The 115,343-nt window shown below is 48.6% G+C and carries 110 protein-coding genes and 6 pseudogenes (1 of these 116 running past the window's edge); 84 read left to right on the top strand and 32 right to left on the bottom strand.

Annotated elements, in window-relative coordinates; translation table 11 throughout:
- Positions 1–1,183: the final stretch of a X2-like carbohydrate binding domain-containing protein gene (locus tag RB620_RS13810; RefSeq protein ID WP_308095191.1), read on the top strand. Its footprint begins 3,623 nt before the window's first position; the window shows 1,183 of its 4,806 coding nt (coding positions 3,624–4,806); its start codon lies beyond the left edge, outside the window; its stop codon occupies positions 1,181–1,183.
- 728 nt (positions 1,184–1,911) lie between these two features.
- Here the strand turns inward: RB620_RS13810 and RB620_RS13805 are convergent.
- The 4 genes from RB620_RS13805 to RB620_RS13790 all read right to left on the bottom strand — a co-directional run bounded on the left by RB620_RS13805 (position 1,912) and on the right by RB620_RS13790 (position 3,989).
- The gene (locus RB620_RS13805) at positions 1,912–2,130 is read right to left on the bottom strand and encodes an integrase core domain-containing protein (protein ID WP_308095188.1); all 219 of its coding nucleotides are present in this window, start codon (positions 2,128–2,130) and stop codon (positions 1,912–1,914) included.
- A 400-nt stretch (positions 2,131–2,530) separates the two neighbouring features.
- Complete coding sequence (locus RB620_RS13800) at positions 2,531–2,983, bottom strand: SRPBCC domain-containing protein (RefSeq protein WP_308095187.1); 453 nt, start codon at positions 2,981–2,983, stop codon at positions 2,531–2,533.
- A 45-nt stretch (positions 2,984–3,028) separates the two neighbouring features.
- Positions 3,029–3,469, bottom strand: a complete 441-nt coding sequence (locus RB620_RS13795) for an SRPBCC family protein (protein ID WP_308095185.1) — start codon at positions 3,467–3,469, stop codon at positions 3,029–3,031.
- A 4-nt stretch (positions 3,470–3,473) separates the two neighbouring features.
- Positions 3,474–3,989, bottom strand: a complete 516-nt coding sequence (locus RB620_RS13790; RefSeq protein WP_308095184.1) for a MerR family transcriptional regulator — start codon at positions 3,987–3,989, stop codon at positions 3,474–3,476.
- Positions 3,990–4,220: 231 nt separating this feature from the next.
- Here RB620_RS13790 and RB620_RS13785 point away from each other — a divergent pair, with 231 nt between their 5' ends.
- The 10 genes from RB620_RS13785 (at position 4,221) to RB620_RS13740 (ending at position 17,203) form a co-directional block, all read left to right on the top strand.
- Positions 4,221–4,430: a hypothetical protein gene (locus RB620_RS13785; RefSeq protein ID WP_308095183.1), complete on the top strand. Its 210-nt coding sequence runs from the start codon at positions 4,221–4,223 to the stop codon at positions 4,428–4,430.
- A 5-nt stretch (positions 4,431–4,435) separates the two neighbouring features.
- Entirely contained in the window at positions 4,436–4,897 is a 462-nt protein-coding gene (locus tag RB620_RS13780) for a sensor histidine kinase (RefSeq protein ID WP_308095182.1), read from the top strand.
- A 283-nt stretch (positions 4,898–5,180) separates the two neighbouring features.
- Positions 5,181–5,381 (top strand): hypothetical protein, encoded by a 201-nt coding sequence (locus RB620_RS13775; RefSeq protein ID WP_308095181.1) that lies wholly within the window; start codon positions 5,181–5,183, stop codon positions 5,379–5,381.
- 396 nt (positions 5,382–5,777) lie between these two features.
- On the top strand, positions 5,778–8,021 hold the full coding sequence (locus RB620_RS13770; protein ID WP_308095179.1) for a carbohydrate-binding protein: 2,244 nt from the start codon (positions 5,778–5,780) through the stop codon (positions 8,019–8,021).
- A gap of 164 nt (positions 8,022–8,185) precedes the next feature.
- Complete coding sequence (locus tag RB620_RS13765; RefSeq protein WP_308095177.1) at positions 8,186–9,997, top strand: cache domain-containing sensor histidine kinase; 1,812 nt, start codon at positions 8,186–8,188, stop codon at positions 9,995–9,997.
- Positions 9,975–11,552, top strand: a complete 1,578-nt coding sequence (locus RB620_RS13760; RefSeq protein WP_308095175.1) for a response regulator — start codon at positions 9,975–9,977, stop codon at positions 11,550–11,552. The genes RB620_RS13765 and RB620_RS13760 overlap by 23 nt, the downstream gene beginning before the upstream one ends.
- Positions 11,553–11,673: 121 nt before the next feature.
- Positions 11,674–13,038, top strand: a complete 1,365-nt coding sequence (locus tag RB620_RS13755; RefSeq protein WP_308095174.1) for an ABC transporter substrate-binding protein — start codon at positions 11,674–11,676, stop codon at positions 13,036–13,038.
- Between the two features lie 86 nt (positions 13,039–13,124).
- Positions 13,125–14,006, top strand: coding sequence for a carbohydrate ABC transporter permease (locus tag RB620_RS13750; RefSeq protein WP_308095173.1), 882 nt, complete (start codon positions 13,125–13,127; stop codon positions 14,004–14,006).
- 121 nt (positions 14,007–14,127) lie between these two features.
- Positions 14,128–14,862 carry a carbohydrate ABC transporter permease gene (locus tag RB620_RS13745; protein WP_308095171.1) on the top strand — a complete coding sequence of 245 codons (735 nt, stop codon included), beginning with the start codon at positions 14,128–14,130 and terminating at the stop codon, positions 14,860–14,862.
- A gap of 22 nt (positions 14,863–14,884) precedes the next feature.
- A complete protein-coding gene (locus RB620_RS13740) occupies positions 14,885–17,203 on the top strand; it encodes a beta-galactosidase (RefSeq protein WP_308095169.1) in 2,319 nt (772 codons plus the stop codon).
- A gap of 104 nt (positions 17,204–17,307) precedes the next feature.
- Here the strand turns inward: RB620_RS13740 and RB620_RS30350 are convergent.
- A pseudogene (locus RB620_RS30350) lies at positions 17,308–17,499 on the bottom strand (helix-turn-helix domain-containing protein); the annotation flags it as partial.
- Positions 17,500–18,077: 578 nt separating this feature from the next.
- Between RB620_RS30350 and RB620_RS13735 the strand changes: the two are divergent.
- The 11 genes from RB620_RS13735 to RB620_RS13685 all read left to right on the top strand — a co-directional run bounded on the left by RB620_RS13735 (position 18,078) and on the right by RB620_RS13685 (position 26,227).
- Positions 18,078–18,479 carry a hypothetical protein gene (locus tag RB620_RS13735; protein ID WP_308095168.1) on the top strand — a complete coding sequence of 134 codons (402 nt, stop codon included), beginning with the start codon at positions 18,078–18,080 and terminating at the stop codon, positions 18,477–18,479.
- A 17-nt stretch (positions 18,480–18,496) separates the two neighbouring features.
- The gene (locus RB620_RS13730; RefSeq protein WP_308095167.1) at positions 18,497–19,555 is read left to right on the top strand and encodes an S-layer homology domain-containing protein; all 1,059 of its coding nucleotides are present in this window, start codon (positions 18,497–18,499) and stop codon (positions 19,553–19,555) included.
- Positions 19,556–19,764: 209 nt separating this feature from the next.
- Positions 19,765–20,676, top strand: a complete 912-nt coding sequence (locus tag RB620_RS13725; RefSeq protein ID WP_308095165.1) for an arginase family protein — start codon at positions 19,765–19,767, stop codon at positions 20,674–20,676.
- 175 nt (positions 20,677–20,851) lie between these two features.
- Entirely contained in the window at positions 20,852–21,862 is a 1,011-nt protein-coding gene (locus tag RB620_RS13720; RefSeq protein ID WP_308095164.1) for an ABC transporter ATP-binding protein, read from the top strand.
- Between the two features lie 21 nt (positions 21,863–21,883).
- A complete protein-coding gene (locus tag RB620_RS13715) occupies positions 21,884–22,666 on the top strand; it encodes an ABC transporter permease (protein ID WP_308095229.1) in 783 nt (260 codons plus the stop codon).
- A gap of 15 nt (positions 22,667–22,681) precedes the next feature.
- Positions 22,682–23,476, top strand: coding sequence for an ABC transporter permease (locus RB620_RS13710; protein WP_308095162.1), 795 nt, complete (start codon positions 22,682–22,684; stop codon positions 23,474–23,476).
- A 251-nt stretch (positions 23,477–23,727) separates the two neighbouring features.
- Positions 23,728–24,036, top strand: coding sequence for a PadR family transcriptional regulator (locus RB620_RS13705; RefSeq protein WP_308095228.1), 309 nt, complete (start codon positions 23,728–23,730; stop codon positions 24,034–24,036).
- Complete coding sequence (locus RB620_RS13700) at positions 24,033–24,380, top strand: DUF1048 domain-containing protein (protein ID WP_308095160.1); 348 nt, start codon at positions 24,033–24,035, stop codon at positions 24,378–24,380. The genes RB620_RS13705 and RB620_RS13700 overlap by 4 nt, the downstream gene beginning before the upstream one ends.
- An 11-nt stretch (positions 24,381–24,391) precedes the next feature.
- Positions 24,392–24,721, top strand: coding sequence for a DUF1048 domain-containing protein (locus tag RB620_RS13695; RefSeq protein WP_308095158.1), 330 nt, complete (start codon positions 24,392–24,394; stop codon positions 24,719–24,721).
- Complete coding sequence (locus RB620_RS13690) at positions 24,705–25,463, top strand: ABC transporter ATP-binding protein (protein WP_308095157.1); 759 nt, start codon at positions 24,705–24,707, stop codon at positions 25,461–25,463. The genes RB620_RS13695 and RB620_RS13690 overlap by 17 nt, the downstream gene beginning before the upstream one ends.
- Before the next feature lie 2 nt (positions 25,464–25,465).
- Positions 25,466–26,227 (top strand): ABC transporter permease, encoded by a 762-nt coding sequence (locus RB620_RS13685; RefSeq protein ID WP_308095155.1) that lies wholly within the window; start codon positions 25,466–25,468, stop codon positions 26,225–26,227.
- A 27-nt stretch (positions 26,228–26,254) separates the two neighbouring features.
- Here RB620_RS13685 and RB620_RS13680 read toward each other — a convergent pair whose 3' ends face one another.
- From RB620_RS13680 to RB620_RS13655, 6 genes are all read right to left on the bottom strand, one after another.
- Positions 26,255–27,757 carry an ABC transporter substrate-binding protein gene (locus tag RB620_RS13680; protein WP_308095153.1) on the bottom strand — a complete coding sequence of 501 codons (1,503 nt, stop codon included), beginning with the start codon at positions 27,755–27,757 and terminating at the stop codon, positions 26,255–26,257.
- Positions 27,758–27,819: 62 nt separating this feature from the next.
- Positions 27,820–28,581 carry a response regulator transcription factor gene (locus RB620_RS13675; RefSeq protein WP_308095151.1) on the bottom strand — a complete coding sequence of 254 codons (762 nt, stop codon included), beginning with the start codon at positions 28,579–28,581 and terminating at the stop codon, positions 27,820–27,822.
- Positions 28,556–30,319: a sensor histidine kinase gene (locus tag RB620_RS13670; RefSeq protein WP_308095150.1), complete on the bottom strand. Its 1,764-nt coding sequence runs from the start codon at positions 30,317–30,319 to the stop codon at positions 28,556–28,558. Before RB620_RS13670 ends, RB620_RS13675 begins: the two co-directional genes overlap by 26 nt.
- A gap of 136 nt (positions 30,320–30,455) precedes the next feature.
- Complete coding sequence (locus tag RB620_RS13665; protein WP_308095148.1) at positions 30,456–31,958, bottom strand: ABC transporter substrate-binding protein; 1,503 nt, start codon at positions 31,956–31,958, stop codon at positions 30,456–30,458.
- 81 nt (positions 31,959–32,039) lie between these two features.
- Positions 32,040–32,969: a carbohydrate ABC transporter permease gene (locus RB620_RS13660; RefSeq protein WP_308095146.1), complete on the bottom strand. Its 930-nt coding sequence runs from the start codon at positions 32,967–32,969 to the stop codon at positions 32,040–32,042.
- Positions 32,970–32,981: 12 nt separating this feature from the next.
- Positions 32,982–33,938, bottom strand: a complete 957-nt coding sequence (locus tag RB620_RS13655) for an ABC transporter permease (RefSeq protein WP_308095144.1) — start codon at positions 33,936–33,938, stop codon at positions 32,982–32,984.
- A gap of 288 nt (positions 33,939–34,226) precedes the next feature.
- Here RB620_RS13655 and RB620_RS13650 point away from each other — a divergent pair.
- Positions 34,227–34,466: pseudogene (locus tag RB620_RS13650) on the top strand (NUDIX hydrolase); the annotation flags it as partial.
- A gap of 75 nt (positions 34,467–34,541) precedes the next feature.
- Here RB620_RS13650 and istB read toward each other — a convergent pair.
- Positions 34,542–35,327, bottom strand: a complete 786-nt coding sequence (gene istB, locus RB620_RS13645) for an IS21-like element helper ATPase IstB (protein WP_308095142.1) — start codon at positions 35,325–35,327, stop codon at positions 34,542–34,544.
- Entirely contained in the window at positions 35,324–36,535 is a 1,212-nt protein-coding gene (gene istA, locus RB620_RS13640; RefSeq protein WP_308095141.1) for an IS21 family transposase, read from the bottom strand. Before istA ends, istB begins: the two co-directional genes overlap by 4 nt.
- Before the next feature lie 572 nt (positions 36,536–37,107).
- Here istA and RB620_RS13635 point away from each other — a divergent pair.
- From RB620_RS13635 to RB620_RS13595, 9 genes and pseudogenes are all read left to right on the top strand, one after another.
- Complete coding sequence (locus tag RB620_RS13635; protein ID WP_308095139.1) at positions 37,108–37,452, top strand: NUDIX hydrolase; 345 nt, start codon at positions 37,108–37,110, stop codon at positions 37,450–37,452.
- 378 nt (positions 37,453–37,830) lie between these two features.
- Positions 37,831–38,379 carry a nucleotidyltransferase domain-containing protein gene (locus RB620_RS13630; protein WP_308095138.1) on the top strand — a complete coding sequence of 183 codons (549 nt, stop codon included), beginning with the start codon at positions 37,831–37,833 and terminating at the stop codon, positions 38,377–38,379.
- Positions 38,380–38,411: 32 nt separating this feature from the next.
- A pseudogene (locus RB620_RS13625) lies at positions 38,412–38,522 on the top strand (transposase); the annotation flags it as partial.
- A 481-nt stretch (positions 38,523–39,003) separates the two neighbouring features.
- Positions 39,004–39,399 (top strand): DUF4304 domain-containing protein, encoded by a 396-nt coding sequence (locus RB620_RS13620; protein WP_308095137.1) that lies wholly within the window; start codon positions 39,004–39,006, stop codon positions 39,397–39,399.
- A gap of 158 nt (positions 39,400–39,557) precedes the next feature.
- Entirely contained in the window at positions 39,558–39,977 is a 420-nt protein-coding gene (locus RB620_RS13615) for a hypothetical protein (protein ID WP_308095135.1), read from the top strand.
- A gap of 373 nt (positions 39,978–40,350) precedes the next feature.
- A complete protein-coding gene (locus tag RB620_RS13610) occupies positions 40,351–41,361 on the top strand; it encodes a helix-turn-helix transcriptional regulator (protein ID WP_308095133.1) in 1,011 nt (336 codons plus the stop codon).
- Positions 41,362–41,913: 552 nt separating this feature from the next.
- Positions 41,914–42,561, top strand: a complete 648-nt coding sequence (locus RB620_RS13605) for a zinc dependent phospholipase C family protein (protein WP_308095131.1) — start codon at positions 41,914–41,916, stop codon at positions 42,559–42,561.
- Between the two features lie 474 nt (positions 42,562–43,035).
- Complete coding sequence (locus RB620_RS13600) at positions 43,036–43,437, top strand: Imm7 family immunity protein (RefSeq protein ID WP_308095129.1); 402 nt, start codon at positions 43,036–43,038, stop codon at positions 43,435–43,437.
- A gap of 56 nt (positions 43,438–43,493) precedes the next feature.
- Positions 43,494–43,805: a hypothetical protein gene (locus RB620_RS13595; RefSeq protein ID WP_308095128.1), complete on the top strand. Its 312-nt coding sequence runs from the start codon at positions 43,494–43,496 to the stop codon at positions 43,803–43,805.
- A 189-nt stretch (positions 43,806–43,994) separates the two neighbouring features.
- On the opposite strand, the gene RB620_RS13590 is transcribed toward RB620_RS13595, so the two are convergent.
- Positions 43,995–45,773, bottom strand: a complete 1,779-nt coding sequence (locus RB620_RS13590) for a WG repeat-containing protein (RefSeq protein WP_308095127.1) — start codon at positions 45,771–45,773, stop codon at positions 43,995–43,997.
- Between the two features lie 390 nt (positions 45,774–46,163).
- On the opposite strand from RB620_RS13590, the gene RB620_RS13585 reads away from it, so the two are divergent.
- The 5 genes from RB620_RS13585 to RB620_RS13565 all read left to right on the top strand — a co-directional run bounded on the left by RB620_RS13585 (position 46,164) and on the right by RB620_RS13565 (position 49,345).
- Positions 46,164–46,832 carry a hypothetical protein gene (locus RB620_RS13585; protein WP_308095125.1) on the top strand — a complete coding sequence of 223 codons (669 nt, stop codon included), beginning with the start codon at positions 46,164–46,166 and terminating at the stop codon, positions 46,830–46,832.
- A gap of 193 nt (positions 46,833–47,025) precedes the next feature.
- Positions 47,026–47,163 carry a hypothetical protein gene (locus RB620_RS13580; protein WP_308095123.1) on the top strand — a complete coding sequence of 46 codons (138 nt, stop codon included), beginning with the start codon at positions 47,026–47,028 and terminating at the stop codon, positions 47,161–47,163.
- 9 nt (positions 47,164–47,172) lie between these two features.
- Positions 47,173–47,814 carry a class I SAM-dependent methyltransferase gene (locus tag RB620_RS13575; RefSeq protein ID WP_308095226.1) on the top strand — a complete coding sequence of 214 codons (642 nt, stop codon included), beginning with the start codon at positions 47,173–47,175 and terminating at the stop codon, positions 47,812–47,814.
- 193 nt (positions 47,815–48,007) lie between these two features.
- Positions 48,008–48,202: a hypothetical protein gene (locus tag RB620_RS13570; protein ID WP_308095122.1), complete on the top strand. Its 195-nt coding sequence runs from the start codon at positions 48,008–48,010 to the stop codon at positions 48,200–48,202.
- 696 nt (positions 48,203–48,898) lie between these two features.
- The gene (locus RB620_RS13565; RefSeq protein WP_308095121.1) at positions 48,899–49,345 is read left to right on the top strand and encodes a DUF3888 domain-containing protein; all 447 of its coding nucleotides are present in this window, start codon (positions 48,899–48,901) and stop codon (positions 49,343–49,345) included.
- Between the two features lie 293 nt (positions 49,346–49,638).
- Here the strand turns inward: RB620_RS13565 and RB620_RS13560 are convergent, their stop codons facing one another.
- Together RB620_RS13560 and RB620_RS13555 are read right to left on the bottom strand one after the other, a co-directional pair.
- On the bottom strand, positions 49,639–50,025 hold the full coding sequence (locus RB620_RS13560; RefSeq protein WP_308095119.1) for a DoxX family membrane protein: 387 nt from the start codon (positions 50,023–50,025) through the stop codon (positions 49,639–49,641).
- 19 nt (positions 50,026–50,044) lie between these two features.
- Entirely contained in the window at positions 50,045–51,109 is a 1,065-nt protein-coding gene (locus RB620_RS13555) for an alkene reductase (RefSeq protein ID WP_308095118.1), read from the bottom strand.
- 222 nt (positions 51,110–51,331) lie between these two features.
- Here RB620_RS13555 and RB620_RS13550 point away from each other — a divergent pair, with 222 nt between their 5' ends.
- The 3 genes from RB620_RS13550 to RB620_RS13540 all read left to right on the top strand — a co-directional run bounded on the left by RB620_RS13550 (position 51,332) and on the right by RB620_RS13540 (position 53,747).
- On the top strand, positions 51,332–51,838 hold the full coding sequence (locus tag RB620_RS13550) for a MarR family winged helix-turn-helix transcriptional regulator (RefSeq protein ID WP_308095116.1): 507 nt from the start codon (positions 51,332–51,334) through the stop codon (positions 51,836–51,838).
- A gap of 651 nt (positions 51,839–52,489) precedes the next feature.
- The gene (locus tag RB620_RS13545) at positions 52,490–53,122 is read left to right on the top strand and encodes a serpin family protein (protein WP_308095114.1); all 633 of its coding nucleotides are present in this window, start codon (positions 52,490–52,492) and stop codon (positions 53,120–53,122) included.
- Complete coding sequence (locus tag RB620_RS13540) at positions 53,076–53,747, top strand: serpin family protein (protein WP_308095225.1); 672 nt, start codon at positions 53,076–53,078, stop codon at positions 53,745–53,747. The genes RB620_RS13545 and RB620_RS13540 overlap by 47 nt, the downstream gene beginning before the upstream one ends.
- Before the next feature lie 364 nt (positions 53,748–54,111).
- Here RB620_RS13540 and RB620_RS13535 read toward each other — a convergent pair whose 3' ends face one another.
- Positions 54,112–55,581 (bottom strand): RNA-guided endonuclease InsQ/TnpB family protein, encoded by a 1,470-nt coding sequence (locus RB620_RS13535; protein ID WP_308095112.1) that lies wholly within the window; start codon positions 55,579–55,581, stop codon positions 54,112–54,114.
- 162 nt (positions 55,582–55,743) lie between these two features.
- Here RB620_RS13535 and RB620_RS13530 point away from each other — a divergent pair.
- The 7 genes and pseudogenes from RB620_RS13530 to RB620_RS13500 all read left to right on the top strand — a co-directional run.
- Positions 55,744–56,199: pseudogene (locus RB620_RS13530) on the top strand (class I SAM-dependent methyltransferase); the annotation flags it as partial.
- Positions 56,200–56,255: 56 nt separating this feature from the next.
- Positions 56,256–56,759, top strand: a complete 504-nt coding sequence (locus RB620_RS13525) for a DinB family protein (protein ID WP_308095111.1) — start codon at positions 56,256–56,258, stop codon at positions 56,757–56,759.
- Between the two features lie 139 nt (positions 56,760–56,898).
- Positions 56,899–57,165 (top strand): hypothetical protein, encoded by a 267-nt coding sequence (locus RB620_RS13520; protein WP_308095109.1) that lies wholly within the window; start codon positions 56,899–56,901, stop codon positions 57,163–57,165.
- 113 nt (positions 57,166–57,278) lie between these two features.
- Positions 57,279–58,040, top strand: coding sequence for a hypothetical protein (locus tag RB620_RS13515; RefSeq protein ID WP_308095108.1), 762 nt, complete (start codon positions 57,279–57,281; stop codon positions 58,038–58,040).
- Positions 58,041–58,164: 124 nt separating this feature from the next.
- Positions 58,165–58,953 carry a hypothetical protein gene (locus RB620_RS13510; protein WP_308095106.1) on the top strand — a complete coding sequence of 263 codons (789 nt, stop codon included), beginning with the start codon at positions 58,165–58,167 and terminating at the stop codon, positions 58,951–58,953.
- 178 nt (positions 58,954–59,131) lie between these two features.
- Positions 59,132–59,539: a hypothetical protein gene (locus RB620_RS13505; RefSeq protein WP_308095104.1), complete on the top strand. Its 408-nt coding sequence runs from the start codon at positions 59,132–59,134 to the stop codon at positions 59,537–59,539.
- Positions 59,540–60,711: 1,172 nt separating this feature from the next.
- Positions 60,712–61,194, top strand: coding sequence for a GNAT family N-acetyltransferase (locus tag RB620_RS13500; protein ID WP_308095102.1), 483 nt, complete (start codon positions 60,712–60,714; stop codon positions 61,192–61,194).
- An 80-nt stretch (positions 61,195–61,274) separates the two neighbouring features.
- On the opposite strand, the gene RB620_RS13495 is transcribed toward RB620_RS13500, so the two are convergent.
- Positions 61,275–62,279, bottom strand: coding sequence for an aminoglycoside phosphotransferase family protein (locus RB620_RS13495; protein ID WP_308095101.1), 1,005 nt, complete (start codon positions 62,277–62,279; stop codon positions 61,275–61,277).
- Between the two features lie 51 nt (positions 62,280–62,330).
- On the opposite strand from RB620_RS13495, the gene RB620_RS13490 reads away from it, so the two are divergent.
- The 11 genes from RB620_RS13490 (at position 62,331) to RB620_RS13440 (ending at position 73,925) form a co-directional block, all read left to right on the top strand.
- Complete coding sequence (locus RB620_RS13490) at positions 62,331–62,882, top strand: VOC family protein (protein ID WP_308095099.1); 552 nt, start codon at positions 62,331–62,333, stop codon at positions 62,880–62,882.
- A gap of 121 nt (positions 62,883–63,003) precedes the next feature.
- Positions 63,004–63,255, top strand: coding sequence for a hypothetical protein (locus RB620_RS13485; RefSeq protein ID WP_308095097.1), 252 nt, complete (start codon positions 63,004–63,006; stop codon positions 63,253–63,255).
- A 395-nt stretch (positions 63,256–63,650) separates the two neighbouring features.
- Positions 63,651–65,006: a cytochrome P450 gene (locus RB620_RS13480; RefSeq protein WP_308095096.1), complete on the top strand. Its 1,356-nt coding sequence runs from the start codon at positions 63,651–63,653 to the stop codon at positions 65,004–65,006.
- Positions 65,007–65,144 carry a hypothetical protein gene (locus RB620_RS13475; RefSeq protein ID WP_308095094.1) on the top strand — a complete coding sequence of 46 codons (138 nt, stop codon included), beginning with the start codon at positions 65,007–65,009 and terminating at the stop codon, positions 65,142–65,144.
- A 47-nt stretch (positions 65,145–65,191) separates the two neighbouring features.
- Positions 65,192–65,329, top strand: a complete 138-nt coding sequence (locus RB620_RS13470; RefSeq protein WP_308095091.1) for a hypothetical protein — start codon at positions 65,192–65,194, stop codon at positions 65,327–65,329.
- 438 nt (positions 65,330–65,767) lie between these two features.
- A complete protein-coding gene (gene chvE / locus RB620_RS13465; RefSeq protein ID WP_308095089.1) occupies positions 65,768–66,886 on the top strand; it encodes a multiple monosaccharide ABC transporter substrate-binding protein in 1,119 nt (372 codons plus the stop codon).
- A 107-nt stretch (positions 66,887–66,993) separates the two neighbouring features.
- Complete coding sequence (mmsA, locus tag RB620_RS13460; RefSeq protein WP_308095087.1) at positions 66,994–68,523, top strand: multiple monosaccharide ABC transporter ATP-binding protein; 1,530 nt, start codon at positions 66,994–66,996, stop codon at positions 68,521–68,523.
- A 6-nt stretch (positions 68,524–68,529) separates the two neighbouring features.
- The gene (gene mmsB / locus RB620_RS13455) at positions 68,530–69,693 is read left to right on the top strand and encodes a multiple monosaccharide ABC transporter permease (RefSeq protein ID WP_308095085.1); all 1,164 of its coding nucleotides are present in this window, start codon (positions 68,530–68,532) and stop codon (positions 69,691–69,693) included.
- Between the two features lie 145 nt (positions 69,694–69,838).
- A complete protein-coding gene (locus RB620_RS13450; protein WP_308095083.1) occupies positions 69,839–70,852 on the top strand; it encodes a substrate-binding domain-containing protein in 1,014 nt (337 codons plus the stop codon).
- Between the two features lie 36 nt (positions 70,853–70,888).
- Entirely contained in the window at positions 70,889–72,757 is a 1,869-nt protein-coding gene (locus RB620_RS13445) for a cache domain-containing sensor histidine kinase (protein WP_308095081.1), read from the top strand.
- Complete coding sequence (locus RB620_RS13440; RefSeq protein WP_308095079.1) at positions 72,723–73,925, top strand: response regulator; 1,203 nt, start codon at positions 72,723–72,725, stop codon at positions 73,923–73,925. The genes RB620_RS13445 and RB620_RS13440 overlap by 35 nt, the downstream gene beginning before the upstream one ends.
- A gap of 136 nt (positions 73,926–74,061) precedes the next feature.
- On the opposite strand, the gene RB620_RS13435 is transcribed toward RB620_RS13440, so the two are convergent.
- The 4 genes from RB620_RS13435 to RB620_RS13420 all read right to left on the bottom strand — a co-directional run bounded on the left by RB620_RS13435 (position 74,062) and on the right by RB620_RS13420 (position 80,085).
- Positions 74,062–74,955 carry a carbohydrate ABC transporter permease gene (locus tag RB620_RS13435; protein ID WP_308095078.1) on the bottom strand — a complete coding sequence of 298 codons (894 nt, stop codon included), beginning with the start codon at positions 74,953–74,955 and terminating at the stop codon, positions 74,062–74,064.
- A gap of 24 nt (positions 74,956–74,979) precedes the next feature.
- Positions 74,980–75,891 (bottom strand): ABC transporter permease, encoded by a 912-nt coding sequence (locus RB620_RS13430; protein WP_308095077.1) that lies wholly within the window; start codon positions 75,889–75,891, stop codon positions 74,980–74,982.
- A gap of 69 nt (positions 75,892–75,960) precedes the next feature.
- The gene (locus RB620_RS13425) at positions 75,961–77,592 is read right to left on the bottom strand and encodes an ABC transporter substrate-binding protein (protein ID WP_308095076.1); all 1,632 of its coding nucleotides are present in this window, start codon (positions 77,590–77,592) and stop codon (positions 75,961–75,963) included.
- Between the two features lie 225 nt (positions 77,593–77,817).
- Positions 77,818–80,085, bottom strand: a complete 2,268-nt coding sequence (locus RB620_RS13420; RefSeq protein ID WP_308095075.1) for a helix-turn-helix domain-containing protein — start codon at positions 80,083–80,085, stop codon at positions 77,818–77,820.
- Positions 80,086–80,315: 230 nt separating this feature from the next.
- Between RB620_RS13420 and RB620_RS13415 the strand changes: the two genes are divergently transcribed.
- Together RB620_RS13415 and RB620_RS13410 are read left to right on the top strand one after the other, a co-directional pair.
- Positions 80,316–81,389 carry a phosphotransferase enzyme family protein gene (locus RB620_RS13415; protein ID WP_308095223.1) on the top strand — a complete coding sequence of 358 codons (1,074 nt, stop codon included), beginning with the start codon at positions 80,316–80,318 and terminating at the stop codon, positions 81,387–81,389.
- Positions 81,390–81,576: 187 nt separating this feature from the next.
- Entirely contained in the window at positions 81,577–82,059 is a 483-nt protein-coding gene (locus tag RB620_RS13410; RefSeq protein ID WP_308095074.1) for a GNAT family N-acetyltransferase, read from the top strand.
- Positions 82,060–82,073: 14 nt separating this feature from the next.
- Here the strand turns inward: RB620_RS13410 and RB620_RS30345 are convergent.
- From RB620_RS30345 to RB620_RS13400, 3 genes and pseudogenes are all read right to left on the bottom strand, one after another.
- A pseudogene (locus tag RB620_RS30345) lies at positions 82,074–82,157 on the bottom strand (hypothetical protein); the annotation flags it as partial.
- A 209-nt stretch (positions 82,158–82,366) separates the two neighbouring features.
- Positions 82,367–82,693 (bottom strand): transposase, encoded by a 327-nt coding sequence (locus RB620_RS13405; RefSeq protein WP_308095071.1) that lies wholly within the window; start codon positions 82,691–82,693, stop codon positions 82,367–82,369.
- A gap of 119 nt (positions 82,694–82,812) precedes the next feature.
- Positions 82,813–84,240, bottom strand: a complete 1,428-nt coding sequence (locus RB620_RS13400) for an MFS transporter (RefSeq protein WP_308095069.1) — start codon at positions 84,238–84,240, stop codon at positions 82,813–82,815.
- Between the two features lie 121 nt (positions 84,241–84,361).
- Here RB620_RS13400 and RB620_RS13395 point away from each other — a divergent pair, with 121 nt between their 5' ends.
- Positions 84,362–85,234, top strand: a complete 873-nt coding sequence (locus RB620_RS13395; RefSeq protein ID WP_308095067.1) for a LysR family transcriptional regulator — start codon at positions 84,362–84,364, stop codon at positions 85,232–85,234.
- Positions 85,235–85,528: 294 nt separating this feature from the next.
- Positions 85,529–86,257 (top strand): sensor domain-containing protein, encoded by a 729-nt coding sequence (locus RB620_RS13390; protein ID WP_308095065.1) that lies wholly within the window; start codon positions 85,529–85,531, stop codon positions 86,255–86,257.
- Here the strand turns inward: RB620_RS13390 and RB620_RS13385 are convergent.
- Positions 86,229–87,110, bottom strand: a complete 882-nt coding sequence (locus RB620_RS13385; RefSeq protein WP_308095062.1) for a helix-turn-helix domain-containing protein — start codon at positions 87,108–87,110, stop codon at positions 86,229–86,231. The two genes, RB620_RS13390 and RB620_RS13385, sit on opposite strands and share 29 nt — an antisense overlap.
- Before the next feature lie 149 nt (positions 87,111–87,259).
- On the opposite strand from RB620_RS13385, the gene RB620_RS13380 reads away from it, so the two are divergent.
- The 7 genes from RB620_RS13380 (at position 87,260) to RB620_RS13350 (ending at position 95,571) form a co-directional block, all read left to right on the top strand.
- Entirely contained in the window at positions 87,260–88,174 is a 915-nt protein-coding gene (locus tag RB620_RS13380; RefSeq protein WP_308095060.1) for a DMT family transporter, read from the top strand.
- Between the two features lie 151 nt (positions 88,175–88,325).
- Positions 88,326–89,027 carry a sensor domain-containing protein gene (locus RB620_RS13375; protein ID WP_308095058.1) on the top strand — a complete coding sequence of 234 codons (702 nt, stop codon included), beginning with the start codon at positions 88,326–88,328 and terminating at the stop codon, positions 89,025–89,027.
- A gap of 312 nt (positions 89,028–89,339) precedes the next feature.
- Positions 89,340–90,665 carry an extracellular solute-binding protein gene (locus RB620_RS13370; protein WP_308095056.1) on the top strand — a complete coding sequence of 442 codons (1,326 nt, stop codon included), beginning with the start codon at positions 89,340–89,342 and terminating at the stop codon, positions 90,663–90,665.
- Between the two features lie 71 nt (positions 90,666–90,736).
- Entirely contained in the window at positions 90,737–91,630 is an 894-nt protein-coding gene (locus tag RB620_RS13365; RefSeq protein ID WP_308095054.1) for a carbohydrate ABC transporter permease, read from the top strand.
- 18 nt (positions 91,631–91,648) lie between these two features.
- Positions 91,649–92,482 carry a carbohydrate ABC transporter permease gene (locus tag RB620_RS13360; protein ID WP_308095052.1) on the top strand — a complete coding sequence of 278 codons (834 nt, stop codon included), beginning with the start codon at positions 91,649–91,651 and terminating at the stop codon, positions 92,480–92,482.
- Between the two features lie 30 nt (positions 92,483–92,512).
- On the top strand, positions 92,513–94,345 hold the full coding sequence (locus RB620_RS13355; protein ID WP_308095050.1) for a sensor histidine kinase: 1,833 nt from the start codon (positions 92,513–92,515) through the stop codon (positions 94,343–94,345).
- A gap of 35 nt (positions 94,346–94,380) precedes the next feature.
- The gene (locus tag RB620_RS13350; protein WP_308095047.1) at positions 94,381–95,571 is read left to right on the top strand and encodes a response regulator; all 1,191 of its coding nucleotides are present in this window, start codon (positions 94,381–94,383) and stop codon (positions 95,569–95,571) included.
- 24 nt (positions 95,572–95,595) lie between these two features.
- On the opposite strand, the gene RB620_RS13345 is transcribed toward RB620_RS13350, so the two are convergent.
- Positions 95,596–95,853, bottom strand: a complete 258-nt coding sequence (locus RB620_RS13345) for a hypothetical protein (protein ID WP_308095045.1) — start codon at positions 95,851–95,853, stop codon at positions 95,596–95,598.
- A gap of 223 nt (positions 95,854–96,076) precedes the next feature.
- Here RB620_RS13345 and mqo point away from each other — a divergent pair, with 223 nt between their 5' ends.
- From mqo to RB620_RS13295, 10 genes are all read left to right on the top strand, one after another.
- The gene (mqo, locus tag RB620_RS13340) at positions 96,077–97,603 is read left to right on the top strand and encodes a malate dehydrogenase (quinone) (RefSeq protein ID WP_308095044.1); all 1,527 of its coding nucleotides are present in this window, start codon (positions 96,077–96,079) and stop codon (positions 97,601–97,603) included.
- Between the two features lie 85 nt (positions 97,604–97,688).
- Complete coding sequence (locus RB620_RS13335) at positions 97,689–98,123, top strand: MarR family winged helix-turn-helix transcriptional regulator (protein WP_308095042.1); 435 nt, start codon at positions 97,689–97,691, stop codon at positions 98,121–98,123.
- 113 nt (positions 98,124–98,236) lie between these two features.
- Positions 98,237–99,262 carry an NADH:flavin oxidoreductase/NADH oxidase gene (locus RB620_RS13330; RefSeq protein WP_308095040.1) on the top strand — a complete coding sequence of 342 codons (1,026 nt, stop codon included), beginning with the start codon at positions 98,237–98,239 and terminating at the stop codon, positions 99,260–99,262.
- A gap of 22 nt (positions 99,263–99,284) precedes the next feature.
- Positions 99,285–99,920 carry an NAD(P)H-binding protein gene (locus RB620_RS13325; RefSeq protein ID WP_308095038.1) on the top strand — a complete coding sequence of 212 codons (636 nt, stop codon included), beginning with the start codon at positions 99,285–99,287 and terminating at the stop codon, positions 99,918–99,920.
- Between the two features lie 122 nt (positions 99,921–100,042).
- Positions 100,043–101,023: an aldo/keto reductase gene (locus RB620_RS13320; protein WP_308095036.1), complete on the top strand. Its 981-nt coding sequence runs from the start codon at positions 100,043–100,045 to the stop codon at positions 101,021–101,023.
- An 18-nt stretch (positions 101,024–101,041) separates the two neighbouring features.
- Positions 101,042–101,440, top strand: coding sequence for a MerR family transcriptional regulator (locus RB620_RS13315; RefSeq protein ID WP_308095034.1), 399 nt, complete (start codon positions 101,042–101,044; stop codon positions 101,438–101,440).
- Positions 101,441–101,471: 31 nt separating this feature from the next.
- Positions 101,472–102,638 (top strand): MFS transporter, encoded by a 1,167-nt coding sequence (locus RB620_RS13310; RefSeq protein WP_308095222.1) that lies wholly within the window; start codon positions 101,472–101,474, stop codon positions 102,636–102,638.
- Positions 102,631–103,671: an NAD(P)-dependent alcohol dehydrogenase gene (locus RB620_RS13305; RefSeq protein WP_308095033.1), complete on the top strand. Its 1,041-nt coding sequence runs from the start codon at positions 102,631–102,633 to the stop codon at positions 103,669–103,671. Before RB620_RS13310 ends, RB620_RS13305 begins: the two co-directional genes overlap by 8 nt.
- 213 nt (positions 103,672–103,884) lie before the next feature.
- Positions 103,885–104,256 carry a group-specific protein gene (locus RB620_RS13300; RefSeq protein WP_308095031.1) on the top strand — a complete coding sequence of 124 codons (372 nt, stop codon included), beginning with the start codon at positions 103,885–103,887 and terminating at the stop codon, positions 104,254–104,256.
- A 59-nt stretch (positions 104,257–104,315) separates the two neighbouring features.
- Entirely contained in the window at positions 104,316–105,458 is a 1,143-nt protein-coding gene (locus tag RB620_RS13295; RefSeq protein WP_308095029.1) for a glycerate kinase, read from the top strand.
- A 102-nt stretch (positions 105,459–105,560) separates the two neighbouring features.
- Here RB620_RS13295 and RB620_RS13290 read toward each other — a convergent pair whose 3' ends face one another.
- Positions 105,561–106,457, bottom strand: a complete 897-nt coding sequence (locus tag RB620_RS13290) for a LysR family transcriptional regulator (RefSeq protein WP_308095028.1) — start codon at positions 106,455–106,457, stop codon at positions 105,561–105,563.
- A gap of 79 nt (positions 106,458–106,536) precedes the next feature.
- Between RB620_RS13290 and RB620_RS13285 the strand changes: the two are divergent.
- A pseudogene (locus RB620_RS13285) lies at positions 106,537–107,967 on the top strand (MFS transporter).
- Positions 107,964–108,881 carry an NADP-dependent oxidoreductase gene (locus tag RB620_RS13280; RefSeq protein WP_308095026.1) on the top strand — a complete coding sequence of 306 codons (918 nt, stop codon included), beginning with the start codon at positions 107,964–107,966 and terminating at the stop codon, positions 108,879–108,881. Before RB620_RS13285 ends, RB620_RS13280 begins: the two are co-directional and overlap by 4 nt.
- A 69-nt stretch (positions 108,882–108,950) precedes the next feature.
- On the opposite strand, the gene RB620_RS13275 is transcribed toward RB620_RS13280, so the two are convergent.
- Positions 108,951–110,381 carry a DHA2 family efflux MFS transporter permease subunit gene (locus RB620_RS13275; protein ID WP_374121407.1) on the bottom strand — a complete coding sequence of 477 codons (1,431 nt, stop codon included), beginning with the start codon at positions 110,379–110,381 and terminating at the stop codon, positions 108,951–108,953.
- A 296-nt stretch (positions 110,382–110,677) separates the two neighbouring features.
- Here RB620_RS13275 and RB620_RS13270 point away from each other — a divergent pair, with 296 nt between their 5' ends.
- A complete protein-coding gene (locus tag RB620_RS13270; protein ID WP_308095023.1) occupies positions 110,678–111,280 on the top strand; it encodes a TetR/AcrR family transcriptional regulator in 603 nt (200 codons plus the stop codon).
- A gap of 63 nt (positions 111,281–111,343) precedes the next feature.
- On the opposite strand, the gene RB620_RS13265 is transcribed toward RB620_RS13270, so the two are convergent.
- From RB620_RS13265 to RB620_RS13255, 3 genes are all read right to left on the bottom strand, one after another.
- Positions 111,344–111,751: a tellurite resistance TerB family protein gene (locus RB620_RS13265; protein ID WP_308095022.1), complete on the bottom strand. Its 408-nt coding sequence runs from the start codon at positions 111,749–111,751 to the stop codon at positions 111,344–111,346.
- Positions 111,752–111,858: 107 nt separating this feature from the next.
- Complete coding sequence (locus tag RB620_RS13260; RefSeq protein ID WP_308095021.1) at positions 111,859–112,974, bottom strand: copper amine oxidase N-terminal domain-containing protein; 1,116 nt, start codon at positions 112,972–112,974, stop codon at positions 111,859–111,861.
- Between the two features lie 82 nt (positions 112,975–113,056).
- Complete coding sequence (locus RB620_RS13255; RefSeq protein ID WP_308095020.1) at positions 113,057–113,971, bottom strand: phosphatidate cytidylyltransferase; 915 nt, start codon at positions 113,969–113,971, stop codon at positions 113,057–113,059.
- Positions 113,972–114,068: 97 nt separating this feature from the next.
- Here RB620_RS13255 and RB620_RS13250 point away from each other — a divergent pair, with 97 nt between their 5' ends.
- The gene (locus RB620_RS13250) at positions 114,069–114,626 is read left to right on the top strand and encodes a hypothetical protein (protein WP_308095019.1); all 558 of its coding nucleotides are present in this window, start codon (positions 114,069–114,071) and stop codon (positions 114,624–114,626) included.
- A gap of 60 nt (positions 114,627–114,686) precedes the next feature.
- Positions 114,687–115,169: a DinB family protein gene (locus RB620_RS13245; RefSeq protein ID WP_308095018.1), complete on the top strand. Its 483-nt coding sequence runs from the start codon at positions 114,687–114,689 to the stop codon at positions 115,167–115,169.
- The last annotated feature ends 174 nt before the right edge of the window (positions 115,170–115,343 follow it).

Below are 115,343 nucleotides of genomic sequence, written 5' to 3'. Positions count from 1 at the left end.
TATCGACATAAATGGCTCGGCAGTAGACCCGGATAGCGTCGACACCACGAAGCCGTCAGTCGTGCTTGAAGTATCTCCGAAGGACGGCGTGGCCTATGTCAGCATTCCGGCAAGCATTTTAACCGGCTTTGCTGGCAAAAACGCTGACTTTTTCATCGAGATCAAGACTCACTACGGCAGCTATCAAGTGCCAGTTAATATAGCTTCGCTTATTCCGGGACTGCAGGAGCTGCTTGATGCAAACAACATTAAAGCCGAGGATGTCAGCTTTAAGATCACCATGACCGACAAGTCTGGCAATAAGGACATCCAAGCGGCATTTAAAAACAGCGTTCCAAATGGCATAGTCAAAGGCGCGATAGTGGATTTTCATATCGTGATCATTAATACAAAAACAGGAAAAACAATCGGGTCGGCAGATCGGTTCAGCAAGTCGCTAACTAGAGTAATCCCAATGCCGAAAGATAGGTCAAGCGTGCCTGTCCAATGGGGTGCATTCCGTTATAACGAAATGACCAAGAAATTCGAGTTCGTCCCCGCTCGAATGGTTCAAATTGACGGAGTATGGTATGCGCTGATTGCCTCTAATTCGAACAGCGTTTACGTCGTAGCGGAAAACGCCGTGAACTTTACCGATGTGCTGAAGCATTGGGGCAAATCGTATGTTGATCTTGCAGCAGCGAAAGGGCTTGTTGACGGGGTTGGCGGCGGAAAATACGATCCGAACAGAACGATTACAAGAGCGGAGTTTACCGCCATGTTAGTCCGGTCGCTGGGAAGAGGCACATCAATCGGCAACACATCGTCCTATGACGATGTAAAGTCAGGAGCGTGGTACTTCGAAGAGGTAGCCAAAGCGAAGGAGCTTGGACTATTGAACTTCGTCAGCGGCAATAGTTTCAAGCCCGATCAACCACTGACCCGCGAGGAAATGGCGAGCATGCTGGCGGCAGTTATTGCTCTTGAGAAACTGCCGATGTCCAAGGAATTTGTAAGCTTGGACGGCTATAAGGATATTGGAAGTGTGAACGCGGCCTATCTGGAGGATGTTCGCCTGATGGTCAAGCTTAACATCATGACAGGCACAGATACAAATACGTTCAGCCCGAAGGGTGAAACGACCCGCGCACAGGCGGCGGTTGTGTTTATTAGGATGCTGCAAGCGTTTGGAATGACGGACTGATAACCATTAGCAATCCCTAAAAAATCAAGCCTGGGTGGAGTACAATCCTTTCAGGCGGGGATTTTTTTGGGTGTGAAACCGACTCGTATGGGAGAGCGCATCGCTGGCAGCGATGAGGTCAGGGGTTCGTCCGCGCGGACGGAGCCGAAGGCGGAGGAGCACGGCGTCTGAATCAACCGCTAAAAGTCTTCGCCGAATAAGCTTCGTCAGCTATATAATCGAGATTCGGACATCCCATGTTGGATAGACGAGCTTGTGCGAGTCGTATCCCCCTAGGCTCCACCAAATAATAATCACAACGCAACCTGAGAAGGGTTGCGTTTTTTTGGTGGACTGCCTAGGGGGAGATGAACCCCAAATGGGGGGCGTTCCGCGCGCAGGAAACCGGAGGCGTAATAAAGAAAAAGCGTGTATCCTGCCGCTCAGCGTTTTCTCCCCCGAACGGGGGATGTTTTTTTGCCCTCCAGCCGCTTTACAGTAGAACAAGGTGAATATTCTCGCAGCGATCCGTACATTGGACGATAATGAAAGAAGTCCGTTTTAACTTTTACACGACAAAGGTGGCCAAACGATGATGACCACAATGAAGGACTTCTTGCTGCAAGTAGCGAAGGTAGCCACGCTAGTATATACGTATCAAATCTTTTTCGCGGAGAAGCGGTTCAACCCCTGAATTCTTGAGTCTAGGACACTTAACGTACGTGCTCCTCAGTATTGCTTAAAATTGCTCAGACTTTCACGATTAAAGGCTCCACTTCACCAGTCGCCGCGGCAACACGGTACTGCTCGGGCGCTTGATCGTACAGACTGCCATGCATCCGCCGTTCATTGTAGAAGCGGATGTATTTCGTCACCGTGTCGTACGCTTCTTGGTAGCTCATGAACTCGTGCCGCTGCAGGCACTCGGCCTCCAATACACTATGGAACGACTCGATGTGCGCATTCATTACCATCCTATTAATCATGATACCTAGTAGTATTGACGCATTCTCTATTGAACAGACATCAGACATTCACTGTAGCGAGGAAGCGTATTGTTGAATGAGAGACCTCCCATTTATGTAGATTCTATTTTCTATATTTTTGTTCCTTTTGAATCATGTGTCTCAGGGGTCAACGATTAAAAAAACGAACAAATTGGTTCCCAACTTTCTTTTTATGGTAATCTTTGGTGGTTCCTGACTTTTTATTTTTCGTGTTTATCACGTGCCGCGGCAAACCCAATAAAATCAACAAAAGTGGTACCAGAGTTTTTTTACACCTAACAATCTTGTGTCAGAAGTAAATAAAGTGTTAGACTCGGAAAAACGGCCTAAGAACGCTCCAACGTTCTTAGGCCGATGCTGTTTACGCGGCATGCTTCCCCGCAGTTATAATACGCGCTGTCCCTCTAGCACCAGCTCGAAGACGGTCCAGGTTCTGCTTGTTGCAGGCCGGGTAATACGATTTCACTTGCTCGAATATCATCTCGTCTTTGAACTGCTGACGGAATGTTACACGCGTCCGACCGCCCTTCTCGGTAAATGTCGCCGTCAACCGGAACTCAGGATCGCCTTGATGCTCCAGTACGATACGCTCTCCCGACTCGATCTCGATGAACTTGTTCTCGTTCGGATAATCCCTGCCGTCCGGTCCGTGAAAGGTAAAACGCCAGGAGCCGCCTTCGCGGAAGTCGAATTCGCGGAACGTGCTCGTGAAGCCGTTAGGCCCCCACCACTGCGTCAGCAGCTCCGGCTGCGCCCACGCCCGGTAAACCTCTTCCCTTGGGGAGTCGTACCAGCGTGAATGGGCAAACTCCAATTCGCCGGGAGCTAGGTCGGCGTCGTCCTCCGCCGCAACGGCTTTTCAGCTCTGAGTAAGCGAATTGCCCAGCAGCTCCAGCAGCTCCCTCGACCCGTGTTCCCGATTCTCCACCACATCGAGCCCATCGAAGAAGGTGCCTTGCTCCGTAAAGGTCAGCTTCGTGCCGCCATCCGCGTCTGCAAGCTCGATCGTCGTAATGGATACCGAGAACCGCACGCCGTTAAGGTCCATCACGTACGTATAAACAATCCGCTCGAGCGGCACAATCTCCTGATAAGTCGCGTCGAACGTGAACAATCCGCCGTCCGGCGTTTCACCGCTGCTGAATTCCCGTCCGCCTACCCGGAATTCGAACACTTCCGGCTTCGTGAACCAACGTGCTTTGGCTTCAGCGTCAGCCATTGCTTCGTACACCTGCTCCCTGGATGCCGGATAAGTTTTTTCAATTACGAATGTTCCGTGGTTTACAAATTTTTCTTTCATAATCTTAATCCTCCTTGTTTTCTTCTTTTTTATTGTTTGTTTTGTCATCCCCGCCCGCTAAGAACATCCCCAGCAGGCCAAAACGTTGCTCCCAGCTTTGTCGACGATTCAGGATCGGCTTCTCGTAGTCGTTCTTCATCGCTTGTAGCAGCGTGGTGAAATCGTCGACCGTCACCTGCTCCTTTCCTTTCATCAGCTTAGACACGTGCCTCAGTTGATCCAGCAGCTTCTGCTGCCGCCGGATTTGCTCCAGCACCCGCTCCATCTGCAGGCCGACGACCTCGAGCGGGTCAATTCCGCGGCCCGTCAGTGCCGCCTTCACTTCGTCGAGCGACAGGCCCAACTCCTTCAGCGATACAATTCGATAGAGCCGCGACAAATCCTCGTCGTCGTAGAGCCGATGTCCCGATTCCGTGGAAGTCGACGGCGAGAGCAGCCCGATCTGGTCGTAGAAGCGCAGCGTGCGCACCGTTAGCCCCGTCAGCTTGGCCAGATCCCCGACCTTCCAATATCGTTTCATTAATCATCTCCGTTCTTTGTCGCTAGCTCGATCACCGGTATCCTCATTATAAAACCTTACGTTACGTAAGGTGCAAGCGATTTGTTCAATCTTTTCTTCAAAATAAAAAGAGCCTTGCAGAAGTAACTAACTCAACTTTCGGTGCGACCAAGCCTAGGTTGTGAAGTTTAGCAGGTGGAAATCCTGCTTGGAAAGGCAAAGCTAAGCCACCAATAGCGATTGGTTCGCAAGATGGAGGACAACAATGGAAATCCTTTTTTTTCCTATATGGAAGTTAAAATCTCGTCCGTCTTGCAAGGAATGTTCGAGCGCAAAGCGATGGACTTTAATGTATATCACACCATGACAAGCGCGGAAGGAGCCGTGCATTACAGCGATATGTCCGAAGAAAACGGGGGCTACCGCAACTTCCAATCCGTAGCGACGCAGGCTGGAAGCTGAATCTAATGGTACTCGATACGGATTATGAACGGGAAACCGTAAAGTGGTACCAGTTTCTATGGGTTTCCATCTGTTCGCTCTTGCTCAGCCTGCTCATGGGCTGGCTGATATGGCTTATGGTTAGCCGACCTCTGCGGCAGATGAATAAGGTGATTACGAGGTTTACCTTGAATCTGTCCGATCAATCCGAGCCGAATATCCGCCTGGCTGAATTTCAGTCCGTCTTTCGCAATTTCGAGCAGATGAGAGATCGGACCGTCGAACTGGTTGCGGAGATTAAATACGAGGAGAAGAGGCGGGGTCAGCTCGAAGTGGAGAAGCTGCTCGTTCAGATCAATCCTCATTTCATTCACAATACGCTGAATACGATTCAATGGCTCGCGCGGATGCACGGTCAGAGCGATATCGCGAAGCTGGTTACAATATTTACACGGGTGTTGCATTATAATTTGGGAAAAAAAGCATGATCGTTACTCTTGATGACGAATTTGCCGCTATCGGGGATTATATTGAGCTGCAGAGATTGAGGTATGATTATGCATTCGATGTTCGGATGCAAGTAGAGCCTGGGCTGGACATGGTACAGCTTCCGCGGTTCATTCTTCGGCCGCTGGTAGAAAACGCACTATACCACGGGCTCGAAAATAGCGAAGGTTACATTCAAGTGCAAGCAGCAAGGATGGCATCAGAGCGGTAAACACGCAGGCCGAACGTGGAAGCGCCTATCGGTATTTCGTGGAGAACGGATTGGTGATACCGGAACTGGTCGGCTTTCATTATTTCCAATACAACGATCAGCTTGGGCGTTTCGATGGTGAGAATTATCAGATCGGCATCGTGGATGTGTGCCACAGGCCGTATGATCCATTTGTACAGGAGATCATCAGAACCCATCGCACCGTGTATCCGGTGGCATCGGGGCATTGCTCACCTTTCCCATATATGCCGTAGGAAATACCGAAGACGGGATTTTGAATGAAAAAAAATTGGTAATAAAAAAGGGGGCTTCCTGCACCGCCATTTATTAATTTCGAATTCCCCTTTCGTCAGGAGTAACTCCATAGTGTTATGCGCCCTCGGGAGCAAGCGTGAGCTTGTGCACGGCGCCGGCGACGGACCAGAAAATCGTCAGGACGTTCTGGACGGCGTATAAAATAGAGCTTCCAAGTATTCGAAGAGACATGTGTCGTAAATTCCAAATTCGTAGCGAAAAATCCGTTGTGATTTCGATCGTTTTCTCGTATAGTGCAAGTACCGCTGTTGCAGACGCCAGCGGACGCATGCCCTCTCTGTTCCAGGGCCCGAACGGACCGGGTATACAACATTTAATTTCGGAGGAGTTTTTAAATGAGAGAATGTAAGCGTATTCTAAGTATGGGTAAGCGGGTTGCCATGCTGACGCTTGCTACGGTTGCAGTTCTGACCGTCATCGTCGGAATTCAGCCTTCACAAGTGTTTGCAGCGACTGGCACGGCAACGATCGACTATTCCAGCAGCACTGGGACCGGCTACCCAGACGTTATCGGGGGTACTCACTTTCCGACAAGAACGCATACGGATGCCTGGAACAAACTCGATGATACAGGGCTGGTTTTCATGCGTGCCGACCTTAGGCTTCAGGATATTCTGCCGGCTAATATTACGCTGAATGATTACAAAAACAATGTAAATCAGGTTCAGGACCCGGCCAACTGGAATTTTACACGCTATGAGGGTTGGACGAGCCTTGCCAAATCCAAAGGCTTCAAGACAATGGGCATGATATTCGAACTGCCGAAGTGGCTAAGTTGGAGCGGAACGGAGGCTGGCGTACCAAAGGATTGGGATGTCTATGAAGATATCGTGGCCAAAGTATATGACCGGCTTAAGAACAATCTGGATATGATGGAATTTTTGAACGAACCTCACGGTTATATTGTTCTGACTGGCAGTCCGTACGCCACCAAGGAAGAGGCGGCTGTTGATCAATATTACCACTCGGCGAAAGCGATTCGATCTATTAGTGCCATCATTCCGATAGGCGGTCCTGGCGAGGACACGTGGGGAGGAGACTTCGGCACGATTGGGCGTCTATTGCGTGACAGCCGCATTACCTCGAATGATTTAAACTTTATTTCCGTTCATGATTACGAGTATGGCGGATTCGACCGGATCGACGAGCTTCGCCGGTTTATTGCGGCACAAGGCCGAGACCGGACGATTCCAATATTCATGAACGAATGGAACAAGACGCCCAATAACGCATCAGCTCCACCGGAGGTGGCCGGACGCGAAGGGATCTCCTATCATGGGCAGAAGCTCATGAAGCTAATGCGGGACGGAGTAGCGGGCGGAGCCTACTATACCTTGTATCCGACTAATGTTGTGAATGACGATTACTGGGCTTGGACAGAAGTTGGTCATGGCGCCTATAGCTGGAATAGCACGACCAATACCGCCACCATGCAGCCATTCAACCGAACCTGGCGACTCTATTCAACCGCGATGGGTCTGGGAGCAGGCAATTATGGGTTGCGCTCTACGACCTACACCAGCGTATCACAGGCGCAAGGCATCGTTAACCATGCAGGGCAGCCCGTGGCACTTGCTGTTAATCATTCAGGTACGACTGGCAGCATTACCTTAAACTTGACCAACCTGCCGGTTAGCGGCAACGTTACGGTTGAGGTGTATACCGCATCGGAGACGAACGACGCGAGCGCCCCGTCCCAAACACTGACCCGAACGGTAGCGTCCGGAGCGTTGTCAGAGACACTCGCTCTTCCCGCTTACTCGACGGTAGGTCTTATCGTTAAGGGGGGCACTCCGGCATCACTCCCTCAAACGAGTTACGAGGCGGAGAGTTTAATAAACATAATCGGAGGATCTGCGCGTATCAGCGAGGCTGCCTACGCATCGAACAATCGGGTGGTTGGATACATTGGAGGCAATGCCGCTAATAAACTGACATTCCCGAATGTCACAGCCTCTTCCGCAGGCAATCAAACGCTTCGGATTTCATATGTGAGCGGAGAGGCGAGATCAGCTACCCTGTCGGTGAATGGCGCTGCTCCGCAGACGCTGAACTTCCCTTCGACCGGAGGCTGGAGTACGACAGGGTTCATGGACGTGACGGTTGCACTACAAGCTGGCGTCAATACCTTAACATTCGCCAACACTTCAAGTTTCGCGCCGGATCTGGACAAAATAACCGTTCTGAACGCCAATGAAATTGCTCTAGAGGCAGAGTCGGCCACGAACACGCTGGCGGGCAACGCGCGCATAATGGATCAAAGCACTGCGTCGGGAGGTAAGATCGTAGGCTATATCGGTAATGGTAGCGCAAACTATTTGCAATTTAATAATGTGCAGGTTAGCAGCGCTGGCACTTATCAGTTGACGATTTCCTATATCACAGCCGATGCCCGTTCAGCTTCGTTATCCATCAACGGCGGACCTGCTCAGGCGATTAACTTCCCTGGCAGCGGAAGCTGGAGCACCGTCAGTACGGTCGTCGTTCCGGTAACGCTAGCTGCAGGCTCGAATACTTTACGTTTTAGCAATGCAACCGGGTACTCCCCGGATATAGACCGAATCACGTTAGCGCTGTAGAAAGAGGATATTGGATTTACACAAAAGAGCCGGGGGAAATGCCAGCCAGAGCGGAAACGCTGTGGCTGGTTTCCGTGATATAATAGGATCTTTCAACTAGTAATCGGACAAGCTTGAATTCCGCATTCTTGCGTTTGATTCGCCTTACCAGACGGAGGCCGGAGATGAACATATTGAAATGGAAGCACGCCAAGAAGCGGTTATGGACACGCTTCGGAGACAGTAGCATTCGAAGCAAAATTATAGCCGTTTATCTCCCGGTGGTGGCGGTCCCATTTCTGCTGCTCGGACTCATATCCAATCAACTGTTCTCGAAGACGTACATTTCCGAGACGACCCGCACTGTACTCGACGATTCGCACCTCATTTCAGCACGAATCGGCTGGACATTCAATGAGGCGGAGAGCTGCGCGAACATGGTACTGACTGGGGTGAATAATGTCGTTCTTTACAATCGTCTTCGCGATAGTACTCCCTCCCTCCCCATCGAGAGACGGACTCAGATTCTGAATCATCTCGAGTTTGCCAAAGCCACGTTTCAGAATATTGACGCTCTTGCTTTTATGGATATCCAGGGGGATCTGATTACCGATAACCCGAAGATGGAAGTAAACAGCATGAAAGCTTTGACGAGTTCCTTGCTGGAAGAGATCAAAGCGACTAGTGGAGAGACGGTTCGGTTTAGAGAGGAGATCCGCGACTTTCTGACGGTTGATTCGCACCAGCCTGTCGTCACATTGGGCAAGAAAGTACTTGATATCAATACAGGAGATACGCTCGGTTACCTTTTCCTTGTGATTAAAACGGGGGATTTGTCGGCCCAATTCAAAGGAATCGGTGAAACGCAAGGCCGATACTATCGGTTGCTTAACGAGCAGGAAGAAGTCATTGCGACGAATCGTCCAGGCGAGGTGCTGCTGTCAACCATTCAACCGACCGGACAAGCGTGGACGAAAGGCAGAGACAGCGCCATGCAAGAGGTGAATGGAGAAACTTTCCTTGTAACAAGAGTCAATGTCAGAGGTACATCATGGACCCTCGAGAGCGGCACGCCTCTGCGTTACTTGACCAAAGAGCTACGCCGCAACAATGAGCTGATTGTCGGCACGGGCACGGTCTGTCTCATTCTCGCGCTGTCCGGGGCATACTTCCTTTCCCGCATGATCGGCAGGCCGCTAAAGCAGCTCCACACTCACATGCGGCAAGTGCGCAACGGAGAGCTTCATGTTCGACTCGACCGCAAGGAGAAAGATGAATTTGGATATTTGGCTCAAGGGTTCAATAGCATGGTATTCCATATCCGTAAACTCATTGAACAAGTCGCCGATGAACAACGGCAGAAGCGGGAGACTGAGCTTACTTTAATGAATGAGCAAATCAAGCCGCATTTTCTCTACAATACCCTGGATTTGATCTATGTGCTGTGCGACATGAACAGACCGGTGCAGGCGCGCGACGCGACGAAAGCGCTCGCTTCGTTCTACCGCGGCGCGTTAAGCGGGGGCAAGGACCTCATTAGCCTCCAGGAAGAGATTCAATTGGTTGAATCCTACTTAATCATTCAAGGCTATCGATATTCCGATGTGTTGGGTTACGAAATTAGCATTCCGGCGGCTTCAAAACCGATCATCATTCCCAAACTAACGCTTCAGCCGCTCGTTGAAAATGCAATATACCATGGCATTAAGCCAACTGGCTGGCCCGGTGTGGTGCGAATTAAAGGCGAGTTGACCGATGGGATGCTATTGCTAATCGTTCAGGATAATGGAAGAGGCATGACGAACGAACAACGAGATCATCTCCTTGCTGGAACGCCGGACAGAGGCTTCGGGGTGGCTAATGTCGTTAAGAGGCTAAGGTTATACTTTGGATATAGCGTCGGATTAAGTATTGTTAGCGGATCTGAGGGGACTACGGTTATGTTGAGGTTGCCGTTAGGCAAGGAGGAGAATCATGTACAACGTGATGATGGCTGATGACGAGGCGCTGTTCCGTGATTATTTGAGAACGGCCGCCGAATGGGACACGCTCGGAATGCGGTTGATGTGGGAAGCCCGTAACGGTGAAGAGGCGCTGACACTGCTGGAAAGTCACAAACCGGATATTGCCCTTTTGGATATTAGCATGCCGATTATCGACGGATTAGCGGTAGCGGAGTCTCTCAAAGAGAAGTACCCGGATTGTACGATCATTATGGTGACGGGCCATAATGAGTTCGAGTATGCGCGGCGGGCACTACGGCTTGGCATCGAGGACTACTTGCTGAAGCCGTTCGACCGGGATGAGCTTTATCGCACGCTTCTGACTGCCAAGACGCGCCTTGACCGATTATTGCTGGAACGTAATTCGGCGACCAGAGACTCCGACATTCTGAAAGAACGCTTCTTGAATTATCTCCTCGTACGCAACGGTATGAAAAAAGAGGCTTGCCTGCAAGGCTTCCAAAGATTCGGCATGCCCAAACATGCGTCCAAGTGGCAAGCCATTGCCATCTCTATAGATCGCTTGCATCAGCAATGGCCGGACCCTGACCAGGTATCGCTTTGGAAGTATGCCGTAAGCAATATTGTTGTCCATCTTAAAGATCGGGAAGCCAACTTGGAGGTTGTTCCGGCTCAGGAAGATCGTCTTCTGCTGCTTGTATCGGATCCGGAAGAAGATCGTGTTCTTCTTCTGGCAGAACGAATCGTTCAGGCAGCTAAACATTATTTGAAACTGTCGGTGTCTGTCGGCATTGGAAGAACCGTATCTGATACCTGTGAACTCTGGATGTCCTGGAGGGAAGCGCTCCAAGCTCTGGAACACCGGGTTACGCTTGGCGAAGGCCGGGTGCTCGTTTACGACAAGTTGAACAGCAACCCTGAAGTTTTCTATTCGGTGGATTGCCATGAGCGGCTTCTGACTGCACTTCGTACCGGGGATGAAATGTCGGCGAATGCAGAGCTTCGGGAATTGTTTCGCACCGTCAAAGAACGTCATATTTCACCGGATGCAGCCCGAGGTTTAATTGCGGGGCTTGTTTCGCTTTGCATGTCTTATTTAGCAGAGATGAACTGCCGGTTGGAGGATGTATTCGGCAAAGGTTTTTTCCCATTCGCCGAAGCGGAAGCCAATCCATCTCTTGATGAGGCGGCAGACTGGCTTTGCCGTTTCTATAGCCAAGTCATCGCCTTCCGAAGCGGAAAGCGATCGACTCGCTCGCGCCAAATCGTCGAGGATACGCTTGCCCTCATAAGGACGCATTACAGAAATCCTGAATTGATGGTGGAGGATATCGCAGCTTCCTTGTATATCAACGCCAGTTACTTGCGTCGTATCATTAAAAGAGAAACGGACTTGACGGTGAGCGATCACCTCACGCAAGTGCGCATGCAGAAGGCAAGCGAGCTATTGACAGGCGGCGGCATTCGATTTGCTGATATTGCGGAAGAAGTGGGCTATAACGATGCGGGATACTTCAGCAAATGCTTTAAGCGCCATTTCGGCGTGTCTCCCCGGGAATACGAACAGTTGAAGATGACGGAAAAGTAGTATCGGAAAATGCAAACTAGTGTCGTTTTGTTTCTTCTGGCTTCAAACCCCGATCTATATACTTAGAACAAGGGTAGGGACAAGCCTTGCCCAACAATACTGAAGTGAGGGGAATATACGAATGAAGAAAATTCAACAAGCAGTCGCTGCCGTGCTGGCTGCCGTCATGATGCTAGCGCTGGCTGCCTGCGGCACATCAGACAAGACAGCAAAAGATTCACCGGCGCCTTCCGTCAGCTCGTCTTCCGCAACCGCATCCGCTTCGAGCGAACCGGCGAATAACGGTGAGAAGGTCAAGCTGAGAATTTACACAGGGTACTCGGCGGACGACGAAAAAATACCTTTCGACTATGCCAAAAAAGCGCTAGAGGAAGAAATGCCGAACGTCGAACTGGAATTGGACATCCAGGCTCAGGACGATAATATGAAGCTTAAAACGTATGCCGCTTCCGGCAATTTACCGGACATCTTCAGTGCCAACACGGACGTGATCAATGTTTTTCGCAAATCGAACAATATTTTGCAATTGGATGAGTATGTAAACCAATTCGACTTTGAAAGCAAGCTGCTCCCGAGTAGCAAAAATTTGCTGTATGCAGACGACCAGCACATATATGGATTTCCTGTCTCGGGCAACGACCTGGTGCTCCTATATTACAACAAAGAATTGTTCGAAAAGTACGGTGTCAAAGTGCCGACGACTTTTGACGAACTGATCGCGGCGGCAAAAGTATTTAATTCCAACGGCATCGTGCCGCTCTCTCTCTTCGGCAAGGAGAAATGGATTACCATGGCGCTGTTCGATTTGATCGCAACTCGCTATGACACCGGCGGCGTCAAGAAGCTGGACGAACTAAAAGGCAAAGCGAGCGACGAGGCTTATGCACACGCTGCAGCCAAAATGGATGAACTGGTGAAGGCGGGCCTTCTATCCAAAAGCGCTCCGTTAATGAACTATGATCAAGCGGCAGGACTGTTCTATGAAGGTAAGGCGGCTATGTTCTTGAATGGTTCGTGGGAAATAACCGAATCCACTAAAAAAATGGGCGACAAGGTTGACTATATGTACTATCCATCGCAGGACGCCGCTTCCTACGAGAAGAACAAGTTTGCGCTCAGCGGCAGCAACTCCTATGGCGGTTTTGCGGTAAACCCAAAAACGAAAGACAAGGAACTGGCGGCAAAGGTGGCTGCTTTCATGGCACTCAAGATAGCCGAAGGAAAAGTTACGCTCCGCGGCAATCCGATCGTTGCGACGAAAGTAACGAAAGCGCCGGAAAATCCGCTCGCGCCAATGTTTACTCGGTTGAATGGTGAATTAAGCAACATAACTTCAACGACTGCATTCTCGTGGAGTCTATCTAACGCCAAGATTAAAGTCGCATTAGAGGATGAAACGCAAAAGCTAGTGGCTGGCGGCGCTGCAGCCGACTTTGTGAAAAACATTGACAAGGCGATAGAGGTAGTCGAGAAAGAGGCTAAATAATTCATTTGATTTTATTTAGATTCCCAATAACGAGGCCTCGTATGTTCTTAATCATGCGAGGCCTTTATGAATAGGAATGAGAGTGAATGAGAAGGTTTTTTCAAAATCCGATGGCGATCGTGATATTTACATTGCCTGCGCTCCTTGTTTTTTCATTAATGGTTTACTACCCATTCGTGCAAATTTTTTATCGCAGCTTTTTCGAATGGGACGGTTTGACCGTGAGTCAATTTATCGGATTTGACAATTATCGGCGCCTCATGGAAGACGATTTATTTGGGACATCGATACGTAACGGGTTGATATTCGCTTTCGTGCTGATGTTCGTGCAAATTGGCGGTGCGTCATTCTTGACTTTTGCGATGACCAGTATCAGAATGCGAGGGATGAGATTCCTGAGATCGGTCTATTTTCTTCCCGTCGTGCTGTCGATTACGGTCGTCTCCCAATTATGGAACTCTATTCTGGATCCCGATCACGGCATGTTCAACTCCTTTATGGCCTCACTTGGCTTCTCCTTTCGGCAGAGTTGGCTGAGCGACACGAATTCAGCCATTTACGTAGTTGCGCTGAGTAATGCTTGGCAGTACATGGGTTATCAATTCGCTTTGCTGTACGCTGGCATCAAAGCCATTCCGGAGCATTTCTTTGAAGCATCTTTAATCGATGGATGCAACAAACGTCAGATTTACTTCCGTATCACGATGCCGTTATTGGCTGAAACTTATAAGCTCTGTTTGGTGATGTCGGTTACTGGCGGGCTCAATGCGTTTGCCAATATGATGCTCATGACAGGCGGAGGACCGGGAACTTCTACCTATACCTTGACTTTCATGATGTATCGTGCCGCATTCCGACTCAACGAATTTGGTTACGGCTGCGCGGTTGCCGTTATTTTAGTCATCCAATGTTTGGCGGCGATCGCGATCATCAATCGTGTTGTCGCTCGCGAACAATTAACGTACTAAGGGAGGTGACGCGACAATGATAATACGATCTAGACAGTTCCAACACCCTTTTCTCAGAGGCATATTGTGGCTCAATGCGCTTATCTGTCTGTACCCGTTAATCTGGACGCTATTTTATTCATTGAAAAATAACCAGGAGATTTTCACGTCAAATCCGTTTGGTTTCCCGACACGCTTCAGGTGGGAAAATTACCAAACGGCTTTATCCACCTTTAACGTGCCGCGCTATTTTATGAACAGTCTCTTCATATCGACTATTACGGTGGCAGTCACAGTGTTGATTGCGCTCATGTTCGCATACGCTGTGGCGCGTATGCAATGGCGGTTTCAAAATGTCGCGCGAACTTATTTGCTCACAGGGATGTTTATCCCTATACAGGTCATTATGATTCCGTTATCGATTTTGATGCGCGACCTGCACATTTCTAACACATACGAAGCGGTAATTTTGCCGTATATCGCCTTTAATCTATCGTTCTCAATGTTAGTGTTTTACGGTTTTTTTCGCTCGCTTCCCTATCAATTAGAAGAATCCGGTTGTATAGACGGAGCTAGCATTTATCGCGTATTTTGGAGCATTATATTGCCACTTATGAAGCCTGCGGTAGCCACGGTTTCGATTTTTGTTTTTCTGGCGGCTTGGAATGAATTCCCGATGGCGCTTATCCTCATTGTGGATGAAAAACTCAAGACGCTGCCGCTCGGTCTTGTTTTTTTTCAAGGGCAGTTCACGACCGATTGGGGCGCGATGGGAGCAGCGATGACGATCGCCAGTCTGCCGACCGTGCTCATCTATCTGCTGTTCTCTGAACAGGTGGAACGCTCGCTTACGGTAGGATCGGCAGTAAAAGGGTAATTAGGGAGGAGTTGGGCAAGTCGTGACAATCTATCATTTTCCTCTGCCGACAGACGTTCTTCAGCCAGCGGAAGGACATCTGCGGATGGGCGGTATTTCGCCGCAAGGAGAGTTGCTCAGCGTAAATAGTCGTTACTTCACTCGTAACGGCAGACCATGGGTACCCATAATGGGAGAAATTCACTACACTCGTGTGCCGCAAAACGAGTGGCGGGATGCGCTACTAAAAATGCGCGCAGGCGGTATCACCGTTGTGGCTAGTTATAGCATATGGCTGCACCATGAGGAACATCCTGGACAAATCCGTTTTGATGGCAATCGGGATCTGCGAAACTTCGTTAAACTTTGCGCAGAACTCGGTCTTTACTTTTGGGCTCGAATCGGACCTTGGATACACGGAGAAGTGCGCAACGGCGGATTTCCGGATTGGGTTGCACGCATGCCGAATACACGCACGAACGACGAACTGTACTTGAGTGTTGTTCAAAGGTGGTTCAATTCGCTATCCGCACAACTTCAAGGTTTGATGCATCACCAGGGTGGACCGGTAATTGGCATTCAAATCGAGAATGAGCTGTCGGATCATCCGGAACATCTTGGGATGCTTAAATCGATGGCCGTCAAAGCCGGACTGATCACCCCATATTGGACCGTAACAGGATGGTCGGGGGACGGAGGCACACGATTCCCGGAGGAGGAATTCATCCCGGTATTCGGCGGTTATCCGGAAGCACCGTGGGAGCCGCATACCGACCCGCTCCCGCCAAGTCCTCACTATTTCTTCCATGGCGTGCGCAACGATTCGCAGATCGGTAACGACCTGTTCGACACCGTGGGGATTCGCAGCGAGTTTAGTCGTCCGGATCTCGACCGGTATCCCTTTGCCACGTGCGAACTGGGCGGAGGGGTGCAAATGACTTGGCATAGGCGGCCCGTTATCCGACCGGAGGACGTCGCATCGATTGCGCTCGTACGAATGGGAAGCGGCAATAATTTACCGGGTTATTATATGTATCATGGCGGAACGAATCCGGTTGATGAGGCCGGGCCAACCCAGGAATCGAAAGCAACGGGCTACCCGAACGACTATCCTGAATATTCCTACGATTTTCAGGCCCCGATTCGTGAATTCGGTCAACTGTCGGAGGCGTTCTATGCGCTTCGGCCCCTGCATCAGTTCCTGTTGGATTTCGGGGATCGCTTTGCCCCGACTGTCGTCGTCTTCCCACCAATACAGCCTCGTAACATGTCAGACACGACGACGCCGCGTTATGCTGCTCGCTGGGACGGCAGTTCCGGTTGGCTATTCTGGAACAACTACCACCGTAATCAATCATGCGGCGATACGGAACCGTTGCAATTTGCGCTTCACTATGACGGTCGAACGCTGATGCTACCGGAGAAACCCGTTTCCATTCCGTCAGGCTGCTACGGTTTCTGGCCGCTTGGCATGGATCTCGAAGGTATCCGTCTCGTTCATGCAACAGCTCAGCCGCTTATGAGGCTGGAAGGCAGTGAGCCGACATGGGTCTTCCTCATCCATGAAGGAATTGAGGCTGAGTATGTCTGGCCACAAGGGACGCAGTTGCATGGCGTTGAATCGTCTCCCTGCGAAGAAGGTGTCCGATGCGGGCCGGGAACGTCTGGGATCTTCAAAGTCGAATATCCGGACGGTCGGTGCGCGCGGATACTAAGCCTGTCAGATAAACTCGCGAAGCTTGCTATCAAGGTGGATTGGCAAGGATTACAACGGATTGTGACCGGCTCGCAAGGCTTGTTACCTGTAGCGGATGGAGTTCGTATATATGGCTCGCCGGATGAGCTCAACGATGTATGGGTATACCCTCCTCTTCTTGAGACTTTGGAAACGTACGGTGAGTATCTGCACCGTCCGAATCAAGACGGAATATGGACCCGAATCGGTTTCCAATCTCCTTCTTGCCTGCTGAACGTCAATATACGCGAGCTTCCGAGCTTGTCTGAGCGCACTCCTGATACGTTTAGGAGGATAAGGGTGTTCGTTCTGTCTGTCACAGCGGCTTCTCCGCTTCCGGCACAAATGAAAGGCGTTCGATTAAAGATCGAATATGCGGGCGACCGGGCTTCGTTGTCTATGGGAGGCGAGATCCTCTCCGATCACTATTGGAATGGGACCCCCTGGGAAGTTGACGTTAGACGTGACCTCCGGTCTGGCGAAGAGATCCTCCTCCAGTTTTCGGTCACGCAACGTCTGAAGAGCGACAAGGTGTATGTAGAGTCGAAGGAAGTGGTGCCTCCGGAGGGTTGGTGCGAGTTTCGGTCCGTGAAGGCGAAACCCGTCATGGATATACGCATTGGATGATGGATGATTATCAATGAATCGCGAAGAGCCCTTTTTTTTAACGATTTACGCTTTATTGTAACGTTCCTTCTTGATTCAGGGGGATTGCGCATGGCGCGGTATTGTCCGGGCGTTCTATTCTCGTATTTATTGAAAACTTTGTAGAAATGTCTGGCGTTCGCATATCCCACCTGTTCGGTAACCGTTTCGAGCGACAGGCCCAGGGACTTGTCCAAAAGTTCCTTCGCATGGCGATTCGGTAGGCATGCAAATAGTGGAGAAAGGTCATTCCTTGCTCTTTTGCTTGTCGTCGGCAGCGGTCTAGACTTGCCGGAGACGGGCGTCTGCAGTGTTGGACCTCAGAGCAATGCAACTGCTGCTGAGAAAAAACGGAATGTTGTCGTACTGACGCGGGAGAAACGACTCCTGTGAGTACGGCTAATACCTCATCTTGCTGTTCCATAACCTCTGATCAGAATCAACAAATGAAAAGCCGTTATAAGTCTGTGATAATAATCGCACTTATAACGGCTGTTTCATTACCCTGAGATTCTATGTTGTATGTTACTTTGCCTATTCACGAACCCGTCGTCACTAGCAAGTTCAATTAAGATTACGAACCTAATCGTTCCTTCCGTGCATCGTTTCATCATTTATCGGTCATAAGCGACAACCCTAAACCCGATAATTTGTTGGATGGGCATTACGATACGGGAGTCATATTCCGTAAACCGGATAGCCAGGAATCCAATATTGCGCTTGATTACACGTCTGGAAACTATACATTAGAAGGATTGACCCTTATCGGTTCGCCTATCTTTAGCAGAGTATCGGCACAATAACGATTCAATATTATAATGGAGCGGAATGGGAGACTGCCCGGAGCGGAATCCAGTTGAACTGGAAAGGCAGCATTCCTAATCATGAGGGATTTACGATTTCTTTGGAATCTCCGGTTACGTCCAATCAATTTCGAATCCTGATCGACGGGGCCGATGGCGAAGACGACAAATTTGCTATTCAAGAGATTCATATGAACGGTTATTCCGCAACCGACAAAACCGAATTAAACCGTTCCATTTTAATAGCCGAACAATTGCTGGCGGAAGGTGCGGCATCGTCTTACGGCGAAACCTCCGTTGACGTACTGCAACTCGACCTCAGGAACGCAAAATATATAGCGGAGAAAGTGCGGGCATCCGCAAATGAGATAGCGGAAGCAACTGCGGCGTTAAGAGACACGCTCAGCTATTTTAACCCAAGCCAGCACCATCCGATCCGCCGCCGTCAAATATAAACAACGGGGATATTGTTTTGGAGTCGAACAACAGTGGAAACATTCAATATCAAATAAAGAAGATATCTGCGGAAGGATCGGTATCCCTATCGATCGCATTGCAAGCTTTGGAGCAGGCGCTTAAGGACGCGCCGACGGATCGAAACGGCTTTAAGTTGGTTCAAATTATGATTCAGGACAATCAACCATTCCATAAACTGTCGATTAATCTGCCTACAAAGGCGCTCATACGTCTAGGTGAAGACAGCAATGTGAGTATTTCATCTTCACTAGGTACCGTAACTTTATCCTCAGCCATGTTAAAACAAGCTCAGCTTAAGGCGAGTGAAAGCATTGCGCTGCATATGGAGAAGGAGGATTCCGGAGCAAGGCCATCCGTTAACATGGAAGTTAAGCCGCCCATTCCGGTTCATCTTTCCCTTCCGTATGCTCCCTCGCCAGAAGAGAGGAAAAAACCAGATCTGTTAGTGCTTATGCGCATCCTGGAAGACGGAACGACAGTTATTGTGCCGAAAGGAAAATATGATCCGAACAATAAATCAATGGTCATTCAAACGGCTGAATCGGGAACGTACGTTGTTGATTTCAGAAGTATAAGCTTCACCGATCTCGAAGCGCAGCCATGGGCGGGTGATGCCATTGAGGCGCTAGGCGCCAGGGAAGTAGTTAGAGGTACGGGCAATGGTAATTTTGCTCCAGACAGGGCCATAAAACTTGCCGAATTTGTTGTCATGCTGGACAGGATGCTGGATTTGGACGCCGAGGATATTCAGGTTCTGGAAAGTGCGGCAGGCACTCTAACGGCGAAGGACAGCCTTACTCGGGAAGCAATGGCTATCTTATTGGCACGAGCTATAACATTAGACAAAGGAGTGGCAATTCCGGAGGCCGATCTCACCGTTCTATCCCGGTTCCAAGACGGGGAATCGATATCCGATACCGCAATTAACAGCGTATCTTGGATGGTAAGCGAAGGCATTATGTTGGGAGACGGCGCTAACCTGCGTCTCGGGAACATCGCTAGCCGCGCCGAATCGGCGGTTATGTTGTATCGTGTTTTCCACAAATTATATTAATCATAGATCATACGAGAAAACGCCCTGAAACAGGGTGTTTTTTCGTATTATTTTAGTCGGTTATGCCAGAAACACTTTAACTCCTAGTTCACTGATGGCGTACAATCTTTGTGTAAGGTGGTGTCAGAAGTGAAAAGAAAGTTTAGACTAGAAAAATAAAGGATTAGACTGACGGTACGTCATTAAGCTAACGAAAAGGAGCGTTTTTCATGATCGAAAATAACAACAATCGTACGCTGCGTCTGCTATTTCCTCAATGGCAAGGCGGAGGGAATAATCCTCCATATATACTGGGAGCTCATTTGTTAAACTGGCTTGCTCCCAAGGCAGAAGGCCCTTTTGAGGAAGTGCCAGTGAGTTTGAATCTTGATGAGGAAAAAGAGCATGGAATTATGGCTAGAGGTACCGTGCTGAAACAAGCTCGTTCTGCAAAGGAACTCATTCAGAAGCATAACCCTGATCGTATCGTCGTGTTGGGAGGAGATTGCAGCGTTGAGCTTGCTCCTTTTGCTTACTTGAATGAGAAATATGACGGAGACACTGCCCTGCTATGGGTTGATGCTCATCCGGACGTCTATATTCCTGAAGATTTCCCTAATCATCACGCCATGGTCCTTGCAAATTTACTTGGAGTAGGAGATAAAGAATTTGTAGCAGAGGTGCCACGTTTTTTTAAACCTGAACAAGTGTTGTTTGTAGGGTTAAATGATTTACTGGAATCGTTAAACTCTGAGCCATTGCGTAATATGAAATTGGATAGTTTAGGACCCGACGAGATTAAACAAGATAGTTCGAAGGTACTCCAATGGCTAGATGAAAGGAAACCATCTAAGATCATGATCCATTTTGATCTGGATGTACTGGATATGACGGAATTCCGTTCGCTCTTGGTTGCTTACCCAGAAACATACGAGGAGTATAAGGATAAATTTCCGCGGGGCGTAAGAATGGAAACGATTATCCGTATTTTGCAAGATGTAGCCAAATCATATGATGTCGTCGGTCTAGGGATAACGGAGCATTTCCCTTGGGACTCCTATTTCTTGCAGAACATGCTCTCCCGTTTGCCGTTAATTGGTGATGTTAACAAGACCGAGCGTCCTAAATATAACCCACTATAAAAAGATGTGGTGTGGAGTTGAATAATCGACCAGGATGAAGCTTCCAGCAATTCAGAGGCTGTTTTTTTATTTTGTTAAATATCCCCATGAAAAGATATCTAATTTAGAAGGTATTATCGCTCTTACGAAAGTGCTATTCTAGATGGTAAATCCTTAAAGACGGACGGGTGATGGAATGGGTATTATTGAAGTGAATCAAGTGACAAAGACTTATCGGCAATACAAACGTTATCCGGGATTTATCGGCTCTATGCGCAGTCTGTTCACGAGAAAGTTTACGGAAGAGACGGCGGTTCGCGATATTTCCTTCTCGATCGGAGAAGGCGAAGCGGTGGGCTATCTGGGGCCGAACGGCGCCGGCAAGTCGACGATGATCAAAATGATGACCGGCATTCTAGTCCCGACCTCCGGCGAGGTGAAGGTCATGGACACCGTTCCGCATGAGTCGCGGAGGCGGATCGCCCAGCATATCGGCGTCGTGTTCGGACAGAGAAGTCAGCTGTGGTGGGACTTGCCTGTTATGGACTCATTCGACCTGCATAAATATGTATACAAGCTTTCCGATATCCAATTTCGTGACAATGTCGAGTTCTGCACCGAGCTCCTCTCTTTGTCCTCCTTTATTCAGAAGCCTGTCAGACAGCTGAGCCTTGGACAGCGCATGCGCGTCGAAATCGCAATGTCCCTTCTCCACGAACCGAAAATCTTGTTTCTCGATGAGCCCACGATCGGTCTGGACGTACTCGCGAAGGACCAGATCCGGCAATTTCTGCGCACGGTCAACCGCGAGAAGAAGGTTTCCATTATTTTGACGACCCATGATATGAAAGACATCGAAGAAATTTGCCCTCGTATGGTCGTCGTGAACAAAGGCAATCTCGTTTATGACGGCTCCGTTGCCAGTCTGCGCAGCGAACTCGGCAATGAGCGGCGCGTTATCATCGATTTCCGATTCGATCCGGGACCGGTTAAGTCGCCCGGCATGACGCTTATCCATGACGAAGGCGTGCGCAAAACATTCCTCTGCGAACGAGGAGGCTCGGCCGTATTCGAGTACATAAGCCAAATCGCCTCTTCGTATCCGGTGGAGGACGCCACTATTGAAGGAGCGGACATCGACTCGGTCATTCGCAAGCTGTATTTGCAGCTGCAGGAGGAAGACCGGGATCAACGTGAAATCGGATGAACGGAGGGCTTTTCATTGAAGATGTACTGGATGTTCGGCGTTAAAGCATTCATCAATCAATTGTCCTACCGCTCCGAGGTTTGGCTGCGGCTGCTAGGCAATTTCGTTACGATTCTTATTCAGGTTGAAATATGGCGGGCCGTCATCGGGGGCGGGACCGTTGAGGGCATCGCCGTCGATCAAATGATTACCTACAGCATTCTGAACACGCTGCTGTACGGGCTTCTGTTCAATGGTATGAGCGAGAAGGTCGACAACAGCCTGAAATCCGGAGCTATCGCTTCCGAGCTGATCAAGCCGCTGTCTTACCCGGGTTACTTGTTCGCCGACGGCCTCGGAAGCGCCTTCTACAGGTTCCTGTTCACCGCTCTGCCGTCGCTACTGATCGCATGGCTTTGCTTCGGCATGCTGCCTCCCGCCTCCGGCGCCTATCTGGCCGCGTTCCTTATCGCGCTGTGCATCGCTTTGCTGATTTCGTTTTTGCTCGGTTACCTCATCTCGCTCATCGCGTTCTGGGTGATGAACCACTTCGCGCTCGTGTGGATACTCGGCGGGTTGACGACGCTTTTTTCGGGATCGTTTCTCCCGCTCTGGTTTTTCCCTGCCTCGTGGCAGGCAGTCGCTTCGGCGCTGCCCTTCCAGTTCCTCGGATATGTTCCGGCCGCTTTGTACTTGGGCACGCTTCCGATGGAACAAGTCGCGATACTGCTCGGCAAGGGCGTGCTCTGGTCGACGGTATTGGCCGTATTCGTGAACCGGCTATGGCGAAGAGCCGTCCGGCGGCTTGTCGTTCAAGGCGGATAAGGAGGGTGGACTAAAATGACATTTCGATTGTTCGGACAGCTGGTGCGCCTGCTGACGAAGGAAAGACTGGAGTACCGGGCCGATTTCCTGCTGGCGATCCTGGCCCAGATGATCAGCTACACGGCGGATTATCTCATCATCTGGCTGTTTATCAGCCGGTTCGATTCAATGGCCGGCTGGACGTGGCCGGAGATCGCTTTTTTATACAGCATTGGCTTGTTTACTTACGCGCTTGGAGCATCCTTCTCGTTCGTGCAAATGCGGGAGCTCGAAGGGCATGTGAAGAACGGTACGTTCGACTCGTTTCTCGTCAAGCCGGTCAATCCTTATCTGTATCTCGTGTGCAGAGGCTTTAACCTGGGTTACATCGCCCATCTCGCCATTTCCGGCTCGGTTCTCGTCTGGTCGCTTATCTCTCTCGATATAAAGTGGACGGCGCTAAGCGTTCTATACCTCGTGCTGGCCGTTATCGGCGGCGCGTTGATTCAGGCCGGCTTCATGTCGCTGATCGGCGCGACATCGTTCGTCTGGGTGAGAACGGGGTTTCTGTTCACGCTGTTCTTCAAGCTGAAGGACTTTATCTCGTATCCGCTTCCGGTATTCGGCACTTTCATCCAGCTCTTGCTGACGTTCGTCATTCCGTTTGCCTTTATCAACTATTATCCCGCGGCGTTCCTGCTCTCGCATGACACGTCCATCCTCTCCTCCTGGGCGATGTGGATCGTGCCCATGGTCGGACCGATCAGCTATTGGATTGGCTACCGTGTCTGGATGCTCGGCGTGAACCGATACCAGGGCGCTGGCGGGTAGTCACTCGCCAAATCTTTTGTATTAAATAAACAGCGACAGTCCAGGACTATATTTTCTCGTCCTTGGCTGTCGCTGTTTCAATTTATAAGGTCTGTCTAGAACTTATTTTATGGAGTCTGACGGTATGAGAATTTGAAAGCCGCGTGTTGACAAATCATCTACTGCGTGTTACTTTATAGTAGTAGTAAGTAATACTTGATACCAGTCATACAGAATAGCAAGGAGTGATTGTGCTGGAAAACCTAACGGAAATGCTCAAAGGGGTGCTTGAGGGCAGTGTGCTTGAGATTATAAGCCGCAAAGAAACCTACGGCTACGAAATCACGCGGCGGCTGAACGCCCTCGGCTTCACGGATGTTGTGGAGGGAACGGTGTACACCATCCTGATCCGGCTTGAAAAAAACAAGTTGGTGGAGATCACCAAGAAGCCCTCCGATATGGGACCGCCGCGAAAGTTTTTCGCGATCAACGACGCGGGGCGCGAGGAGCTGCGGAGGTTCTGGGAAAAGTGGGAGTTCGTATCATCGAAAATGAACGAGTTAAAGGAGAGAGACGAATGAATTTGTGGGAAAAAATTACCGGCAGCGACATGACGAGAGAAATGAAAGCATTCGAAGCGCGAACCCAAAAGTTGCCTGCCGATTATCAAGCGGCATGGGGAGAAATTAATGCCAATCTTTGGCCGTACTCCGATTTCACCGGTCGCAACTTCATGCCCCTTCTTGACGGCGTGCTTGGCCTTCTCGAAGAAACGGCGGCGGACGGTCAGAGCGTCCGCGAGGTTTTGGGCGACGATATCAAAGGCTTCTGTTCGGCGCTGGCCGGCGAAGAAGGGGCAAAGTCGTTTCGAGACAAGTGGCGCGAGCAACTCAATAAAAACATCGCCAAAAAATTAGGTAAATAGGAGGGAACAAAATGAGTATCCGAGATCTCATCGAAGGCAAAAGAGAGTGGCGAGCGCATGTGGCGCGCGTCAAAGCGCTCCCGAAAGATTATCAGATCGTTTATAAAGAGCTTCAAAAATATCTCTTCAAGGTCGGCCCTGTCGAGCTAACCGACGGGACGGGGCTTCTCTCGGGAATCGTCGATCTTTTTGAAGAGGGCGCGGCCTTGGGGAAAGGCGTGCTCGAAGTGACGGGCCGTGACGTAGCGGCTTTCTGCGACGATTTGATCAAAGATTCAAAAACGTACGCTGACATCTATCAAGAATCCGTTGGGGGAGATCGGGATGGAAAAAGCAATTGAAGTAAAAGGTCTGCGAAAGTCTTTCAATGGCACGGAAGTGCTAAAGGGCGTCGATTTTGAAGTGAAGCGAGGCGAAATTTTCGCCCTGCTTGGCTCCAACGGCGCTGGCAAGACGACGATTGTCAGAATCCTCGCCACGCTGCTCAATCAGGACGGAGGAACTGCCACGGTATACGGATTTGACGTCGCGTCCAAACCCGAGCATGTGCGGCAAGCGATCAGTCTGACCGGGCAATTCGCCGCCGTGGACGAGATATTGATCGGGCGCGAAAATTTGATCATGATCGCAAAGCTGCGGCACCTTAAAAATCCGCGCAAGGTCGCGGATGACTTGCTAAACCGCTTCGATTTGAACGACGCCGCCGACCGCAAGGCGTCCACGTATTCGGGCGGCATGCGCCGCAGGCTCGACATTGCCATGAGCCTGATCGGAAAACCGCAGCTCATTTTCCTCGACGAGCCGACCACGGGCCTTGACCCCGAGGCACGCATCGAGGCTTGGAAGATTGTGAAGGAGCTTGCCGGCGGCGGCACAACGGTATTTATGACCACTCAGTATTTGGATGAGGCTGAACAACTTGCCGATCGAATCGCGATCTTGCATGAAGGTAAAATCATTGCGGGCGGTACGCTCGAGGAACTGAAAAAGCTGTTCCCGCCCGTAAAGACGGAGTACGTGGAAAAACAACCTTCATTGGAGGAGATATTCCTCGCAATCATTGGTAAAAAGGAGGCAAAGTAACAATGAATCAGCATTTTTTCAGCGACATGAGCGTGATGCTTGGACGTTCCATGCGCCATATTTTGCGAAGCATGGACACCATCTTCACGGTTTGCATCACTCCGATTGCAATGATGCTGCTGTTCGTCTATGTGTTTGGCGGCGCAATCGAAAGCGGTATGGATAACTATGTGAACTACCTGTTGCCCGGTATCCTGCTGATTGCGATTGCAAGTGGCATATCCTATACGGCTTACCGCCTGTTTTTGGATAAGCAACGGGGCATCATTGAGCGGTTCCACTCCATGCCGATTTCGCGTTCCGCCGTGCTGTGGGGACATGTGCTGACCTCGGTGGTATCCAACGCCATATCGGTTGTCGTCATCATTCTAGTAGCGCTCATTATGGGCTTTCGCTCGTCGGCGGGGGTACTGTCTTGGCTTGCAGTAGCCGGCATACTCATGCTGTTTACACTGGCTTTGACTTGGGTCGCGGCGATTGCCGGACTGTCCGCGAAATCGGTGGAAGGCGCTAGCGTGTTTTCTTATCCGCTTATCTTCCTGCCGTTTATCAGTTCGGCCTTTGTGCCGACCGAAACGATGCCGTCAGTCGTACGCGCCTTTGCCGAAAACCAGCCGGTGACCTCTATCGTAGAAACCATCCGTACGCTATTGTCAAGTCAACCGGTAGGCAATGAGATCTGGGTCGCGCTTGCGTGGTGCGTAGGGATACTAATCGTCGCTTATCTATTCGCGGTGCGCGCATACAAACGGAAAGCAGCTTAATAGGCGTCCAATCGTGGATGCCGCTAGTTAACGAGCCGTTACGGCACTTGCCTCGTTACGCCGAGCATCTAGCTGCTTCTGTACTTCGTTCCTTACCTCTTCAATGCCTGCTTGCTTTAGCTCCTCATTATACTTGGGGAGGATCGAGTCAACATCGACGGTACCGGTCATGAGGCTTGGATAATATTTTTTCCAAACCATCTCAATGTTTTCGATTTGGGCGGTCAGCTTGGATAGATCGGGAGTAAAGCCGAGCACGGCGGACTTGACGGCTTCGGCGTTGTACTCGCGAAATAGCTCCCATTTATCGAGAGGGTCCGGGTTATCGCCGCCCATGGTTCTCAGGATAAACCAGTTGCCCTGTGTATATTGGACTCCTGCATAGCTTGCCGCTGCATCCGGGATCGGGTTGCCGTGGCTGTCTTTACCGGGAATTGGGATCGCTTGCCCTTGTTCATTCAGCCGGTAATGCACCCCTTCAATCCCGTAATTGAATAAGTTTCGTATTTCAGGGTCGGTATTAAGCAGATTGAGAAACTTGATGCTTTCAACGGGATGCTTGGTATTGGCATTGACGGCCATGATGCCTCCACGAACCGATTCCGTAGTGACGACGCTAGGGGTTACGGGATTCGATACAACCTTGTACCCGCGATCCTTGCTCCAAGCCTTCTCCGAGAGCGGTCCGCCGCCGGAGGACTTCCAGAACACTTTATCCCCGCGCTTAAGTCCGCCAGGCTCCCGGAGGGCCGCGTCTTTGTTAATGAAGCCCTCCTTATAATAACGCCGCAAGGTGTCCAATACCTGCCGTGCTTCCTTTGTTTCGAAGATATTGACGACCTTGGCATCAGGATCCAGCGATTTCACCATCAAGGGAACTTTATGATTCACGACATATTCGTAGCCATAGAGAGCGAAGAAATTTTGTGAACCCCGATCTAGTTCCATGGGCATGTAGGCAGGCTCATTTTGCTGAATCATCCGGAGCAAAGGTTCAAGCGATTCCAGCGTATTGTACTTCGCGATGTCGATATCGTACTTTTCCACGATGGAAGCGGGGTACATCCAATGATCGCGGACGGCCAGCTCTTTATTGGTTGGCACGCCATAGATGCCTCCGTCATTCATTTGCACCCCTTGCCAAAAGATGGGGTCAATGGTGTCGTACAAATCCTTGCCCAGACTAGCAAGATAATCGTCAAGTCTCAGCCATGCGCCGCGCATAGCGGCGGTTGCATAGTTGGGTGCAAAAGCAATGTCGAAAGGAGTACCCGCGGATATTAGCGTGTTCAGCCGGTCTTCATATTCCTGCCATCCAATCTTGATATAAGTGATCGTCACGCCAATTTTACGAGCCATGATTTCATTGATTTTATCGTTGACGAGCTTCAGATCCTTGTCGGGCTCTCCAATCGTGTAATAAATCAGATTTACAGTGTCGCCATCATACTTATCGTCGTTGTTTCTGCTAGGCTGCCGGGAGCAACCGGTCGTACACGCTGTGAGCAGCAGTATAATACTGATTGTCATGAAGATACATCTATATCTAGAGCGCGATAGCATCGATATCCTCCTTTCTGCCAAGCTCGCAGTTAACCTTTTCCCCGCAGATCAGAGGGAGATTTTCCGAAAAAGCTATGAAAGTGCGTATAGAAATAATTGAGATTGTTATAGCCGACGGAAAGCGCGATTGAAGAGATCTTCTCATCCGTCGATTGAATTCGTTCTTGTGCGAGGAGCATTCGGTAAGCCATGAGATATTCTGAAAACTTCATTTCGGATTCTTTGAGAAATAATTGTCCAAGGTAAGTACTGTTCATCTGGAAGCGCTCCGCGACTGATTTTAAGGTAATATTCTGAGCATACTCCGTCTTGATCATCAGCAGAATGCGGTTGACCAGCTTGGATAAGCTGTCATAGCTCACGCCTAGTACAGGATCCTTGTTCAAGCTCTCGCAGCTTATATGTCCTATCGTACCATTAAGATCTTCAACAATTATTTTCTCAATCACTTGCTGCAGCTTCGTACGATCTATAGGCTTGAGCAAATAGTCTTTGACACCGCAACGAATGGCTTCTTGGGCATATTTGAATTCACTATAACCGCTCATGATCACATATTTGGTAGGGATGTGGAGTTCATTGAGTCTGAAGATCGTTTCATAACCAAGATTTTGGCCAATGCACACGTCGAAAATAGCGACATCCGGCTGCAGATCCACAACCTTGGACATGGCCGCCTCCGTAGATTCGCAAGTATCGATGCGACTAAAACCATATTGTTTCCAGTCCAGAATTCGCTTCATTCCCTCCAAAATCTGAGGTTCGTCATCGATTATCAGCAGTTTGTACATGTTCGATCACCTCTTTTGAAATCCGCACGGAAATTTTAACGCCAGCTTCCTCGTTATTCTCAATTTCGATAGAAAAGCTTTTGCCATAAAAGAAGTGAAGCCTTGTATATACGTTGCGTAAACCGATACTCCCGGATGAAGGATCGTCTTGGCTCGAAAGCGTGCTTCGTACCGTTTGCAAACGGTCCGTATGAATGCCGCGCCCATTATCCACGAATTCCAATACATAATGTTCTTCAGCTTCCCAGCCGTTAACGACATATAAGTTAAACTCATTGCTGGCGTTAAAGCCATGGACGAAAAAGTTTTCAGCCAAAGGCTGCATCCAGAATTTCACGGTAGGGATCGAGAGTAATGCCGGCTCTACATTGACTTGATAGAAAAAACGTTCCGGATATTTAAATTCCATAATTTCTAAGTATTTCAGCAGTAATTCGAGCTCGCTTGCAATCGTAATAATATTTTCCTTTTTGACAATTTCACGATAGAGCGCTCCTAGCGTAGCAATGGCATCGGCGGTGTCCCTGTCCTGATTAACAAGGGCGGTAGAGCGGATAACCTCTAACGTATTATAGAGAAAATGAGGGTTGATTTGATTCTGAAGCGCTTTCATTTCGGTTTCTTGCTGTTTGAGCTTTAGCAAATATTCGTTGCGGATATGCTTATCCAATTGTTGAATCATATCGTCTAATTCCCTTGCGATCATGCCGTATTCGTTGCGACGATAACGGGCTGGGCGATTGGGCGTGAAGTTGGCCGTTTTCACGCGTCCGATCGATTGGATGATGCGGTGCAGGAACCGGGAATCATCCCGCAAATTGTACACAATGAGCAGCAGTACGCTAATCATGGTCGTGATGACGATCAGGAAGATGGTAATCAGCATGTTGGCATGCTGTCGAATGAGCATGGATAAATCAACGATGCTAACGAATTTGAAATTGAACTTGGTGGACGGAAAGGTGATAAAAAAGATATGCTCAAATAATCCCTTCGAAATATAACCATGACCGCGTCCATTCGCCGCGGCTAGACGGGATAATTCCTTCAAGTCTTGGTCCTGTTCGTTGCCGATCAGGTAGATCTCATCGGAAGGGCTGACTGCGGCAGCCTTTCCCAATCGATAATTTGGTATGGACTTAAAGATTTGATCGCTGCTGACCAAAAAGCGAAGCTCCCCTAATTCTTTAGAGCCCAGTGCTAGATCCGATAGCTTCTTGCGGTAGACGAATCCCTTTAGAATGGTATCGTGGAACGCTTCGTCTGTATTTGGAAGACCGAACTTGAAGCTTGCAATTCCGTTATCGCTAAAGCGTACGACATTGCCATAGTTGTTTGTATGCAGACTAACCTGCGTGATCCCGCCTTGCGCCCAGCTGTATAGGTAGGTTTTAATATCCTCCGGGAAGGATACCAGAGGCTGCGAGAATTGGCTGTTTTGCAGACTATTGGTTAAGTATCCTTCGGCACTGCTGCTTAAAAAGCTGCGAGCATCGTCCATCAGACTATGATTGGAGTAAATGCGCTGCATGTAGGCCTCGATTCGGTCTGCATCATACTGGAGCTCATTCTCTACGCCCGCGAAAGCATTGGCAGCCTCTAAACGGGCATCGCCAATCCATTGATTCAGCAGCATTGCACAGGTCAGAATGCCAAGCGCAAGACCAATGATCACGACGAAGACGACATAGGCAATAAACTTGTAACGATAAATTTTGATTTGCAGAAAAGAGCTCATAGGACACCTCAATTGCAGCAGCTCATCGATAGTAAGTATTTATCACACTACTTTAACATGATTAAGCAAAGCTTCATAGGACAGAAATAAGCATCCCATATGGAGTGTCTCAATAAGGGATGCTTATCTTATTCTCTTAGTTGAAGTAGTTGTTAATTTGCTCTTGAGCAGCTTGCATGATCGTGTCCATGCCTGCTGCTTTCAATTCATCGGTAATCTTCGGAATCATTTTCTCCGGATCGGAAGCGCCCGTAATGAGTTCGTATTTGTATTTATCCCATACCGCTTGGCAATTCGCCACTTCGGTCTGAAGATTGGCGATGTCCAGCGCGAACCCTAGAACAGTGGAAGATGTCGCTGCATCGTTCAGCTTTTTAACTTGATCCCATTGATCCACGGGAGCGCCTTTGGTAACAGCTAGATTAAAGAATGTACCTTGGGAGTAAGCAGCCAGCGGCCAAGTATCGGAAATACGCTCGATTACCTTTTCGCCATCGACGTTGTTGTAGTCTACGCCCAGCTCCCCGAATGCCAGCATATTGCGCAGCTTTGGATCCGTATTGACCAATTCTAAGTACTTCAAGGCTTCCTTCTTGTATTTCGAATTCGCGGAAATCGCGTTCAGGGAGCCTTGGATCGTGCTCGTTGTATAAATAGGTCCGAAGTGCTGAACCATATCATACTTTTCTACAGCATCATTGATTTGCCAGCTTACTTCTGCACCCGGGAATGCCTGGGCGGCAAAGAATGGTCTACCTTTGTCGTTCTCTGTTTTAGTCGGAGCATCAGGGTTGATAATGCCATCTTGATACCATTGATGAAGGAGCTTCAGATTGGCCATAATGTCAGGCTGCTCGAGAACGGAGACGACCGTGCGCGATCCATCATCCGTTCTTACGCCGATTGGAGCGAAGCCCAGCGTTAAATCGTCATAATTGTTAAAGAAACCGTTCAAGCCTTCGCCTTGCGTCATTGGCAACGGGTAGAAGCTCTTGCCCTCGCCGGCCTTTATGCTGCGAAGAGGCCCATCAAGGTCCTGAAGCGTTTTGATGTTGTTGATATCGATATTGTACTTTTGCACGTATTGATCATCGTACACCCAATATTGCGTTAACGAAGAATCCTTATAGGTCGGAACGGAATAATATTTGCCGCCGATTTTCGTGCCATCCCATACCTTTTCGGGAATCAATTTGTATAAGTCGGGCGTTTCGCTTTGAACCAGATCCGTAATATCGGCAAAAGCACCCATAGCCACCTGCTTGCTGTATTTACCGCTGTTTGTGAACATAATGTCGAATGGTTCGCCCGTATTCACGATCGTGTTTATTTTGGTATCCCATTCGCCCCAGCTGGCTACCTTGATGTCGATTTTCACGCCGATTTTCTCGGCCGTGTACGCATTCATGGCTTCGACGGCTTTGTCGAAGTTGTTAGGGACTTGGCCGCCAATGAGCCACCAGACCAATGTCGGAACTTCCTTGCTAGGCGCTTCGGTTTCCTTCGGCGCGTCCGTAGCTGTCTGCGGTTCGTTTGTTGCGGAAGGAGAGTTCGAGCCGGAGCAGGCTGCCAAGGCAGTCACCAGCAGCGTGAGAATACAAAGCGCAGAGACGAGCTTCCAAGACTTCTTCAATTTCATTTCCCCCTTATTGAAGTTGTATCACCGTAACCGTTGTACAGTGATCTATATAAACCAAGCTAGCTTGGCTTATTTCGGTTATCACCCTTTGACAGCGCCGATCGTTAGTCCGGAAATAAAATATTTCTGGAAGAACGGGTAAGCGAAGGCTACAGGCAGAACGATGATAATGGCTACGGCCATACGGGCCGATTCCTTCGGCATCGTTGCGACAAGCACGGCATAGCTGACGCCCATGCTTGCGGCATTTTTGGCAAGCGCATCCACATTGCTCATCAAGCTATTTAGCAGTGCCTGCAGAGAATAGAGGTTCTGGTTGTTGATATAAAGCATCGATTGGAACCAGTCATTCCAATAAGAGAAGCAGAGGAACAGTCCAATGGTAGCAATGACCGGCAAGGATATCGGCAGGATGATGGAAAAAAAGATTCGCTGCTGGCTCGCGCCGTCTATTTCAGCAGATTCAATCAGCCCATCGGGAATCGTGCTTTTAAAGAACGTTTTGCATATGATCACGTTGAACGACGAGACGGCCAGCGGCAGAATAAGTGCCCAGACGCTGTCTTTTAACCCTAATAGATTCGTGTTGATGAAGTAGCTGGATACCAGACCGCCATTAAATATCATGGGGATAAATACGACCCAAGTCAGAAAGCCATTCAGCTTGTAGGATGGGCGAGAAAGCACATAACCCATGGAGGTGGTCAGCAATACGCCGATCACGGTACCGACTATGGTAACAAGAGCGGATACGCCGAGCGCCCGCAGAATCATCGTTCCTTGCTTGACGACAAAGGCGTAGGCCTCTCCTGACAATGCAATCGGCAACAAATGGTATCCGGACTCGCGTATGGAATTCTCGCTAGAGAACGAAATGGATAGAACTACAATGACGGGTATGACGCAGAGCAGCGCCAAGACGATAAAGTTCAGGTTAAAGAGGATGTCTACGGCTTTGCTCGTACGGTTAAATTTCTCAAGGCCTGTTTCGTAAGTCGTTCTCGTTGACAAGGTTATACCTCCTTACATCATCGCGCTATCGCGATCGACTTTGCGGACGATCCAGTTAGCGACCAGAATCGTTGCGCAGCCCAGAACGGACTGCACGAATGCGGCAGAGGCTGCCATCCCCAAGGTAGCGGATTTGAGTTGCTTGTATACCATGACATCGATGGTGGTAGACACGTTGAACAGAGAATTGGAATCTCGCGTGACCTGAAAGAAGAGACCGAAATCGGTGTAGAATATACGTCCGACCGCCAAAATGAACAGCATGACGATGACGAGTTTGAGCATTGGCAACGTAATAAATCTCGTCTGCTGCCAAATGGAAGCGCCATCGATAACGGCTGCTTCATAGTAGGTGCTGTCAAGGCTTGTGATCGTTGCCAGATAAATGACCATGCCATAACCCAAGCTTTTCCAGATGTTCAGCAGAATCAGGAAGTACGGCCAGTATGCCGGTTCCATGTACCAGTTAACGGGATCGCCGCCTGTACTGACAATCATTTGATTGAGAATCCCTTTATCGAAGCTTAGGAATGCCCAGCCTACAGCGGATACGACAACCCAAGATAGGAAGTAGGGGAGGAACATCATCGTCTGATAGACTTTACTTGCTCTGCGGCTGTGGAGCAATCCGATCATAATTGCGAATAGAACGGGCAGCACAATGCCTAGGACGATAAAAATAATGTTGTATCCGATGGTGTTTCGAATAATGATCCAAGCGTCATTCGACTTGAATAAGAACTCGAAGTTTTTGAAGCCGACCCATGGACTATTAAACACATTGCTCAAGAAGCCGCCGCTAATTCTGAAGTTTTTGAAGGCGATAATAATCCCGAACATAGGCAAGAAACAGAACAAGATGTACCAAATGGTCGTGGGCAATGCCAAGAGGGTGAGTTCGGTATCCTGCTTGCGCCAACGAATGCGTAAGCGCTTTCTTTTAACTTGCTGTTCAGCAGCAAGGCTCATGTCTGTCGCTCCTTCCGGTGTTACTCACTTGAATTGCTTGTGCCTGCGTTCATTGTATAATGGGAGGATTCAATGCTTCTAGACAACAAACTTGATACTATAGTCAACAAACGTTATGTGGATGTTCGGAAAAGGCAAAGGTTGCTCTGAAAAACTCAGGGCAACCTTTTTTCATTGGTATTCTTTTTGGAGTGAAAATAAACTGTAGACTGGTAAAGGCGGTTAAGTTAACGGGCAGTGTACTTATAAAAAGAACGAAACAAATTCAAGAGAATTGTCGTTTACTAAATGGGACAGATTTACAAATTAGATTACTTAGGGGATGTGTGGGATATGTCAAAAAAGCCAGTAGGAGCTGCTGCTGTAATTATGGATTCAGAAGGGCGAATTCTTCTAGTAAAACATAACTACGGAAAATACAATTGGGAACTACCCGGTGGGCTATCTGAGCAAAACGAGTCTGCAGAGATTACAGCAAAGAGAGAAGTGCTCGAAGAAACGGGGCTTAATGTTACGATAGGTAGCTTGACTGGTGTGTATTATGAACCCATGTCAAGATCGGATGAAAATTCCCCAAAAGAATCGCTCGAAAATTCCCCAGTTTCATCGGTCGGCTTCTCCTTCGTCAGTTGGTTCGGGACGAAAGAAGCCGGCCTTTTTCTTTTCCTTGATTCTGTAGCTTTCGCCTTTAATGTTCACGGTGCTGGAATGATGCAGGAGGCGATCGAGGATCGCTGTTGCCAGCACGGTATCCCCGAAGATGTCGCCCCAAGCCCCAAACGTCTTGTTTGACGTCAACAGGATGGAGCCTCGTTCGTATCGCTCGGAGACGATTTGGAAGAAGAAGTGTGCAGCGGTCTCGTCCATCTTCCGATAGCCGATCTCGTCGATGATGAGCAGATCGGGTTTGATGAACATCTTCATCTTCTGCTTGATCGTATTGGTCATGTGGGCGGTGAGCAGCGTCTGCACGAGATCGTGCGCTGTGATGAAATAGACCGTGTAGCGTTGTTTGATCGCTTCCAGACCTAGCGAAACGGCAAGATGCGTCTTGCCCACACCCGGCGGCCCCAAGAAGACGAGGTTCTCCTGATGCTCCACAAATCGCAGTGTCGCCAGGTCGCGCATCCGGCGCTCGTCAATGGACGGCTGAAACTCAAAGTCGAATTGGTCCAGCGTCTTACGGAATGGCAAGTGCGCAAGACGTGTCCGCGTTTGGATGAATCGGTCGTGCTTGGCGAGCATTTCTTCCGCAAGCAGATTGTCCAAAAACTCCAAATACGGTATATTTCTTTTAGACGCTTCTTCGGCGTGCTGATGAAGGATTTCGGGTATGCGAACCCATCCAAAGTGACGAATCGCAGCTTCCAGTCTCTCTTGCAGGATCACTGGAGCACCACCTCCTCCATGAGCGCATCATAGGCCGACAACGGGCGTTCCAACACTTCTGGTGCGGCATTCGGTACATAGCGTGGCGTGGGCTCTCCAACCGGACGACTCGCTGCTGTACGAATCCCCTCGAAGTGTTTTTTATTGCTAATAATCTGATGACGCGCCAGCGATTTCGGATGCTCGGCGATGAGCGCGCCGCCGCAGTAGAAGCGTAGTGTGCCGTTCTTTTCATCTTGCACTTCGACGATGGTGCCAACGTAGGTAAACGGCACCGAGTACCGATTCGCCTCGTATGACACATAGCAGTCGGCAGATACCTTACGGTGAAGTCGATCCGCATACGCGAATGAAATTTCTGTGACCGGTTGCAGATTCTCTTCCTTCCATAGCTCCAGAGGCACTTGAAACGTCGTACCATGAAGGCGACGATTGGCGACCGTGTCGAGCCAGTGGCGGACCTTGCTATTGAGGTCCTGCAGCCCGCTGAACGTGCGTACGCGCGGCCAGAAATTCTTTCGCACATATCCAACGCCATTCTCGACCTTGCCCTTGGTCCGCGCCCGATAAGGCTTGCAGCGCCGCAGAACGAATCCGTAATGCTTCGCAAAGCGGGCAAAGCGCTCGTTCCAAACGACTTCTCCGTTCTCGTCATGCCCCGTTACGACCGTCTTCATGTTGTCATACAGGCATGTCTGTGTGATTCCGCCGAAGTATTCGAAAGCCCGTATGTGGCAGCCCATAAGCGTCTCCAGTCGCTCGTCTTCCGTAAACTCCACATACATCGCTCGCGAGTAGCCGAGTACCTTGACGAACGCGTATAAGCGCTTGAAGCTGCCGTCATGCTCGATCCGAAAATGTCCCCAGTCCACTTGGGCCTGCTGACCCGGCTGCGTCTCGAAACGCTCGGTCGCCTTGGATTGAACCACAGGCCGTAGCGGTTGCATGAAAATACGAAGAATAGTGATGCTGCCGATGTAGCCTCTCTCGCGGATCTCGTCGAGCATAACTCGGGCATTGAGGCATCCTTCCGCCATTCGGCTCCGGATGTAATCCTTGTAGCCGTCGAGCTTTCCTGTAACAGGCTTTCGCTCTTGATAGCTACCTGGCTGATCTTGCTCCAACCACTTCCTCACAGTCTTGCGATCTCGACCTAGCTCCTCCGCAATCTGCGTAATATTCATCCCTCTTTGCAACATGTCTTTCATACGAAAAAACTCCCCGTTCTTAACCAATCTCGACGCTCCCCTCTTAAAGGGAATGTCGGCTTTAGGTGGGGAATATTCAACCGATGATATTGGGTATTTTACAACCGATCTTCACACCCAATCACGATATGCATCATTTTGTTTTCAATTGTCAATTGGTCGACAATCTACAACCACAACCAGATGCGGAAGAAGTAACTGAATGTAAATTTTTCGCTGTAGAGGATTTGCCTAGACCAATCAGTGACTTTACTATTTCACGTATACAGAATGCTTTGAATACTGACGCTAACCGATTATTCCATGTTATCGGACCGAGACAGTGGTTTGAATAATATGCATTAATTCATAGACCATTCAAATTGTATGATTTAGCTAGGGAAGAATCAACTATGCTCAATGAATTAATTAAGCGCAATGAGTTTACTTTGCTAAAGCTATCTGAAGAACAAAAAGAATTATTGCTCCAAAAGATGTATGGGAATTTGAACTAACGAGGAACTACAGCGTACAAACAACAGGATGAGGCTGCTGACAGGGAACTGCAGATTTTAGGTGAAGGAGGACTAAGATTGGCAGCTGTTATTAATAAGGATGGCTACGAGTTTTTAGAGTGCATTCAATTAAATGAACATAAACTAATACATTACACATTGTTGGCAGGTTCGTACGCAGTAGTTAGATTCGACGGTAGGTATCTTCTTTGTTTCAATACAAGGAGAAGACAGTGGGAAGTACCTGTAGGAGGAAGAGATGACAGTGAAACAACTAAAGAATGCGCTATTCGGGAGCTTGTAGAGGAAACAGCGCAGGTTGTTCAAGATACGGATTTTATAGGTTTACTGAAAGTTAGGAAACCAGACGGGACAATAAAATTTAACCGAATAAAGAGGAAGTGGAGAACATTTATACAGTAAAAACGAAGTGGAAAATAATGATTTCATTCTGCTCTGCCCTGCTTTTATTTACTATCTTCATTTGGTTTTCGAATACGAGGGTTACTTACGAATATGCAACAATTGTTGAGAAAACTCGAAACTCAATTTTATTAAAAAATGAAAGTGGACAGAATGCGTACGTATCAACATCCTTGAATATAAGTGACTTAATTGTAGTTGGAGAGAAGTATTGGGTTAAATATGAGAAAAAAAGATGGCAATCAACTAACTTAATATCAATTGAGCGTTGAACTAACTGTAAACTTTGGTTCACTGCAACATGGGGCAGATTGCGATCCGGCAGCTTCTCCAGAATTTTGAGGAGGGATATTTATTCATTCTGATTTAGACTTTATCATGAATGAAATGAAAGGTTTTCAGAAGCCTTGGTTTATTGCTGGTGGTTGGGTAGTCGATATTGCATTGGGTAGAGTAACAAGAGAGCATGATGATATCGATATTTGTATTTACCATGAGGATGTTAAAGAAGCTCTACGGTTTTTCGAAGGATGGGATATTAAAGTCGCAGTTCCAGGTGAAAATCGACTTGTTGGCTATGCGGAGTTAAACGACTTATCACTGCCTAGATACTGTCTACATCTTTTCAGAGAAAAGGATTTTATAGAAGTTTTACTTACTGAACGTAAAGAGAATGACGTACTTTTCCGAAAAAATAAAGAAATAACGATGAGTATAACTGATTTTGCCCTCAAAGATTGTGCTGGTAGACCCTATGTTAATCCCGTATGGCAGTTGCTGTTTAAAGGTTTGAATCCAAGAGGCAAAGATAATGATGATTTCATCAGTTGTCTTCCGATTATGAATGATCAGCAGAAGCAATGGCTCATAAAAGGATTACACATAATGAGGCCTGAATCAGAATGGTTACAGAGACTTTCGGTTTGACAAATGAACTTGACCATTGCACAATGACGAGTGCCGGTCTAGATCCAAGTGTCTACAGTTCGGGTAAGTATACAGCTTCTAGAAATCGGATAACAAAGCGAGGATCTAAAAGACTTCGAAGAGCTGTATATTTAGCCGTTCAACAACACTGCAGCACTCTAAGTGCAGTAGCTGAGAAGAGTTTACTTTCCGCAGTTGCGTGTTTCTCGCACGTTTAGATTGGAGAAGATTGATTCAAAATGCTTGTACTCCCCACGTATTAGATAGAAAACTAACCCTCGGTGGTAATGGCCGGTTGCTTCCAAAACAACAACGGGCTCCTTGCCTGAGAGTTCCTTTAATTCATCAAGCAATTCTCCCAGTCGTTCAAAACTGCTCTCCTAATGCATGATACTCTCCAATATTCCGTACGGTTCATTCCTTCGAATAGAAAAAAAGCCAACCAGAAATCTCTGGTTGACCTAATAATAAGAAATATAGTCCTAGACTGAAAAATTAAGTGTTAGTCCGGGGAAATAAAGTTTTAGACTGACGTTGCTTCATCTTTAAGCTAACTGGCAGTTTAACGCAACAAGTTCCGTGGGCAAGCTTGTTATAAAACCTTGTGTAAAAAGGAGTTTTTAATTGAGCGCCATAACGAAGGAAGAATTAATTGAGCAATTAAAGCAAGTTATTAAACAACACGGATTTAAAAAAAACAAGACGACATGGAGAAAATCGACTGACGACATTACATTGGTTTTAAATGTTCAGGGGTCTCAGTGGAGCAAGGATGATTATTACATTAACATTGGTGTGTACATTCAAGCCTTGGGGACAGAGCAAAATCCAACTGAAAATGTTTGTCACGTTAGAGGTCGTGTTGAGCAGAACCAGGCATTTGATTCGTTGGTAAAAGAGGTTCTTGATTGGTTTGAAAAACATGGGGATATCACAAAGTTAAGGCTATTGCACCAACAAAACAAATTACCGTTAATGACGATGGTTAAAGCAAAAGAATACCTAGATGATTCAAGCTAACGTAAGAACGAGAGCTCAATGAAATAACACCACGATGCTGCCGCGGATTTAACGTGCAGCATCGTTAAGCTATTGGGCAGGATACTGCAACAGAACATTCTCACTATGCGTTCTAATTAATAAGGTAGTTCCCAACATTTATTTAAGGAGGGAAAAATTTGAGAATCATTGTGTTTATTTTGATATTGTGTTTCATTACAACAGGGTGCATGAAAGGTGCAAGCACGAACGATGAAATACTAATAACGGCAGAACAGATTAAAGATTCATTTGAGACGCATGATATTCTGCTATCAGAGCCAAAAGGCTTAAGTCCTGAAAATGTTTTTTTAAGGACTTTACATGGAGTCAAACCTGAAACTTATACAATTAATGAAAATCAATTAATCAGCTTTTATGTATATTCCTCCAGTCAGGAAACTGAAAAAGGACTCAAGGAGTTTGAAGATAAGACAGCAACGGCACTTGTTGTACCACACACCAAATATCAAATAGCGAATGTACTATTATTTTATGTCCACGAAGGTTCCTCTAAGGATGAACGAGTAGTAGAAATTATTGAGGGATTAAAGTTATAAAGTGAAATGATTGTTTCAACTTTTTTCATCGCACTAACTGGAACGATAGCGAAATGATAATATCTGGAGCAGGTCGCCGCGGTGATCTGCTCTGATCGCTGAAGTAACTGGCAGGATAATGGAAATGATCTGTAGAAAAAACCTATAAATGAAAGCGATAAAAGTAGTGTAGGGCAGGTGTATTCCGGATCTCGTAGATGCTGCGGGGTCATCGGCTACCCTCTCTGGCGATTTTCAATCTGGACAATTCTACCGGCAGTTGAATAAAGCGGATGTGACAATTCAACCAACGGTAGATAGGATGACGTTTGTGGAAATGCTATGCTGTTCTCGACAGTGCGCACTGTACATTTTGTTTTATCGGAGGTATATGATGCTCGACTTACGTAAAATTGGAGCTTATATTTCGAAGCTTCGCAAAGACCAGGATCTGACCCAATTGGAAGTTGCCGATCAACTGAATGTAAGTCATCAAGCGGTATCGAAATGGGAACGAGGCGACTCGCTACCGGATATCGGAACACTTCCGCAGTTTGCGAGGTTATTTGATAAAACGGTAGACGACATTTTAAATGCAGGAGAAAGCGCAGAAAATCGGGAGCACCAGCATCTAGGAACGATCGTTGAGGAAATCGCAGAGAACAGAACGGAACAAGTTGCAGAGATGGTCAATACTGGAGAGGTGGAGGTGGAAGAGCTTTTAGAAGTGGCGCCGATTGTAAAGGCAAGCGCTCTGCAAAAGGTTACTGAACGATTAGACAGCAGCGTCCTTAAGTTAGACGTGATCATGAGGCTGGCTCCGTTCCTCGTAACAGATACATTGGATGAACTGGTTCGTCAGGCAGAAGATGGCGAAATTGTGTGGGATGCCATTACCGGACTCGCCCCGTTCGTCAGCAGTGACACATTAAGCCGTCTGATAGAACAAGCCGAAGAGGGTAGCTTGAACTGGAATACCGTGAATGGACTGGCCCCTTTTATCAGCAGAGAGACATTAAGTCGTTTGGTAGACCGGGTTGTAGATGGCACCATCGATGCGAACCGGATCGTAAGTCTCGCACCTTTCCTGGATAGGGAGCAGGTGGATCGGTTGGTACAACAAGCCGAAGAAGGCAGCTTGAACTGGAATGCTGTGAATGGACTGGCACCCTTTATTAGCAGAGAGACATTAAGTCGTTCGGTAGACCGGGTTGTAGACGGCACCATCGATGCGAACCGGATCGTAAGCCTCGCACCTTTTCTGGACAGGGAAAGTCTCGAGAAGATGATTGGTGGAGTCGAAGCTGAACATCTTAGCCCGGATCTGCTGGCAAGTCTTGCTCCTTTCGTCGATCAAGGGACATTGGGCAGAATGGTGACAAGCTTGTTAAAGAAAGTAAAGTAAAACGATCTTCCACTTGGTTGGGTTGCATGGAGAGACAATCAGAATAGTGAGTGGATCAGAACACAAAGATAAACATTCGAGGGCTACCGTTCAGATGTCTTCTATGACGGAGAAAACATAAAAGACGGGACCTATATGATACATCCGGAGTTTGAGGATGTGACTGGGAGCATCATTTTAGACGACGTAAAACCAGTGCCAGTTGAAGGGACAGCTAGAATGTGGATTCTTATCCTTGAAATGCGGAAAATGATGCAATAAATAAAATTAGAAATGGAGTCTGAGGGTACTTTATGGAAGGCTCTAGAATAGTTGCATTGGTTGAAGTTATTGAAATTCTTGGTCTTCATACAAATGCAAGATTACTGAGTTAAGGAGAAAGATAGCTCCAACACGACTTGACGGCAGCCGACACGCGATCGGCTGCCGTTGTTCGTTGAAGTAACAGGCAGGTTAGTAGAATGAAAGAAATTTCAAATAAGGAAAGTGGTATTTAATGTGATAAAGTATTTACAAGGAAATACATTATAGCGTGAAAAAAGGAGCTTATATATGCCATTACCTCTGGTTCATATGTGTATTACAGAACGTATTTTTAAACAAAAGGGCATGGAAGTGAATCCACAGTTTTTGTTAGGAAGCATTTCCCCAGATGCGATTCACATGAGAGAGAACTCAACTAGAGAAGATAAAAACAAAACACATTTCGATATAAAGGAAGACTATACAGTCAACGATTTCTTTCAATACAAAATGCGTCCTTTTATTGATGAATGTCTTGAAGATAATCAATGGACAATGTTTGCGAAAGGATATGTCTCGCATGTATTAACAGATTTGATTTGGACTCATACGATCTACGCTGATTTTAAACAGGAAACAGCCTCTCAACAAATTGAAGACATACGCACCTTGTATTATGCTGAGACTGATCAAATCGATTTTAATTTATTCAGGAAGGAGCCTTGGAGACCACAAGCATGGGAAGGGTTACAAAATTGCCCCCCTGTTTTTGTTCCAAACCTATTGACGAAAGAAGAAGTGGAAAAGTGGAAACAGAGAATTCTCGATTGGCATACTCATCCTGAAAAAGAACCGTGTATCGAGCCGAAGTTCATTACTGAAAAGAATGTACGTATTTTTATACAAGACGCTTCAAGCCAACTAATCAACCTATTCGAACAGGCAGAATACTTCTAAGTTCCCCATGCTGCGCTAACGGAGAACTATAATTCAATAATAAATATTGCGTTCAAGATGATGTAGAAATTGTATAAGTAGCAGATCTTCAGAAAGAAGGGTGAATTATGAAGTGTTCCGAATGTGGGTACGAGCATAATCCATTTGCTGACAATTGGGTATATCTCGAAAATTCTAGTTATCAAATTAGGTCGAATATATTTGATGCCCAGAGGATCAAGGAAATGGCGGAGCATGCATTGTCATTAAACCCGTCGCAGATGGCTATCTACATAGACACATGTCTAATTGATACTCAATCCTGTATGTCGTGTCATTTGCAAAATCTAAGGAATTCAAAGATGGAGATTGAACGGGAGTACTATGACAGAGGATTAGAAATCCATTATTTTTTTTGAATAGACCTTGGGCATTCAACTCCTAAATTCTTTTTCATTAACGGGAGACGATAGTTCACGGATTAGGAGATGAATAATGTTTGAATTCCATGGATGGATCGTGTTGAGGTACCATACTCATGACACGAATGAAATCTTGCAAGATAAGGCCTACAATAAGTTCATCAACTATTTAAAAGTTGCGGATACTGAAGGAATTTCAACTGTTAAACGAAGGAATGGACTTAATTCTTGGGTCATTAATGGCTTACATAATCATCGTTCGGATTATGTACTAGAGATGTATAAATGGGTATCCGAGAACCTGCCAGGCTCATATGGACTTTTATATATACATGACGATGAGGATGTTAGAGATCACAATAAGTTTGTAGTCTGGAAACTGGCACGTGGGGCATTAACTTGCGAGAAGGACAGTTTATTGTCCCCTTATATTCCGGTAGTTGAGGATGAATATGACCCGAAAAGAAATGATTAATTTTGGAGTTTACGCTAACGGATAACGATAGCTGAAGCTTCGGAGGTGATTTGACTTTGAATAATGATACTTTCCTGGATCCTTGGCAAATCTCAAAATCAGAAAAGTTCTTAGTGGAACTTAGAAAAGAAGTCTGCGCAGATCATGTTTTGTACAATAAAATACTTATGATTGTAGCTCGAAGAAGAGACAGGGATGAGTACCTGTTTCGGCTTATCAACGAAGGGAAATTCGCACAAGTGCACTTAACTTGGCGAGGCGCAGTCGAGCCAGATCCCTTTTGGCCAGTTACTGAGTTATTTGATTCATTTGATGTCTGGGCTGAAACGGTGATGAAACAAGATAACTTAAAATACGGTGAGCATTAAAGTAACGGGTAACGTTAGTTTAATCACACAGCGGTAGACTAGGACTTTTTCTCGTCTAAGGCTGCCGCTGTCTTTTTATCTGGGGCCAGGCATCCATAATGTTGTCTCAGCACCATATAAATGCCTTAGTGCTATGATAGTTGTAAAAAAATAAAGCGGCCTCAATGGAGACCGCATTACCTAACATGTTTATTCAGTCATATAAACACCGCTAGTGTCGATTGCAATTAACCTCAGCTTCTCATCATACGTCACGCCGAAGTTCAATGCTTCGCCCAGATCACGAAGTTTGAAGTAGTTGTTTCCGCCAATGTTATAAGCGACCATTTCGAGTTTTTCACCATCCAACAATACCATCGAGCTCGTCGCGGTTCCTATTTTGTTAGCTGTCGCTCCCGTAGTCTTCAACTCTCCTCCGACTTCGGTATACTTCATGTTAGTAGTCAATTTAATTGTCTTCTCCGATTTGTTATATTCAATTTCAAATGGCTTGTTCGTGTTTTGAAGTGCTTTCGCAAGATCGCGGAGCTTAAAATAGTTATTACCGTTGATGTTGTAGGCTTCGAATGCAACCTTCATCCCATCTACTGTAACTAGAGCCGAAGTTGGTTTTGCCTCAACGGGTGGCCAATATACTTGACTTGGATCATGTGTCTCTCCTGGTACGAGTATGTATCCCCACTTCTCCCCATCTAAGGTAGCGGCTATTACTCCGTCGGCGCTATCGCCAAGGCCTGCATACTTAACCTCGACTTTTACATTTCCTTGGCTATCAATGACACCATATTTCCCATCCTTCTTAGCATATAACAATCCTTTTGGCCCCCGATACAAAAAGTCGTACACCGGAGGGATAATTTCGTTACCGCGTTCATCAATTGCACCCATTCTGCCTGTCTGGATACTTTCGCCTATGAAAACTAATGCGATTTCATTTTCGTACTCTGATATTAGGTCGTAATCCGTTTCCTTTACGATGTTTCCATTTCTGTCGATAATCACTTGCTTACCATGCTTATTGCTAGCCGAAGCGTAACCATTCATGAACCGAGATATGTTGTAATATTCGCCTTCTTCAGCTCTAAATACAACCTCTCCGTCTTCATCTAACACAATCCATGAATATTCCCACGAGTCTTGAACGCCAGTGCGAATGACTATACGCTTATCACTATAACCCCCGGATTGGAGAGTGGGGTCACCTTTGAATTCCGGTATTTTATATTTAATCGTTCCTTTTGTATTGATGACTTCCCATTCCAAGTTTTTCTCAACGAGAGATAAGCCATCGCTGAATCTTCCTCTTGAATCATAGGTAGGTGAAACCATTACGTTTCCTTCAGCATCCATAAAGCCCCATTGATTATTCTCATCTTGAAACCAGTAGAAGCCATCATAGTTTTCTATCCTTTCCATCGGACCAATCACCAATTGTATATTCGTTTGATTAATCACCTCTCCTTTATTATTCACAAACAGGTATGGATTTTCATAATAATTACCGATCACAGTTACACCGTTATTAGGATCTGACAGATGCCGATATTCTGGCGGTATGATTACGTTTCCATCCTTATCTACATAGCCTGAATACATTCTGTTCCTAATCCGACCCATTCCATTCTCGAACCAATAGGTCTCATCATATTGAGGTTGGATCACCTCTTTGCCAGTCCGATCAATATAGCCCCACTTGTCCCCTAACTTAACAGCCTGCATTCCTTCGGCGAACCATTTCACTTCGTCGTACTTAGGTTTAACTATGAAATGACCTGCTTTGTTAATGACCCCCCACTTACCGCCCTGCATGACCGGTGCAACTCCATTCTCGAATTCCCCAGCTAATTCAAACATAGGCTCAATTAAAAATTCGTTGACACTCGCCTGTACTTCCTTTTCTCCTGCACTACTAAGAAACATCAATAAAGCTGCCAATGCCAAACAAACTGTATTTTTTTTTATTTTCAATTTCCAATCCCCCTAAGCTTGTATTATTCCTGAGTTTCTACAGACGTTAACAAACTCCTCCTCTTCCCAATAAAAATACAAAAAAAGGTTTGTTTCGGATTGTAACACCAGCAGGAGCTCCTCGATCAAAAAGAGGTCAACTTGGACCGTGTCTCCTATGAGTTTATCTAGGCAGGGCAACAGGACTGATTCAGGACTTCATAGAGATAATCGATTACGCTAACGGGAACGATAGCTCAATAATTCCCAGGACGAGGCTGCCGGCTGAATCGGCAGCCTCAGTATGCTAACGGAGGTTAGTTGAATAAGATAATAGTATTAGGGGAAAGAAAATGATGTGTTAGTATGTTAACTTACCTATACGGATTTTTTTAAAAAGAGGCGATTAAAATGAAGGTGGAAATAAGCTACTTCCCGCCCGAAAAAGTAATATCTGTACCAGATCCGGAATCCACTTATCCATTTGTCATTGACGGTGAGATCAAATACATCGTAGACTTTTCATTATTTCTCCAAAGTGATATCCATGAAGAACTTTTTTGCAAATGGATGAATAACCCATATTATTACCCGATTTATTCCCTTGCCGAAATCTATGATTCTCAACAAGAGGAATACGAAGAGCTGTTTCAGATGCAAAATATGGCGTTTACTTATATGAAGGGAAGCAGGAAAAATACATTGTTTGTGAAGGTTGTTATCCGCACTCCTCATCAATTCAATCAATATTTTCCCTATCTATATGGGAATGGAAGCATGCATAACTTGTCCTTATGGTCTCTAAAACAGGATGGTTTTTGGCTAGAGGAAAGGGAATATGAGGCATCTTACCCTATTAAAAGGACTAGAAAAAATCGAACCATTCTCGTCAAACCAAAATGGTTGGCGATTACTCCGGTGGTAACTTTAGCTGAAAACTCCACTATGTTTTGGGTGGGGCATGATGGTGACTTTATTACCGCATTCTCAAGTGATGAGCAATTTTCAACCGTAGAGTCTCTTCAAAAAATAGTACCAGAAAACATCGAGTTAGTGGCTGTGGATTATGCGTGGGAGTAGTACTCTCCTAGTCTAATTCTTTGTTGAACTAACGGGAACATTAGCTCAGTCAATGCAAAGAAGCGGCAGTCGATATAATGGCTTGCCGTTTTCTCAACTAACGGGCAGTAGAGTTCGAAAAATATTGACAATTAAATCATAAATGGTAAGATGTATCTCCTGCAGGAAACATATGGATCTGGGAGGTATTTGTATGCAAGAAAAACTGGCAATTGCGAACAAAATTGCGTGGCAAACAAAAGCTTATCAGGCTTGGGTTAAAAATTACGGAACACCAGAAGAACTTGCGGTTAAACTGAAACAAGATCACAAGCATAACTTGCGTTACTAGCTAAAGTACATTGGTGATCCAACGGGTAAGCGGATTATAAACCTCCTTGGCTCACACGGTAGAAAGGCAATTTCTTTAGCATTACTAGGTGCTGATGTTACGGTGGTGGACATATCTGAAGAAAATCGGTTGTATGCAATGCAGACTGCCGCTGCCGCAGGTGTTGAACTCGACTATATATGTTCTGACGTCTTGAATATCCCGAACGAAGAGACACTAGGGGAATTTGACATTGTGTTGATGGAGTTTGGTATTTTGCATTACTTTACAGACCTAAGCTCTATTTTCTCTGTGGTTCGTCGTAGTCTAGGGAAAAATGGTCGTTTTATCTTGACTGACTTCCATCCTTTCGCACGTGCATGGATGAACACATACAATCTAAAACAGCCATCTGGAGATTACTTTGATGACAGTATTAAGGAAGGAGAAGTAGCTTTTGCTAAATTGCTGCCCGAGGAAGAACGCTCTGATTTGGGTAAGGTTTTAGGGCGAGGTTGGACAGTTGGTGAGATTATAACTGCAATTGGTACGGAAGGGTTATTTATACGGACATTTGAAGAGATACCAAGCTCCACAGATCCAAGGTTTCCAGAGTTCTACACTCTAATTGCCGATAAATTTGATATGGAATTATCCCCACTACACCCCTGACTCTAGAAGTCCCCATCATTAAAACTAACGGGTACGAGAGCTCAATAAAACAGCGGTAGTCTGAACTTTATTTTTTCGTTTAAGAGTATTTTTATATTATGCTGATCATCGAGAAATTACCCTGAAGTGAATATTATTTAACGAATTCATCCAAAATAACTTGAATTTAAAATAGGATGGAGGTCGGATCCAAATGAAACAAGATCAGCTAAGCAACTCCAATATTGAGAAGCAGCCGGTTGCCTTTACCAATTTAAATCATTCCGGAACAAGCTATGCACAAAATGCTCTAGAGCATGTACCTGCGAAGAATTCCATTAACGAAGAAGCGACAGATAATTTGGCAAAACAGGTTCTGCAAAATAAAGAGAATGACATTGAAAAATGATAACAAAGCACGTGAACATATGAAACGCTTTACAGGTGCTTATGAAAACACCAGAAGAAGGGGATGTCTAAGGGGCAGCCCCTTTTCCTCTTTACGCATTACCATTTCCAGAATAACGAAGTAGAAAATCATGAAACGTTCAAAATATCGTATTTTCTTTCAACACCGAGGACGTATGATAAATGATACCAGCCTCGTATCAAGAATCTGTAAATACTTGTTTTCGAGTAGCTTGGCGTACCGGAAGAAAGCAGAGAAGCGTCGCAACTTAGCTGTCATCAAGAAAGGCGAGCGGTATCTTGAAGTTCCAGTTAACGAACTTAGTAAGTAGTTGGTGAAATTAAGATGGTACAACGGCAGATGACAACTTATCATTTGAGGATAGAAATGCCCTTCATCGAATAATGGCTACTGACAAATATGCTTTGCATTTTGCTCGAAAAGCTTTAGCTGAAGGAATTGAAGAAAATACAATTATGAAGATTACAGGGCTAGAAGCAGAGTTCATTTCCATATTGAAGAGGAAGCTATTAAATGAGGAACGATAGCTCCAACACGACTTGACGGCAGCCGACTACGCGATCGGCTGCCGTTATTGATTGAAGTAATGGGCAGTATTGCGTGGAATTATTACTCATGTAAACGTAAAAATTGGGCACCTTATCTGTAAACTTGGATGAGGTGTAATCAATTATTATGAAAAGAATCATTATAGCTGTTTTTCTAACTGTGGTATTGAGCCAGCTATCTCCTATGCAATTAAACGCCGAAACTAGTTACCATACTCCTCATGAAGACTCAAAAGAGCTGAGATTACAGGATATGCTTATGAATTTTTTAAATCCATATATCAATGATGCTGTTGAGGATTATTATCAACGTTTATTGCTGGAACCGCCGCTAGTATATCCGTATCTCGTTGATGTGGTGGACTCAAAGAGGATAAATGGATTTCGTGGATTCATCTTATCAATAACGCTCGATGTGACACCTGTTGTCGGACCACATATTTCTGTCGGAGAAGACAGGTTAATGTTTGAAATCTCAGCGGGACCTGAGGTTAATCTGGTTAATTACACCCACTTAAAGACTTATGATCTCCCTCCTCATTTCCAGGACATTGTCAAGAAACCTGTGAATTAACTCGACTATCGGAGACTGCTTCAGGATAGAACAGCTACATATTGCATTTATCTAACGGTGAACTATAGTTTAATGCACCATGGAGCAGATTGCGATCCGGCAGCTGCTCCTTTTTCTTTAAGCTAAAGGGTAGATTAAGCAACTGGGTATTCGTTGGAAAGTAAGGAAAACCGCTTGAATATCCGAAAAGAGGCGGATATTCAAGCGGTTTTTGCCATGGTTTTTTTATTATTGAAGCGAACTAGTTCCTCAGCCCGATGGTGCTCATCGATGCCAATGGTAGCCCCTTGTCCTTAATGGATTTGTAGCATTGATCGGTAGCCTTCGATGTTCTTAAACAATAAATAAGTGTTTAGGGCAATGATCATGTAGGCGGCGATGCCGGAAGCAAAATCTAAAGAAAGATGGAAGATAGCCATATTAACCGACACTGGCATGAAGACAACCAAAGCCGCTTTTGCATAACGATTCAAGAGTATGGCTAATCCACAAATGATTTTAACAACTCCGACGAATGGGAAGAAGTATCCAGCAGCGTCCATTGAATCCATAAAGGCGGTTGCCGAAGCGCTAGGATATTCCATATCTGTCGTGAAGCCGAACAACATCCCGAAACCGGAACCGACAAGCATGAATCCAAAAACAACTCTTAAAATCGTATATAATTTACTTTTTTTCATAGCTCCACCTCATATTGGATTAATTATTTAATGTCGGATAATCGGTATAGCCCTTGCTGTCTCCGCCGAAGAATGTCATGCGATCCTGTTCGTTAAGCGGAGCATCCTTTTTGAGTCGATCAACAAAATCGGGATTCGCCAGCGCCCATGCTCCGATAGGGGCAACTTCTGCGATGCCGGCTTCTATATCGGTATCGATGTCTTCAAGCGGTCTGCCAAAACGGTTTACCAATAAGGAGCTAGACCAGAAATCACGAATTTCTTTTAAAAATTCATCATTTCCTGTATGCATGACATGTAGATAAGCTAAGTTTAACTTAGCCAGTTCAGGAATAAGGTGTCGGTAGACATCTAAGCCATGTTCTCCTTCATCGATGCCGATATAAGCCAGGTTCCCAGGAGAGATACGGAATCCTGTGCGATCTGCGCCAATTTCATTTGCAACAGCAGTTGCTACTTCAATCGCAAATAGGGCTCGATTTTCAATTGAACCGCCATATTGATCGGTTCGATCATTTGCATTTTCAGATATAAATTGATGAATTAGATAGCCATTTGCGCCATGGATTTCAACACCGTCCGCACCAGCTTCGATGGCAGCAGCAGCAGCTTTTCGGAAATCTGCAATGGTCGTCGTAATTTCGGCCTCACTTAATGCGCGTGGAGCAGGGACATCCTGCATTCCTTTAGCAGTAAAGATTTGCACCCCAGGTGAAATAGCGGATGGCGCAACTCCTTGGCGATGATGGGGAGTGTTATCCGGATGGGACATACGACCAGCATGCATCAACTGGATGTAAATATGTCCGCCTTCTGCATGCACAGCATCTGTTACCTTTTTCCACCCCTCGATATGTTTCTTTGTATATATACCTGGCGACAATAAATAACCTTGACCATCATCAGAAGGCTGAGTACCTTCGGTAATAATCAGTCCCATAGAAGCACGTTGCGAATAGTAAAGGTCTGCGAGTTCACCAGGTGTTCCGTCTATTTGGGCTCTATTGCGAGTCATTGGTGCCATGGCGAGACGATGAGGAAGGTTCATATTTCCTACTTTCACTGGACTCCACATTTTTTTCAAAATAACCACTCCTTCTGATAAATGTTGCCGACCACATATATGACTATAACAGAATTATATGTTGCCGATAACATAAAAAGTTTGGAGTTTGTTTATCTCGGCGATTCAGGATTGAATATGGGCATAGACGCATTCGTTAGTGGTATAATGACAGATGATTACACTTCACAATCTTGAGTGACTCCACACCAGCAAAAAAGAAAATTCAGGAGAGTCGAGTAAATGAATCTAGACGAAAATAAGCAGGAATTAAAAGAATGCCAAGTAGCGCTGAACTTTCTTGATTTCCCTGTAAATAACGCCATTCTTGCTCTTATACGTTCACATCGTACAGAAGCCGCTAATTTACTTCGATCATTGGGATTGTTTCCTGGGCAAGAGCTTATGTTAATGCAATTGTGGAACAAAGATCATCAATCGCAAAATTCTTTAGGAAAAACGTTTCGTCATGACCATTCCACAGTCGCCAAATCCGTTCGTCGACTAGAAGAAGCAGGCCTTGTTACTCGTAGCCAATCACAAGAAGATAAACGAGTGACGATCGTATCCTTAACAGAAGCAGGTCAAGATTTGCAAGGGGTGGTTTTAAAGGCTTGGGAAAGACTTGAAAAGAATACCACTAACGGACTTTCAGAAGAAGAAAAATCTCTTTTCCTCAAGCTGGTACACAAGATGGTTTCTAATTTTGATTCATGTGAACATTACATCGAAAAAAAACATAATGATTAATGCAACTGATAATTCACTATATATTGTTAAATTAAAGGAGAACGATAGATCCAACACGACATAACGGCAGCCGACTACGCGATCGGCTGCCGTTATTCTTTGAAGTAAACGAGCAGTTTAGTGCAACTTTCCAAGTAATTGGAACGTACAGGGGTAAGGGTAGCTGAATCATATGGAGGAGATAGGTTGAGGGTTATACTTGAATTGATGCGTATTATTATAATAGTCGCACTTCTTGGGGGATTGTTGGGATATTTAATTAGAACAATATACTTAGCAATCGGTATTAACATGGATGAACATGGCTGGCTTACGACGTTTGGTATTTTCATTCTGATTTTCGTGTTATATAGAAATAAATTTCAATTCAGTGGATGGTACAAGGGAAAGGGTAGAGAAAAACTTTCGAGAGGGGAAACCCAACTACTTCTTTCCGGCTCTATTTTGTTAATAGTACTCCCTGCATTTCTTAGCTTATTCTAATGCGAAGCCACAAACTTCTGGACCCTCCGAATGCCCTCTTCGATCTTCTCGGCGCTCAAGTTTCCGTAACCGAGTACGATTGTACTCGAATTCCTGCAATCGAAATAGGGTTGCAACAAATCGCTATTATCACTCGTCCAGGATGATAAATTCTTCTGGGGGATTTTTATGAAAAAATGGCTTACCATCAGCTGCATCGCAGCTATATTGACGGTTACTGGGTGCGGAGGGATGTCCGGAATGAAAAAGGCGGCAACTCCAGCTCCATCAACCCCATCGTATACGACAAATGATGTGGACGAAAGAATTGTGCAAGCGAATAATAAATTCGGGCTGAGGTTATATCAAGAGTTGCTGAAATCGGAAAAGCGAAACGGCAATAAGGTTATTTCACCTTTGAGCATTGAGACCGCATTAGCCATGACTTATAACGGTGCGGACGCTGAGACCAAGAAGGCGATGGAAAATGTGCTGGGTATAACAGGACTGACACTCCAAGACATCAACATGGGAAACGAAGTGCTGAAATACGTACTTGAACATGCGGATCCGAGCGTCGTGTTAAGCATCGCGAATTCACTGTGGGCTAAAGAGGGGAAAGAATTTCACAAAACATTCCTTGACAACAACTTCACTTATTACGACGCCGAAGTGACGTCGCTAGACCTGACCGCACCAGGAACACCGGATCAAATCAACCAATGGGTGCAGGGAAAAACGAATGGAAAGATCGAGAAGATCGTAGAAGGAACCAATCGATTCATCGACGGTTCTGTACCTAATAAACGCAATCTACTTTAAAGGGGAATGGGCGCGTCCGTTCCAAGAAAACGCGACTTCCGATGGCGAATTTGTCAAGCCGGACGGGTCGATGATTCAAGTTCCCATGATGAGTCAATCAGGTGAGTTTGAGTATAAAGCAGGAGAAGGGTACCAGGCCGTTCGCATACCGTACGGCAAAGGGAATATACGGATGGTGATTTACTTGCCGACGGCGGAAAGCCCCGATCTCGATAAAATGATGTCCGTATTGCTCTCGAATCCCGATCAATTGACAAAGGGGTTCCATTTTGAAGATGGAGAACTCCGCATGCCGCGATTTAAGTCGGAGTATTCCATCTCATTGAACGATGCGTTAAAAGTTTTGGGGATGGAAGCCGCTTTTGACTCAGAACGGGCAAACTTCGGAAACATGGCGCCGATTCCGCCAAATCTTTATATCAGTAATGTACAGCACAAAACATTTATCGAAGTTAATGAGCGAGGGACGGAAGCGGCTGCGGTTACATCAGTGGAAATGAAAGAGGAGTCGGCTGCTCAACGCTTCACCATGGACGTAAACAGGCCGTTCTTTTTCACGATCGAAGACGGTTCGACCGGTACAATGCTGTTCATGGGTTGCATTGAGAATCCGGGGCAGGAATGAATGGATGAAATCCATAAATTAAGTACTATTTTTCAATAAAGCTCTTAATGAGGCTGCTGGGTCCTTTGACCGGCAGTCTCATTAAATTGGGCAGAAGAGTTTCAATTAAAGGAAATCGTGTTCATCTATAAGAATATTTAGTTGTATGGTTTGATTCAGGAATGAGATTTCTAAATTACAACTGGAAGGTGGCTTAAATGAAAGTAATAATAGGGGCAGGGCGGACAAAATATGATGGCTGGCTCAGTACTCAAGAAGATGAACTAAATTTGCTTTCTTTACAAAGCTGGAATGAATACTCCCGCCACTTACCTTAGCTGTCGCTTCGGTCGAAGTGGGGGTTTCTGATGTCTCAACCTGACTATTATTTCAGGATGCTTAACATCTGTGGAGTTGACACGTTGATGGTCTGGTTACCATCCAACCCCTCTATCCCATTCGCTCTTTGAGCAGAGACGTTTGGGAATACTTTGCGCATTATGTTCGCCGCACCGTTCACATCGGCATGAATGAGACCTTTTGCACTCTGATATAGCCCTCGACAAATTCGCTTGCCTGAGAAAGCGTATGTCACCGCTTCATCAAAGCGAAACGAGGGGTCTTGATCCAAGAAGCTTGCTTTCGAGGTGTAAGCTTCTTCGGTCAGGATGACCGCTATCCCCTGCTCATCTGCTTTATACTGGATCATGCCGATCAGCATCTGGTGCGGGATATGACAAAACGACTGATTGTTTCGCCGTCCGATATCGGACGCTTGCTTCCATCCGTTGCTATGTCCGATGACGATTGTACCCACCTGTTGTTCCACGGCCAGCTTGACGATGTGATGGCTTGCTTTGTGGAAGAAGTCTTTTATCCGACGATAGCGCTTTAGATGCAAACGTTCTAATCGATTGGACGTATGTATCCCTTCTCGCGGTTCCTTGCCTTGACGAACAATCCCGGTATAGTGCGCTTTCATCTTGTTGTAGTACTGGTTGATCGATTTGACGATCTTGCCCTTCACGATCATCGGTTTCGAACCCGTTGTCGTGACGATGGTTGCAAGATTGTCGATGCCCAAATCAATCGCCATAAGTAAATCAGAATGATTTACGGCCATTAGTAAATCAGAATGCTTTACGCCCAGCACATGTTCTTGCGCAGTTTGCTTCTTTTCAATCGGACAAGCGAAGACCATTTCGACGACGTAATGCCCATGACTGGGCACCACACGCACCTGCATTAACTTTCCTTCGGTTCTGCCTATCTTGCCGATGCTCAACTGCAGCTTGGTTTTCGGAAGCTTGAGAAACTTTCTTTCTTTGATGACGCAATCCTGATTGGAGAACACGACTTCTTTCACCTTGCCCCGAGCATAGCCCGGAATATGAGGCTTTCCGGTGTACTTCTCCGGATGTTTCCGGTAATCTCCCGTACTGACGAAGAACGCCTTCCAGTTTTGGAACACCACCTTCATAATGCCTTGACTGCTTTGCGCAGGGAGTGCGCGATAATCGGATTGCTCCGTCACTTTGAACAAAGCGTCCAGGAAAGAGTAAGACACAAATGGATGCTCCCGCGAAGGCAACTCAAACGGATGGGAACGATTCTTCTCGCTCCGTCGTTCATTCATCGTATCGATATGCGCTGTTAGTATATCTATGACTTGCTGTTGCAACGGCTGTAATCCCTCTTGCTGCCCCCATGCGGTAAACACCTGCCTGATATAAAAGTTGGTCGTGTTGTACAGATTTTTGGCATTCTGACACGCTTCATCCAGATAAGAAAATAACTCATGACCTGGCTTGACCCACACTTGATAGGTCCTGTATAGGAGCGTTGTATCTGACATGACTTCACCTCCTCCCATTCAAAATACGAATATATGTTCCCTTTTATTATACCGTTACAAAGGGAGGAAGGAAAGGACATGTTATGAGCATATTCAAGAAGTCGCCGATTCAACTCGCCACTTGCAGAAGTGGGGATCCTCTCGGCGTAAGCCGATAGATTGTTTAGTCCGGAAAGTGTAGATGTCCTCTTGGCTGAACACGTATGGGAACATCTAACGTATGAGGAAGGTATTATTGCTGCCAACCATTGTTATGAGTTTTTAAAACCAGGTGGGTACATTCGTTGTGCGGTTCCCGATAAAAACTTCCGTAATGATTGGTACCAACAAATGGTCCAAGTCGGTGGACCAGGTCCAGTTGATCATCCAGCGGCAACGCATAAAATAGTTTATGATGCTAAAACTTTTGTAGGGGTATTTGAAAAGGCGGGGTTTGAGGTATCATTGTTGGAATATTGTGATGAGAATGGAGACTTCCATTATACATACTGGAATGAAGTAGATGGAATGATAGGAAGGTCATTTCGATTTGATACAAGAAATTCTATTGAAAGCCTTGGGATGGTTTCCATTATCGTAGATGCAAAAAAGCCATTGATAATAAAAAATAAGTTCTAGGAACTGACTAACATGCGTTTGTTATCATGGTGGTAATATATGGGAGGTGGAGGGTTTTGGACAGTTCAAGACTAATGATTGATTTTCTACTAAGTAAATACAAAGCGGACCAAAAATGGACTCGCAAGGTAATTGAACAGTTATCAGAAGAGGATATTAGATGGTCACCAACACCCGAGAGTAACAGCATCGCTAATTTGATTGCACACATCTCGGGCGCTGCTCATCAATGGTTTGAAACCGCATACTTCGGCGCTCCATATGTCGAAGACAGGAGTAAGGAATTCGAACGTGGTTTGCAAATGTCAAAAGAGCAAGCATTGGAAATTTCAAAGAAATCATATGACTGTATCATTCAGGTTCTTGAAATGATGAAAGCAAACCCCACACGGTTGTTGGAACAACCTTATCTAAATTACCCAACGTTCAATTCCGCTAACTTAAACAATCACTCCACCATTCTAGAAATGCTTCTACATCAATTCAGACATTTACCTACTCACACGGGGCAAATCATATATATAGCCAAAATGAGGAAGGGGAATTTAGTGTGGGATTGAAACTTAAATCGGCGTATCTATAGTAATGGTGTCGTTTATGAAGGGACAAAGCTTATTGGCGAGGAATTACAAGTAAAGTCTGTGAAATAGCTATTTAAACGAAGAACGATAGATAGACGAATTGGAGCGGGAAGTTACGATGTTAAAAAAAATCATACGGAAAACAGTATTTATTTACTCTATTTTTGGTTTGATTCTTGGAATTGGATTGCTTGTTGCTTCAATTTTTACAAATGAAGTAGTTGTTCAAAACGGTGAAAAAGTATTTGCGAGTGGCGTTAAAGCAGGTATTATCGGCCTTCCGGCTTCAGTATTAATTGCATCATTTATTGGGTTCATTCATGCAATATTTTTGTGGTTCCCAATTGTCTATGTTTATAAAAAAATATCTAGTAGGCGAAGTTAACTAATTTAGAGGCTAATCGTAAATTGAATAGTGCGATTGATCAGAAAATTGTATTGACAGCAGGTTGCTAATCTGGGATGATAGTTTAATTTCTTCCCATTGAGGTGATCTTTTTGGAACATGCGAAGGCAGTAGATCGAATAAACAAAAGGGTATGCGATATCATATTGAAGCATCTTGACTCCTCATGCATAGGTTTGATAGTACAGGGATCTGCTATCAAGGGAGGTTTCATACAGGGTAGTAGCGACATTGATTACATTTTGTATGTAGATGATGCTGCTTTAAACGAAGCAATGAGATTACCGGCGGAGCTTTGTATATCCATTCATAAAGATCTTTCGTCAGTGGAGGTATGGCCTTTTCGATATATTCAATTTAGTGTGTTGTCAGCCAAAACTAATACATATCTTGGTCCGATTCCTGGGACATATCAACTTTTAACAGGGCGATTGCTTGTACCTGAAGCAGCCAATGATGAGATCTACCAGGATGCTGTTAAATCATTAGACGAATTAAGCCCAGCTGATGCATTTAACACCCATGGATTACTTGATCATGGGGAAGATCGAATAGAAAGATGTACAAGGCTGTTGTGTACGATAGCATGGCCAATTGCATTTCAGTTACTGACCGTTATTCATAAAGATGGAATCAGAATATGGAGCCTGAAAAAACAAGAAGCAGTCTCATTGTTGGCATCAATCCCCGCGGTTGGAAATGAAATAGCATCCTTTTATCAGTCAGTTCAATCATACTATCCTTTAGAACAATCCGCTGAAAAGGCCTTAAAGGTGATTGAAGAGGGTCTCTCTTTCATTAACGCAGCTAAACGTCACTGGTTATCCATAAAATCACAATTGTTATTACGCTGATGGGTAACGGGAATTTATTAAAGATAAGACAGCAGTCGGCCACACGATCGGCTGTCTTTTGCATTGTATGGGTATTGGAGACACTATTAAAAGAGCGAGACATGTCCCAAATAAGGAGCAAAGCATGGACGAGTTTGAAAAAATGATGGCGGAATTCGACGAGTGGGCAGAGGATTTAAAAGAGCAGTTAAAGGCGTCGAGTCGAATTGAACCGTCAAAACTCAATGCCTTTGTAAGCATTATTGAGGAGTTAGTCCAAATCAAACACGAGTACGCCGACAAGCTGACGCAATTACGCACGTCTGCGGAAGAGAAAATAGTCAGACATGCGTATTCTAAAGGCGGAATTGTGATCCACCGCGGGTATTACTGTCCCAGCCCCGTTTGGGATTTAGTCGTTGGCGGTATGAAACGAGGCAAGCTGTTCAAAAAGAAGATTCCCAAATTAGGCGAATACTCATACGAATATGGGTTTGATCAGGACGAGAAGCTGCTTCGAGTGAAGCGGGCTAACGAGTTTGAGGGTGAAATACCAGAAAATACTTTTGATGAAGAATATTTGATCTATGTCGGAAATGTGGAGTATGGATTACAATTTAATTATTCAGGCGGACTGGACGCGGTGTCTAGATGTACGTATGAAAACGGGAAATTGATGAAGTATGAACAATGTTATTGCGGGATGGAGGAGTTTGCGGACCTTCATTACGAGGAGTACAGGTACGAGGGCGATATGCTATCAGAAGTGGATTTCTTCTATAACATTACACCGAGAGTAGGGTTATACGAAGAGAACAGGTTAAATGTAGAATACGATGAGGAGGGCAATATCGTTCGGATAATCATCAATGAGATAGTTGATGGCGAATTTAAGCCAACGTTTGTTACCCATGTAAAACCGCCAAAAAAATAAGCGATTGAACTAACGGGTACGATAGTGGAGCAAGCTGCCATGGTGCAGATGCTCCATTTTTTCACTCAACTTAACTTTCATGCTCTGTGGTGCAGCATAAGAGATGCATGGATGGCTAATGGGCATTTTAGTGAAAGAAGGTTTTATAAATTATTAACACTAAAAGAAGGTGAACTTGGTGACGAATGTTTACTTTTATCCCGACACTTATAGTGGGGAAGATGATTTATTTGAAGTCATTGGTATACCAAAGTATGCTCATTATGTTGAAGTAAACGAAATTGCAAAGTTTTTGGCAGATTATCTATGTGTTCAAAATAAATGGCCAATATATCTAACCCTTACTACATATAACGATTATGAAGAAGTAGAAGATTTATTGAAAAAGTTAAGTCAAGAATACCAAGTAGATTCATTAGGTGATGTAGCATATACTTCAACTGAAGATGGTGGAATGCTTGATTATCATATCCCGATTATAAAAGTAAAAATAACGAATATAGAAGCCCTTAAGTGTATATCAGTAGCACTTTTTGGTTACCAGAATCCAATTGTAAGTACATTCTATCTTTCTCGGATAACGTAACTTTTACGACAGAGAAAGGGAAAGATTGGAGAGGTAAGGATGTGGAATGCTCTACAATTTTCATTGATATGACCAAAGAAACAACTACAATTGGGATTACCCATGATGCCGTTGGTTTTTATCTTCTCTCAAATTTAGATGAGTATGGTTCGATAGTCCATATAGAAGAAAAACTTAAAAACTACAAAATACTAACAAAAGAATGAGTAGTTGATAAAACATTTACTTATTGCTAACGGGTACGATGGTCGCATAAATTTTCGACGACAGCTGGCTACACGACCCGCTGTCGTTGTTCGTTTAAGTAACGGGCAGTTATGTGAAGCGTGCGGATCGATGTGGTTTTCACGCCATTGCAACATATCCGGGCAGATTTCGAGAAACTGCAGGTAATTTATATAGATAACGAATATTGATGGAGTATCTAATCCTTAAAAGCGGAGGATAACTTTGGAACAGAACAAAATGGAAGTAATAAAAATGAAAAGTAAATATTGCGACAATAAGCACCATTGCATAGTAGTTGACGGGAATCCTCTTGACTCCTTGCTTCAATCTTTTCATTCAGAGGGGATTACGAAGGCTTGATCCCCACTATTTTGGAATGGATAGATGAACCTAGGGAAAAGTCTTTTGTTTTAGGTCGCTATAAATCACTGGAACAGATTGTATTGCTACCAATATTAATGTGTCCAGACGATTGTGACCTATGGTGTACTTTGATTGTTGTGGAGGTTGTAAAAGAAGGCAATCTCATCAAGTGGAACAGAATTGGATTAGACCATAGTATTAGAGAGGAACTAATCATTGGCTATGAGTGTATAGGGACAAGAGTCGATTGGCTGGCCAATTTTCCAAGCATGACTTTCGACCAAGGAGAGTATTACGCACAATTAAATAAGTTATTAACGGGAGACGATAGCTCCAACACGACTTGACGGCAGCCGATTACGCGATCGGCTGCCGTTATTCCTTGAACGAATAAACGAGCTTTAATTGATGATGCTAGGTATCTGGATATTCAAAATTTCAAAAACAAATCATCGCACAGATATCAAGTTGAGAGTAGTGTCGATTTAGATAACATTAAAAAGTATTTGAATACTGAAAATTAAGGAACGGGCTCATCAGATACTGCGGCACTTTGGGATGTCCAAAGAGGGGGATTATGCATGGAACTGATTAAGGTTTCATTTGAAAAGAAAGCAATACTACGGAATCTGATGGAATTATATCAATACGATATGAGTCAATTTGATGCTGACAGTGATAATGATGTCAATGATTACGGTCTATTTGACTACAAGTATCTCGACCACTACTGGACTGAAGAAGGGCGTCACCCCTTCCTTGTTATATTTTCTGGGAAGTTGGCTGGTTTTGTTTTAATTAGGGAAATTACAATTGCAGGTGACTCTGTATCCAAATTTTCCATAGCAGAATTTTTCATAATGAAAAAGTACCGAAGGCAAGGAATTGGAAAAGTAGTTGCAAATAAAGTGTTTGAGATGTTCAAGGGAAATTGGAGTATTGCTTGGTTGGAAAAAAATGTACCAGCAAAGTCATTTTGGACAAGGATAATCTCTGAATACTCAGAAGGTAATTGTGTCGAAACAACGTACGCCGGTAACCCAGCGTTAGAATTTACCTCTTGAAATGCTTAACTGATAGCACGGCGTTCCAGACTGGGCTTGCTTCGTCATGGCAAATTCGCGGCTAGGGGCAACTGGCCGCTTTATCCGACGCCATATTTGGCGAGATACTGCGGATACGATTGAAGATGAACGGCCTTGGCCTTGCGCTGAGCCTCCTCCCGATGCTCCGGCACCTGCTCCGCCTCGACATAATCGGCCAGCACGTCGATGACGTCGTCGAGCAGCTTCGCCCGAAAATACAGTTCCAACCGCTCTACGACCGCAGCCCCTGCTACTGCCAACACCTTCTCCCTCCATATCGGCCATGACGGATCATGCATAATTGGCCAAAGCAGTACCGAGTAGTCCATCGCCGCATCGCCCTGGCCGGACAGGTCGTCCCAGTCAATAATCCGGAAGCCGTCCCTGCCGCACGTCAGTACGTTGTTACCGTTCAGGTCGTTATGAACAACATCGCCCGCTGGAAGTAGAAATGCAGGTGTCTGCCGGACAGTTTCCCTCAGCCTCCTGATCTCTTCTCCGAACCATGAAATCGTCTCGTCCGAGACGAAATCCCTGAGCAGCTCGCGCGACCCTTGGATTCCCTCGAGATCATCCATAAACCGAGATATGTACTCGTCCTCGAATGCCTCCGCATAAGTGCGCATCTCCGCCTTAGGCAGCATTCCGCGAAGACGATCATCGCGATGGAGCTTCGCGGCAGTCTCCATGATTCCCGTCAGTGCGGCTTCGGGATTCCGCGCTTCCGCAATTGGGGTAGCATCCTCGATATATTCGAAAACAAGGCCGTACGGATATCCCGGCAAGATCTCGCGGTCAATCTCATGGACCAGCCTGGGAGCGGCATAGTGCTCGGCAAGATAATCACTGACGCCAGCCCACTTCCGCAGCCGCGCGGCATTGCTAGGTGGAGCCAGCTTGACATGAAGCCGCGTGCGGCCGTCCGCCAAACGGATTGATAAGTTGCCGAAGCCCCCGGGGTTAAATATATATGACGCCCGGATCTTATTCGGGCCTATGCCGATCGCATCGGCGTTCGCCGCTGCCCACTCCGCAATCATTCGTTCTGCTAGTTGTACCTCCATATCTACATCCGGCCTCCTCACCAAATTCAGGTATATACTGGATATTTTAGCATGGAACCGATCATTGCTGCAGGTAAAGGATGGTTATTAATCGAATTGAATAGCCAAAGGGATCTTATGATAATGGGATATGTGCCAACTAAAAGGAGGCAGAATATGTCGAACAAAAAGACGAATGGTGCAGATGTGATCGGTTACTGCTGCATGAGATTTCCAGTCACAAATTTGAAAAAATCGGTGGATTTTTATTGCGACGTGTTGGGCTATGAATTGATTTCAGCAGATTATTCGTTTGGAGAAGCACATATTGCATTGAAAAATGGAAACGGTCCGGGTATTTTTTTGATGGAAACCAAACCGGATGATGTCACACAATTGAAGTTTGTATTTCCTCGTTCATTCTTTATCACAAGCAGCATGGGGCACGTGACGATGGTTGAGATGTTAACGAATGATTTGCTTGCTTTGCATGAACGGATTAAACAAGCTGGAAACCATATTGATCAAGAACCTGTATTTACTAATGATTTCGGTTATTTCACCTTTTATGATCCGGACGGGCACTATATTCGGGTAGTCGAAGAAAAACAATCAGCAGGATAATTTAACCATAATGGTTCTTTACCTTTAAATTGAGATGTTTTGTTAGTATCATTAAAACTGTCAAAAGCTTTTACAAAATTGGGAATTATTTATATGTCTTTCAATGTGGAAAGGAGCTTATATGGCTAAAACGAAACGTGGTAAAGGCTTGTGGAATACACCCTCTAGAGGTAGAGGTACCTGTCCGATTTGCCTATCGACTAGAATAAAGTTGCTTTACTCTGCGACTAACTCGGACGGAAAGCTAGTGAAAGTCTGCAAGAAATGCAGCGCAGTAGACGCGAAAACCGCGGATAAAGCTGTATCGACAGAGAATTTAGGATTTCGAGGAAAGCTACGTAAAGCGTTGAATCGACAAAAGCAAACTGTATAAAAAGTGTTTTGAAAAGAGGGCATTCCAACTCCATGTGAATTGGAATGCCTCTTTTTGTTTTTTTGGAATCTATTTTTTTGACGTGCAGCAAGGGGTGATAAAAGTTCATCCTTAACGATAATTCTTGGCAGCTATACAATCGAAATGTAGCGAGTGAAGCAGCCCAAATGGATTGGAATATGGGAAGGTTGCTAATTCTAATCCGCATTCCCGTATTTCCCGAATCCGGGAATCGGAGCTTCCCGAAAATGGGGGTAATCATTGCTCTGTTGTCCGTGATTCCTGTGGATGTAGGATTAAGGCAAGCAAACTTTTAGTGGAAGATAATGTATGCGCGACTTACTGGAATTTAATATCGGACCAGGCAGTTTAATAGAAATGGAGAGATGTGCAGAATGACAACAACAATGGAGAGCATGCGTGCTCCACAGGGACCAAAGGGGTCAATGCTGGGCGGAAATTTGACGGCGTACCGGAAGGATCCGCTCCGCTTTTTGACGGAGCTGCAGAAGGAGTATGGGGGAGTGGCAAAAATACGGTTCGGTCCCCAGACGATGTACGTGATCTATGATCCGGCGCTTTTGAAGGAGGTGCTGCTGACGAAGCAGGAGCACTTTATTAAGTTAAAGGCGTTTCAAGAGGCAAGACTATTTGTCGGAGACGGGCTCGCGACCAGCGAGGGAGAGAAGCATAAGCGAACCAGGCGATTAGTGCAGCCACATTTTACGAAAGCGCATATTCAAACGTATGCGGAACAAATGGCACACATTGTCCGCAGCAAGCTTGACGCCTGGCAGCCGGGAGAGCGTCGTAATCTGACGGATGAAGTCTCGGACATGGCCTTCGAGATTATTGCCAAAACGCTCTTCAGTCTAGAAGGAGATAGATATACCCGTGCCATTCGGGAGCCGTATGAGTTAATTAACCGGATGTGCTCTGAACGGATGAGGTCGCTTCTGTCGGTGCCCCTGTTTATTTCTACAGCCAAAAACCGGGCTTACAAGGATGCGCTTCAAGCGCTTGACCTCGGCGTTTATTCGATTATTCAACAAAGAAAATTGAAGCCGGATCAGGGGGATGGCGATCTTCTGTCCGTTATGCTATCCGCCAAGGACGAGAGCGGAAACGGTATGAGCGACCGGGAGCTCCGCGATGAGCTGATGATTATGTTCATCGCCGGGCACGAGACTTCGGCCAATGCGTTATCTTGGGCATTCTCGTTTATATTGCAGCAGCCGGAAGTAGAGGCGAAGCTTTATGAGGAGTGGGATCGCGTACTTAACGGACGCGATCCTTCGGCAGCGGATTACATGCAGCTTACGTATACCCAGAACGTGCTATGGGAGGCGATGCGTCTGCGCTCGCCGTCCTTTTTTACCGGACGTTCGGCGACGGCTGACGTACAGATCGGTCATTTTACGGTTAAGAAGGGGCAATCGATTCTATTCAGTCCGTACGCGATGCACCAAAATCCGGCTTATTTTCCCGACCCGTTATCGTTTATTCCGGAGCGGTTCGAAGGCGACCTGTTGAAGCGAATTCCTCAGTTTGCTTATATTCCGTTCGGCGGCGGGCCGCGAGGCTGCATCGGAAACCATTTTGCGATGATGGAGATGGTGATCATGCTCTGTATGATCGGTCAGCGCTATCGGCTTCGTCTAGCGCCGGGGCATCCGCCGATCGAGATGGAGGCGCTCATGACTCTGCGGCCTAAGAATGCAATCGAGGTACTAGTGAGCGAGGTGACGTAAATGAAAAAGATCGTTGCGGTTCTTATGATCGCTGTAACACTATTGGGTGTTACCGCGCTTCCAGTAATCAATGACAACCAAGTGTATGCTGCTAAACCAAATGGTGGGGTGAATGATCCACCGGATAGTAATGGTTGAAAATAATGATAAACAGTGAAAGCTGCACCGAAGGCGAGGTGACGTAATTGAAAAAGATCATTGCGGTTCTTATGATCGCTGTAACACTATTGGGTGTTACCGCGCTTCCAGAAATCAATGACAACCAAGTGTATGCTGCTAAACCAAATGGTGGGATGAATGATCCACCGATTAGTAATGGTTGAAATAATGATAAATCATGAAAGCTGCACCGAAGGCGAGGTGACGTAATTGAAAAAGATCATTGCGGTTCTTATGATCGCTGTAACACTATTGGGTGTTACCGCACTTCCAGTAATTAATGACAATCAAGTGTATGCTGCTAAACCAAACGGAGGTTCAAATGATCCACCGGATGGCGAGGTTGAGCCAACGTTCTTCCGGTGTAAAATCCTCATATCTTCGTGTCATAGCAGTAGAAGTTATATGGAAACAGCCCCATCCGGTAATCCGGATGGGGCTGTTTGTTATAACCAGAGTTCAATCCGCAAGAGCTCATTTTGAAGTTTAATTAGGTTAATTTTTTATAAAAACCAGTAGATTTATTGCAAAGACCGCGCCGTACGGTTCCAGTATCATTAGCCTATCAACAATTCAACACACATAGCGAGAGGGGTTAAAAAATGAAAAAAACGCTTGCATTGATTGTAATTTCGGCACTGATTATGGTACTTGCGGCCTGCGGAAGCAACGGCGGCAACGGTAGCGGCACGGAAACAAACGGCGCGGGCTCCGGAAGTGACGGAGGCGGGAAGACAGGCAGCGTAGGCATCTCGATGCCGACCAAATCGTCCGAGCGCTGGGTAGGCGACGGCGCCAACATGAAGAAAGAATTCGAAGCGCTAGGCTACAGCGTGGATCTACAGTATGCAGAGGATGTCATCGAGAACCAGGTATCCCAGATCGAGAACATGATTACGAAGGGCGTTCAGGTGCTCGTGATCGCTTCGATCGACGGCGAGTCGCTAACCGATGTGCTGCAGAAAGCTGCTGACGAGAATATCAAGGTTATCGCGTACGACCGCTTGATCAAGAATACCGAGCATGTGAGCTACTATGCGACATTCGATAACTTCAAGGTCGGCGTGCTTCAGGCATCCTACTTGGAAGAGAAGCTTGGCCTCAAGGATGGCAAGGGTCCGTTCAACATCGAGCTGTTCGCCGGATCACCGGACGATAATAACGCCTATTTCTTCTTCGACGGCGCGATGTCGGTGTTGCAGCCTTACATCGAGGGCGGCAAGCTGGTTGTGAAGAGCGGTCAGACGAGCATGGAACAGGTAGCCACTCTCCGCTGGGACGGCGCAACCGCACAGTCGCGGATGGATAACCTGCTGAGCGCCAACTACGCCGACGATACCGTTCATGCCGTACTTTCTCCATACGATGGCATTAGCATTGGCATCATCTCTTCACTGAAAGGCGTAGGCTACGGCTCCGGCGACAAGCCGATGCCGATCATCAGCGGTCAGGACGCCGAGCTGGCATCCGTCAAATCGATCATCGCCGGGGAGCAGACGTCTACGGTATTCAAGGATACCAGGGAGCTGGCCAAGGTTGCCGTCAGTATGGCTGAAGCTGTATTGAAGGGCGAGGAAGCAGAAGTGAACGACACCGAGACGTACGACAACGGCGTAAAGGTTGTTCCTTCCTACTTGCTGGAGCCGGTTTCGGTAGATAAGGAGAACTACAAGGCAGTGCTGGTTGATTCCGGTTATTACACCGAGGGCGACCTGAAATAACCCTAGCCGTTCGACTTGCAACAGCCCCAATGATTTAGCGATGGCTCCGTGCTGTCGCTAAATCATTTCTACTTTTCGTGATTATTATGGAAGGCGTGGTGACGGTTTTGACCGATATCATATTGGAAATGCGGGGGATCACCAAAACCTTTCCGGGCGTAAAGGCGCTGGAGAACGTCAATTTGCAGGTAAAAGAAGGTGAAATCCACGCGCTGATGGGCGAGAACGGCGCAGGCAAATCGACGCTGATGAAGGTTCTCTCCGGCGTCTATCCGCACGGATCTTACGAAGGCGATATTTTGTTTAAGGGGCAACCTTGCGAATTCCGTTCCATCCGCGACAGCGAACAGCTCGGCATTGTCATCATCCATCAGGAGCTCGCGCTTATTCCGCAGCTGTCCATTGCGGAGAACATCTTCCTCGGCAACGAGCAGGCAAGTCGCGGTATCATCGATTGGAACGAGACGATTCTGCGTACCCGGGAACTGCTGCGCACCGTCGGCTTGTCCGAATCGCCGAATACGGAGGCCGGAACGATAGGGGTGGGCAAGCAGCAGCTTGTCGAAATCGCCAAGGCGCTCTCCAAAGAAGTGAAGCTGCTTATTCTGGACGAACCGACGGCTGCTCTTAACGAAGAGGACAGCGAGAATTTGCTGAACCTCATGCTTGCGTTCAAGGCGAACGGCATCACCTCAATCATCATCTCCCATAAGCTGAACGAGATTATGAAGGTGGCCGATTCGATTACGATTCTGCGCGACGGCAAAACGATCGAGACGCTGGACGTCAAGGAAGACAGCATCACGGAGGACCGGATCATCAAAGGGATGGTGGGACGCGATCTGACGCACCGCTATCCGGAGCGGGAGCCGAATATCGGGGACGTTTTATTCGAGGCGAAAAATTGGACGGTCTATCATCCAGCGCAGGCGGATCGCAAGGTGATAGATGACGTAAGCTTCGATATTAAACGCGGCGAGATCGTCGGTATTGCCGGTCTCATGGGGGCAGGCCGGACTGAGCTTGCCATGAGCATCTTCGGACAGTCGTACGGCAAAAAAATAAGCGGCCGGCTGTTCAAGGACGGCCGCGAAACGAAGCTGACCGATATTAGCAAGGCGATAGACGCAGGGGTTGCGTACGTGACGGAAGACCGGAAGGAATACGGACTCATCTTGATGGATGACATCAAGCGGAACACGACGCTTGCCAATCTGCGAAGCATCTCCAAGTGGTTCGTCGTGGATGACAATCAGGAAGTGGTCGAGGCGGAAGGCTTCCGCAAGAAGCTGAACATTAAGACGCCTAGCGTCCACCAGAAAACCGGAAACCTGAGCGGCGGCAACCAACAGAAGGTGGTGCTCAGCAAGTGGATTTTTACCGGGCCCGATTTGCTCATTCTGGACGAACCGACACGCGGCATAGACGTCGGGGCGAAATATGAAATTTATACGATCATTAATCAGCTGGCCGCGCAAGGAAAGGGCATTCTGATGATCTCCTCAGAGCTGCCCGAGTTGCTCGGCATGTGCGACCGTATCTATGTCATGAGCGAGGGCCGGTTTACCGGTCAGGTACCGCGTGCCGGGGCGAGTCAGGAAGTTCTGATGAAATATATGACGAAAAGCAGGGGGTAAGGCAACATGGATACGGCGATAAAATTGTTTCGCAGAAATATCCGGCAATACGGCATGTTCATCGCTCTGATCTTGATCATGCTGCTCTTCCAATTTCTCTCCGACGGCAATCTGATGAAGCCGCTCAACATTACGAACCTCATCCTTCAAAACAGCTATATTCTCATCCTGGCGATCGGCATGCTGCTAGTCATCATAACCGGACATATCGATCTCTCGGTCGGTTCGGTTGCCGCCTTTGTAGGAGCAGTATCCGCTATTATGATGGTTAATCACGACATGCCGTTTCTGTTAGCCATGGTATTGTCGCTGCTGATCGGCGCGGCGGTAGGGGCTTGGCAGGGCTTTTGGGTCGCCTATGTTCGGATTCCCTCATTTATCGTTACGCTTGCCGGCATGCTCCTATTCAGAGGGTTGACCATGCTTGTGCTGGACGGCAAATCGGTCGCCCCGTTTCCTGACGGTTTCCGCGCGATCAGCACCGGATTTCTACCGGACTTTCCGGGCGAGTGGAACATTCATCTCGTAACCTTGCTGATTGGAGTCATCCTGTCGATTCTATGCGTGATGATGGAATGGCGGGGGCGCCTGATCCAGAACCGTTATCAATTTGAAGTGGTGCCGCTTCCCTTCTTCCTGGCGAAGCTAGCCGCGCTCGTCATTGTCATTAATTTGTTTACGTACGTTCTCTCCTCTTACAAGGGGTTGCCGAATATTCTGATCATGCTCTTCATCCTTGTCGGGGTCTACACATTCGTGATGAATAAAACGGTGATGGGCCGCCACATTTATGCGCTCGGCGGAAACGAGAAGGCGGCTAAGCTGTCCGGCGTGAAGACGAAGAAGATGACGTTCTGGGTATTCGTCAACATGGGCGTGCTGTCGGCTCTTGCAGGTCTCGTTTTTGCCGCCCGTCTTAACGCGGCTACGCCGAAAGCGGGGGTTAACTTCGAGCTTGACGCCATCGCGGCCGTCTTCATTGGCGGCGCATCGGCTACTGGCGGCGTAGGCACGGTCATTGGGGCAATCGTCGGCGGTCTTGTCATGGGCGTCATGAATAACGGGATGTCGCTGATTGGCCTTGGCATTGACTATCAGCAAGGCATCAAAGGTCTTGTTCTGCTTCTGGCTGTAGCCTTCGATCTATACAACAAAAACAAGTCAAATTAAAAGATGCGGCATGACGGCGCGGAGGGTACACATCGTGTGCAGCTCCGCGCTTTTTGGCGATGATGGAATGCGCTTACAAAGATAGCCTTGATCTTGCTATAATGGTTGTACATTTGTTTGTCGCAGATAGACAGGGGGACCTGGGTTGAAAAAACTTTTGCTGATCTACGTCGTTCTTATCGGGACGTTTATGGCGTACCTGTACATGGTGTATTTCCGGGAGGATAGCGGCGGACCGCTCGATCAGGAAGTCGGCCTGCATGGCGAGGTGGACGAGAAATATGTGATGGTCAACTTTCTGACCGGCATCGATTATTGGAAAAATGTTCTGAAAGGCTTCGAGGATGCGGCGGAAGCGCTTGGCGTATCCGTCGAATATCGGGGCTCGACAAAGTACGACGTCCATGAAGAGGTGACCGTGCTGGAGCAGGTCATCGCCCGCAACCCGGCGGGAATCGCCGTAACGGCCATTAATTCCGAAGCGCTGAACGCAGCGATCGACAAGGCGGTGGAAGCCGGCATTCCTGTCGTGATGTTCGATTCCAACGCGCCGGACAGCAAAGCCTATTCCTTTCTAGGCACGAACAACTATAACGCAGGCGTCACGGCCGCGCGAGAAATGGCCGAGCTTTCCGGTGCGAGCGGTAAAGTAGGCATCATTACCCTTCCGAATCAATTGAATCATCAGGAGCGTACACAAGGCTTTGAAGATACGCTTCTCGCCGAGTATCCGTTGCTCCAGCTTGTGAGCGTGGTGGACGGGAAAGGCGATCAGCTTGTTTCCGAGCAAAAAGCGCAAGCCATGATGGAGCAGCATCCGGATCTGGTTGGCATCTTCATTACGGAAGCGAACGGCGGCGTCGGGGTCGGGAATGCGGTCCAGAGTGCCGGCAAACTAGGCCAGGTGCATATCATCAGCTTCGATACCGACAAAGGAACGCTCGATATGGTGAAGAGCGGTACGATATCGGCCACGCTCGCCCAGGGAACCTGGAATATGGGCTACTGGTCGTTAATGCATCTATTCCACCTTCGCAATGAGCTTGTAGAGCCAATGGCCGATTGGCGGGCATCGGGCGTCCCGCCTTTGCCGACTTATGTGGATACGGGCATCTCCGTGGTCACCAAATCCAATGTCGATGACTACTATGCGAAATAATACATCGAAATTGCGGCAGGGAAGGTGATCGCGCGGATGGGTTCCAAATGGTTTCAGCTCAATAACTGGTCGATCCGGTACAAGCTTATTGTGCATTTTCTGCTGATCAGCATCCTGCCCTCGTTATGTATCGGAATCCTGATCGCTTGGGCGGTTGGCGGAGTCATCGGGAAGCAGGTCAACAGCCATACGGCGCAATTGATCGGTAACGTGAATAAATCGCTTGATTTCTACGCTGGCAATATCCAGAATATTTCTTATTTCATTTCCCTGAATCCCGAGATCCAGTCGTTCTTGAAGAACGGGGCTTCTGCGCTTGATGAAGACGATGAGCGGTATCGGACATCCAAATTTCTGCAGGGCTTTACAACGCTTTACTCTGAAGTTGCAGGCATCATGGTCGTGGGTGCGAACGGCGAATATTTCAGCAATGAGATGTATGCAAGAAGCGACCGCAGCCTCACGGAGGAGTATTGGTATCAGGAAGCCGTCCAGGCCAAAGGCATCTTCAAGATGATTGGCCATCCGTTTATCAGGAACGTAACGACTCATGCCAATTATAAGGAAAGCGAGGTTGTGTCGGTCGTTCGAGCCATCCAGGATCCGGAGACGCAACGAACGGAAGGGGTCGTTCTCATCGACCTTAAGCTGCGAGTAATTGCGGAAACGGTGCGTGATGTGCGACTCGGGAAATCCGGCTATCTGATGGTGATCGATGATAAAGGAGACAACATCTATGCCCCCCGCAACTCGGTTGCCGGCGGTATCGATTTCGAGCTGCTGGCCAATCAGAAGTCGGGTACGTTCTCCAAGACGGTAGACGGGGAGAGGCTGCAATTCATCTATCAGAAATCCCCGTTTACGAACTGGACGACGGTCGGCGTATTCGCCGTCCAGGATACCGTGCAGGAAATCAAAGACATCAATTTGTATCTGGTATCGTTCGTTTTTGTCGTATGCATGCTGGGCATTGCCGCATCCTACTATCTATCGCATTCCATCTCCCGTCCGATCACGCAGCTCGCATCCTTAATGCGCAAGGTGGAGGAAGGCAACATGAGCATCCGGATCGCAGGCGAGAGAAGGGACGAGGTCGGCATGCTGGGCCGCAGCTTTAACAAGATGCTGGCGCAGATGACCCGGCTCCTGACGCAAGTAGGAGAGGAGCAGCGCCTCAAGCGGGAGGCGGAGCTTCGCAGCCTGCAGGCCCATATCCAGCCCCACTTTCTGTACAACACGCTGGATACGATCCAATGGCTGGCTCGCAAGGACGGCGCGCACGAGGCAACTGAAATGGTGGAATCGCTTTCGAAGCTGTTCCGAATCGGGCTAAGCAAGGGGCAGGAAATGATTCCGCTGACGGATGAATTCGAGCATATCCGCAGTTATTTGAAGATCCAGAAAACCCGTTACAGAGACAAGCTCAACTATACGATCGACGTAGACGATAGCTGCAGCAACCTGGTGGTGCTCAAGGTCATTCTGCAGCCGGTCGTGGAGAATGCGATCTACCACGGCATCAAGGAACGGCGTGGCCCGGGCATGATCGGCATACGAGCGAATACGAGCGGCGGCGTGCTGACTCTGATCGTTGAGGATAACGGAGCCGGCATGTCCGAGGAAAGGCTGGCAGAGCTTCGCGAGACGCTGGATTCGTGTAACGACGCCGCGCTCGAGGATGGCGTCATCCGGTCTTCGGGCGAGCTGTCGCGGAACGGCGGCGCCGCAAGCTACGGCCTGCGCAATGTGCAGGAACGCATCAGACTGAGCTTCGGCGAGCCGTACGGGTTGATCATCGAGAGCAAGGAGAAAGGCGGGACCACCGTAACAATCAGGCACCCCATTATCCTCGAGAAAGGGCGGAACGTCTATGGCACGCAAATGGAAGGTATTGATCGCGGATGACGAGGCCATTATCCGCGAAGGGATTCGGGGTTCGGTCCCGTGGGAGCAGATTGGCCTCGAGGTCGCGGGCGAGGCGGAGGACGGCGAGGAGGCGCTGGAGCTGGCGGTAGCGCATGAGGTTCATATTCTGCTTGTAGATCTGAGCATGCCCATTATGAACGGGCTCACGTTGATCGGCCATATACGCGCACAGCTTCCTGGGTGCAAGATCATCATCATTACCGGTCACGACGAGTTTGCATACGCCCACGAGGCGATCAAGCTTGAGGTCGACGATTATATACTGAAGCCGGTCAATCCGGCTGGACTTGCCGAGGTTCTGGAGCGAGTAGTCAAGAAACTCGAAGAGACGACCGTTAACGAAGAGCTGCTGGTCATGGCCTCCAGACAGATCGAGAAAAACTTCTCCTTGCTTAGGGAGCGCTTCTGCCTGGAATGGATGAAGGGCGAACTGAGCGAGGAGGAAATCAACGTTCAACTTGCGTTTCTGCGCATGCCGGACGTGGCGCCCGATATGCTCGGGGTCATTCGTTGGCCCGAGCAATCGAACGGGAAGGCTTTTTTATCCGAAAAAGATCGCCAGCTGCTTCTGTTCGCGATCGAGAATATCGTCGAGGAATTTCTCCAGGCTTTCACCTGCGTCCATTTCCGCGACGAAGTGGGACTCATCGTGCTTCTGATCTGGGGGAGTACGGACGAGCTTCTTTTTGAACGGATCGAATCCGCCGTCGCCAGCTACCTCAAGATCGCCGTCGTCGCCAGCTATCTCCCGAACCGAGACGGGATGGCGGCCATCCCGATGCTCTACGCGGAGGCCAAGGCTTCGGTCAACAGAGAGTCGCGTCTGTCGCCATTCGTGCGCCGGACAAAAGAGATTATAGCGGAGCGGTATAATGATCAATCGCTCTCGCTCGAGAGCGTGGCGAATGAACTCAAGGTTTCCACCGTTTATTTGAGCAGACTGTTCAAGCAGGAAGCGAGCACCTCTTTCATTGGCTTGTTGACCCAGACGAGGATGAAGCAGGCTATCCGGCTGTTAGCCGAAACGGATCTGACGATCCAGGAGGTCGCGGAGAGGACGGGCTACGAATCGCAGCATTATTTCAGCACATCGTTTAAGAAAATGGTAGGCTTGCCTCCGAATCAATACCGGAAGCAGCTTCAATAGAAGTACGTCACAATTTTAAATAACCACTGGATCGCCACAACGTGACGGCAGCCGGCCACTCGATCGGCTGCCGTTTTTCGTAGAAGTAACGGGCAGCAATCCTATAATGAAGAAATCCCCCGGTAAATCGACCGGCTCAGCCTTTGACGGAGCCGATCATGACGCCTTTCTCGAAATATTTTTGCAGGAACGGGTAGAGCACGAGAATCGGCAGCGTCGATACGATAATGACGCCGTATTTGATTTGGTCGGCATACTTTTGCGCATAGCCGCCCGACGCCCCGCCGGTGCCCGCGCCGCCTGCGAACACCTGGTTCGACAGCAGAATATCCCGCAGAATGATTTGCAGCGGCTTTAATTCGTTATCTCGGATATAAATGAGCGCGGTGAAAAAATCGTTCCAATGCCCGACCAGATAATAAAGCCCCACAACGGAAATGAGCGCTTTGGACAGCGGCAGCGCCACCTTGACGAAATAGACGAAATGCGAGCAGCCGTCCATCGCCGCAGCCTCGTATAGCTCAGGCGGCAAGGAGGCCTCGAAGAACGTCCGAGCAATAATCAAATAAAAGACGTTGACGCAAAACGGAATAATGAATACCCAGAACGTATTCGTCAGGTGCAGGTCCTTCATGAGCAGGTAAGTCGGGATCAGGCCGCCGTTAAAAAACATCGTGAAGACGAACGCGAACATAATGAAGCGCCTGGCCTTGAATTCCTTCCTCGACAGCACGTAGGCCGCGGGCAAGGTGAACAGCAGATTGACGAGCGTACCGGCAATCGTGTAAAACATCGTATTCCGGTAGCCGGTCCAAATCCGTTCGTCGCGGAAAATTTCGTTGTACCCGAAAAAGCTGATCCCCTTCGGAAACACCAATACTTTGCCGGTCGACACCATCGTGGAATCGCTTATGGAGGCGATGACGATAAAATAAAGCGGGTACGCGACCGCCAGAAAAATCAATGCGCATAACGCGATTAAAACGGTTCGAAAAACGATTTCGCCGCCGCTAAGCCGAAGACGAACCATGGCTATTCCTCCTTCGTTAAGCCGTTAGAACAAGCTTGTATTGGAAACGCGCCTGGAAATGGCGTTCATCGCAAACAGGAAAATAAAATTGATGACCGTATTGAACAAACCGATCGCCGAAGCCATGCTGAACTGGTTGGACACGATGCCGATTTTGTACACGTACGTCGCGATCACCTCGGACACCGGCAGGTTCAGCGCGTTTTGCATGAGGAAAATTTTCTCGAAGCCGGTGCTCAGAATGTTCCCCATGCTGAGGATGAACAAAATGATAATTGTTGGGATCAGAGCCGGGATGTCGATGTAACGGATCGTCTGCCACCGGCTTGCCCCGTCCATTTTGGCGGAGTCGTAAAGCTGCGGGTCCACGGTAGACAACGCCGCCAAATAAATGATGCTGTTCCAGCCGCAGTGCTGCCAAATATCCGACAGGACGTAGGTCGGGATGAACGTGGAGGTTGAAGCGAGCAAATTGATGTGGCCGAGACCCGCGGATTTCATCAAATGGCCGACGATGCCCGTCTCCGGCGACAACAGGACGTTCAGCATCCCCACGAGCACGATCACCGAAATAAAGTGAGGGAGGTACACCGTCGTCTGCATGAGTTGTTTCGCCTTTTTCCTGCGGATCTGGTTCAGGATGAGCGCCAGGACGATCGGGGCGGGAAAGCCGACGACGATCGTCGCGAAGCTGATGAAGAACGTATTTCTCATCAAGTCGGTGAACAAATAGCTGTCTATGAACTGCTTGAAGTAGTGAAGCCCCTGCCATTCGCCGCCGGTAAGCCCTTTGCTGAAATCGAAATCCCGGAACGCGAGCTGCACCCCGTACATGGGGATATAGCTGAAAATAAAGATGATTGCAATAGCGGGCAATACCATGATCCACAATTGATAGTCGCGTTTAAGCGTGCTGAAAACCGATCCAGAGCGCATCGAAATCCCTCCTTGCGGAAGAAGCTGCTCCCTTATGGCGCGGAGCAGCTTCTTCCGTCAGTGATTTTGTTATGGCTTGCTCCTGTATTCGTCGTAATATTTCTGCATGATTTCCAGATTTTGATCGAGGCCGGCCTTCTTGCTTTCATTCACGTAGGTATCCCATTCGTTCTCGACGCCGCCCTTGGTGACCCACTTGGCAAAGCTGGCGTTGGCCAGATTCATCACGTTCGTGTTGTTAAGGCTCATCGTGTTATTGTCTGCCGTCTCGTATTTAATGAACATGGCCGGATAGACGTCGGTTTCCGGGTTTACCTGCGAAAGCACGTCCTTCAGCGGCTCCGAATGCGTCAGCACCTCCTGCATGTCCTTGCCGAGCGTGAGCTTCGTCGAGTCGGAAATGTAGAATGCACCGTTATCCGCCCACGTGGAGGTCCATTTCCACGTTCCCGGGTCCATCTTCGCGTCCTGCGGCGGCAGCACGGCATAGGTTCCGTCGCCGTTGTCCTTGATGTTCGGACCGATCGAGCCGAACAAGACCTGAATGCCTACCTTCGGGTTATAAAGCTCATTGATGAATCTCATCGCCGCTTCCTTGTTTTTCGTTTTTGCCGACATAACGATATGATTGGTGCCGAAATTCAAGGAATAATAATCGTAGCTCCAGGACAACGGACCCGAATAACCGGCCGATGCCTTAAGCGGCGGCAGCGACGCGTACTGCGGCGCGACCTGCTCGCCGAACCGGTCCGACGCGACCCAGCCCCAGGTGAAGCCAACCTTCGCCGTATCCCCCTCGCCGCGGGCAACCGATTGAAATTTCGTATAGTCGTGAGTGAAAACCTCGGGATTGATCAAGCCGGCCTTGTACAGCTTGTTCAGGAACAGGACCATTTCTTTGTAGCGGTCGTCGGTCAGGAAGTTTTTCACTTTGCCCTCCTCGACGAAATAGCCCTGTCCGCTTACCTCCGAAGCAAGCGTAATTCCCATGCTCCCCAGGAGCACGGCCGGATTGAAATAACCGCCGATGCCGCCCGGCCAGTCCATCGGGATCTCATCGTTCGGATCCCCGTTGCCGTTAGCGTCCTTTTCCTTGAACGCTACCAATACGTCATATAATTCGTCCCAGGTCGTCGGCGTGCTCAGGCCGAGGTTATCGAGCCATTGCTGGTTAATGTACTGCCGGTTGACGGTATCCGGCCAGAACGCCTGATATTTCGGCAAGCCGTAGATGCGGCCGTCCCGCTGCGTGGCGATCGCTTTCGTCTCCGGCTTCTCGGCGAACATCTGTTGTACGTTCGGCGCTTGCACGACAAGTTCGGATAAGTCCTGGAAGAGCCCTTGGAATTGAGCGAAGTCGGCATCCGTAATGATGTTCGGACCAACGAACAAGTCCGGAACGTCGCCGCTTGCCAGCATCGTGCCTTTCTTTTGTCCCCAGTCGGCCGTAATTTCCTGCCATTCGATATCGACGCCGGCCGCATCCTCCACCTGCTGGAGCCATTCCATCTCGCCGAGCGGCTTCGTGAGCGGATGCTTCGTAATAATCGCAGTCAATTTCACCTTTTCGCCGCTGCCGCCGTTGCCAGAAGAGCCGTTAACGCTTTCATTTCCATTCTCCCCGTTAGAGCCTGAACAGCCTGCCAGTATTGCGGATACAACCAGAATGAGAGCTAGACACCAATGAATCCTTTTCCTCATTACGATACCCCCTTCAATAATATGGCAAGCAAAATCGCATGGTCTGTCGGCGTTGTCCTTATGTTTGGTCCGATTTCGCTTTGCTCCATCACTCTATCTCCTTATCCGGGACGGAGTAAACGGGCAGTTTTTGAGCGGTCGCCAGTTTTTGAAAGCGATTATCCCTTAGATCGTGTAAGCGCTTGCCAACAGGGCGGATTCGGCCCTTCGAAAAACTGCATATGTTCAAAAAGTGCGCCTATGCGTATCCCTGTACTGGCCGGGCGTCGTGCCGGCAATTTTTTTGAACGCGCGGATAAAGCTCGACGTATTCGAGTAACCGGCCTGCTGCGCGATGGAATCGAGCGTTTCGTCCGTGCCTCGCAGCAGTTGGATCGATTTTTGAATGCGGAGCCGGTCGATATATTCCTTGAAATTTTGGCCCATCGTTCGCTTGAAGTGATAGCTGAAGCCGGAGAGCGACATGCCGAAATGATCGGCCATCGTCTGCAGCGAAAAATCGTGATCCATCCCTTTCTGTTCGATCACCGTCAAAATCTCCTCCTGCGACGCCGTCCGGGAGGACGGCAGCGTAAGATGGATAATGTCGCAAAGCTTGCCGCAGCTTTCCCGCATGATTCCGGCCATCTGCTCGATTGTATAGCGCTTCTGGAAAGCCGCGTCCGTCAGCAAGAGCAGGCTACCGTCGTCGTGCCGGAACCGCTGAAGACCGTTGATCACGACGCTTATCGTATTCAGGTATACCGTTCTCACCAAATGCGGCGGCATCCCGTCGCTGACGAAATAATCGATGATCCGGTCCATGATCGATCGGGCGACGCCGACGTCGTTTTTCAAAATAGCCATTTCCAGCGATTGCAGCAGCTCGGCGAAATAAGAAACCGTGCCCGTCTGCGAAACCTCGATTTCGTCAAACGCGAGCATCGTGTGCTGCTTCCGTATGCGAAGATGCTCGGCTGTACGCACGGCCCGCAAATAAGACAGATGGACGCCCTCCGGACGGACGGAGCTCTCCGGCGTGCCGATGCCGATCAGGGAGTACGCGCCGGTCCGCGCGGCAAGCTCCCGCTGAAGCTCGTCCAGATAGGCTCTTAACGGGAAGTCCGCGGCATGGTTGCAGATGAAGATCATCTCCTGCTTATAGATGCTTTTGAAAAAATAACCGCTCGTTCCCTCCGGCAGCCTCTCCTCCGCCATCCGGCAATGCTCCGTCACGCTGCCGCAGTGCGCGTCCGCCTCAAAGGACAAGATGGACGCCGTCACGAGCGGCCCTTCGATGTTCACCCCGTATTCGGCGGCTTCCCGCTGAAATGTTTCCCAATCCTCGAAATGGCCGCTCGCTAGCTCGAACAGCAGGTTATCCCGCATAATCGGCAGCGTGCGCCTCACGCTTTCGTCCAGCTTGCTGTTGGCGGTGGAAAGCCGGTCGAGCGTATACTGGATCGTCTCGATTTCGTTCATCCGCATCGGCTCCCGATGCTCGAACACATCCGTCGCGAGGCTGACCAGCCGCTTGATCGGATGATAATTTTTGCGGATCGATATGTAGATGACGACGACTTCCGCCAGCAGGATCAGCAGCACCAGAACCACGGTATTCCTCTGGATCGTGCGGATGCTTTCCAGCGATTCGGATACGGGCAGCAGGCTGACGTATTGCCAGCCGTTCTTGTCCGACGCGTTATAAGACACGATGACGTCCTGCCCGTCGATCCGATGAATGCCCGAGCCTGAGCCGCTCTCGCCGAGGCGGGATACCAGCGCCCGGAATTCGTCCGAATTCCCGTAAGCGGCGGCATCCGAGGCGACGAGCCGATTGCCCTTCTCGTCGAAGATGAAGAAATCTCCGCTGTACGACTCCGATACGGACTTCATCAAGCGGATGACCGTCTCTTCCTTGACCAAGATTAGAACCGCCCCGGGCGAGTTTTCTCCGCCGAGGGGGAGCGGCAGCAGGAAGGTCAGCATCCGCATCCGATTATTGCCGGGCACGATGACGTCCTCGGCTGGCCTGACTTCCGGTAGGGTAAGACTGTCGAGCTGCCTGAACATTTCCTCGTGCGGCCAGTTCTCGTAATAGTACCCGACCCCGCGCCGGGCGAAGTCACCTACGTTGTAAACGCTTCCAGTTTTAGCGAAAAGATAGCCGATATTTTTGACGTACAGCAGCGTGTTGTCGATAAAATCGTCCGTCGCGTTATATTTTCTCATTTCGTTTGCGATGACGATCCGTTGATAATCGTTTTCCATTGCCGCGTACAGCTTCAAGTCCCGGTTCTGCAGCAGCTCCGACGGCAGGTCGTAAACGTAGCGCGTAAATATGTCCATGGAGGTCATAAACTGTTCGGTCACGTGCGCGTTCCATTCCATCTCTTTATCCTTCGCGATTTTCGCGGAATACGGATAATAATAGACGAGAATGATGATGGTGGGCAGCAGAAGCACCAGAATATAAGATATTAAAAATTTGGCCAACAAACTGGTCTTTTTCAATGCAATCCGACTCTCCTCCAGGGTAGGATCGAAACCCATATTGGTCAAAATATACCACAGCGCGCGAAAAAAAGCTTGCCCCTTCGGTAATGGGCAAGCAGCTATCGGGAAACAGGGAGGACAGTTTAGTTATAATTGATATTTCTATTGTGATAACCTGATTCGACGTGTAAAATTTTGGATAATTGAACGATTAGAGGTTCGGATATCGCTCATAAGGAGGAGATCGTATAACTTATAACGAGGTTGTTAAAATCGCTGATGCTTATTTACTTCCATTAGCATCAGAGTTGTATGGGTTGGAAGGTTATGAACATAAGCTTGTTAAAGCACATGATGGAGGGCGGAATGTCGTTTATAACTGTGAGAAAGAGGGCGCCGAAGCAAAAATACTCAGAATCGCCTTCTTAAATGACAGGAGCCGGGAAGATTTTCTGGCCGAAGTTGAGTATATCCGGTATTTATTTGAGCATGGAGGAAGTGTCTCGGATGTAGTCAGCTCCAGGAAGGGGAATCTGCTGGAAGAGATCAGTCATCATAATCACACCTTTTTTATCTGCTTGTTTGAAAAGGCTAGGGGAAAAAGATTTGTGGACAATCATTATCGGTATCGGGAAGGAGTTCCTATTGCCGAATATTATTTTAACTGTGGTAAAGTCCTGGGGAAGCTGCACCAAATATCGAAAGGATATAATCCTGTCCATCGCCGGTATCGTTTTTTTGATAAATACAATGCCGAGTATATCGATAAGCGGATACCCGGCTCCTTCTCTCTGCTTAAGGAGAAGCTAGTGGAGCTCCTTAAAACCTTAGAAGGGTTGGATAGGAACCGTGAGTCTTTCGGTATGGTCCATTTTGATTACAACGATGGGAATTATTCGATAGATTTTGATACCGGGCAAATAACCGTATATGATTTCGATAATTCTTGTTACTGCTGGTATATGTTTGACTTGGCCAGTCTCTGGACAAACGGAGTGGGCTGGATACAATTTGAACCAGATGCCGGTAAACGCAAAAAGTTCATGGATGATTATTTTCAAACAGCCCTCGAGGGATACAGATCTGAGACTAGGATCGAAGATTCAATGCTAGAAAAATTGCCCTTATTTATCCAAGTAAACCTCATGGAAGGTATTGTAGATGCATTCGAGGTAATGCGGAACAACGGCGAAGAGCCAGAGTGTGATGAGGAGTTGTCGTATCGCATAAAATGCCTGGAAGACGATATCCCGTATATGGGATTTTTTCATGAAATTTACTCGTGTGAAGAACCCTTTGAGTATGAGAAACGAGATATCTAGTAATTTAGTAGCAGCCATAGTTGAACGAACAAGGAGCAGTTCGCCGCGGCAGCTGCTTCTTGTTTTATTAAGATAAAGGGCAGATTAGTGTAATTGGCGGGGCTAGTTAGTTTGAATTGATTTTTCCCAAATAGTTAATCAATTTATTTGGTTTAGTAGAATGTGAAGACATAATGGGGGTGCTTTTATGCGAGAGGTAAATTACAACAATTATTTTTGGCAAGATGATGCAATAAGGTTGCGAGCAATACAACCAGAAGATTGGGAAAGTCACTATATAAATCGCTTTGATACACCCGCGCGACGTCTCTTGGAGTGTGCGATTGAGTTGCCACCTACAATTAAAGAAGCAAAGTCGTTTGCAGAAACATATTCTGACTTCTCAGCGAATAGGATTATGTTCACCATAGAGAATTTAAAAGGTGAAAATGTCGGTGGAATCAATCTAAACAGTATTGACGAGCGGAACGGTACGTTTAGCATTGGTATTCAAATCGACAGAGACCAACGCGATAAAGGTTACGGTACAAGGGCGGTGCACATCCTTTTAAAGTACGCTTTCTTCGAACGCAGGCCCGTGATTACGCGATTGTTCGCAAGTCGCTTAGGATGCTTAAGCTTTATTTTTCGCTGCGGACGAAGCACATCCATCAGCTTGCATAGGCGGTAGACTTTCTTCTTGTTGATCTTCAGTCGATGGCGTCTCTTAAGAAGCACCGTGAGTTTGCGGTAACCGTAATTCGCGCCTTCTCCTGCTAAGAACTCCATGATCCATTCACAAATTTGCTCATCACTGATTGGCTTGCCGTCTTGTGTATAGGATAAACCAGGTGCGGGGCGACCGGCCCTGTGGATTGTCTCTTGAACTTGCTGCTGTATTCTATTCACATGTGCATAATACGTGGATCGCTCCACTTCAAGTACACGGAGCACAAAGCTAATGCCATGCCCTTGTACGATATATTTCTGGGCAATCTCTATTTTATCCGCAAGTGCGGGTTCGTTTTTTTTAGTAGGTCTTTGAGAATGTCCCTCTCTAAGGCTTGCTCTGCATAGAGCTTCTTCAATTTCTCATTCTCTTTCTCAAGCTGTGCATAATCTTCAGCAGTTGGAACAAACTTCGCTTGCTTCATGCTTGTCCCGTCCAGTTGATCAATATCCTTACGGTTCAGTTCTCTGGCCCATCGGAGCACCATCTTCGGATCAAGCTCATGTTGCCTTGCTACAGCGGTCATGTTGCCAATCTCTTTCCCCTTGGCTACCACCATTTTCTTGAAATTAAGGTCATATTGCTTCTTCTTCATTTCGTTCCCCTCCGCCTCAATATTATTGTATCGAAGTAAGGGGTGTACTGCCAAGTTCTAATAGGGGCTAAATAGAAATCGATATTCGCCAAGAATACTAAGAGGTACATCTTAGGGAGTTATTTCAATTGCCGTGAACTGCTGATAAGGAGCAGTACGACACCAAGTCCAGAGGTTATCAGAGCGATCGTATGCAATCCGCTTGAAGTGACATTGCTGCCAAAGATCAAACCTAGTAAGCTGGTGGATAATATACTCCCAATCGAGCGGAACGTTTGGAACAGTCCCGAAGCGATTCCGGTCTCTTCGGGTTGGGTCACATGGTATAGAGCGGTCTGTAATCCCATATTATTAAGCCCGTTTGGAATGCCAAGTGCTGCGGTAACCATGAGAATGATAGGGATAGAACTTTTATCGCCGAGAAACAGCAGCAATACAGTGCCGAGAATCAGTACAACATTACCAGCGATAATGGTTGTACGATAGCCGTAGCGTTTATTCATTCTGACAGCGATCGGAGTCATGATCACACCTAATCCTGCAAATGGAAGCATAAGCAGTCCCGTCGTTTTCGGATCAAAGCCCTTCACTTGATCGAGCCATAACGGCATACAGAAGAAGAGTGCATAGAAGACGATGTTTACACCCGCAAATTGTAGAAATACGGACAGCAGGCGGCGGTTCGAAGACAGCATTTGAATATTGAGAAACGGACTTGAAGCGCGATGCTCCCATCTGACAAGGGAAATGGCTGAAATGGCGGCAATTATTAGAAGCCACCAATACATCCCGTTTGACAGAGACAGCAGGAATAACATTACGGTTGTAAGCATGATTGTAAAAAGAATGATCCCCAGTATATCGATCCGCTTCCAGATACTCTGCGCAGGTATCGCGCTCCCACTGTGTTCCGGCTGCTTCATTCGGTCAGCGGGTAACCATAAGCGTACGAATAGCAGAACGACAATGGCAATCGGAATGTTGATCCAGAAAATTGCATACCAGCTGACATACCCAACGAGGAATCCGCCGAGCGTCGGTCCAAAAGCGGCCATGACGTTCGCTGTAATGGAAATGAGACCTAATGCCGAAGCGATTCCGTTGGATCCTTGTTTTGGATCATGCTGCACGGTGACAGAGCGAAGTATGGACATACCTGCCGGAAAAGCTACCGTACTGCCTAAAGCTTGTACAATTCGCAGTGTCAAAAGCGTACCGAAGTTCGGAGCCCACGCCGCGAATAAACTACTGATCACGACGAGCAGTAATCCGATCGCGAATAATTTCTTGGCTCCGAATAAGTCGGAGAGCTTACCTGCAAGAGAAGGTCCTATGGCTCCCGCTAAATAGAAGCCTGAGATAAGCCATGTTACGGTTGCAACATTAACTTGAAATTCATTGCCGATCCGAAGCAGAGCGACCGCGATCATGGATGAATTCAATGGATTTAGAAGTACGCCAAGCGCAATAACCCACGCTATTTTTCGAATAAGTTTATCTGTGTTGTCTGATGACAGGGTGGCGGTTCGAGCTATCGATTGTGCCATGGGGTCACCTCCTTGATTCCGTTAGGATATGTCAATTATATGATTGATAAATCATTAATAAAAATATATATTTTAGTATATATTGATAATAAATTATATATGAGTCAGAGGTGAAATTGCGATGGATTTATTGCATTTGAAATATTTTCAGTCCGTTGCACGCACGGAGCATATGACGCAATCAGCACGGGAATTACATATTGCCCAACCAGCGCTCAGTATGACAATTTCAAAATTAGAGGGAGATTTGGGGGTCGCATTATTCGATCGAGTCGGCAGACAAATTCGCTTGAATGAATATGGGAGAGCTTATCTGACGAGAGTAGACATTGCGCTGGCCAGCCTAGAGGAAGGACGAAGGGAAGTTGCGCAATTGGCTGGGTTGGAAAAAGGGGGGGTATCACTGGCCGTCACGACGCTAAATCGCTTATCGGAGGTGCTGTCTCCTTATTTGGTTCAATATCCGAATGTTAACTTTAAAATCACGCAAGCTTCCTCGGAGAAAGATAAGCTGCAGCTTCTTGAGCTCCAGGAGATTGATTTCTTCCTGACGACGGCATCGATAGGCCGTGCTGATATTATCGATGTCCCACTGGTTACGGAGGAGATCATGATTGTAGTGCCATCCACGCATAGGCTGGCTGGTTCGAAGCGAATATCTCTTTCAGAAGTTGCTCAGGAAGACTTTATTTCACTCAAGAAGGGTAACAGCTTTCGTGATCTGATCGAAATGTTCTGTAAGCAAGCAAACTTTACACCCCGGATGGTATGTGAAGGCGATGAGCCGGCAGCCATTCCCGGTCTCGTTCGGACGGGACTCGGGATCGCATTCCTGCCAGCCGCAGCGCACAGAGAGCACCCCTCCCTCACTTTCCTTCATATCGAAGAACCTGCATGTCAATGGACCCTTCATCTTGCGTGGATGAAAGATCGTTACCTGTCGCTCGCGGCTAGAACATTTCGTGATTATGTAATTGAACATTTTCGTATCTGACGTGATCATGATTACGACATAATTTCGTTAATGTTGGCGGGACTCCTTATACGGATGTACTTAACTGGACCCACGCTATTAGATGGACCAGTTGATTATAAATTCACCAAGAAAATTTAACTAACGGAGAATTTTAGTTTAATAATGCGTAGACCTTCATCTCGGCTACGCAAAAGATCGCGGTGTTCAAGCTGATGTTGCCGAACTGGACCAAGGTCCGGCTCCGATTCCATCCGCCAGGAGGAGGATGATACCTAGCGGAGAGCAACAAAACGAGAAAGCGTGGTTGTGTTTATGAGGGAGCCAAGCGCCTTACAGGCGTGGAAAATGCTCGTCCTGTCTCTTCCCAAGGGAATTGCTGCATTCGTCGTCGCCGTAGCCGGATTGTCCGCAAGCCTTCCATTATCGGTATTTCTGATCGGCATACCGCTGCTGGCTGCGACGCTGGTCCTGTGCCGGTCGATCATGGTTAGAGAAGCGAGATTCGCGGCGGCCTGGCTCCAGGGAAAGGAGCAACCTGCCGATTCCGCTCCTCCGGACCCGACTGCCGGAGAACAGCAGGGATGGCGGTCCTGGCTGCTGTCCGTTCTAAAGGACGGTAGATCGTACCGCAGTATCCTATTCGGGATTTTGCAGCTTCCGATCGGCATCGCGGCGTTCACCTTCGCCATCGTGTTGCCTATAACGGCTTTCGCGGTGCTGCTCTCGCCGATCGCTTACGAAGTAAGCATGCGGCTGTTCGATTTTGACTTGTTCTCTAGCGCATGGGGGCTGGACCGGCTGCTCGACTGGAACTTGACGTCCGCCCAGCGCTCCTGGATCGCCGGCGGGGTCGGCTTGGTATTCGTCCTGCTGTTGACGCCGCTGCTTAAAGGTCTCGGCCGCTGGTACGCGGCTTGGATTCTTAGCGTCTCGGGCCCCGAGCCCGTGCGCAGTCCTAACTCGGAAGGATCTTATAGCGGCGTCGTAGATGACTTAGGGACAGCCCTTCGTGCTAATACGTTATTTTACGGAATTCCTTAGGTGTAATGCCATGATGTTTTTTAAAAGACTGAATAAAATGATTTACATGATTGAAGCCAACTCTCCCGGCAATTTCAGTTATCGTATATTTATTAGATTCTAACAGTTCGCAGCTCCTCTTAATTCGATACTTAATCAAGTAGTTATAGGGAGTCATATGGATGCTTTTTTTAAAGCTGCGAGTGCACTCCGAAACACTTAAATGTGCGATAGCAGCAATTTCCTTTAAGGTTATATGGTTTGTATAGTTTTGGTGGATAAAGCTAAGCATTAGTTGCAGTCTCTCTTGCTCACGTCTGTTATGTTTAGAGGACTCTTCTGAAGATAACGAAATATTGGATATTAGAATTAACCATAATCGAACCGTTTTGATGGAAACCTCATACTGCCATCCCCAGGTTTTTTTCTTTTCAAATTCCTTCTTCATATCCCAAAGTAATTGCAGAACTTGATTTTGCCACTCCACATCTCCTTTGATTTCTAATGAAAGTAGAAAAGAATTGGTATAAGGAAGTACATAGTTTTTTTCCATGGCACTGTCTGAATAAAAGGCGAGCAGCTTCTCCGGAAAATTGAAGCTGACATACTCCCCGTCATGAGATAGGTATGTAACAACGTGAAGGACACTCTTATTGATAAAGATGGCCTGCCCCGTATCTAAATCATAGTTGATTCCGTTGATTTGTATCGTTAGTTTCCCTTTGGTCACTAAAGTCATTTGTAATTCTTCGTGCCAATGTAGATCGTTAACTCCTCTGCCTTCAGGAATAGAACCATGATTCGTATGTGTGTACATGATGTATGGAAATGCCTCGTCAGGATACCGAATAGCTTCGTATAGTTGTTTCTTCAAAGTGCATCTCCTTTATTTGACGATATATCGATATAAATGAGGGATTTAATTACACAAAACAAACATCTGCGATGATATTATTATATCCAGCTTCGGCGTATCCTTACAATTCCGTGCACGGGTAATTGTTCTAACAGCTTGGAGGAACTATGGTCAAATTAAAGAAATCTACTTCATCTTCTCATCCTTTTATTTTGTTATTCATCAGTATTTTGTCCGTTTCTATCTCTTCCATCATGATAAAATTTTCGGATACACCTACTTCTGTGGCTGGGATGTACAGATTGTTTATTTCCGTCATCATCCTGCTCGCTTTTATACCGTGGAAGATGCTTCGCACCGTAGTGATGAATAAAAAAGAGTGGGGTATCGTTGTTTTAGCCGGTGTATCTCTAGGGTTACACTTTCTGTTTTGGATGGAATCGCTGGTCTTTACCTCAGTTGCAAGCTCCATGGTCATCTTGTCATTACAGCCTTTGTTTGTCATGATTGGCTCCTATTTTTTGTTTAAGGAACGAGCTAGTCTGCTAACAGTTTTCTGCTTGATCGCTGCTCTTTTTGGCTCAATCATTATAGCTTGCGGGGACATAGGGATTTCGAAAAAGGCGTTAATTGGAGACGGCCTTTCGTTATTAGGCACACTCTTCGTTTCAGCCTATCTGCTGGCGGGCCAGAAAGTAAGCCGTAAACTCGATGCCAATGTGTACAGCACTATCGTTTTTTTTATTGGCGGCACCGTCATGCTCGTCTACAATTTGTTTAATCATTACTCATTAATTGATTATGACTCATCCGATTGGACTTATTTTTTGTTGCTTGCGATCATTCCAACTATTTTTGGACAATATATTTTCAATCTATTGTTAAAATCGATCGGGGCAACTACCGTCTCAGTAGGCATCATTGGAGAGCCTGTTCTTGCCATCATTCTGGCTTTTCTATTATTAGGGGAAACGATTACTTTCTTTCAATTGTTAGGCGGTATGATCACTTTGTTCGGAATGGGAATGTATTTTTGGTCAAAATCTTTGATTGGGGGAATGAAAGTTGGCAACAATCGATGATTTTTTGAAACATGCTGACGCGAACGCTGCTGAATGACAACCGCCGAACTGGACCAAGGTCCGGCTCCGATTCCATTCGCCAGGAGGAGGATGATACCTAGCGGAAAAGGCTACAATGAGAGCAACAAAACGAGAAAGCGTGGTTGTGTAAATGAGGAAGCCAAGCGCCTTACAGGCGTGGAAAATGCTCGTCCTGTCTCTTCCCAAGGGAATCGCTGCATTTGTCGTTATCGTAGCCGGATTGTCCGCAAGTCTTCCATTATCGGTATTTCTGATCGGCATCCCGCTGCTGGCTGCGACGCTGGTCCTGTGCCGTTCGATCATGGTTGGAGAAGCAAGATTCGCGGCGGCCTGGCTCCAGGGAAAGGAGCAACCTGCCGATTCCGCTCCTCCGGACCCTACTGCCGGAGAACAGCAGGGATGGCGGTCCTGGCTGCTGTCCGTTCTGAAGGATGGTAGATCGTACCGCAGTATCCTATTCGGGATTTTGCAGCTTCCGATCGGCATCGCGGCATTCACCTGCGCCATCGTGTTGCCTATAACGGCTTTCGCGGTGCTGCTCTCGCCGATCGCTTACGAGGTAAGCATGCGGCTGTTCGATTTCGACTTGTTCTCTAACGCATGGGGGCTGGACCAGCTGCTCGACTGGAACTTGACGTCCGCTCATCGCTCCTGGATCGCCGGCGGGGTCGGCTTGGTATTCGTCCTGCTGTTGACGCCGCTGCTTAAAGGTCTCGGTCGCTGGTACGCGGCTTGGATTCTAAGCATCTCGGGCCCCGAGCCCGTACGTCGTCCTAACCCGGAAGAATCTTATAGCGGGGGAGCGTTTGCCTTCGCCAAGGAAACTCATTAGTTATGAAATAGTAACAACATGAATGGCCCCGAATACATGTATTCGGGGCTCAGGCTGTTGACAAAGCCCTGGTATGAAACCTAGGAAGATCGCCTTATCCTACCTGCTTGGACAGGTGGTTGGCGATCCTCTTTACGTTCTGATACGTGAATATTGATATTCGATCAGTGGAACCCTTTTAATAATTTTTTCGGTTCGAGAAATATGTAGAAAATTTCAACACAAGATGTTGATTTTTAGGATATTACATAATGTCGAAACGGGTTAAAGTAAACCTGTAAGCGATCACATATCTAGAGGGGGATTCGAAACATGAACAAAAAAAGCGCATTAAGCTTGGTTTTGGCAACGGCGCTCACCTTCACGCTTGCCGCATGCGGCGCCGGCAATGAAGTGAACTCCGGCAACGAGCCTGCGGGCGGCGACAAAACGGAAGGCAAAAAAATTACCCTGACGTTCCAAACTCTGCAAACGGATAAATCCACTCCGGGATATCAGGTCGAAGAAGAAATCGTCAATAATTATATGAAAGAAAATCCGAACGTCAAGATCGAATGGGACCGGCTCGATATCGAGCAGCAGAAGGTTAAGCTGAAGACGCAAGCGGCCTCAGGCGAAGTCGCCGACATAACAATGGTGAACCCGGGAGCCCAGCTTCAGCCTTTCGCGAACGGTAAAGTGCTTGCCCCGCTGAACGACATGCTGGACGTCGAGCTGAAAGGAACGTTCCTGGAAGGCGTGCTCGACTACTACTCGTTCGACGGCAACGTGTACGCTCTTCCTTACAACATGAACATCGCGGGCATCTTCTACAATAAAGAGCTGTTCGAGAAAGCCGGAGTCGAAGTTCCGAAAACGTTCGAAGACATCGTGGCTTCTGTGCCGAAATTCAAGGAAGCGGGCATTCCGGCGATGATTCTGGGCGGTAAAGACAAATGGCCACTGTCCTTCATGTTCACGAACGTGCTGCAGCGCGTCAGCGGCGGACCTAAATTTTTGGACGAAGTCGTCGCCGGCAACAAACAATTTACGGACCCGGTATTCATCGAGGCGCTCCAAAAAACGAAAGAGCTGATTCAAGCAGGCGCTTACCAAGAAGGCGCCGCAACGTACGACTACAACACGGCTTCCCAGCAGTTCCGCGACGGTAAAGCCGCCATGTACTTCATGGGAACTTGGGAAGTTGCGTCGATCGACGCTTCCGAAGCGGTAAATGGCAAAGTAGGCTTCCTTCCGTTCCCGACGGTCGGCGGCAAAGGCAACCCTTCGGACTACGTCGTTGCTCCGGGAACGGCTTACGCGCTTGGTGCAAACAGCGACCATCTGGATGAAAGTAAGAAGTTTCTGAAATACCTGCTGCTCAACTATCCGAAAGTCGCATTCGACAAAAAAGCGGCCGTAGGCCTCGCGCAAAAGGTGGACGGCGACTTCAAGGCGGCCGGTTATTCCGAACTTGCGATTGAAGCATTGGCGCGCTTTAACGAGGTTCAAGGCGGCGACATGAACTTTGACAACGTGATCGAGCCGGCAACGACGCAAACGCACTTGACCGGTCTGCAAAGCTTGCTGATCAAAGACGTCAACGTGGAAGAACTGGCTGCCGAGCATCAAAAAACGTGGGAGCTTAACAAAAAATAAGAAAAAGCGTGACGCGTAAAGGGAGCCGAAAGGTTCCCTTTGCGATTGCATACGTGCGGGAGGGAAAGCGAGTGAACGGAGTATTGAGAGTAGGCAAATGGACGCTGGCGGTATTCGTCCTTCCCTGTCTGTTGTTCTATTTGGCGTTTGTGTTCGCGCCGATCCTCGTGTCGGTCTACTACTCGTTCGTGGAGTGGGCGGGCATGGGCGAGCAAGTTTTTGTCGGACTGGACAATTATAAAGTATTGTTTACGCAGGACCCCATCTTTTGGCCGTCGGTTTTGAGGACGTTATACATTTCGGTTGCCTCCTTGGCACAAATTCCGATCGCGATCGTAGTCGCGATATTGCTGAGCCGTTACGTGAGACGTCCCAATTTCCTCGTCTCCAGCTACTTTTTGCCGGTTATCCTATCCGTCGTCGTCATCGGCCAACTGTGGAAGGCGATCTATAATCCGGCGTCGCTGGGCGGCATGCTGAACCAGATGCTGGTCAAGGTCGGGCTCGAATCATGGACGAAAACATGGCTGGCGGATACGGAGGTCGCCATCTTCGCACTGTGCTTCGTTATTTTCTGGCAATATATCGGCTATCACGTTCTTATTCAATTCACGGGGGTTCAAAACATCTCCACGGATATCTATGAAGCGGCCAGCATCGACGGGGCGGAGGGCTTCAAGGCCGACCGTTACATCACGCTTCCGCTGCTGTCACCCGTCATTAAGATTTCCACGGTTCTGGCGGTTATCGGCTCGCTCAAGGCGTTCGATCTCATCGTCGTCATGACGGGCGGGGGACCGGCCAATACGACCGAGGTCATCTCCACGCATATGTATTACATGACGTTCAATTCCTTCAAATATGGTTACGGAAGCGCAATATCCACGTTCCTGGTCATCTTCTGCCTGGTGATGACGGTTCTGCTGAACATGGTGTTCAAGCGCGCCGAGGATGCCGCCTCTTAGAGAAAGGAGAGATGTACGATGAAGGACTTTCGTTCCGTAAGGCGCGCTTGCGCGTGGATATTTATGGGCATCTTGGCCGTCACGCAGCTTTACCCGCTCGTATGGCTGCTGTTATATTCTTTAAAGACGAACAGCGAAATTACGTCAGGCCAGTTTTTTGCTTTGCCGAAGAAGTTGATGTGGGAGAATTACGCCGACGCATTTACTTCGGGCAATTATATGAAGTATATTGGCAATAGCATCTGGGTGACCGGCATTACGCTGGTGCTGACTATCGTCTTCAGCGGAATGGTTTCCTATGCGATCACGAGATTCAAATGGCGGTACGGCAACGTCGTCATGCTGGTATTTATGGTCGGTATCATGATACCGATTCAATCGACGCTGCTTCCTTTGATGGTCATATTCAAAAACATGGACATATTGAATACGCATGCTTCGATCATCATACCGTACGTCGCGTTTTCCATCCCGCTTGCGGTATTTATCCTTTCCGGATTTTTGCGAGGCATCCCGACCGAAATCGAAGAATCCGCGATGATCGACGGCGCAAACATTTACCGGATCTTTTTCAACATCATCCTTCCGATAACTGTCCCGCCGATCATGACCGTTACGATATTAACCTTTATTTCTATCTGGAACGAATACATTATCGCGGCAACCTTCCTGTCCGCCGATTCGCTGAAGACGCTGCCGTTCGGTCTGAACAGCTTCGTCGGCCAGTATACGGCGAACTACGGCGCGATCGGAGCATTCCTGGTGCTGGGAGCACTTCCGGTCATTATCGTCTACTTCATCCTCTCGGACAAGATTACGAAAGGCATGGTAGCCGGCGCCGTCAAAGGATAGTCCTTGTCCGCATGCAAGGAGGCGCACGGCTTGAAGAGAATTCGGCTGAATACGTTCCGCGCTCGGCTGCTGATGTGGATTTTGCTCTCCACGCTCGCGCTGCTGACCGGGCTCACGGGCATCTTTTATCGGTATACGGCGCAGCAGATCGATTTGAGGGTAGGCGAAGCCGCGCAAAGGAACGTATCCCAAGCGATGGATAATTTTGCGCTTCTTGCCAGAGGATATGACAGCCTGACCAAATCGATCATGAGCAACGCGGAAATCCAGCGACTGCTATCCCGCGAAGAGACAACTCCGCAGGGCGAGTTCAACAAGATGCTGCTTATGATGGGGGCGCTCGGCACGATTTATTATAGCTACAACGACGTGAAGAGCATCCACATCATATCGCCCGCCGGCAACGTGTACAGCTACGAATCGACGACGCATGAAGTCAATCCCGGCTTTATGGACAGCGAGTGGCTGAAGGAGCTGCGCCAATCGGACGGCTCGCTCTTATGGGGCGGGATGCTGGGAGAGGACTCCTTGACCGTCCGGGAGGATCCCGTCTTCACGTTCGGACGCGTCATGACGAACCTGTACACGACCAGGCCGCTCGGCGTGCTTGTCATCGAGGCCGACCCGCGAACGTTCCAATCCTCCATGAATAATTTGATGATCAAACCAGAGAGCCGCACCTATGTCTATTCGGCATCGGACTCGCTTCTGGTTTCTTCGCATCCCGGGGAAGGAGAAAGCGCTGCCGAGCTGACCGACTTATCCCGTTATCCGTTCCGCAACCAGGCGCTGGACGCCAGCGATTCGGACCATCTGATTGTGACGGCGGAAGACCCCAAGCTCGAATGGAAACTGCTGTCCATCACGCCGAAGCCGGTCGCCAAGGTGGAGCAAGCGGCCGCCAACCGCTACTTTGTGATCGTGACGATCGGAATCGTTATATTGGCCGTGGCGATTGCCGTGTTTCTTTCCCGTTCGGTATCGAGGCCGATCAAAACGATTGTGCAGGAGATGAGGCGGGTAGAACGGGGAGACCTCAGCACGCAGCTGAAATCGAGGCATTCTTATGAGGAAATCAATTATTTGAACAATCATTTCAATCGGATGGTAAGCGAAATCAACGGTTTGGTGGAGCGCAACATCATGGCGACGGCCAGCGAAAAAAACGCGCAAATCCATGCGCTGCAATCGCAGGTCAATCCTCACTTTCTGTACAACACGCTGGACATGATCTACTGGCTGCTCGACGAGCAGGAAAACGAGAAGCTCGCCAATCTTGTCTTGTCGCTCTCGCGCATGTTCCGCTACAGCAGCGACTGGCGAAGCTCCTCGGCGACGCTTGGCGAGGAATTGGAGCAGATCAACCACTATATGACGATCATTAGCGCTCGTTCCGACGGCCGCTTTCATATCGAGCGCCGCATTGACGAGGAACTATTGCTCGTGCAGCTGCCGAAGATGACTTTGCAGCCGCTGATCGAAAACGCCGTAATCCATGGTTTATCCGCCCGAACCAGCGATGGAACGATCACTATCACGGCTTCCAGGGAAGGACAGACGGCCTGTATTCATATCCATGACGACGGCTCCGGCATAACGGAGGACAAGCTGAAGGAGCTTCAGCGATCCTTGCGGCGGGCCGAGCAATTGGAATGGAACCGGCTGAAGGAGGAGGAGCGCGAGAGCATGTCAGCCGAGCCCGCCATTTACGGGGAGTCGGGCGGTTCAGGCGCCGGATTTCTGAACGTTCATCGCAGGCTGGTTCTGGAGTACGGCGCTGGCTACGGCTTGCGCATCGATAGCGAAGTGAACGTCGGCACGACGGTCACCGTCATGGCGCCGACTTTAATGGTTAGGACTTAGCCACGCGACTAGACATCGGCAGGGAGGAATGCAATATGCATGTGCTCATCGTGGACGACGAGAGGACGATTCGTGAAGGATTGAAGCGGACGATTAACGGAGCATTCGGCGACGTACGGGTCAGCACCGCGGCTTCGGCGGCCGAGGCGCTGGGCATTCTTCTCCGCGACAGGGTCCATGTCGTCTTTCTGGACATTATGATGCCGGGCATGAACGGACTCGAGCTGCTCGCGCAAGCGAGGGGCACGCATAAGGGCATCAAATGGATCGTCGTATCAGCGCATTCCGAATTTGCCTATGCCCAGGAAGCGCTGCGGCTCGGGGCCAAGGACTATATCTTAAAGCCGTTCGGCAAAGAGCAAATCGTGAAGACGGTCGCCGCGCTGCTGGAGGAGTGGACGCAGGAGGAGACGCATCCTTCCGGCAGGGGGTTGTTGGAGCAAAATTTGAACTATTTGCGCGAAGCGGTATTCCGGAGATGGATACAGGGACTGGACATCGGAAGGTTCGATCTCCGCTCCATCCAGGCTGAGCATCACCGCTTCCATTTGCTGGCCGTCAAGCTGGAGAGCAACCCGGAGCTGTCGCTCCGCAATTTCATCGTCGAAAACGTGATGACGGAATATATCGGGCAATGCGGCAACGGCTTTATCGTGAATTTGGACGGCGACTTCCTGGTCGGCGTCGTGACGCTCAAGGACGAAGCGGGGGCGGAATGGTTCAGGCTCGGCGCGATCGCCCATTTGGACCGCTGCCTGAAGGTGCCGTACCAGCTTTACGTCAGCGACCTTCAGACCGACTTTTATGCCATTCCATCGGAAATTCGCAAGATTTATACGTCCGGCGAGGAGAGAATGCCGGAAACGGAAGGCGAAGGGAGCTCCGCGGACCACAAAAACGACGTCATCGACATCGCGATCCAATATATGAAGAGCAGCTTCCAAGACAATCTGTCGCTGGAGATCCTGTCTTCTGTCGTCTATCTGAATCCGGTCTATTTCAGCAAGCTCTTTAAGCAAAAGACAGGGACGGGGTACAAGGAATATTTGACAAAGCTCAGGCTGGAGCGGGCGGCGGAAATGCTGGCCGATCCTGCACTGTCCGTGACGCGGATCGCCGAGCTGGTCGGCTATCCCGACGTCCGGAATTTCACGCAAGTGTTTCGCAAGCATTACAATTGTACGCCGGGCCAATTCCGGGCGGAGAAATCCCATGTTAAGGCGTAGTGTGCACCTGCACCTACGCCTTATTTACCACATAAGAATATTATAAGTTTCCGAGCATTTCGGAAGAACACGACCAGCCACCATGCGAAGTTCGATGGCTTTGAATACAATATGGTCGAAGATCTCTTGTACGAGATTACTGTCCTCGAGTCGTCTGCGATTCAGGCTCAGTGTGCGAGCTCCTAATGATTTCGTTACCATCTTATGAAAAACGTTTTGTACCCCAACCAGCGCTCCCACGAGTGCTGCAATCCTTTGCGCAAACCAATCAATTTTCTTCACATGTGGAAGCATCCTTCTGATTTACCAGACAAAAATCGCATAAAAAAAATTCCAATGGCATATACAATTATTTTAATCTAATCGCAATAGTGTTACACTAAGAACAGGACATAACGAATCCAGAAAAGATGTGTGACAAAATTCACGCACTGGCTGCTGCCAGGGTGTCTATGCATGGTGCCTACATCCTTTCTGCAAATCATAGGATATAAGGACGGTTATAATGAGCAACAGACAAACGGAAACAGACGTTATCTTGATTGGTGCCGGAATTATGAGTGCTACTTTGGGGTCGCTGCTGAAGGAATTGGCGCCGGACTGGAAAATCACGGTCATCGAGAGAGCCGCGAAAGCGGGTGAGGAAAGCTCGAACGAACTTAACAACGCGGGAACAGGACATTCCTCCCTGTGCGAGCTGAACTACACAACCGAGAAGCCGGACGGATCCATCGATATTAGCAAAGCGATCAAAGTAAACGAAGAGTACCAGGTTTCGAAGCAGTTTTGGTCTTACCTTGTAGACAGCAAGCAGATCCGCAATCCGCGGGACTTTATTGTGCCGGTGCCTCATATGAGCTTTGTGCAAGGGGAACAAGATATCACCTTTTTGAGAAAACGGTTCGAAGCGTTGTCTGGCAACCCGCTCTTCGATGGGATGGAATACTCCGACGACCCGGCTAAGCTGGCGGAATGGATTCCGCTCATGATGAAAGACCGTGACTCGGATACGCCGATTGCGGCAACGAGAATCGAATCCGGAACGGACGTCAACTTTGGCGCTTTAACGCGACTGCTCTTTGACCACTTGAAGAACAAAAACGTCGATATAAGGTTCAAACAAAACGTCGACGATATTAAGCGCGCTAGCGACGGCTCGTGGGAGTTGAAAGTACAGAATATCGACAGCGGCGCTATCGAGCGCCATAAAGCAAAGTTTGTCTTTATCGGCGGCGGCGGCGGAAGCCTGCATCTGCTGCAAAAGTCCGGCATTCCTGAAGGAAAAGGAATCGGCGGATTCCCGGTCAGCGGACTGTTCATGGTGTGCCGGAAGCCGGAGGTTGTGGCGCAGCATCAAGCGAAGGTATACGGCAAAGCGCCGGTCGGCGCGCCTCCGATGTCGGTTCCGCATCTGGACACGCGGTTTATCGACAACAAGGAATCGTTGTTCTTCGGGCCGTTCGCCGGCTTCTCGCCGAAATTCCTGAAATCCGGTTCCATGTTCGACTTGATCACTTCCGTTAAACCACATAATCTCGTGACGATGATGGCGGCGGGCGTGAAGAACATGCCGCTCACGACCTACTTGATCAAGCAAGTCATGTTGTCCAAAGAACAGCGCATGGAAGAGCTGAGACAATTTGTTCCGGACGCCAAAAGCGAGGATTGGGAATTGCTCGTAGCCGGCCAGCGCGTGCAAATTATCAAAGATACCGCTGCCGGCAAGGGAACGCTCCAATTCGGCACGGAAGTGATTAACGCCGCTGATGGCTCGATCGCCGCATTGCTCGGCGCTTCTCCAGGTGCTTCTACCGCAGTTTCTGTCATGCTTGAAGTCATAACCAAATGTTTCCCGCAGCATATTAAAACGTGGGAGTCGAAAATAAACGAAATGATTCCTTCTTACGGCTTGTCGTTATTGAAAAACCCGGAGCTGATCCGCGAAATGCATGCTTCAACGTCGCGGACACTTGGGTTAATCGAAGACTTGCCGGTACAGCCAGCAAGCTATCGGGAAACGGTAGCTCAATAAACGCAAAAAAATCGGCAGCCAGTTTAATTGGCTGCCGTTTTTCTCAACGGATCTTTAGAATTAGAAAAGGACAAGGTGGAATACTATGAGCAATAACCTTAACAATGAACTTATAGATAGTTGGATGGCGATTACTAACCTTCAATCGCATATCAACAATCAATTGGAAAGCGCATTGCAGGATAATCATAATCTGGCATTAAAAGAATTTTATGTCCTTTATCTGTTGTCCCAAATTGAAGAGAAAAAGTTGCGATTACTACAGCTTCAGGAAATGGTTGGGCTAAGTCAAAGCGCAATATCGAGACTGGTCGGAAGACTTGAAGCAAAAAATTGCGGAGCTCTAAAAAGACATGTATGCGAAGATGATCGCCGAGGCATTTATACTTGTTTAACTTCTTTGGGTGAACAGAAGCTTCAACAATCATTAATGACCGTTGAGTCCGTAATGAAGGATACCCTAAGAAACGACGTGCTGTTTAAAGAATTACTTGCGCTCTCAAAGAAGCTACAGCCATAAATAGGATATTCAAATCGATTTGACATAGATAAACCGTCATGATAAATTATATGCATGCGCATGCAATTATATTTTCGTTAGTTTCGAATTTAAAATGTAAAGGAGTTTTTTTAATGAACTACGATTTATTCAGTCCTTTCAAAATAAAAGGTCTAGAAATCAAAAACCGAATTGTTATGCCTCCAATGTGCCAGTACTCTGTTGAAAATAAAGACGGGATAGCTACGGATTGGCATTACTTGCATTACGTAAGCCGGGCAATTGGCGGAGCTGGCTTTATCATGATCGAAATGACCGATGTCGAGCCCGACGGACGTATTTCCGATTATGATCTAGGATTGTGGTCTGATGAGCAAATTCCGGCACTGGCTAAAATCGTGGAAGCTTGCCATCGTTACGGCACTAAAGTGGGGATTCAAATTGCTCACGCAGGCAGAAAAGCACAGGATGCAGCGGAGCCGGTCGCGCCATCCGCGATTCCATTTGACGAAAAATCCAAGACCCCAAGGTCGTTATCCACTGCCGAAGTTAAAGGATTGGTGGAAAAGTTTTGCAAGGCCGTACAACGTGCCGTAAAAGCAGGATTTGATGCGATCGAAATTCATGGAGCCCATGGATACCTGATTCATCAATTCCACTCTCCTTTGACAAACAAAAGAGATGATGAGTATGGAAAGGATCTGACCAAATTCGGTCGCGAGATTATTGAGGCGGCTAAAGCTGAAATGCCGGAGGACATGCCGCTTATCATGCGGATATCGGCCAAAGAATATGTTGAAGGCGGCTACGGGATTATAGAAAGTATTGAATTCGCTAAACAGTACAAGGATGCCGGCGTAGATATGTTCGACATTTCTTCCGGTGGAGAAGGTCCAATTGGAGCGGGGGGAAGACCAGGCACTCATGCCGCTTATCAAGTCACTTTAGCTAGGGAAATCAAAAATGCTTTACATGTTCCGGTTATTGCTGTGGGAAGATTAGATGATCCTACACTGGCCAATGCCGTTGTCGGAAATGAAGATGCTGATCTTGTTGCTGTAGGCAGAGGGATGCTAAGGAACCCTTATTGGGCATTAGATGCAGCCAAACAATTGAACAAAGAAATCTTGGTACCGAAACAGTATGTAACCGGTTTTTAACTCAGACTGCTGGAGGTTTTTTATGAAGGTGTTAGTCGTAGGCGCTAATGGTCGAGTAGGATCGCTTCTGGTTGATAAACTGGTTCAAAACGGACATTTCGTTTACGCGGGATCCAGAAGAGAGAACCTCGCCAGTCATTCGAGCGATGTTCGACATGTTCGAATTGATTTATTGGCAAGCCCCGAGGAAATGGCTGAAAATATGTTTGATGCGGAAGCCATTTTTTTCGTGGCTGGTTCACGGGGGAAAGATTTGTTGAAGATTGACTTGAATGGTGCCGTTAAAGTGATGCGCGCTGCCGAGAGCAAGAACATAAAGAGATTTATTATGCTCAGTTCGGTTTTTTCTCTGGATCAAGACAGATGGAATGAGTCTTTTCTAAAAGATATTACGGACTATAATATTGCCAAACATTTTGCCGATCAATGGCTTATCCATCATACAAAGCTGGACTATACAATCATACAGCCAGGGGTTTTGAGAGAAATTCCTGGCTCGGGAAAAATAAATGTCAATATTGATTATCCTGCTGAAAACGCTATAGAAAACGTAGTCGACACATTAGCCCAAAGCTTGCAGGAGCCTGCAACCATTGGGAAAGTCATAACGATGAGCGATGGCATAACGCCTATAAAGGATGCATTGCGGAATTTATAAGGAGAGTCATTTAAAAAGGGCGGATAAAATTATTCGCCCTTTTCATCATTCGCAGGTATTGACTTGGAGTTAACTCCAAGGGATACACTCTTACTATCTTCGAAAAAGGAGTGTGTCTTCAAATGGAATATACGAAACTTGGACATACAGGACTGGATGTATCCCGATTGTGCGTCGGCTGCATGAGCTTCGGAGTGGCAGAGAGATGGGTTCACCCCTGGGTGCTGGACGAGGAGCGAAGCCGTCCGATCATCAAGAAAGCACTGGATTTGGGCATTAACTTTTTCGATACGGCCAACGTGTATTCGGACGGAACAAGCGAGGAAATCGTTGGACGCGCTTTGAAGGAATACGCGAACCGCGACGAAATCGTGCTCGCGACGAAGGTACACTTCCGCATGCATGAAGGTCCGAACGGCGCGGGATTGTCCCGGAAAGCCATCATGAGCGAAATCGATAAAAGCCTGAAGCGGCTCGGAACGGATTACGTGGATCTGTACCAAATCCACCGCTGGGATTACGGGACGCCGATCGAAGAAACGATGGAGGCCCTCCATGATGTCGTGAAGGCCGGGAAAGCGAGATATATTGGCGCCTCCGCGATGTATGCGTGGCAGTTCCAGAAGGCGCTGCATGTGGCGGAGAGAAACGGATGGACCCGATTCGTATCGATGCAGAACCATCTCAATCTCATCTACCGCGAAGAGGAGAGGGAGATGCTGCCGCTCTGCAAGGAAGAGAAAATCGGTGTCATTCCTTACAGCCCGCTCGCCAAAGGCAGATTGACGCGGGACTTTGAACAATCGACGCATCGTTCCGAAACGGATCAGGTACAGAAAGCGCAGTACGATGCCCATGTCGAAGCCGACCGGAAGGTCGTGGAACGGGTGGCCGCCATCGCGGAGCAGCGAGGTGTTCCTCGCGCCCAAATTGCGCTTGCATGGGTGCTCCAGAAGGAGCCGGTTGCCTCTCCAATCATCGGCGCGACGAAGATGGGCCATCTCGAGGATGCGGCGGCCGCGCTGTCGATTCGGCTGACGCCGGAAGAAATCGCGTCGCTGGAAGAGCCGTACGTCGCTCATCCCATCATCGGTTTTCAGTAAACAAGGAGGCGAAGCCCCATGAGCACGATCGCGGAAATTAGCGAGAAATTCGATCTGACGCCGGACACCTTGCGCTACTACGAGCGCATCGGTCTAATTCCCCGCGTAAACCGCAACAAAAGCGGAATCCGAGATTATACCGAGGAAGATTGCAAATGGATCGAATTCATTAAATGCATGCGGCTCGCGGGACTTCCCGTCGAGGCGCTGATCGAGTACGTCGGGTTGTTCCAACAAGGAGAAGAAACCAATCAAGCGAGAAAAGATTTGCTGATCGACCAGCGGAATCTATTAAAGCTGCGCATTGAAGAGATGACGAAAACGTTGGAACGACTGGACGACAAAATTGATCGTTACGAGCAGGCTTTCGTCGCGAAAGAAAAAGAATTGAAATTGCCGGAGAATGAACTCGCTTGATTCATCCGTATGCAGCAAGGGGGAAACAAGCATAGAACGTTTATGGACGAGGCCGTTTATTCTATACACCGTAGGGATGCTGTTCCTGTTCACGGGCTTTTATTTGCTTCTTCCGACGATGCCGCTGTTCATCAAGCAGCTAGGAGGGAACGAAGCGCAGGTCGGTCTGGCGACGGGCGCGTTCATGCTGGCGGCCGTCGTCGTCCGCCCCATTGTCGGCGGACTGCTGGACCGTTACGGCAGGCGGCCGTTTATCGTCTGGGGGCTGCTGCTCTTCGCCTTGGCGATGTATCTCTATGATTGGGTCGGAGGTATCGTCGTTCTGCTTATGCTGCGTATCCTTCATGGGATGACGTGGGCCGTCTCCACGACCGCGGTCTTCACGGCGGTCACGGATATGATCCCGTCATCGCGCCGCGGAGAGGGAATGGGGTGGTTCGGCACGGCTATGACGCTGGCCATGGCGATTGGCCCCATGCTCGGCATTTGGGTCATGCAGAACTTATCGTTCGGCGCCCTGTTTCTAATCGCCTGCAGCTTGTCCGCTGCCGCGCTGTTCTTGACGTTCGGCGTGAAGCTGCCATTCCGGCCGCAGACGGGCAATAGGAAAATCGAGTTTTTCGAAAAATCGGTATGGCCCGTCGCGGCATCGGTCTTCCTGCTGATGATCGCTTACGGAGGCACTACCACGTTTGTTCCGTTGTTCTCGCAATCGATCGGAGTTAATTCCGGTTTGTTTTTCCTGGTTTACGCCGTGACGCTCACCTTGATCCGGCCGGTCGCGGGCAAACTCTCCGACCGTCGAGGCGAGACGTTCGTCATCATACCCGGCCTTGCGATTACGATTGCCGCGCTGCTGTTATTAAGCCTTGCGACCGGATGGGCAGGCGTGCTTGCCGCGGCGGTTCTGTTCGGGGTTGGCTTCGGCTCCGCGCAGCCGGCGCTGCAAGTGGCCACCCTGCGATTGGCGCGACCGGATCGGAGAGGCGTCGCCAACGCTTCCCTATTAACCGCAACCGACCTTGGCATCGGGCTGGGCGCGATTGCGCTCGGCTGGGTTTCGCAGTTCGGGAGCTACCAGGTGCTGTTCACGGTGAGCGCCGTTTCGGCCTTCTTATCATTGATGCTGTTCGTTCTAGTTGTGAAACGATTATTAATAAAGATACGAGTAGAAGGAGTAGAGATCAACCATGTGTAAAACCCATGTATTAAGCGTTCAAAGCGCCAAAGCGCCATTCGAAAAAACGACGATCGAGAGGAGAGCATTGCGTCCTGACGACGTCTTGATCGATATTCGTTTCTCCGGCATTTGCCATTCCGACATTCATAGCGCTTACGGAGAATGGGGAGGAGGCATCTTCCCGATGGTTCCGGGTCACGAAATCGCCGGCGTTGTCACCGCGGTTGGTTCGGAAGTTACGAAATATGCGATCGGGGACCGCGTCGGCGTTGGCTGCTTCGTCGACTCCTGCGGGGCATGCGAATATTGCCTTCGCGGCGAAGAACAATTTTGTGAGAAAGGCGTCATTCAAACGTATAATTCATTGGACTATGACGGCAATCCGACCTATGGCGGCTATAGCCAGCAGATCGTCGTGAAAGAAGCTTTTGTCGTTCGCATTCCGGACGCGCTGGCCTTGGATGCCGCAAGCCCGCTCTTGTGTGCAGGGATTACGACATATTCGCCTTTGAACAAGTGGAACGCCGGTCCCGGCAAAAAAGTCGCCATCGTGGGCATGGGCGGGCTTGGCCATCTGGCGGTTCAATACGCGCATGCATTGGGCGCCGAAGTTACGGTCTTGAGCCAGTCTTTAAGCAAAAAAGACGAAGCCTTGCGTCTCGGAGCCGATCATTATTACGCGACAAGCGATCCCGCCACGTTCGCAGAGCTCGCGAACCAATTCGACCTGATTCTGAACACGGTGTCGGCTAATCTGGACGTCGACGCCTACCTATCCATGCTGCGCGTTGACGGAACGCTGGTTAACGTCGGCGCCCCGAGCCAGCCGGATCAATATCATGTCTTCTCCTTGATCATGCAGCGCCGCAGCATTGCCGGCTCGCTCGTCGGCGGAATCCGGGAGACGCAGGAGATGCTCGATTTCTCGGCAGAGCACGGAATTATTCCCCAAATCGAAGTCATTCGCGCGGACCAAGTGGAAGAAGCGTACGAACGCGTTCTGCGCAGCGATGTGCGATATCGGTTCGTCATCGACATGGCGACGTTGTAATTATAAGCTGAGTAGCGATAAGGTTAACCATGCGAATGGTTAACCTTATTTTTTCCCGGTTGACAAAGTCAACTGTAACTATTAAAATTACAGTAACGATAAACAAGAAACCTGCTTAACGGACTACGGAGCGTTTCTTTTTTTAAAGAAAATGTATACGAATTAGTTACAGTTAGTCCGAAGCCAAAACTAAAGGATAGGCGGTGTATGGGTATGACATTCAACATAAGCGATTGGGTACATGGTAGAACCATGGGAGGCGAGATGGTATATGGATTTATCGAATCGGTGGATGCGTTGAAAGGGATTGTAACCTTGTTCGTCGTCCAATCGGATAACGAAGAACGAATCGGGCGTCACGTGGCCGTAAAGGCTTCAACGGTCAAGTCGGTTCCGGATGTTTCTCTCAGGGATAACCAGCCTGTCCAAGATCTCATCGATTTGGCTTTGGCGACTTGGGACGAAGCTTGGTTCAAGGAACTGACGGATGGTCTGGGAGCCGACGAGCGAGATGTAGCGAAGACTACAGGCAGCGCGGTACTGAAGACCGCTCCGGTAAACCGATTAAGCCGACTATTCGGATAAAATGTTAAGCTGCTCAGACAATGGCGGAGCGGATCGAATAAGTTGGGAGCGGGTATTTCATGAGAGTGCTGGTTGCGCCGGATTCGTACAAGGGAAGTCTGACCGCCGCGGAAGTCGCGGCATGCATGGAGAAGGGAATCTTAGACGTGCTGCCTCAAGCGGCGGTGATCAAGCTGCCGATCGCCGATGGCGGGGAAGGCACCGTGGATGCCATCGTGAACGCGACGGGCGGACAGCTGCATCAGGTTGAAGTACTTGGACCTCTGGGGGAGCCCGTTACGGCTACATTCGGCGTGATGGGAGATGGGCAGACGGCAGTCGTCGAGATGGCATCGGCATCGGGACTGCTGCTGATCGCCAAGGACCGGCTCAATCCGTTAAGGACGACGACCTACGGGACGGGCCAGCTCATTCAGGCCGCTCTCGATCAAGGCTGCCGCCGGATCGTCATCGGCATCGGCGGGAGCGCGACCAACGACGGAGGCGCGGGCATGGCCCAAGCGTTGGGCGTCCGTTTCTTTAACGATCAGGGGAGCGAGCTTTCATATGGAGGTGGCGAACTTATTTCGTTAAGCCGCGTGGACGTCTCAGGCTTGGACCCGCGTGTCGCCGATTGCGAGATCATCGTCGCGAGCGACGTGACCAATCCCTTATGCGGTCCGGAAGGCGCATCCTTTGTTTTCGGCCCGCAGAAAGGCGCTACGCCGGAGATGGCGCAACGGCTGGACGATGGTTTGCGGAACTACGGCAGAGTCATTCACGAACGTCTGGGCATCGATGTTCGGAACGTTCCGGGGGCGGGAGCCGCGGGGGGCCTTGGAGCAGGCCTGATCGCCTTCCTGTCCGCCCGGATGAGCCGGGGGATCGATATCGTCCTCGAGGCGATCGAATTCGAGAAGCGGGTGCAAGAGGCGGATCTCGTCATTACGGGCGAAGGCCGCACCGATTCGCAAACCGCATTCGGGAAAGCCCCCGCGGGCGTGGCGGCTCTTGCGAAGAAGTACAACAAACCGGTGATCTGCGTTTCCGGAGGCATCTCCTTGGACACGAAAGCGCTGCATGAGGCCGGTATTGACGTCATCATTGGAGCGACTCAATCGCCCATGTCGCTTGAGGAAGCGATGGCTAACGCATCCGATTGGATTCGGCATGCGGTCGCTTCGGTGATCCGGACTTCGCTTTTACCGATCAATAGAGGATGACGAATAAAAAGCTTCGCCCTTGACTAGAAGGGGCGAAGCTTTTTTGTCGTAAGAGCTGACAATAGCCATCGACTTGGAGACAAGGCAATGGCTGTTTGACGTCTATTTAGCTTGCTTAACGCTAGTCGCCTCATGCCGGTCGAAATAGTCGACCAAAAAATCCCTAAAGCTCCGAGCCGCCAAGGAGAGGTATCGTTTGTTATGCCAGATGAGCTGGAAGCGGCGCTGGCAGGCGGGATAGGCGATGGGCAGCAGGCGAAGCGGGGAATCCGGTCCTCCGCAATTGCCGACCAGCGCGACGCCGAGCCCGGCGGAGACCAGCTTGGCAATGGCGGCCGGTTCGTCTACCCTGCAGACGTAATTCGGCGAGAACCCCGCGGATTGGAGAAACCCCTCGTTCATTTTCTGAAAGTGATACCCTTCCTTATACCCGATGAACGGCTCATGAGCCACCTCGTCCAAGCGGACGCTCGTTCGACCCGCCAAGCGATGCGTCCGCGGCACACCCAAATAGACGTCTTCGTTCAGTACGGATACCGCGCTGAAGTCCTGCCTCTCCATGGGCAGGGGAGTAAAACAGAGATCCACTTCGCCGGCTTCGATCAGCTCCGCCATCTCTTCCATGGAAGCCTGCGTAATCCGGAAGTTGACGTTCGGGTGGAGGGAGAGGAACGCGCTCAGAGGCTCTGACAACCGCTCCAGCGTCGATGTCGTTAAGTGGATGCTGCCGTGCTCAAGGCCCGCGAGATCGGCGACCTCCCGTTGACCCTCCTCCAGCAATGTAAGTGCCGCCTCCACTTTATTCAGAAACGCTCTTCCGAACGCGTTGAGCCGAATATGCCTGCCGTCGCGGTCGAACAGGGGCACCCCCACATCCTTCTCCAGGCGGGCGATCGTCTTGCTCAGCGCGGGCTGCGCGACTCGCAGTTCTTGCGCCGATCTGGTCATATGCTCCAATCTGGCAACCGTTCGAAAATACTGCAGTTGCAGCAGCTCCATTGTTGGCCTCCTTATATACTCAAAGGAATGAATGTTATGCATTAAGATGTATTTTTAATTATCAATTATCGGTTATAAAATGAGTTTATGCAAGAGAAAGCGGGGTGATGGAGTGGGATCAAAAGAAAAAGGGCATGCAGGAGAACGTTTGATTCGCATTCTCGCGTTTACGCTGGTCATTTCCGTGATGAGCGCGACGATGTTTAATATCGTCTTGCCCGAGATCCGTGCAGATTTCGGACTTTCCTTCGCGCAAGTGAGCTGGGTAACGTCTGCCTATCTTTTGGATCTATGCGGTTGGAACCGTCATTTACGGGAAGCTGGCCGACATCTATAAGCTCAAAAACCTGTTGACGTTCGGCTTGATCTTTTTTGCGTTCGGATCCATGATCGGCCTGACGGCCCAATCGTTCTGGATGGTTATGCTCGGGCGCATTCTCCAGGCGGTGGGGGCCGCGGTCGTTCCGGCAACGGCCGGTATCATCCCGGTTCGTTATTTTCCTGTGGAAAGCCGGGGAAGGGCGCTTGGCATTGCGATGACCGGCTTAGCGATCGGCGGCGCGATCGGCCCGATCGTGGCCTCCTTGCTGCTCAGCGCCGTTCATTGGAGATGGCTGTTCTGCATGCCGCTCTTAGCCCTGATCGCCTTGCCATTCTTCCGCCGATACTTGGGTGATGAACAAGGCAAAGCCGGCAGCATCGATTGGTTAGGCGGCGGACTGCTCGGCGGAACGGCGGCGCTGCTGCTGCTTGCGATCACGAACGAAGCATGGCTTCCGGCTGTCGGCGCCGTGATCGGGTTCGTCCTGTTTATGGCTAGAATCCGCTTTGCGTCGAACCCGTTCATTCGGCTGGAGCTGTTTCGTCACAAAAGCTACTCGCTCGTGCTGGCGCTATCGTTTCTGACGAGCGGAATCGGTTACTCGCTGGCGTTCTTAAGCCCGCAGCTGCTGTCCCAGGTGCATGGGCTGGCACCGGGGTTGTGGGCTTCGCGATGGTTCCGGCCTCAGCAGCGACCGCGCTGCTTGGCAGGAAGGCGGGCAAGTTGGCAGATGCCAAAGGGAATCCGTTCCTCTTCTACACGGCATCTTCATTGTTGCTAACCTGCTTCGCGCTGCTGTCATCGTTCGCAGGTTTGTCTCCTTGGTTCATCGCCGGCTTCTTGATTCTCGGTAACGTAGGGCAATCGTTTTTGATGATCGCCTTCTCCAACACCATTTCCAGGACGCTGCCGAAGGAGCAAACGGGTGTCGGCATGGGGCTGCTCGCGATGATGAATTTTATATCCGGGGCGGTATTCGCAAGCCTATACAGCACGACGCTCGACCGAGGCGCGAGCTTCGGTTGGAATCCGGCGGAGTCGCATCCGGACGCGTTCGCTTACAGCAATATTTATTTGGTGCTTGCCCTGCTGCACGCGGGAATATTGATGATTTATTATATTCAGCTCGGCAGAGCCGAGCGCAGAGGCAAACAAAATCATAAAAAAGATGGAGGGACATTCGCATGAAAGCTGCAGCATTTGCTTCGTATGGAGGACCAGAGGTTATGAAGGTGATGGAGTTCCCGGATCCGCAAGCGGGTCCCGGTCAAGTGAGGGTACGCGTGAAGGCGGCAGGCGTACAGCATTTCGACTGCGCGGTGCGCGGCGGGTGGAAGCCGGCATATGGAATCGAGGTCAATCTTCCGCAAATTCCGGGCAACGAATTCGCGGGTATTGTGGATCAGGTTGGAGAAGGCGTGGCCGGTTTCGCCGAAGGCGATCCCGTCTTAGGTTTCTCGATCCTGAATAGTTATGCCGAATATATCGTCGTCGGCGCCGATCAAATCGTGAGCAAACCCGAGAGCATGTCCTGGGAAGAAGCGGGCGGATTGACGGGCAACGGACAGGGTGCATACATTGCGCTGAAGGCAATCGGCATCCATCAGGGCGACACCGTCCTGATTAACGGCGCGGCCGGTTCGCTGGGCGCATTCGCCGTACAGCTGGCCAAGGAATGGGGAGCGGGAACCATCATCGGCACAGCCAGCGAGAAAAACCACGAGTATGTCCGTTCGCTCGGGGCTATCCCGATCACTTACGGGGAAGGTGTAGCTGAGCGGATCCGAAAGCTTGCGCCGGGCGGGCTCGACGCCGCCTTCGATACGGCCGGAGGCGAGGGGCTTCGGGCGGCGGCGGAGCTGGCGAAGGACAGGAATCGTGTCTGCACCTTCTTCGCCTACGACCTCGTCGAGGAGCTGGGCCTGCGGGTCGTTCGCGGGGAGCGTTCGGCGGCGCGCCTCGCGGAATTGGCGGAGCTTCATGCGCAAGGCAAGCTTCGCATCCACATTCGCGAGGTGTTCCCGCTGGAGCGGGCGGATGATGCGCAACGGGCGATCGAAACCAGGCATGGCCGCGGGAAAATCGTCTTAAGGATCGAATAAACAAGAGAGCCGGGACAGCGTTAAGCTGCGACCCGGCTCTCTTTTTCGTTCCGTATGCTTTTGGATGGATTAGTGCGCTTCTGCTTTCTTAAGCGGTACGCCGGACTCTTCCGTGGTTGTCGGCACGTTTCGTTTGATGAAGAAGGAAAGCAGCAGGCCGATGACGCCAATGCCGATGATGACAACGTAAGCGTCGTTGATGCCCTGAATGGTCGACTCCATGATTAAATGCTCTTTGGAGAAGCCCTCCGCTGCGCCCGAAGTTACCATATCTTGAGCATGCGTCTTCGTGCGGTCCGTCATGATGGTGACGAGCAGGGCCGTGCCGACGGCGCCGGCAACTTGCCTCACGGTATTGGAGATGGCCGTGCCATGCGCGTTCAGGCTTCTCGGCAGCTGATTGAGGCCCGCGGTTTGGATCGGCATGAGCAGCAAGGCCATGCCGATGCGGCGGCCCGTGGACATGAGCACCAGGTAGGAGTAGCTGGTCGAGTCCGTTAGATTGATAAAGCCAATGGTCGTCGCGATTGTAATGACAAGGCCGATGACGGACAGCCACTTCGCGCCGAACCGGTCGAACAGCTTGCCGGTGATCGGCATCAGGAAGCCCATGACGAGCGCGCCCGGAAGAAGCAGCAAACCGGATTCCAGGGCGGTGTATCCGCGCGCGCTCTGAAGGTAGAGCGGCAGCAGCATCATGTCGGCATACATAACCATCGTGACGGCAATGCCGATGACGCTCGTCAATGAAAACATGTTATATTTGAACGCGCGCAAATCCAGCAGCGGAATCTTGGAGACCAACTGTCTCCAGACGAACAATGCAAGAGCCACGAGTCCGATAGCGATCGTGACGATGACCTCCGTGCTCGACCAGCCCGCGCTGCCGGCTCTGCTGAAGCCGAAAAGCATCCCGCCGAAGCCGACCGTGGACAGAACGACGCTCAGCACATCGAGGCGAGTGGATACCTGCTCCGATACGTTCCTCAAGTAATAGTACCCACACGCGATCACGATGACGGCGAGAGGGATCATGCCATAAAACATCGTTTCCCACGAGGAATGCTCCAGAATGTAGCCGGCCGTCGTAGGTCCGATGGCGGGGGCGAAAATAATAGCGAAACCGACCATGCCCATGGCGGCGCCTCTCTTCTCCTTAGGGAACAACGTCAGAATGACGTTCATGAGCAGCGGCATGATGATGCCCGCGCCCGCCGCTTGTATCATTCGTCCCGCCAGCAGCACTTCGAAGCCGGGCGCCAAAGCGGATACGACCGTACCGACAAGGAAAATGAGCATGGACGTTTGGAACAGCTGCCGGGTCGTGAATCGCTGCATGAAATAGGCCGTGATGGGGATTAATACCCCGTTCACGAGCAAGTAACCCGTGGTCAGCCATTGCGCGGTTGCGGCCGAAATATCGAAGTCGGTCATCAATTCCGGCGTGGCCACGCTCATGATCGTTTGGTTCAACGTAGCCAGGAAGGCCCCTAAAATCATAACGAACAGGATAGGGCCTTTCTTGATAGCCGCTTCGTTCGTTTCTCTCTTGTTGCTCACCTTACTCCATCCTTTCGTCTCTCTTTTTCTCTTGGACTAAATTTACAACATGTTGTATAGTTAACATTGTATAAATTAGATTATAGACCTTGACGTTCCGTTATTTCAATCGACAGATTCAGGGGGAAGTGTAGGTTAATTAACAAACGGCGCAAATCTGTAAATGACTTGAGAAATAATAAACGATAGGGAACCACATTGTAGTGTAATTAAATGTTGGGAAGGACAGGATCGCCATGGACGAGAAAAAAACGAACACGGATCCGCGCGTCGTCCGGACACGCCAGCTGATTCGGGATGCCTTTGTGGAGCTGCTGCAGGAGATGGATATCGAGAAGCTGTCCGTCAATCGGATCGCGGAGCGGGCCACTATTAACCGCGTGACCTTCTATTTGCATTATCGCGACATTCCGGACATGATGGAGAAGATGGCGGATGACATGATTCAGGAGATCGAAGCGATCTTGGAGAAACCGTCGACCGCGAGTTCGGACGACGAAGGGGACATGGACGGGACGATATTGCTGAACCTGCTCGAACATATCGCCAGTCATGCCGCGTTTTATAAGGTTGTACTCGCCTCGAAGCGAACGCCGGTTTTTACGGATCGGCTGCTGAAGCTGTTGAAGGAATTGATTACGGTTATCGTGGACAGAAGGGGGAGCGAATCCAACTTGTCCAAGGCGGGAATCCAAAAGGACATTGCCATCTGGTACAGCTCTTCGGCGCTGATTGGCACGATCGTGGCCTGGCTTCGCCATGACATGCCCTACACGCCGCGATATATGGCCGAACAATTCTCGTTGCTAAGGAGGCATCCGCATCGTTTCGATGAATAAGAAGCGGCAGCCCCGGACGTTCGTTGAACCCGTCCGGGGCTGCCGCTCTTTTTCGAACCCGTCTTACACGCCAAGAATCAGCTTCATGCCCTCGACCTTCAGCTTGTTCATTTGTTCGACCCATGCTCTGAACGTATTGAAGGTTTCTTCGTCGTAGCCGAACAGCTTTTGCATCTCGCCGGCGATTCGTTTCTCCTCGTCGTTGTAGTTGCCGTCCGCGAAGATCAGCAGCAGCATCTCGGCAAGGAAAATCCGTTTGATCCGCTCGTCCTGCAGGTTGCCGACCAATTCGGCGGTCGTCAGGTTCGATTCCGAGTTTGGCTCCCAGTCGTTCAGCCCGAGCTCGAGCATCCAGCCTTGAAGATAATTGAGTTCGTTCCGGTTCACGAATCCGTCCGATTTGGCGATCCGATGCGCAAGCGCAAGGAACGCTTCTTTATGCTCGCGTTCCACGATAAAATGCAAGAACAATTCCGTTCACTCCTCGTTTTGGCATCCTGCGCGCCATGTATGCGCGGGCAGGAACATACGTTCAGTTTAGTGGAGTTGGGAACGAAATACAAGCAAGCGGGGCGCGATTAACCTTTCGGCACCAAATCAACCTGCACGTCGTCCAGATACCAAGTCGTCAATCCTTCGTAGCCGGAGTCGCTGCCGATGATAACGAACAGCTCGCCCGCTGCGTTCGACTTTAATGTGGCTTGATGGTTCATCGTTTTGGACTGGAATCCTTCGACTGTATCGTCCGGCTTGACCATGTTGCCGACGATCTTGAGATCGGCGCCTTCGGTTGCCTGATTGCCTTTGTCCGCGTTTAGGATATAGAAGGGTTCTACTTCGTGAACGTGGTCGAGACGGACAACCTCCGGTTTCGTTGCGACGAAGCCGGCTTTGATGTGCACCGCTTCGCCCAGAGCGCCGCCCACGCCGACCATGCCGCCGGCTTGATCGGTATACAGCTTGAAGGCAAGCGAAGCGTCGTACGTCGTATTCGGCGCGAGGCCGCTAATCTTCTTGGCCGCGAACATGAAGAGATCGTCGCTGCGGTTCATACCGTTTAATTTTAACCCGTAATTGGTCGAATTATCTTCAAGCTTGATTAATTCTCTATCGAACGAAAGATTGTAGATGTCCGGATTGTAAGCGACCGGAAGATCGGCGAATCCGCCCTCCCAGCCGTCTTGGCCCTGATCGAATTTGAACGTATGCGAGACCGATTCGCCTTTCGCTTGAATCATGACCTTCCGGGACGCTTGTTCCCAGGTCGTGCTTGCGCCGAGCAGATCGGCCACGCTCTTCGCGGGGATAAACGCTTGTCCTTGCTTGATGACGACCTTCGCAGGCAGCTTGACGTTTTTCACGTACGTGCCCGTCACCGAGTTTTCGCCGACCGTGAGGAGGACCGTTAAGCCGCTGCGCTCCATATGAACGGTTCTCTCGATCGGGTCCCAAGTTAACTTGGCGTCCAATCCTTCCGCGAATGCCCTGGCGGGTACCATCGCCACGCCTTGTTCGATATAGGGTGCCTGCTTCAGCGCGATCGTCCCGTCATTGTCCACGGCGGATAAGCTGCCGATCTGAAATTGCACGGACGGCAAAACATGGTCCGCGCCGAACGCCAGCGTTGCCGGCAGAGCCGCCGTCATTGTCATGGCGGCGATCATCGCCGCTACCTTTTTTCGATTGTTCTTCATCATACGTTACACCTGCCTAACCGGAGTAGTTGTTTGCTGCTGCGTACTCTCAAACGGCGGATAGGAAATAAAGGTTGCGCGGTTACATAAAATCGAAAAAATAACGGATGACGTGGAAAAAGACCGGCGATGTGTAGGTTAAGCTGTCAACCCGGCTCAAATAACTCGTTTTCGAAGCATCGAACTTATCGTCGTCGCCGAGCAGCAAGTCCCGTTTCAACACGGATACGGTCAAGCTGCCGAAAAATCCGCTGAAGCTGATCAACATGCCGGATAAGAAGCCGAATAACGGGTCCAGCGGCGTTAGGTATGGGTAAATGAGATATGAAACGCCGGTCGTGACGATAAATCCGCATGCAAATCCTTCCCAAGTGATGAGCGGATTGGCGGTAGGAATCACTTTGCGCTTGCCCATGTAGAGGGAAACCCCATAATGCACCACATCGTTGATTTGCGTCAGCAAAACGAGAAACAGGACGATGCCCGCCCCGTATTCCGGCGTCGCAAATTGAAAATACGCGAGATGGCTAAGCCCGAACACCATCAGCATGAGACCCCACTGCGTAGAGCTCACGCTGCGAAGAAAGCCGGCGGTGCCTTTATTGATCAATCGCGGCAGCGGAAGGAGCAAGAAGACGTAGACCGGAATAAACACGATAAACATCCCGTACCATTCGATGTAAATCCAATAAAATTGCACGGGGATCGACAAGTACGCCCACAGAAACAGCCTTCGGTCCGCTTTTCTCGTCTTGATCATGGCAAAATATTCTTTTAGCGAGAAGAAGGTCAGCGCCATTAAGGATAATAAGGAAACGACCGGGTTAAAGAAGGTGGCCAAACAAAAAACGAAAAACATGCCCCACCAGGTTTTGATGCGGACGCCGATGACCGCGTGGTCTTTGCGGGACTGCATCCGGTCGACCCATGCATAAATCAAATGAACGGCGGATAAAACCGCGAAAATTACAATTAGCGCCATTAACGAACGGCTCATGCGGAAATCACCAACTTGCCTCGAGTTATCGTTGCTTCAAAGAGTCACTATGTTATTATGAGGGAATAGCGACTATTTGATAAGGGGAATTTTGTAAATGGCACTCGATCGATCCGTTTTTATTTTGCTGACGAATACCGGAACGTTTTTTACGAAGGTTATTCAAAGCTATACAAGAGCGCCGTATAATCATGCTTCCATATCGTTCGACCGTGAGCTGTCGGAGCTGTACAGCTTCGGGAGGAAACATCCGAACAACCCGTTCGACGGCGGATTCGTCAAAGAAGATATCAAGACGGGCACCTTCAGCAAATATCCGAATACGACTTGCGTCATTTACGAGCTTGCCTTATCCGAACGGGAGGTCGAGAAGATGACGCGGGTGTTGCGTTTTTTTATCCGAAGGCGCAAAAAATTGCTATACAACCTGCTGGGCGTGATCGGCGTCGCCCTCAAAGAACCGGTCGAGTTCAGCAACTCCTACTTTTGTTCGCAATTCGTCGCGGAAGTATTGCAGCGTTCGGGCATCCGATTATGGAACAAGCTGCCCGCGCTGGTCACACCGGACGACTTTCGCCGGAACGATCGTCTGCGCCTCATTTACGAAGGGAAATTAAGCGATTACGAACCTCATTCGGTCCATCGGCATATTTGAATTCACGCCAGGACCATATTACAATAGAACCGAAACTGATATTGGGAGGCTGACTAACGCATGTATCGTAAACCAGAAGACTTTTTGGAAGATTGGGCAGCGTCGGCGGCGGGTACTTTGTCCGTCATGAAATCCATTACGGACGAGAAGATGGATGTGGCGATCGTGGAAGGCCACAGCTCGCTGGGCTGGCTTGCCTGGCATTTGGTAGCATCGGCGGGATCGTTCGGCCGCGTGGTCGGGCTGTCCGTTCCGGCTATTGAACGCGGCTCGGCCAGGCCGAACAACATGGCGGAGATCGTGGCGAAGTACGAAGCGATCAACGAAGCTTATCAGAACGAGATCAAGACGTTAACGGAGGACAAGCTTGCGGAAGAAATCGACGGGTTCATGGGCAAGACGCCTCGCGGGAAGTTCCTTCGCCTATTGGTCGACCATCAGACGCATCATCGCGGCCAAATGACGGTGCTGCTTCGCCAGGCCGGCTTGCCGGTGCCGGGCGTGCTCGGACCGACGAGAGAAATGCAAGCGGCGGCGAAATAAGCCGATTGCTCCTTTTGGCGGAACCGCGCCGTGCATAAAGAAAAAGGCTGCCAATTGATATTATCCCCTTTAAGTAGACACTCTGAAAAAAACCTTATGTTATCATAAGGAACGAGTGAACTTGGAGGGGATTTTTGTATGGCTAAAAAGGGACAAACGTTTCAACAGTATACG

The sequence above is a fragment of the Paenibacillus sp. LHD-117 genome, from assembly GCF_030929555.1.
Lineage (GTDB): Bacteria > Bacillota > Bacilli > Paenibacillales > Paenibacillaceae > Pristimantibacillus.
Note: the sequence above shows the minus strand (reverse complement) of the source record. Positions and strands in the feature narration are given on the sequence as shown.

What these genes read in the sequence shown, in the direction of transcription:
- RB620_RS13805 (WP_308095188.1), bottom strand. Translation starts at nt 2,130, where the DNA reads ATGAATGCGCACATCGAGTCGTTCCATAGTGTATTGGAGGCCGAGTGC.
- RB620_RS13795 (WP_308095185.1), bottom strand. Translation starts at nt 3,469, where the DNA reads ATGAAAGAAAAATTTGTAAACCACGGAACATTCGTAATTGAAAAAACT.
- RB620_RS13790 (WP_308095184.1), bottom strand. Translation starts at nt 3,989, where the DNA reads ATGAAACGATATTGGAAGGTCGGGGATCTGGCCAAGCTGACGGGGCTA.
- RB620_RS13785 (WP_308095183.1), top strand. Translation starts at nt 4,221, where the DNA reads ATGGAGGACAACAATGGAAATCCTTTTTTTTCCTATATGGAAGTTAAA.
- RB620_RS13780 (WP_308095182.1), top strand. Translation starts at nt 4,436, where the DNA reads ATGGTACTCGATACGGATTATGAACGGGAAACCGTAAAGTGGTACCAG.
- RB620_RS13770 (WP_308095179.1), top strand. Translation starts at nt 5,778, where the DNA reads ATGAGAGAATGTAAGCGTATTCTAAGTATGGGTAAGCGGGTTGCCATG.
- RB620_RS13765 (WP_308095177.1), top strand. Translation starts at nt 8,186, where the DNA reads ATGAACATATTGAAATGGAAGCACGCCAAGAAGCGGTTATGGACACGC.
- RB620_RS13760 (WP_308095175.1), top strand. Translation starts at nt 9,975, where the DNA reads ATGTACAACGTGATGATGGCTGATGACGAGGCGCTGTTCCGTGATTAT.
- RB620_RS13755 (WP_308095174.1), top strand. Translation starts at nt 11,674, where the DNA reads ATGAAGAAAATTCAACAAGCAGTCGCTGCCGTGCTGGCTGCCGTCATG.
- RB620_RS13750 (WP_308095173.1), top strand. Translation starts at nt 13,125, where the DNA reads ATGAGAAGGTTTTTTCAAAATCCGATGGCGATCGTGATATTTACATTG.
- RB620_RS13725 (WP_308095165.1), top strand. Translation starts at nt 19,765, where the DNA reads ATGATCGAAAATAACAACAATCGTACGCTGCGTCTGCTATTTCCTCAA.
- RB620_RS13720 (WP_308095164.1), top strand. Translation starts at nt 20,852, where the DNA reads ATGGGTATTATTGAAGTGAATCAAGTGACAAAGACTTATCGGCAATAC.
- RB620_RS13715 (WP_308095229.1), top strand. Translation starts at nt 21,884, where the DNA reads ATGTACTGGATGTTCGGCGTTAAAGCATTCATCAATCAATTGTCCTAC.
- RB620_RS13710 (WP_308095162.1), top strand. Translation starts at nt 22,682, where the DNA reads ATGACATTTCGATTGTTCGGACAGCTGGTGCGCCTGCTGACGAAGGAA.
- RB620_RS13705 (WP_308095228.1), top strand. Translation starts at nt 23,728, where the DNA reads ATGCTCAAAGGGGTGCTTGAGGGCAGTGTGCTTGAGATTATAAGCCGC.
- RB620_RS13700 (WP_308095160.1), top strand. Translation starts at nt 24,033, where the DNA reads ATGAATTTGTGGGAAAAAATTACCGGCAGCGACATGACGAGAGAAATG.
- RB620_RS13695 (WP_308095158.1), top strand. Translation starts at nt 24,392, where the DNA reads ATGAGTATCCGAGATCTCATCGAAGGCAAAAGAGAGTGGCGAGCGCAT.
- RB620_RS13690 (WP_308095157.1), top strand. Translation starts at nt 24,705, where the DNA reads ATGGAAAAAGCAATTGAAGTAAAAGGTCTGCGAAAGTCTTTCAATGGC.
- RB620_RS13685 (WP_308095155.1), top strand. Translation starts at nt 25,466, where the DNA reads ATGAATCAGCATTTTTTCAGCGACATGAGCGTGATGCTTGGACGTTCC.
- RB620_RS13680 (WP_308095153.1), bottom strand. Translation starts at nt 27,757, where the DNA reads ATGACAATCAGTATTATACTGCTGCTCACAGCGTGTACGACCGGTTGC.
- RB620_RS13675 (WP_308095151.1), bottom strand. Translation starts at nt 28,581, where the DNA reads ATGTACAAACTGCTGATAATCGATGACGAACCTCAGATTTTGGAGGGA.
- RB620_RS13670 (WP_308095150.1), bottom strand. Translation starts at nt 30,319, where the DNA reads ATGAGCTCTTTTCTGCAAATCAAAATTTATCGTTACAAGTTTATTGCC.
- RB620_RS13665 (WP_308095148.1), bottom strand. Translation starts at nt 31,958, where the DNA reads ATGAAATTGAAGAAGTCTTGGAAGCTCGTCTCTGCGCTTTGTATTCTC.
- RB620_RS13655 (WP_308095144.1), bottom strand. Translation starts at nt 33,938, where the DNA reads ATGAGCCTTGCTGCTGAACAGCAAGTTAAAAGAAAGCGCTTACGCATT.
- istA (WP_308095141.1), bottom strand. Translation starts at nt 36,535, where the DNA reads ATGAAAGACATGTTGCAAAGAGGGATGAATATTACGCAGATTGCGGAG.
- RB620_RS13630 (WP_308095138.1), top strand. Translation starts at nt 37,831, where the DNA reads ATGAATGAAATGAAAGGTTTTCAGAAGCCTTGGTTTATTGCTGGTGGT.
- RB620_RS13610 (WP_308095133.1), top strand. Translation starts at nt 40,351, where the DNA reads ATGCTCGACTTACGTAAAATTGGAGCTTATATTTCGAAGCTTCGCAAA.
- RB620_RS13605 (WP_308095131.1), top strand. Translation starts at nt 41,914, where the DNA reads ATGCCATTACCTCTGGTTCATATGTGTATTACAGAACGTATTTTTAAA.
- RB620_RS13600 (WP_308095129.1), top strand. Translation starts at nt 43,036, where the DNA reads ATGTTTGAATTCCATGGATGGATCGTGTTGAGGTACCATACTCATGAC.
- RB620_RS13585 (WP_308095125.1), top strand. Translation starts at nt 46,164, where the DNA reads ATGAAGGTGGAAATAAGCTACTTCCCGCCCGAAAAAGTAATATCTGTA.
- RB620_RS13580 (WP_308095123.1), top strand. Translation starts at nt 47,026, where the DNA reads ATGCAAGAAAAACTGGCAATTGCGAACAAAATTGCGTGGCAAACAAAA.
- RB620_RS13570 (WP_308095122.1), top strand. Translation starts at nt 48,008, where the DNA reads ATGAAACAAGATCAGCTAAGCAACTCCAATATTGAGAAGCAGCCGGTT.
- RB620_RS13565 (WP_308095121.1), top strand. Translation starts at nt 48,899, where the DNA reads ATGAAAAGAATCATTATAGCTGTTTTTCTAACTGTGGTATTGAGCCAG.
- RB620_RS13560 (WP_308095119.1), bottom strand. Translation starts at nt 50,025, where the DNA reads ATGAAAAAAAGTAAATTATATACGATTTTAAGAGTTGTTTTTGGATTC.
- RB620_RS13550 (WP_308095116.1), top strand. Translation starts at nt 51,332, where the DNA reads ATGAATCTAGACGAAAATAAGCAGGAATTAAAAGAATGCCAAGTAGCG.
- RB620_RS13545 (WP_308095114.1), top strand. Translation starts at nt 52,490, where the DNA reads ATGAAAAAATGGCTTACCATCAGCTGCATCGCAGCTATATTGACGGTT.
- RB620_RS13535 (WP_308095112.1), bottom strand. Translation starts at nt 55,581, where the DNA reads ATGTCAGATACAACGCTCCTATACAGGACCTATCAAGTGTGGGTCAAG.
- RB620_RS13520 (WP_308095109.1), top strand. Translation starts at nt 56,899, where the DNA reads ATGTTAAAAAAAATCATACGGAAAACAGTATTTATTTACTCTATTTTT.
- RB620_RS13510 (WP_308095106.1), top strand. Translation starts at nt 58,165, where the DNA reads ATGGACGAGTTTGAAAAAATGATGGCGGAATTCGACGAGTGGGCAGAG.
- RB620_RS13500 (WP_308095102.1), top strand. Translation starts at nt 60,712, where the DNA reads ATGGAACTGATTAAGGTTTCATTTGAAAAGAAAGCAATACTACGGAAT.
- RB620_RS13495 (WP_308095101.1), bottom strand. Translation starts at nt 62,279, where the DNA reads ATGGAGGTACAACTAGCAGAACGAATGATTGCGGAGTGGGCAGCGGCG.
- RB620_RS13490 (WP_308095099.1), top strand. Translation starts at nt 62,331, where the DNA reads ATGGAACCGATCATTGCTGCAGGTAAAGGATGGTTATTAATCGAATTG.
- RB620_RS13485 (WP_308095097.1), top strand. Translation starts at nt 63,004, where the DNA reads ATGGCTAAAACGAAACGTGGTAAAGGCTTGTGGAATACACCCTCTAGA.
- RB620_RS13480 (WP_308095096.1), top strand. Translation starts at nt 63,651, where the DNA reads ATGACAACAACAATGGAGAGCATGCGTGCTCCACAGGGACCAAAGGGG.
- RB620_RS13475 (WP_308095094.1), top strand. Translation starts at nt 65,007, where the DNA reads ATGAAAAAGATCGTTGCGGTTCTTATGATCGCTGTAACACTATTGGGT.
- chvE (WP_308095089.1), top strand. Translation starts at nt 65,768, where the DNA reads ATGAAAAAAACGCTTGCATTGATTGTAATTTCGGCACTGATTATGGTA.
- mmsB (WP_308095085.1), top strand. Translation starts at nt 68,530, where the DNA reads ATGGATACGGCGATAAAATTGTTTCGCAGAAATATCCGGCAATACGGC.
- RB620_RS13445 (WP_308095081.1), top strand. Translation starts at nt 70,889, where the DNA reads ATGGGTTCCAAATGGTTTCAGCTCAATAACTGGTCGATCCGGTACAAG.
- RB620_RS13440 (WP_308095079.1), top strand. Translation starts at nt 72,723, where the DNA reads ATGGCACGCAAATGGAAGGTATTGATCGCGGATGACGAGGCCATTATC.
- RB620_RS13435 (WP_308095078.1), bottom strand. Translation starts at nt 74,955, where the DNA reads ATGGTTCGTCTTCGGCTTAGCGGCGGCGAAATCGTTTTTCGAACCGTT.
- RB620_RS13430 (WP_308095077.1), bottom strand. Translation starts at nt 75,891, where the DNA reads ATGCGCTCTGGATCGGTTTTCAGCACGCTTAAACGCGACTATCAATTG.
- RB620_RS13425 (WP_308095076.1), bottom strand. Translation starts at nt 77,592, where the DNA reads ATGAGGAAAAGGATTCATTGGTGTCTAGCTCTCATTCTGGTTGTATCC.
- RB620_RS13410 (WP_308095074.1), top strand. Translation starts at nt 81,577, where the DNA reads ATGCGAGAGGTAAATTACAACAATTATTTTTGGCAAGATGATGCAATA.
- RB620_RS13405 (WP_308095071.1), bottom strand. Translation starts at nt 82,693, where the DNA reads ATGAAGAAGAAGCAATATGACCTTAATTTCAAGAAAATGGTGGTAGCC.
- RB620_RS13400 (WP_308095069.1), bottom strand. Translation starts at nt 84,240, where the DNA reads ATGGCACAATCGATAGCTCGAACCGCCACCCTGTCATCAGACAACACA.
- RB620_RS13395 (WP_308095067.1), top strand. Translation starts at nt 84,362, where the DNA reads ATGGATTTATTGCATTTGAAATATTTTCAGTCCGTTGCACGCACGGAG.
- RB620_RS13390 (WP_308095065.1), top strand. Translation starts at nt 85,529, where the DNA reads ATGAGGGAGCCAAGCGCCTTACAGGCGTGGAAAATGCTCGTCCTGTCT.
- RB620_RS13380 (WP_308095060.1), top strand. Translation starts at nt 87,260, where the DNA reads ATGGTCAAATTAAAGAAATCTACTTCATCTTCTCATCCTTTTATTTTG.
- RB620_RS13375 (WP_308095058.1), top strand. Translation starts at nt 88,326, where the DNA reads ATGAGGAAGCCAAGCGCCTTACAGGCGTGGAAAATGCTCGTCCTGTCT.
- RB620_RS13370 (WP_308095056.1), top strand. Translation starts at nt 89,340, where the DNA reads ATGAACAAAAAAAGCGCATTAAGCTTGGTTTTGGCAACGGCGCTCACC.
- RB620_RS13360 (WP_308095052.1), top strand. Translation starts at nt 91,649, where the DNA reads ATGAAGGACTTTCGTTCCGTAAGGCGCGCTTGCGCGTGGATATTTATG.
- RB620_RS13350 (WP_308095047.1), top strand. Translation starts at nt 94,381, where the DNA reads ATGCATGTGCTCATCGTGGACGACGAGAGGACGATTCGTGAAGGATTG.
- mqo (WP_308095044.1), top strand. Translation starts at nt 96,077, where the DNA reads ATGAGCAACAGACAAACGGAAACAGACGTTATCTTGATTGGTGCCGGA.
- RB620_RS13335 (WP_308095042.1), top strand. Translation starts at nt 97,689, where the DNA reads ATGAGCAATAACCTTAACAATGAACTTATAGATAGTTGGATGGCGATT.
- RB620_RS13330 (WP_308095040.1), top strand. Translation starts at nt 98,237, where the DNA reads ATGAACTACGATTTATTCAGTCCTTTCAAAATAAAAGGTCTAGAAATC.
- RB620_RS13325 (WP_308095038.1), top strand. Translation starts at nt 99,285, where the DNA reads ATGAAGGTGTTAGTCGTAGGCGCTAATGGTCGAGTAGGATCGCTTCTG.
- RB620_RS13320 (WP_308095036.1), top strand. Translation starts at nt 100,043, where the DNA reads ATGGAATATACGAAACTTGGACATACAGGACTGGATGTATCCCGATTG.
- RB620_RS13315 (WP_308095034.1), top strand. Translation starts at nt 101,042, where the DNA reads ATGAGCACGATCGCGGAAATTAGCGAGAAATTCGATCTGACGCCGGAC.
- RB620_RS13305 (WP_308095033.1), top strand. Translation starts at nt 102,631, where the DNA reads ATGTGTAAAACCCATGTATTAAGCGTTCAAAGCGCCAAAGCGCCATTC.
- RB620_RS13300 (WP_308095031.1), top strand. Translation starts at nt 103,885, where the DNA reads ATGACATTCAACATAAGCGATTGGGTACATGGTAGAACCATGGGAGGC.
- RB620_RS13295 (WP_308095029.1), top strand. Translation starts at nt 104,316, where the DNA reads ATGAGAGTGCTGGTTGCGCCGGATTCGTACAAGGGAAGTCTGACCGCC.
- RB620_RS13290 (WP_308095028.1), bottom strand. Translation starts at nt 106,457, where the DNA reads ATGGAGCTGCTGCAACTGCAGTATTTTCGAACGGTTGCCAGATTGGAG.
- RB620_RS13280 (WP_308095026.1), top strand. Translation starts at nt 107,964, where the DNA reads ATGAAAGCTGCAGCATTTGCTTCGTATGGAGGACCAGAGGTTATGAAG.
- RB620_RS13275 (WP_374121407.1), bottom strand. Translation starts at nt 110,381, where the DNA reads ATGATTTTAGGGGCCTTCCTGGCTACGTTGAACCAAACGATCATGAGC.
- RB620_RS13270 (WP_308095023.1), top strand. Translation starts at nt 110,678, where the DNA reads ATGGACGAGAAAAAAACGAACACGGATCCGCGCGTCGTCCGGACACGC.
- RB620_RS13260 (WP_308095021.1), bottom strand. Translation starts at nt 112,974, where the DNA reads ATGAAGAACAATCGAAAAAAGGTAGCGGCGATGATCGCCGCCATGACA.
- RB620_RS13255 (WP_308095020.1), bottom strand. Translation starts at nt 113,971, where the DNA reads ATGAGCCGTTCGTTAATGGCGCTAATTGTAATTTTCGCGGTTTTATCC.
- RB620_RS13250 (WP_308095019.1), top strand. Translation starts at nt 114,069, where the DNA reads ATGGCACTCGATCGATCCGTTTTTATTTTGCTGACGAATACCGGAACG.
- RB620_RS13245 (WP_308095018.1), top strand. Translation starts at nt 114,687, where the DNA reads ATGTATCGTAAACCAGAAGACTTTTTGGAAGATTGGGCAGCGTCGGCG.